The sequence below is a fragment of the Lysinibacillus sp. RC46 genome (assembly GCF_041262385.1).
Taxonomy (GTDB): Bacteria; Bacillota; Bacilli; order Bacillales_A; family Planococcaceae; genus Lysinibacillus.
The window spans coordinates 1-115,343 of sequence record NZ_JBGCCF010000003.1; the positions used below are offsets into that span (position 1 = coordinate 1).

Below are 115,343 nucleotides of genomic sequence, written 5' to 3' on the forward strand. Positions count from 1 at the left end.
TATGGAGACAACATAAAAAATAGAGAAATCCGAATTTGAATTCATTCAAATTCGGATTTCTCACTAATTGAAGCTAGTTATGTCCCAGCCTCTTTGTATTTTCTCTTCCCCTTCCTCTTACTTTATTATCTCTGTTTTCTTTAATTTTAATTTATGTTTTTGTGTGCTCGTCTTAATTTCAATGATCCAAACAATAAGAGACTCCCAATTATAGCAATGATTAAAATAGCAGTTGTTATTAAATCGTCAAACATTTGATTTTTATAGTAAAATGTCTTTCCACTGAGCGCTAAGAACACTTCGTTCAGTGGTATATGATTGATAATACTATTTAATAAGATGAAGAAAAAGAAACACATTTGATTGATTATACTTCCTAGTTTAGACCAACTACTACGTAATAGAAGACTGGAATCTTTAAATGAATCAGTTGCATCATAAGCAAGGCGATTTAATCTTACAGCCTGTAGTGATGAAAAGAAACCTATAAGGAAACCACCAATTGAGATTGTCCACGGTATCACAGTTAGTAAAATTCCTAAAACAAAAGCGATATTGATTACGGAAAGTGGATCATATTGTTTAAAATAACTTATGATTTTATTTCCTATAAATAATGAAAATATAATACCTAATCCATATGGCATATAAATATTGTAAATCGCGAAAGTATTACTTTTTTGCGATAATGCAAAAAAAGTACCATACAGTAGATAAAAATTAACTACCATACCTTGGATAAAGGAAAAAAAGTAAATAAACTTCGGTAATCGAAGGTGAATTTTTGATTTTGTAATCATTAAAGTAAGAACCGTCATTGTAATCAGGATACTTACAATTAATAATACGGTAAGAATTTGAAAATTCGTTTCACGGGTAGCTTTTATAACAAAAAGTAATAAAGTGAATAAAATAAATAATATAAATGATGATGCTGAAAAACGAGAAGAATGCAGTATGGCAATCGGGTATTTCGGCATATGTCTTAATGAAATATAGCATATTGAAAGAACAACCCCATAAATTACAAAAGCTAAACTTGGATGATTAGAGTTAGCGGTAAATAAAATTAACGGAACAATTATTATAATAGTTAGTAACGCGAATAAATAATGCTTTGATTTCATTGTAGTTCTAAAAAAGTGCTTTTCATGATATTGAGTTGTTGTGTAGAGTGGCAACAAAATACTCACTGCAATTCCCATAAAAACAGCAGATAGCTCAATCCAAATTGTTGAAAATGGTGCTAAAGATCCACATATTGTTCCGATAATTGCGAGGATAAGAAAACCTAACAATAATTCGCGGGTGTTTACCTTTTTCCTGAATGAGTTAATAAGAAAAGTACCTGTGTTTTGGAAAGCGTAAAAGATAATAAGCGGAAACCAACCATTCAAAATTGTATTGTAAGTATTACCAATAATAGTAAAAAGAAAATAAGGCAAAAATATTATGGTATTCATAATGGCATATGTAAAGTAATTGTATTTAGTCATAAAACCAACCTCTTTTACAGTTTATATTTTCCTACTTTATAGTGTTTATATTAGCATGAACTTTTGAGATAGGTTATACGAGACACCATCAAGCCTGATTTCATTCGTATCAAGTGGTTCACCCTGATCTCGACCCTTCTAGAGGATTGTCTCATTTGTACATTCATAAAAAGCACGCAACTCCTTCTCATTTATATAAGTAAAGAGTAACATCTTTGTATAAGATTTGAGCAGTATTGCATCCGTTCCAAGATGCCAGGCACATACGAAAAAACCCCTTTTAGCAAAACTGCTAAAAGGGGTTCCAACTATTTCTGCCAATTATTAAGTTCCTTTAACAACTCAGGTAGCTGCAATTTCTTAACATCAATCGGTGGTAACGCCTTGATAAATTCCTTACCATACGACTTTGTTGAAATGCGGCGGTCTAAAACGATAAAGGCTCCTTTATCCTTGGATGAACGGATTAAACGACCAAAGCCTTGTTTAAAACGCATGATGGCTTCTGGTAGTGATAGCTCATTGAAGGAGTTGCGACCTTGTGCTGTAATATGCTTTGCGCGCGCCTTAAATACAGGCTCTTCTGGTGAGGAGAACGGCAGACGTACAACGATAACCGACGCAAGTGAGTCACCCGGAACATCTACACCTTCCCAGAAGCTGTTTGTACCAAAAAGAACGGCATGGCTAAATTTTTGGAATGATTTCAGGATTCGCATACGACTACCACCCGTTACACCTTGTGCAAAGAGCATATAGTCATCAAGGAGTTCACTATCTTGAATAAGCTCCACTGTTTTTCGTAGCATGTCCTGAGCGGTAAATAGGACAAAACAACGTCCTTCTGTCATCCGCACTGTACGTGTAATGGCTTGGGCGACCGCTTCAATATATTCATCCTGTGACACATGTTGAATATCGGGCATATCTGTGACAATAAATGCCTTCGCTCCTGCATAATAGGATGGTGGCGCTTGTAGCTTTATTACTTTCACACTATCGGAAATACCGAGTTGACGCGTCACAAAGCGCTCATTGCCTGGTACAGTCAAAGTACCAGAAGTCCATACTATGCTTGCCTGCTTACGAAGTGGTGCAAGTACTTTTTCAATGATCGGCGTGACATTAACAGGCTTTTTAAAGACTTGCAAGCTCCCTGGAACACTCCGTAAATCAAATTCTAACCACACTGAATTATCATCCTGTGACGATAGGAAAATTTCCTCCCATTCAGCGATTTTTACTTTTAATTCACGGATCCAATAATGCCATTCTGATAATATATAGAGCTCATTTTTATCTAATTGCTCAATATTATTTTCAAAAGCCTGTCCTACTTCTGTCGCAAGATCAAGCCACTGCTGTGTGAGCTTACTTACTTGCAAAAGCGGTTCTTTTGCGAGCGATACATCCTCAAAAAATAAAGTGCATTTACTACTAGCTTGTTTCCCTTTTATTTGTTGCTGCATTTTTTGCACGGCTCGCTGAATAGTTTCATCGAATGTCCGTTGCAGGCGTATAAATTGTGCGTCTAGTCGTTGCAAGCTTTGCATAGAAACGCGTTGTTTTTTCTTAGCTGCCTGACTAAATTGCTGGAACAAAGCAGTTTCCTCCATCGTTCCTACTTGACCGAAAATATACTTCCACTGCGTATAGGAGAAGACTACTTCGTCCTGCTGCATGGCAGATTGTATAAATTGATGTGCTTCGTCAATGATCCAACCGTCAATTTGTGTAAAGATCGGTGTTTGACGGACTAAATCACTGAGTACCATGGAATGATTAGTTACAATACAATCCGCAAATTCACTATTTTTTAACGCTTGTTCATAGAAATCAAAGCCCTTCGAAGGTTTTTCATCAGGCATTTTGCGGATTTTCTCTAAAAATAGTTGGCCACCACCCGATACATTGAGCTCACTTAGCACACCTGTTTCAGTTTTAGTCAGCCATACGAGAATCTGCAAAATCGTGAAGGTATCATCATAAGTTTCGTCAGCATAAGCCATACATTGCTCAAAGCGTGCAACGTCAATATAGTGCTGCATGCCCTTAAGAACAGCAATATTTACTTTAGTGCCAAGGATTTTTTCAATCTTCGGTAGCTCTTCTTCAACAAGCTGCTCCTGCAAGTGTGACGTATATGTGCTAATCGCAATTTTTTTATCGACTGCTCGAGCATATAAAATCGCGGGAAGTAGATAGCCCGCTGTTTTACCAATGCCTGTTGAAGCCTCTATAACGCATTCCCTTTTGTCATTGAGCGCCTGCCAAATAGTATCCATCATTTCGAATTGTGCCGGTCGTTGCTCAAAATTTGGCATCACCTTTGTCATTAATGATGTTTTGTCAGCTGCTGTTTGTGGATATGATACAATTCCCGCATTATTTGGATGCTTTTTTCGTCCATCACAAATAGCCAAATTGCGATAGTAGGAGACATTCTCATTAGCCGTTACATGCTGTCTTTTAATTTGAAGAGCTTCAAAGAAAAGTTGGGATAAATTTGATTTCAATCTGAATGAACGTTTATGCATTTGTTCAAGAGTTAGCTGAGGGAGACAGAGTAGCTCCTTCCAGCAATGTTTAAAGAGTTCAGCAGTTGCTCGGGCATCGTCATCTGCCCGGTGTGCATTTGTTAGCTCTATATTTAAATCTGCCGCTAAATCACCTAGCTTAAAGCTCAGTGACATTGGGAACAATATTTTGGCAAGCTCAACTGTATCCATCTTTTTACCCTGCCATTTTGGTAAACCTGCACGCTTAAACTCTGCTTGTAAAAAGGATAAGTCAAAATCCGCATTATGCGCGACAAATACACAATCAGTAAGCAGTTCATATATGTAGTCGGCATGTGCCTCAAACGGCAAGGCATCCTTTACATCCTCATCCGTAATATGCGTTAAATCCTGAATGAACGTTGGGATAGCTTTACCTGGATAAATAAACTTCGTAAAGGTCTGCTCAATTTTCCAATCTTTCATAATAACAATTGCTATTTGAATCATTCGGTCCCCATTTGCTGGTGAATGACCAGTCGTCTCTAAATCAACAATTGCATACTTTTGACTTTCCATCATACATCTCAACTCACAGTTCACATTAGATAGATGAATTTTATCACATATTTGGCTCTACGGCATCCCTTCGCCTTTTAGTTTGGACACAAAAAAGAAGCATGTACAACTTGTACACGCTTCCTCTCTATTACATCACCGTTGCTTCTGGCTCATAGGTAATCATTTCTTTAATTGTATTGCCTTCGCCCATAATAGCTACTGTTGGCTTATGATCTTTTGCCTCTTCGTTATCTACGTACACATAAGAAATTATAATCACAATATCTCCACGTTGTACTAGGCGTGCTGCTGCACCGTTCACACAAATAACGCCTGATCCACGTTCCCCTGCAATAATATATGTTTCAAAGCGTGCGCCATTGTTGTTATTAACGATATGCACTTTTTCGTTTGGAAGCATCCCTACTGCATCTAAAATATCCTCATCAATCGTAATAGATCCAACATAGTTTAAATCTGCTTGTGTCACTGTAGCACGGTGGATTTTACTGTTCATCATCATTCGTAACATATTACAATCCTTCTTTCACATTAAAGATACAATTATCAATTAAACGAGTTTTACCAATATAAACGGCTACAGCTAAAAGCACTTGCTCCGTCTCAGCAGTTGCAGGTATTAAATCTGGATACGCTAATAGTTCAATATAGTCGATGTGGCCGTGTGTACGTGCTGCAATGTGTTCCTTTGCTTTAGCAAGCGCATTCGCAACATCACCATTCGCTAAAAAACTATCACGAGCAAGCTGGAGCGATTCATTAATTGCCGGTGCCTCAAGACGATCCACTTCACTTAAATAAACATTACGAGAGGATTTCGCTAAACCGTCCTCCTCCCGCACAATAGGTACTACTCGCATTTCCAAAGGGAAATTAAAATCGCGTACCATCGTAGCAATAATAGCAACCTGCTGCGCATCTTTTTGTCCAAAATAAGCTCGTGTCGGCTGTGCTAGGTGAAATAATTTTGATACGACCTGTAAAACGCCATCAAAATGTCCTGGACGGCTCGCCCCACAAAGAATGGTTGCCTGTTCACCCGCATGAATACGAATACCACCATCATGCGGATACATTTCTTCAACGCTCGGTGCGAAAATAATATCTACACCGACAGACTCTGCTAAAGCAGTATCCCGTGGCAAATCACGTGGATAGCTTTCAAAGTCTTCGGCTGGCCCAAATTGTGTTGGGTTAACAAAGATACTCATAACGACTAAATCATTTTCGGCATGAGCTGTTTTCGCTAGTGTTAAATGACCCTCATGTAAATAACCCATTGTTGGAACGAGTCCAATTGTTTTTTGAGCTTGCTTAGCTGCTTGAATTTCTACGGCTAATGCTTGGATTGTAGTGACGACTTTCATTACTTTACGCCCCCATATAGCTGATCCAATGCTTCCTCTTTCATTGTGAAGGAATGCTTCGGCGCAGGGAATGTACCTGTCTTTACCGCTTCTACGTAACTAGCAATTCCACTGCTTGCTTCTTGACCCATATTAGCAAACTGTTCCACAAATTTTGGTACATGATGTGAACCGTAGCTTAACATGTCATGATAAACCAACACTTGCCCATCAGCCTCAACACCAGCTCCAATACCGATCGTTGGAATAATAAGATTAGCAGATACCATCTCTGTTAGCTGATGCGGAATACATTCTAAGACGACTGCACATGCTCCAGCCTCTTGACATTTTTTTGCATCTTCAATGAGTTTCGTTGCCTGTTCAGCTGTTTTCCCCTGAACTTTGTAACCACCAAGCACTCCTGCTGATTGAGGTAGTAAACCTAAATGAGCTACCACCGGAATGCCAGCTGACGTTAATTTACGAATTGCTGGTAGAACATCGTCTGCACCCTCTAACTTTAGTGCATCTGCTCCTGTTTCTTGCATCATGGATACTGCCGTTTTTAACGTCTCATGTACATCACCATGGTATGAACCAAATGGCATATCCACAACAACAAACGTATCCTTTGCCCCTCGGCGCACTGCTTTTGCGTGGTGAACCATATCGGCTACTGTTACTGGCATTGTAGAATCATAGCCTAGTACGACCATACCTAGTGAATCTCCCACTAGAATCATGTCGACGCCTGCTTCCTCGGCAAATTTTGCAGCAGGATAATCATATGCAGTAAGCATAACGATTTTCTCACCTGCTGCCTTCATCTTTAAAAAATCTGAAGTTGTTTTCATCATGTAGTCCTCCTTTTTTAAGGAAAGAAAACAGAAAAACCCCTCTGTTCCTAAAATGGACAGAAGGGTAGTGTTTCGTTCGTCATCAAAAATCACCTCTCGTTGTTGTGTAGAGGCCATAACTTAATAAAGGGATACGGAAACAAATCTCTTTGAGAGAATTGCCCATTCCAATGAATCAAGTTATATTTTTGAACGCTTGTTTTCTTCCGTCCCTGTCATTAAAAGATCAAGGCAGATATTTATTGTAAATAGTTCTTACGTTTTTGAAGGTGCCGTTCACAAAAGGATACTGCCCTTCGCAAATACTATAACAGATTCCCCTAGTAATCTTCAAATATTATTTTCTAATAATTACGATCAATAAATATTACTAAATTCAAACCATTCGTTTCAGAAAGTTTGATTTTCGATAAACTTCATACACTGTAAATAGAAACAGGGCAAATAAAAATGTGAATAAACCAGATGTTACATTTGTAACTGGTACAAAGACGACATCCCAAAATGAATTAATTAAAGCGTGGAAAATAATACAGAGAAAAATACTTTTAGTGGAGAGGTAAATGATTGTCAATAAAAAGGATAGTGCTAAAGCTGTTAGAGAAAACCATAGGAAGTTCATGTTCATTTGGTTTGATCCAATGACGAACCATAATGGCAAATGCCAAACTGCCCAAATAACGCCCACAATAATTGTACTTGTGAAAGGAGACCATCTTTTTTGTAATGTAGGCTGTAAAAAACCACGCCAGCCAATTTCTTCTAGTCCTCCACCAATAATCATGATTGGCAATTCAAGTAACGCCAGATACATTGGATTCTCCATAGTCGCTCCACCCCATAGAGTTGGTAAAAAACACGCCGCAAATGCGAATCCGATTGCAAATAGGTACCATGAAACAGGAAGCTTAGGATTTTTCACATTATGGATAAATGATTTGAACTCTTCTTTAGTCGAATATTTCTTTTTCAACCAAATCTCACAAATTGCAGGAGTAATGCCGCCGAGAATAAATAATATCATTGATATTGCATTGCCAAACTCCAGTAAATTTAGCTGTGTTAACAAAGCTAAACTGCCCCATATTATCCAAGACGTAGCAAAGGTATAAAATAGAAATCTTCTTATCTCTACTCCCAACTTTAATCCTCTCCTTCTTTCGTACCCAATAGTAATAATACGGATTTGCAAAGTGTATTCATCAATCGAATCTCATCAAACTGCACTTGATCATTTGAGAACATTCCGTAACATTTTTGCAAGACAACGTCTCTCACAATGCCACCAATGGATGTCATCATAAAAGTAGATAAATCCTCTATCGATATCTCAAGCTGAAAACATCCTGAAGAAATACCCTTATGGATTGAATGAAAAATTTGTTGCATCAAATATTGCCCACTTTCATTTTCCACAATGTTCGATAAAATTTTCTTTTCTCTTTCTGGATTGTTAGCAAATAAAATCGTAAGCTCAAATTGAATTTTGCCAACTGTTGATACGTTTTCCTTCATGTACTCTCCAAGAAAACTAAATAATTTAATGATTGTTTTTGAGGGAGAGTTACTCGCACCCGTAATTCCATCGATAATATGTTTATAGTCTGCGTTAGCATTTACTTGATTAATAACATCAACAAGTATTTCATCCAAGTCTGAATAATAACGATAAATCCCACCTTGACTTACTCCTGACGCTTTAATAATATCCCTCATCGTAATGTCATAGAGCGGCTTCACTTTACATACTGCTATGGCTGCTTCTAAAATGCTGTTTTTCTTTTCCTGTACATATTCATGGCTTACCTTTGGCATTATCTTTACCTCCAAACATTTAAAATGACACCATTGTCATTTTATCGTAATTCATATACCTTTTATTGTAAATTTAAAAATGACACTACTATCATTTTTAATTTCCGTTTGAACTTTTTTAATAAAGTTTGACAATTCAATGTGATATGTAATATACTTCCACCATACTATACGACGTATAATATAAAATCTTGTATAGGTAATACATTGTGAGGTGAGAGAAGATGACATTTCAACTTGGCTCAGCTTTACTTGACGCTTGTGTACTCGCCATCGTCGATAAAGAGGATGCTTATGGTTACTCATTAACACAGCAAATACAATCCGTGATGGATATATCAGAATCTACGCTGTACCCAGTATTACGTCGTTTACAAAAAGCAAATTGCTTAACAACCTACGATCAGCCCTACCAAGGCAGAAATAGACGCTATTACCAAATTACTGATCAAGGTCGAATCCGATTACTGGAACTATTAAAAGAATGGCAACAGTATAAAGAAATGGTTGATTGTGTACTTATAGGAGGGAAATATGATGAATAGAGCAAGCTATTTGAAAAAGCTACGGGGGAAATTACAACGTCTTCCAGCGCATGAGATTGATGCTGCGCTTGCCTATTATGAGGAATATTTTGATGAAGCAGGAGAGGAAAACGAACAGCGGGTCATTCAACAACTAGGCTCCCCTTCTCATGTTGCATCACAAATAATGGCGGACTATGCATTAAAGGATTTAGAAGCAACTTCAAATTCAAATTCAAATTCGACTAAGAAGAATATGTCTGCGATTTGGCTTATCATTCTAGCAATAATATCTGCCCCACTTTCTTTACCGCTACTTGTAGTTGCTATAGCACTTATTTTTTCATTTGGAGCAGTTATATTCAGCATTATCATCGCAATTATCGCAACTGTACTTGGTATCTTTTTCGGTGGAATCGCTGCACTTATTTCAGGCTTCTTCATTTTAACTCAGGACTGGCCAACAGCCTTACTCTTTATGGGTGTTGGCTTTATCGTAACAGGTTTGGGCATCCTACTTTTCCCAATCGTTACACGTTTGATCAAAACAATCGTTGTTGTTTGTGTTGAAGCATTAGGTAAACTATTCCATAAAATAACGAAGAAGCGGAAGGAGGGATACTAATGACGTCCCGATATACCCATATTGCCATTACTATGATCGCTTTAGGCGTACTGTTAGCTCTAGTTGGTTTTTTCTCCGGTGGGAAATGGAGTTTTGTCATAAATGATGAAGGTATCCAACTGCCTGAGAACAATAAACTAGTAAACAATTCCTATAAACTAGATGATTTCACTAATCTCAATATTATCAATCACTATGGAGATGTTGAAATTATTACTAGTGATCGTTATGCACTAGAAACAAATGTTATTAAAGATGATGATGTGACGTACAGTATTAAAGATAAGACATTAACTGTTGAAACAAAGAGTAAGAAGAAGAATGGTTTCGAATTCGGATTTTTCAGCTTCAGTACTCCTTCCATCAAAATCTATGTTCCTTCAGATGTAAAATTGAAAACCGTTGTCCTTGATAGTAATTTTGGAGATATAACCATTCGTGGTCTAAATTATCAAGAGTTAAATCTTATTGAAGATTTTGGAGACATACTATTGAAAGACACTACTGGTGATAAAACAGAAATTACACAATCGTTTGGTGATATGAAGCTACAACAATTTTCAAGTAATGGCTTCGTTGCTGAAAGTGAACATGGTGATATTAACATAGATGGAACATTAAATGGTCAATCCACTATTACATCTGACTTCGGAGATACTACACTTCATTTACAAAATAAAAAAAGTGAACTTGGCTATGAATTAGAAACTGACTTCGGGGATCTTACAGTTGATAAGACAGATCAAAACAGCAAGGTAACGCAATCTTATAACGGTGATAACCAGTTAAAAGTAACACTTTCTTACGGTGACTTACAATTAATGTTAAAGTAAAGGGCTTTGGCAAAACGAGGAGTTGATTTCCGTTCCGGCTAGGCGCTTTGTCGCTGACGCTTCGCTTTCGCACAGAAAACATTTGTCGCTGACGCTTCGCTTTCGCACAGAGCAAAGCTTCCTGGGGCGTACGATGAGCCGCTTCTCTTTCGCTCCAAGAGCAGATAAATGATAATGATTAGAAATTTTCATCAGAGCAATCGATTCTTGTAAGTGAAGGCAATAACCGAGGTGAATCAGGTCAGTTACGCCGTCATCTTGGAGATAAAATTCGATTTATGAGGTGATCATTATGAAAATTAGAAAAGCAAACATTAAAGATGCTCAAGGTATCGGAAAAGTACATGTTGACAGTTGGCGAACGACTTATAAAGGCATTCTTCCAGATGATTTTTTGAATAACTTATCTTACGAGCAGCGAACAGAATTATGGAAGAGGAATATTTCAGATGCTACGAATTATGTACTGGTAGCGGAAAATGAACAAGGTGAAATAATTGGCTTTGCAACTGGTGGCACACGAAAAACTAATTCAGTACCCAATGCAACTGATTTAACATCTATCTATCTTTTAGAAGAATATCAAGGAATGGGAATCGGGAAGCAACTACTCAAAGAAGTATTCGCCTATTTTAAACAAAAAGGATACGAAAAAGTATTTGTTGAAGTATTAGCAGAAAATAAAACACGTGATTTCTATGAATATTATGGTGCACAATATGTCAATAACGTAGAAATTAAAATTGGTGGAAAAATAGTAGAAGAGCTTATTTATGTATGGAATGATATTGATGAGGTTACAAATGGGGCTTTGAAATAAAGTCGTACCGTTTATGAAAATTGTACCATTTTAAGTAAATTAATACTGTTTATAAAAAAGTTGCACCGTTTAACTCCTTTGGATGTACTTTGTCTAAAGGAGATTTTCATGAAATAACGACCTCTCATAAAATTGACATTTTGCGAAAAATATAAACTCATATACAGAAATGGGAGAGGAATCATTAATGAAAAAGTTAATAAGTACAATTTTAAAAACAGTTATCTTTTTTATTGGATGGGCAATTTTAATTTCTTTTACGCCTGATATACAAACAAATAATCAGGCAGTATTACGATTATGGTGGGAATTCGTACCACTTGCTTTAGTAGTTTTATTATCTATTATTTTTGTTTCAGTAATAGAAAAGGGTAAAATTAAGATCCCCATAGCTTCAAGATTCTTTAAAAATTCTCTAATAGGTGTTGTAATGGGTATCTTATGGTTGGGTAGCTTGGTAGCTGTCCTTTTACTTACAAAGACATTAAATATACATGGCAAAACAATATTGATTACATATGGATTTGGATTTTGGCATCATTATTGAATGTTGTAATGCAAGAATTGTTGATGAGAGGTTATCCATATCAATTATGGAAGCATAAATATAATGTAATTGTGGCAACCTTTTTAACTACTCTTTTATTTTCTGCGATGCACGGTGGAGCATTTGAAGCAGGTATTATCCCAGTGCTCAATGTTATTTCAATGAGTATACTTGTAACATTACTATTAGAATACACAGGCACAATTGTAGCACCTATAATTGCTCATTTCACTTGGAATACAATTGGAGCGATTATATTTGGCGGTGTTTCTTTGGCAAGTGATTATCCAAATCTCTTAAACAGTACGTTTCAAGGAAATCCATTACTATCAGGTGGCATCTATAAAATTGAAGGCAGTATTATTGTCTTAATTGTTAATTTAATTCTAATTACATACTTGTTCATATTAAATAAAAGAATGTCTAGCTAAAAATTAAATCATCAAATATATAAAAGAACGTATATTCTCTGATTGAAAATATACGTTCTTGTTTAATTAAAAACAGATAAGCAAGTACTCACGAGTATGCTAGTACTCTATGCTCTACAAAATTTTTATATCTCCAGAATAAATTGTTCGGACAGTGCCATCATCCTCTGTTAGCTGTAGTACACCTTCGTCCGTTATTCCACTGGCAATGCCTTCAAAGCGCCCGCGTAAAGTCGTTACTTCAATACGTTGTCCAATAGTACATGACATTTGTTCCCATAGCTTTTTAATGCTAGCAAAGCCCTCCTTCACGTATAAATCCGTGAATTGTTCTAAATATTGAAGAATAGATGCAACGAGGGCTGCACGATTAATTTCCTCACCCGCTTCTAAACGTAAAGATGTAGCTATATCAGCAATTTCTGGGGAGAAATCTGATTCGACTTGGTTTGCATTAATACCTATGCCTACTAGCAGTGCTTGTACACGGTCTGCCTCAGCCTGCATTTCTGTTAATATACCTGTACACTTTTTACCGTTAATGAGCAAATCATTTGGCCATTTAATGGCTGGTTCAATTTGTTTATATAATGTTTTAATAGCCATCGTAACCGCAACTGCTACGACAAGCGTATACGATGAAGCTTGCTGAGGCGTAACATCCGGTCTCACAATAACGGTCATCCAAATACCTGTACCTTTTGCAGATTCCCATGGACGCGCCATACGACCACGACCAGCAGTTTGCTCCTCCCCGATTATAATCGTGCCATGAGGAGCGCCTTCCTGTGCAAGCTTATGTGCGATGGTTTGTGTTGAATCTACAACATCAAAATAATGAATTTCACGTCCAAAACGCTCCGTATTTAAAAATAGTTCAATTTGTGTTGGACTTAAGCTATTTGGCACACCAGTCAGTACATAGCCCTTTTTCTTAACCGTTTCAAATGTATAGCCTTCCTCCTGTAACGATTGCATATGTTTCCATATAGCTGTACGTGATACTCCAAGGGAATCTGCTAGCTCCTGACCCGAAACCGCTTCACCATTAGCAGCTAATATTCTTTTTAAAATTTCATCCTTCATAGAAATACTCATGCTATCAATCCTTTATTAAACTCTGCTATATTTTTATGCTTACATAATTTTGATTCAATTGTATTAATCATACTGTAAATTATGACAATTGACCACAATCTATCATCAAATATCTTTTAGCTACTAGTTATTCATTATTTTTAACTCTCTTGGAATCACCGTCATAACAAATGGTTGATTTCCGTTCCGACTAAGCGCTTTCCTGGGACGTCTAAGCCGCTAATCCCTAAGGAGCTGCCCAGCCTCCACTACAATCGACTTATACTCATGGTAAGCATTTTAACAAATGCAACTTTTGGTGATAAGCTAAAAATATGATAGCACCAAAAATGGAGCCAAATTAATAAGGAGCCGTCTCATTCATTTTTTGAGACGGCTCCTCTTTTAAAAATCGATGTTGATTATTCTTTTTTGAAATAATCGTGTTCTATCCAATTCTTTATCTGTTGTCGGTCATTTTGAAGTTCGCCATTCACAACTGCTTCAAGCATTGCCTGCAACGCTTCTTTTACCCATGGTCCACCTTTTTTTCCGGACCATTTTAACAAATCTGTACCTTTTACAATAAGCTCCTGTTTATGTCTAATAGGAAGCTTTGTCTGTATTTCAAGTATACTTTGTTGTGGCATTTGAACATCAAGCTGTCTCAACTCCGCAAAATAACAAGCTGCCTCCAGTTCCTGTTGAGCATATACAAAGTAATCCATTTTCGTCCAGCCATTTTTTAAAGCTTTTAAAGCTTCTAAAACAGCTTTTACAAATGCCATCTCCTTATTCGATAAACGATAGTCACCCAGCACTTCTCGCCAATGATCACCCTGTAAAGCCGCAAAATATGCCCAGCCTAATAGCTTGTCCTGCGTGTTAAATTCAGACCAGTCATCAGTTTGAAAAGTACCATTCAAATAATTCACTAGGCTACTTTCCTCAAGCTTTTTTATACCGTTAAAAACATCTTTCCCTACCCATAGTTTATCGAGCTCCGCCTTTATACGCTCTTTCGCAATCCAAGAAATATTATCGGCCTTGTCCTGCATTGCTTTCATGGTTTCTGATTCAATTAAAAAACCGAGCTGAGCTGAAAAACGTACGGCCCGTAGCATTCGTAATGCATCTTCCGAAAAACGTTTCTGTGCATCACCAACAGCTCGAATTACACCAGCCTCAATATCTTGGCGTCCTCCGTAAAAATCAACAAAAGAACCATCACGACGCATCGCAATGGCATTCATCGTAAAGTCTCTGCGCTGTAAATCTTCTTTTAACGAACGTACAAATTGCACTTCCTCGGGTCTACGGTGATCCGTATATTCACCATCTGTACGATATGTCGTTACCTCCACCGATCCAGCTGGGTCGATAACAAGTACCGTCCCATGCTGAATCCCTATATCAACCGTGCGATTAAAGACAAACTTTACTTCGTCTGGCATCGCATTTGTCGCAACATCTACATCGTGGGCAGTACGACCGAGTATAGCATCTCGTACCGCACCACCAACGATCACTGCTTCAAAGCCTGCGTTTTCTAGTTGTTCAATAACTGAATAGGCTGCTTGCCATTCTTTATTGTTTTGCATGATTTCTTTCAGCAACCTTTTCATACAAATTTTCATATTGTTCTACAATTTTAGATGAATGGAATTTTTCATCAACAGCACGGATAGCTGCTTCTCGGAAATGTTGTAATTTCTCTTCATCCTTCAATAGGTTCACTGCATACTCTGCCACTGCGTCCGTATCACCTAATTCTACTATATAGCCATCTACACCATGCTCAATGACTTCTGGAATACCGCCTACAGCTGATCCAATACAAGGTACACCACAAGCCATTGCTTCAAGTAAGACTAACCCGAATGATTCCTGCTGTGATAGTAATAATTTAAGGTCACTGATCGCATATAATTCAGCCAAATTTTCTTGTTTGCCTAAAAATAGAACGTCCTCCATATAAGAACTTTCCTTTACTTGATCCATTACACGATGCTTTTCTGGGCCATCTCCTACTAGCAACAGCTTTGCCTTCATGTTGGCACGAATCTTCATAAAAGCGTCTATAATATGGGGAAGATTCTTAATTTTACGGAAGTTAGATACGTGAATAATCACTTTTTCATCCTCTTGAATTCCAAATTGTTCCTTCAGGGTTCCTGAATTGCGCGGGAAGTATTCACGTTCATCAACAAAGTTGTAAATCGTATTAATTGGCTTTACTGTATCAATAAGCTCATAGGTTTGTTGCTTTAAGGCCTCTGACACTGTCGTAACAATATCAGATTTGTTAATGCCATACTTAATTGCCTGTGAAAGGGTGGAATCCTGCCCAAGCACTGAAATATCTGTACCATGTAGCGTTGTGACAATCCCTATGTCACGACCACTCATTTCACGTGCTAAGACAGCACAGACCGCATGTGGTATTGCATAATGCACATGAAGCACATCTAGTTCTTCATCCTTAATCACGTCCGCCATTTTACTCGCTAATGCTATATCATATGGCGAATATTGAAATACTGAATAATTATTAACTTCTACTTCATGGAAAAAGACGGTTGGATAAATTTTATTCAATCGAAATGGTACGCTTGAGGTGATGAAATGAATCTCGTGTCCTCTCTCTGCAAGCATTTTTCCTAATTCTGTTGCAATAACACCAGAGCCTCCAACAGTTGGATAACAGGTAATGCCAATTTTTAGCTTTTTCATTCGATTATCATCCTTTCTAAATCACGTCTTTTTTTAATTTCGTCTTTCTTGAATCAGTCTCCAATCCACAAAGCCTTCTTGTAGGCCTTTTAGTAATATTTCTGCAGTTCCCATATTTGTGGCCAGTGGCACTTGGTAAACATCACAAAGACGAATAAGTGCAGAAACATCTGGCTCATGTGGTTGTGCTGTTAAAGGATCACGGAAAAAAATGACCATGTCCATATCATTATTGGCAATCATTGCGCCAATTTGTTGATCGCCACCGAGTGGTCCAGAACGGAAACGTGTTACTTCTAAGCCTGTAGCTTCCATAACACGCTGTCCTGTTGTACCTGTAGCAAACAACGTATGCTCATTTAAAATATTTCGGTAAGCTATAGCAAACTGTACTAAATTATCTTTTTTACGATCATGTGCAATTAATGCGATTTTCATAATGCTTCCATCCCAATCTTTAGATGATGTTTTCTAAACCATATACAAGTTGATCCATTTTCATGACCTCTTCTACGCAGAATGCTACACCAGACATAAAAGAATTACGGTTTAACGAATCATGACGAATTGTTAATAGCTGCCCATCTCCGCCAAATAACACTTGCTGGTGTGCCACTAAACCTGGTAAACGAACAGAGTGAATACGCATACCATCAAATTCTCCACCTCTTGCACCCTCAATAGTTTCTTTTTCCTCTGGATGTCCTTGCATCTTTTGTGCTCGCACTCCTTGAATCAACTGTGCCGTTTTAACAGCTGTTCCTGATGGAGCATCCAGCTTTTGATCGTGGTGCATTTCAATAATTTCAACATCAGGTAAATATTTTGCCGCTTCCTTAGCAAATTTCATCATAAGGATTGCCCCTATAGCAAAGTTTGGAGCAATAATACAGCCTAGCTCTTTTTCTTTAGCCATTGCTGATAATTCCACTAGTTGTTCATCTGTAAAGCCTGTTGTACCAATTACAGGTCGTACATTTAAATTCAAGGCCTCTTTAGTATGTTTGTATACTGCATGCGGGCTTGTTAAATCTACTAATACGTCAGGTGCAGTCGCCTCTACAAGTTCAGACATATCTGTAAAGATTGGAGCCGTATAACTTGCCGGAAACATCTCCAAATCACCTAATGTTTTTCCAACTTCCTTATAATCTAGTACAGCTACTAATTCCATTTTGTCATGCTTCATGACCGTATGTACAGCCTCAGCTCCCATTTTTCCTCTAGGTCCTGCTATTGCTACACGAATTGACATCATTCTCCATCCTTTCTAGTCCAGCGATCTTTATCCCTTGTTTCAAATTTATGTATAACGCGTAAAAGTGCTTCATCTAATTTAATGCCCTGTGCATTTGCAAAGCACACTAAAACAAAGAAAAAGTCACCTAATTCTTCTTCAATACTGTTTGCTTCCTCTGTATTCTTTTTCTTCTTTTGCCCGTAAACGTCTTGCACTTCACGAGACAATTCACCAAGTTCCTCGGTTAGACGTGCCAGTAACTCGAATGGCGGGAAATAGCCTTCTTTAAATTGTCCTATATAATCATCTACACGCTGCTGTAAAGCTTGCATTGTCACTTGTTCAGTCATCTAAATCACACTCCTACTTACCATCGTATAAAATTTACACCATTGTTGTCAAAAACAATAAAATGTCAGATAATAGATAGCACTACTTCATTTGTTTGGAACTTCAGGAGGTCATATGCTAAAACAGATCAAAATCAGCAATATCATCGCAATAATGCTCGGAGCTGCGATTTTTAGCTTCGGCTTCGTCCACTTCAACATGCAAAATCAACTCGGTGAAGGTGGCCTAAGTGGGATTACACTCATACTTTATTTTACACTTGGCTGGGACCCTGCTTTAATGAATTTACTATTAAACATTCCTATGTTTATTATTGGGTATCGTTTACTTGGGAAAAAATCATTTATTTATACGCTTGTTGGAACTTTATCTGTTTCAGTTTTCCTTAAAGTTTTCCAAAAGTATCAATTTACTATTCATTTAGAGGACGATCTGTTACTTGTTGCTCTTTTTGCAGGGGTTTTTGTTGGACTAGGGCTCGGTATCGTCTTTCGCTTCGGTGGTACAACTGGCGGTGTAGATATTTTGGCTCGCCTTGGGCATAAATATTTTGGTTGGAGTATGGGTAAAACGATGTTCATCTTTGACGCAATTGTCATTATCCTATCATGGCTAACATTTTTAGATGCACGCTCTATGATGTATACCCTTGTTGCGGTATTTGTTGGTGCGCGCGTCATTGATTTTGTTCAAGAAGGAGCATATGCAGCACGTGGAGCACTTATTATATCTGAAAAATCTAGCGCCATTGCTGAGATGATCGCAATACGAATGGAACGCGGTATTACTATACTTGAAGGTCATGGCCATTTTACTAAGCAACAAAAAGAAGTTATTTATTGTGTCATCGGCCGCAATGAGGTTGTACGTTTAAAATCCATTGTTCATGAGGTGGATCCACACGCTTTCGTTTCTATAATAGAAGTACGTGATGTTGCAGGAGAAGGCTTCACGCTAGACGACCAAAAACAACCGCTCCATTAAAACGAACAATTTGCCTGCTCTTTCGAATAAAACATTCGTTGAGGTAGGCTTTTTTACATAGTAAAGTAACGGATTAAAAAACTTGCTATAGTGAATTACCACTACAACAAGTTTTTTATTAGTCGTCACTTCGCATATTTGTAAAGATTAATACTAAACGTAATAATTCTAATACAGCTACTGCTGCCGCGGCAACATATGTTAATGCTGCAGCACTTAACACTTTGCGTGCTGGGCGCTCTTCTTCATTTGTAATAATACCTAGAGAATTCATTTGCACTAACGCACGCTTGGATGCATCAAACTCTACTGGTAACGTTACTAATTGGAAAACCACGCCTGCTGCTAACAATACGATACCTAAAAGTAAAAATTTTGGATTCGTTGCAAAAATACCAATCATGACAAATATCCAAGACATATTTGATGAAATATTTGCAACTGGCACTAGCTTACTACGTAATGTCAGCATTGAATAAGCTTCTTTATGCTGGATGGCATGGCCAACCTCATGGGCAGCAACTGCAGCTCCAGCAATACTCGCCTCATAAAAGTTACTTTCCGATAAAGCAACTGTTTTTGTCGCCGGATTATAGTGATCAGACAACACACCTTGTGTTGGAACAACTCGTACATCATATAAGCCGTTTGCATCTAAAATCGCACGCGCTACCTCTGCACCTGTTTGTCCCTTCATTGTACGTTCTTTTGCAAACTTATTATACGTGCCCTTTACTTTCATCTGTGCGTAAAGCGGCAGTAGCATTATGATTGCAAAATAAACAATATACATACTTGTTGACAATTTTTTAACCCCTTTCTATCTCAATACTATAATTCTATAATCAATTACCTAATTCGGCAAATATTTGCGCCACCTAATTGAGAAGATGGCTAGAAAAATGCATGTAATGGATAACCAAAAAGTAAAATAACCAATATAACTTGTATAATCTGCTAAATCTCGGTACATCGGCATTTGGCCAAATACATAATCAATTACATCATTATGCAATGTCCATACGGCTGCCACGGCAATATGCCAATATGAAAAAACATATTTACCGAGATACAAAATTGCTTGAACAGCCATAGCAAAATGTGAGCCAACAAGCATCCAGCCTTGCCAGCCAATAGATCCCGTTTCAACCAACGTCCAAATATTCATCACATCGGCCCAGATTCCATATTTGACCAGCGTTATAAGTGCTAGCACTTCCATTAGCGGCCATTTTTTTTCCATAATCCATGCTAACAATACAAAGCAAAAGAATAGGCTGGCTGTCGGGCTGTCCGGCACAAAAATATAAAAGATGGGCTTCGTGATGGCAAGCTGCCCTCCATACCAATAATAACCGTAAATAGTTCCTAATAGATTGATAATAAGTAATAGTATTAAAAATGATTTATGTGTAAGGAGAAACCAGACGTTTGCACGTGTAATTTGCATAATTAAAACTCCTTTATCTTCTGTCTTTACTAAGATGCCTTTTTTATTTGTTATTATGTATAAATTAATCTTTAATTAGCCACATACTATCGATAATGAATATTGGCAGTATTTTTGTTGTCCAAAACCTTAACGTGGGGTTGATTTCCTTTCCGACTAGGCGCTTTCCCGGGGGCGTTCAGTCGGAAAGGAAATCAACTTATGTACATAGCTTACATTTTAACCAATGTCATGCCTATCTTTTGTTGATGAGCTTTTTCTAACACTTCAAAATAGACCACATCAAATGTTTGGATAGCACAGGGTTAGTTCTACATAAATTCCGGGGACTGGCCTGCCACTTTCGAATATCTAAAATGTATCCTCATAAATATTATAGAACTAAAATACATTCTGGGGAACTTTTTTGAAGTTGTAACAGTCACATTATTATACTAGAAGAAAAAAAGAGCCAGTTTCCTGACTCTTTTAAACTATACTTATTTATCTTCTTTTAAGCTCGCAACAAATTCAGCTATTTGCTTCGCTTCTTCATCTGTACCCTTGAATACACCAGGTGGCATTTTGCCTCGACCGTTATGGATAATATCTTCAATTTCGTCAGCTGTTAGTGTGTTACCAAGTAATGTTGGAGCAGCTGGGCCACCTTTTAAGTCAGCCGCATGACAGCCGATACAAGATTGAGCTGCGTCACTTGTTTCACCAGTCCAAATTTTATAACCTGGTAGTGATTCATCAATAGTAACTTGAACTTCTGTTTCAATTGCGCCCATTGCTTTTTGAGCTTCCCAGTCATGGTTAGCAACTGCTTCCCATGTTAAGTAAAACATAGATGCCAGAGTCAATAACATAAACGCTGTTGGTAACGGACGTTTAGATGGACGACGTTCTGGACTTTTATCTAAAAATGGCATTAATAATAGCGCTCCAAATGCAAGACCTGGAATTACAACTGTTCCAATAACATTATATGGACCTGAAGCATATGTGTATTTTAATAATTGATATAAGAATAAGAAGTACCAGTCCGGTAATGGAATGTACGCTCTTGTCGGATCAGCTGGTCCTTCAAGTGGTGATGGATGTGCAACTGTTAATATTAAATAAGCAATTAAAAATACAGCACCAACCATCCATTCTTTTAGTAAGAAGTTCGGCCAGAAAGCTTCCGTCTTACCTGGATATTCGGAATAATCCTTTGGAACGTTCGGCATTCTGTGATTCGCTTTAATACGAGAATCACCAACAAATTTCATTCCTTTTCCGCGATGCATTATGTCCCCTCCTTTAAAAAATCATCGAACCGTCAAGAACTATTACAACGGCCCTGAAATTCCTTGACGACGAATCATGATAAAGTGTGCTGCAAGTAATGCAAACAATACTGCAGGTAAGAAGAATACATGAATCGCAAAGAATCGTGTTAACGTTTGAGCACCAAGAATAGTTGAGTCACCCGCTAATAAGATTTTAATCCATTCACCGATAAACGGTACAGATGCAGCAATTTGGATACCTACTTTTGTAGCGAATAATGCTTTCATATCCCAAGGCAATAAGTATCCTGTAAAACCAAGACCCATCATAACACCAAAAATACCTACACCAACCATCCAGTTTAATTCACGAGGTTTCTTATAAGAACCTGTAAAGAATACACGAAGTGTATGTAAGAACATCATAACGATTACTAATGAAGCTCCCCAGTGGTGCATACCGCGTACGATTTCACCAAATGCTACTTCGTTTTGTAAATAATAAACTGATTTCCAAGCATTCACTACGTCTGGTACATAGTACATTGTTAAGAACATACCTGATAGAATTTGAATTACTGTGATGAAGAAAGTTAATCCACCGAAACAGTAAACGAATGCTGAAAAATGATGTGCAGGGTTCACGTGCTCTGGCACTTCGTGGTCGGCAATATCACGCCAAATAGGTGTAATATCTAAGCGTTCATCGACCCAATCATAAATTTTATTTAGCACTGTTTTGTACCCCCTTACTTAACTAGAGTATTTGGATGAATTGGCCCAAGCGATAAATAACCATCATCTTCTTTAACTTCATATTCATCCAATGGACCTAATGGTGGTGTTCCTGCTACGTTATTACCATTCTTCTCATAGCGTCCACCATGACAAGCACAGAAGAATTGATCTGGGTGTGTTGAATCTGTTCCCCAGTCAACCATACATCCTAAATGCTTACAAACAGGAGATAATGCAACGATTTGATCGCCTTGTTTGAAAACCCATGCTACGTTTGTTACGTCTGATTTGTACCATGCATCAACTTGTTCAAATGTTAAGTCAACTTTAACAGGTTTGTCAGTAATATCAGCGATTTTATGCTCTGTTTTTACAAAGTTCCCACCAGCATGACTTTGTAGCACTGGGTCTATTGCAAAACGAAGCATTGGCATCAGCATACCTGCCGCCATAAAGCCACCTACACCAGTTAGTGTATAGCTTAGGAATTGACGACGTGAAACTCGATTATTACTCATTTTTTTCCCCCCTCTAACTTAAAGGTCAGTCCAACGGACATTCATTTACAAATAGTAATACTAGGACATATCTATGATATATCAACTCCATAGCTTGGTCAATATAGCATTCTGTGGAAAGCTGGAGAATGTGAACAATTATTGAAACTAATTGTTAAATCTGTGTCCATTTGGTCGAAAAGATCGGAATCACTTGTCGCAATTGATCTTCGAGAATGGAGCTTTTCACGCCTTTATCCATACTTTCTAACGGAATCGCTGGTAGCCAAATAACATTTACTTCATCTCCAATATTTGTCCAAAAATGGTCACAAGTAATGAAGAACACATGCTTAAAACCAGCATTATGTAATTGTGCCTCTAATTGCTTCGGCATATCTTCGTTTTTTAATGTTGCACTATACGTAAACGGTGGCATCAATAATAAACGACCTTTAAACTGTTGTTCGACAAAAGATGTAAGCGATAACAAAAAATCCACTTCTGTACCACTCTGTTTCATTTTTTCAGGAGTTAAATCGACGGTTACGAGTGGAACAATTGCTGTATCGATAAATTCCTTCTGTGCCATAAACAATGTCACATCACTTGCATTAAAATACATCTCACAAACCTCCTCTTGTTGCATAAATCAATTTCGCCTTGGCGTAATTGCGTCCGGATTTTGGGCACAATCCCGCCGGGGCTTTATCTTCATGCAGCAGGGTTTGGTACCCCCACTGCATGAAGATAAAAAAATGCCCTTCTCCACTCTTCAATAGGATAGCCAATAAAAAGTGAAAACAATCATTCACTTGTTATGTTATCATATTGAGGTAGATAAAGGACATTCCATTTTTACTTATAACTAACGTAAATTAGCCGTTTCCTTTAAAGCTTGTAACAAATTAGACAATTCATAAAAGCGATCTTCATCTCCCTGATCGAGGGCTTCATCAATTTGCGCGAGTAATTTTTCTTCTTGGAATACGAGTAAGCTGTTGGAAAGCAGCTCTTCAGCCAGTAAGCGATCTTTTTCACTAACAATCAGTGCTTCTGGCATATAAGGGTTTTCTTCAAGAACTGCTAAGTATTGTGCACTTGGTGGTACATTTGGAAAATTCAATTGTATATACATATCTTCATGCTCATGTAAACGTAAATCATGGAAGGATTTCTCAGCATCTGCTGTCATTACATTGCCTTTGTAAAAACGAAACGGCACTCCTGTTGAATCGACCGTTGACATTACCATTGCTCTAGGGCAATAGTGAGCTTCTTCAACAAATCGAATTCGTTTTAATAACTCATCGTTACTTAATAAGTAATTCAAAATCCATACACACTCACGACGTTTCAATTGATAATTTTTTAAAAACCATCTAACAAATGCTTTTTTATCGACAACTGATACAGAAGCAGTCATACCCACTCCCTCCTTTACTCAAATTCTAAGGTTTCTAACTTCTCTTGCCACTCCAGTTCACCCGGCTGAATAGTTATTAATTGACCGAGCACTTCTTTAGCTTCTGAGCGTTTTCCTTCCTCTAACAAGAAATAAACATACTTTTCTAAAAATACTGCGTCTTCCTTAAAATCATTATATGCCAAACGGTAAAATTCGTATGCACGGTCGTACAATTCTAAATTTTCATATGCAACCGCAGCAAATGGGTATAAGGTGCTCCATTCAAAATCATTTTTTTGCAACGTTTCAAATAATTCTATTACATCCTCATGACGCTCTTGCTGTGCCAACACGGAGATTAATGTTAATACTGCCTCCATGTATTCAGGATCTAAGGCAATGGCTTCACGTAGATGCTGCTCACCCTCAGCTGGCAAACCAGTTTTTAAAGCCATTTTACCGGCGAATAAAAATAAGGACTTATCGTATTCGTCACGCTTTAATCCTTCCAGAATGGCAGCGTATGCTTTTTTATTGTCCTCCGTCATGGCATAGCTTTCAGCAAGCAATAAATAGGCAGAAAAATAATCAGGGTCTAATTCTTTTAATTCCTCTAATTGTTTAATGGCCATTTCATATTTTTGTGATTGAAAGGCTGAATACGCTGCACCAAATAAAACATCTGGCTTTACTTCAGCTTCCAGAGCTTTTAAATAGTAATCTAAGGCCGTTTCATAGGCAGCTCCTGCACGATACACCTCAGCAAGTCGTTCTGTAAGACTTACCCCAGCAAATTCAACTTGTTGTTCATACAATTCTTCATATAGTCTCGCAGCCTCTAAGAAGCGACCCGTTTCAAATAAAAGCTCCGCTTTAGCAAATTGTAGTAATGGCTCATCAGGTAATATAGATAGTGCCTCATTGATGCGCATTTCTGCTACTTCAAACAATCCTTGCATTTGATAATAATCCGCTAATACTAATAATGCTTGAGGATATTCTGGAGCTGTCTCCTCTACTTCTAATAAAAAATCTAACGCTTCATCTTCATCGCCAAGTTCCATTAAGACGTTTGCACGATCAATTTTCAACTGTGCTTCTTCTGGGAATAAAAATTGTAAATGCTCCAGTACACGGTCAGCTTCCTTCATATATCCATACTGCATAAAAACTTCAGCTAGCGCATAAATGTCCTCAGGTAGCTCTTTCGTTAAAAATGTTTCAAGTAGCTGTTCAATTAATGCTAAGTCCCCTTGTTCAAGTGCTTGCATCATTTCAGTCATCGCATTGTTCACAGTCATTCACCTATTCTTTCATTAATACCTTTATGCTACAAAACATTTTCTCTCGAAACAAGAAAAAACTCCCCAAAAGACTTGGAGAGTCAAGCATAGATTTATATTACTTCCTCTATATGCTCGAAAAACGATGGATAAGAAACCGCAATACATTCTGCGTCATCTAAAGTTACAGCCCCATCTGTTATTAGTGCTGCAACAGCACCCATCATCCCTATACGATGATCACCATAGGTTTTAAGGCTAGCACCACGTAATGGAGTTGGTCCTTCAATAATCATGCCATCCTCAGTAGCTTCAATATTAGCACCTAGTTTTTTCAATTCATCCACAACAGCCGTTATCCGGTCTGTTTCCTTCACTTTTAACTCCTCGGCATCCTTAATAATAGTTTTACCGTTTGCCTGCGTTGCTAATAAAGCAAGGATCGGGATTTCATCGATAAGACGAGGAATAATATCTCCCTCAATGGTAGTGCCTTTTAATGTTGACGTTTCAATTGTAACTGTTGCTGTCGGCTCTGACTGGCTATCTTCATCCGGTATAAGTGTTATAGATGCTCCCATATTATGAAGCACTTTGATAATACCATCTCGTGTTGGATTAATTCCGACATTTTCTAGCGTTATTTTACTATCCTCACAGATGGCCCCTGCTACTAAGAAAAAGGCCGCAGATGAAATATCACCTGGCACAGACACATGTGTCCCTGTTAAAGTTTGTCCTCCTTTTAACGAAATAACACCATCCACCTCATCAACCTGTGCACCAAATTGACGTAGCATTCTCTCAGTATGATCTCGAGATACTTCAATTTCTCGCACAATTGTAGTACCTTCAGCGCGTAAACCAGCAAGTAAAACAGCAGACTTCACCTGCGCACTTGCAACAGGCATGTGGTAATCAATAGCTTGTAATGCTGTACCTTGAATGGCTAATGGCGTATATTGTCCATCTGCCCTTCCAGTAATGTGTGCGCCCATTTGACGTAACGGATCAATAACACGGCGCATCGGTCGCTTTCCAATGGACGCATCCCCTGTCATTACTGAATGTACAGTAGATCCAGCTAAAATACCTAGCATTAAGCGTGTCGTTGTACCAGAATTTCCTGTGTATAGTACCTCTGTAGGCTCTTGCCACCCCTCTATACCTGGGCTGTCGATGGATACATTTGTTCCTTCTACGTCAATTTTCACACCGAGCTTACGGAAGCAATCAATTGTACTTAAACAATCCTCACCTAATAAAAAGCCGTCAACTGTTGTTTTTCCCGTTGCAATAGCTCCAAACATAACGGAACGGTGAGAGATAGATTTATCGCCAGGAATCGTTAAAGTTCCTTGTAAGGAAGGTTTATCATATTGTAATACTTTTTCACTCATCGTTTTCTTCCCTCCAATATGAAGATAGAAAGCGCCGTAATTTCGACGCTTTCTTTTAAATAGGCATTTCCTAGGATCCTATGAAATATATGTTTCATAATTAGCGCGCTTTTGTATACACGCTGCTGCACGTTCACGGTCACTTTCACTTTGTAAGCTAATAACAAGAATCCCGAAAACGTCTTCTCTTGACTCTACGATACGTAAATTTGTAATACTAATCGCTTCGTCTGCAAGTAAGCCTGTCACCTCAGAAATAACCCCCGGATAGTCAGGAACATCAACATATAAGTCAAATGATGTGAACATTGCTCCTGCACTAATCGGTAATTCATCTCTTAGCTCTTTAGCAACTGCAAAGTATGTTTCTATGTCATCCGAGCTACCATTGAAAAGCAGCTCCTTTACACGACTCATTTCCTTTTCCCAGCCTTCTAGCTGCGCAATAAGCTCTTCTCGATTTTGTAATGTAATATCTCGCCATAAAATCGGATTGGACGAGGCAATACGCGTTACATCACGGAAGCCACCTGCAGCAAGTGAACGTGTCATTGGATATTCCCCGTTTTCTCCGCCCAATTGATGCACAAGAGAAGCAGCTACGACATGCGGAAAATGACTAACTACAGCTGTCATATGATCATGCTCACGAGCAGATACACTAACAACTTTTGCATGTGTAAATTTTAATAAACTTTCAAGCTGTGCCATATTGACAATTTCTTCACCGGCGAGCGGTGTTAGCATATAATACGCATTTTCAAAAAGGTGAGCCTTAGCAGCTAAAACACCGCTTTTATGTGAGCCTGCCATTGGATGTCCTCCAATAAAGGTAATGCCTAACTCACGTAGTTCCCCAGCCTTTTGCATAATTTTCTTTTTTGTACTTCCTGTATCTGTTACGATTACTTTATTTTTTAACGGCCATGTTTTTAATTGTTCCATCCATTCAAGCGTTGCGTTGACGGGAGTTCCAAAAATGATTACATCCACGTCGGCCACCACTTCTTTTGGATCTGTCACAATATCATGAACAATATTTAATGTTTTCGCATGGTCACGAGTTTTCGCATCCATATCATAGCCAATAATTTTTGTTTCTGGTGCCTTTTGCAATGCCAAGGCAATCGAGCCTCCAATTAGGCCTAGCCCAATAACGAGCACATTGCGTATCATGCAAAAACTCCTAGCTCTTTTAGGACGTTTTCAAGGTGACCTAACAACGCTGTATTTTGAGCTTCTGTTCCGATTGTCACGCGGACAAACCCAGGTAATCCTAACGCATTTCCACTACGGATTATAAAGCCTCGTTTCATTAGCTCATTGAAGACAACATCACTATCAGCATTCGTATTAAAGAAAATAAAGTTCGTATCAGAAGGGAAGTATTTCAAATTATGTTTCTCACAAAATTCAATATATTGTTTTTTACCTTTTTCATTTGCTTCACGGCAAGCATTTATATATTCTTGATCACTTAAAGCGATTGTCGCAACTGCTTGACTTAAAATTGTATTATTAAATGGCGCTCTTACTGGATCAAGCTTTGCAATTACTTCTGGTTGCCCAATTGCATAACCAACTCGGAAAGAAGCAAGACCATATGCTTTGGAGAATGTACGCATTAATAGTACATTGGGAAACTCGTCTATTAAAGGTAGAGTATCTTTGTGACCAGGATGCGTTACGTATTCGATATATGCTTCATCTAATACTACTAGTACATCACTTGGAACTTTAGCTAAAAATGCACGCAATTCAACATCAGGTATCACCACACCTGTTGGGTTATTTGGGCTACAAACCCAAATGATCGATGTATTACCATCAATTGCTGCTGCCATTGCATCAAGATCATGTGCACCTTCGATACAAGGAACTTTGCGTACCTCTGCGCCTTCTATTTCAGCATTGTGCCAGTATTGGGAGAAGGATGGGTCTGCCATCACTGTGTTTACACCTGGATACAACAATGCACGCGTAATAATTGCAATGATATCGTCGGAGCCGTTACCAAAAAGAAGCTGTGTTTCTTTGACACCTAGATGATTTGCAACAGCTGTACGTAAATTTTGCGCATAGCCGTCTGGATAGATCGCATGATTTACTGAATTATTTTGTAAATAAGCAGTTACCTTAGGTGAGCACCCAAATGGGTTTTCATTAGATGCTAATTTTACGACTTCTTGTAAGCCATATTCACGTTGTACTTCTTCAATTGGTTTACCAGGCTTATATGCTTGCATACCGTCCAATTGTTGTTTCCATTTCATCTCAAACATCTCCTCTTTTTATTTAGCTTGGGCTAAATCTGGTCTTAATTTCACTGCATCATTGAGATACAAGTGTTTTACATCCTTTTGTGCTACTTCCACATTTGCATGGATTAACACACGAATACAAAGTGGCAATGCGTTTGGCACGTCCATTTCATGCGTACACATGACAGGTACATATTGCCACCCGTCCATTAACCGTACAGCACGTGCTGGAAATGCTGACGTAATATCAGGTGTTGTGGATATTAGTATAGAAGCAATATCATCTATTTCCACATTATTGGCTGCTACTACTTCACGCACTAATCTTGCTGTCTCTTCCCATACAAGCTCTGGCTTGTCAGATTCAATTGTAATTGCTCCTCTAAGTCCACGAATCATACAAGCACCTCCGCTAATAGCTGTCGGAATTCGGCATCTACTTCTCTGCACTCCGCTAAATCAATTGGTTGCATGAATGGTTTACCAATTTTATCCAGTAGCACGAATTGTAAAATACCATACTCCGCTTTTTTATCTTTCATTAAATACTCTGTTAACTGTTCAAAGGAATATTCTTTTACAGCTTCAAATGGATAACCATTCTTCACTGCAAACTGCAAAAATGCTGTAGTGAAGGTACGATCTAATTCACCGTATCGTTCACTTAATAATAAACAATATACGAGTCCAATCATGACAGCCTCGCCATGCGCTACTTTTCCATAACCAGCGGCCGCTTCAATGGCATGCCCATAAGTATGACCTAAGTTTAAAAATTTCCGAACGGATTGCTCGGTTTCGTCTTCTGCTACGATTTGGGCCTTCACTTCAATACCTTTTCTTAGCTGCTTCGCTAATTCTTCAGTGGTGAAATGAATAACTGTCTCTGCAGCCATTAATTCCTCTAACCACGATGCATTAGAAATCATCGCGTGCTTGATCACTTCTGCTGTTCCTGAACGTACCTCGCGCTCAGGTAAGCTTTCGATAAAAACAGTATCGTAAATAACTCCCTCAGGTTGATAAAACGCACCAATCATATTCTTACCTAGAGGATGGTTAATAGCTGTTTTACCGCCTACAGCTGAGTCATGTGCCAAAATCGTAGTTGGGATTTGAATAAACGGCACCCCACGCATATAAGTGGCTGCAACAAAACCTGTTAAATCACCTACAGCTCCCCCACCAAATGCAAAAATAAATGATTTACGCGAGCATTTTTGTTCAAGTAAAAATGTTTGCGCTGCATTGTATTGTTCAAATGTTTTACATGCCTCACCACCTGGTAAGATAAAAACCTCAAAATGATAAGGGAAATGAGCCTTGAAATAATCTCCTTGCGCTGCCCACACATTAGCATCCGTAAAAACAATGAGCTTATCCGCTTTTTGAAGCTTATCATCAAATGCTTTTACTGCTTCTGCTAAAAATTTATGACCAAGGACAACTTCATATTGATGGGATTTCGTCGCTACTGGTACTCGCATATTAGAACCCCTTTGTATAACGACGGTGTTCGTCGATTTGAGCTTTTAGTTGAGGTAATTGATCGCTATGGAATTGTTCCAATATTGCATTCGCTATTTCCCAGGCAATAACGTGCTCAGCAACAACTGACGCAGCTGGTACTGCACAGCTATCCGAGCGCTCTACACTTGCTTTAAATGGTTCTTTCGTTTCAATATCAACACTTTGCAACGGTTTATATAATGTAGGAATTGGTTTCATTACACCACGTACGACAATTGGCATTCCAGTAGACATTCCACCTTCTAAACCACCAAGTCGATTTGTTGCACGTGTGTAGCCTTCTTCCTCTGACCAAATGATTTCATCATGTACTTCAGAGCCTTTACGGCGTGCCATTTCAAAGCCAATTCCAAATTCAACACCTTTAAATGCATTGATAGATAACATGGCAGCTGCTAATTTTGCATCTAGCTTACGGTCATAATGAACATATGACCCAACACCAGCTGGCATTCCTTCAACAATGACTTCTACTACACCACCAATTGAGTCACCAGCTTTTTTCGCTTCATCAATTGCCTCCACCATTTTTGCCGAAGCACCTGGGTCAACGCAATAGCAAGGATCTGCTTCAACAATGGCACGAATTTCATCTGCAGATTTTCCTTCGATTACGGAAGTGTCTGCCTTAATACCAACGATTTCTGTTACATGTGCCACTATAGAAATGCCTAATTCATTTAATAGCGCTTTGGCAACCGAACCTACTGCTACACGAACAGTTGTCTCACGCGCAGAGGAACGCTCTAACACATTACGTAAATCACGGTGTCCGTATTTCATGCCTCCTACTAAATCTGCATGCCCTGGACGAGGGCGTGAAATTTGACGTTTGATATCGTCAGGATTCACATCTTCTGCTAACGGTTCTGCTCCCATAATTTTTGTCCAGTGCTTCCAGTCATCATTTGTGACTACGAGCGCTACGGGAGAACCAAGTGTTTGTCCGTGACGAACACCAGCGACTATTTCCACTGTATCCGTTTCGATTTGCATACGGCGGCCGCGTCCATGCCCTCCTTGACGACGTTTTAAATCATGGTTAATTTTTTCTGCTGTAATTGGTAAGAGCGACGGTAGGCCCTCAATAATTGTTGTTAATTGGGGTCCATGTGACTCTCCCGCTGTTAAGTAACGCATAAACACTTTCTCCCTTCAACTCGCTAAAGTATGTATTTTTCACTATAACATATATTCTCTAAAAAAACAGTCCTTTTGCAAATGTCTTTTAAGACTCGTTTTAATTATTCGTAAATTCCGAATTGTCCAAGTAACTCCTGTCGCTTTCGAAGTTACTTTAGGCATATCGTTAAATTAGAATATTCTGAACGATTCGCCCGAAAAAAATTTCTGCATATCCACTAATTGTTAGTCTTCAACAATCAGTTATCCCCTACCTAAGCTTTCATTAAAGTCTGAGGTTGGAGCCTTACTGCCCGAGATTCGAGATACGAGATAGCTAATAAAAAATACGCTTTTTGCTTACATCAAGCGAAAAGCGTACGATTCATCTATGTCTAAAGCTTTGAAAATATGTACATGACATTCATATTATCTATTGTACAAATGCTTTTCTCATATTATTAACTATTTTCGTTTATAGAAGAACGTATCCTCGACTTCAAACTCATAACGAGATGGATTAAAGATTTGCTCTGTTGATCCAACAAATAAAACCCCATCTTTACGCAATGCTTTACTAAAATTAGTATAAATCTGATCTTTCGCTTCTTCCGTAAAATAAATCATCACATTGCGGCAAACAATTAAATCATGATTAGAATCGTAATGATCATTAAGTAAATTATGCTTCTTAAACGTCACACAACGTTTAATCTCATCCTTGACCCTATAAAAGGAACCTTCTTGCTCAAAATACTTGGCTTTAATATCACTCGGCACTTCTGCTAATGATCGCTCTGGATAAACACCTAATTTCGCCTTTTGAATGACATTCTCATCTAGATCAGTAGCAATGATTTGAATTTGAGATAATGGCAGTAATTGAGATAATACCATGACTAAAGAATAGGGTTCTTCACCCGTTGAACAAGCAGCACTCCAAATTTTTAAACGCTTATTAGATTGCAGTAATTTCGGAAATATTTTCTTCTGCAACACTTCCCAGCGCTTCCCATTGCGATAAAATTCGGAAACATTAATCGTCATACGATCTAAAAACTCATTCATTAAATTACGATCTTGTTCAAGTGCCTTTAGAAAGTCCACAAAATTACGATATCCCTTTTTCTCATACAGAGATGTTAATCGTCTTTTCATTTGCGCTTCTTTATATAGCGCTAAATCTATTCCTGTTTTGCGCTTTATACCTTCTATAAATTGTTCATAATCAGACATGCGGTCTTCTTCCCCTCTAGCGTCGTATTTCCATTATAGCGGAAAAGTGCCATTCCTGAAATAGTCTTTCACATGTAATCCAAGTTACTTGGTTGAGTTTTGTTTTTCCTCTAATAATAACACTTTGGATTGCTCTAATTCTAGACGTAATTTCTCTGTTTCCATCGTATACGTTTCTAATCTCAGCTTCTCTAGCTCCAATTCCTTTTCGATAGACTTTAATTTAATCTTTTGCTTTCTTGTGTTTGCATCAGTAAGTATCCCTACTAGTGCGATTAATACGCCTCCGAGAATTGCAACCATTGGAATTGACAATACGTCCACTTCCTTTCATTAATAATGATTATACGGCAAAATGGAAAAAATAGTTTCATTTTTCTTTTCATTCTTTCATTAATTTAGCAAAAATATTCATTTTGATATTTGTTACGACGTAGCCATTTAGTAAATTGCATCACGTCGTCCTATGATAACTCCTTCGAGACAAAACTTCCTTTTGGCCAATACTACTACGTCCAGTCGGAACGGAAATCAATCTCACGTTATTGTATTGATCCAGTATTGTATTGATCCAGCCTTTCACAAAAAAATGAAGGTAGTTTGACACCACCTTCAAAATGTTTAGTCCTTTAAACTTCTACTCGATAACCCTTTAAATCTTCGCGCAATTTTACCTTCATGAATTTTCCTACAGAAGTTTTCGGTATCTCATTTAAAAATACAATGTCATCAGGAATCCATGTTTTATGGAATTGCGATCGTAAATCTTCTAGTAGCTCTGATTTCGTAATAGAATCCTTACATTCAGGCTTTGCTACAACACACGCTAGAGGTCGTTCAAGCCATTTTTCGTGGGGAATGGCTATAACAGCAGCCTCAAACACTTTAGGATGCGACATTAAAGCATTTTCAAGGTCTACCGAGGAAATCCATTCTCCACCACTTTTTATTAAATCTTTTGTTCGATCTGAAATTTTAATATAACCATCTACTGTCACTACAGCAATATCACCAGTGTAGAGCCAGCCATCTTTAAAGGCTTCCGTTGTTCGTTCATCATTATAATACTCGGCAGCAATCCACGGGCCCCTAATTGTCAATTCGCCCATTGTTTTGCCATCCCAAGGGACTTCACCGTTTTCATTGACTACGCGTGTTTCAATGAGCGGCACTGTTATTCCCTGTGTAATACGAACGTCCATTTTTTCATCCATCGTATAATCTTGCATATGTGTTAAATACGACGATATGCTAACAAGCGGCGATGTTTCGGTCATACCGTAGCCCGTCATGTAAGGAATTTTAAGCTCCTCCTCAAAGCCACGAGTTAGACCGAGCGGAGATGCTGAACCACCACATATAATTAATCGTATCGAAGACAAATCACGAGGATTTTTGCGTTGCTCCTGTAATACCCCAAGCCAAATTGTCGGTACTCCTGCAGTCAACGTGACCTTATATGTTTCAATTAAATCAAGTAATAGTTGTGGTGTAAACATTGGCCCTGGTAGCACCTGGGTAGCACCAAATAATACACCAGCAAACGGAAATCCCCACGCATTCGCATGAAACATTGGTACGACAGGTAGTAAAACATCAGCCTCGCCTATCGCAATACTATCGGAGAGTCCTGCTGCCATCGTATGGAGGACAATACTTCGATGAGTATACACCACACCCTTTGGCATTCCTGTAGTGGCACTTGTGTAGCACATGCCAGCAGGTGTATTTTCATCTAAATCATCTGGGAATCTAAAATTCTCATTCGCTTCTTCGAGTAATGCCTCATAAGATAGAGCATTCGGTAATGGGATGTTTTCTAGCTCGACAGCATCTCCCATTACGATAAAATGCTTTACCGTTTTAAGCTGTGAGACAATCGGTGCAATAAGCGGAACTAAGTTATCATCAATTAGTAATATTTCATCTTCTGCATGATTAATAACGTAAGCAATATGCTCAGGTGCTAATCGAATATTAATCATATGCAAGACAGCTCCCGCGCATGGTACTGCAAAATATGCTTCTAAATGACGGTGGTGATTCCAAGCAAAGGTACCTACCTTCATACCTCGCTCCATTCCCAACTTTGTAAGAGCATCAGCTAGTTTACGAGTTCTTTTTACATATTCTTTATAGGTAAATTCGTGAATTGTTGTAGGGCTTGTCCGCGAATATATTTTTTTCGCATGAAAAAATCGTTCTGCTCGATCCAAAAAACTAGTTAATAATAAAGGTGTATCCATCATATGCATAATAACGCTCCCCTTTGTTCATAAAATTTTTGAATCGTCCAAGGCTTACTGCTACTACCAATAAGTACATACGAAACAAGCTAACTTATTCAGCTTTTTATCCGCAGACAAGCCCCTTTTCACTTCAGAGCTTCACGAAGGCGCAATCACAAAAAAGGTGATATTAGCCTTCACTCAATCTTTCTAGCTTATTTTGCAGGAGTCGAGCACCTTCAAGTTTCCCCTATTTTGGCTGCATACGAATCGCGCCGTCCAAGCGAATTACTTCACCATTTAATAAACCATTTTTGATAATACTTTCGACTAGTAGCGCGTATTCCGATGGCTTCCCAAGTCGTTTAGGGAACGGTGTCATTTGGGCAAGTGCTGTTCTTGCTGGTTCTGGTAACGATGCAAACATTGGTGTCTCTACTAATCCTGGAGCAATCGTCATAACACGTACCCCAATTTCTGCAAGCTCCCTGGCAATCGGCAAGGTCATCGCTGCCACACCACCTTTTGACGCGCTATATGCCGCTTGTCCTATTTGTCCATCAAATGCTGCCACAGATGCAGTATTAATAATAACGCCACGTTGACCATCCTCGTTTGGTTCATTATGTTGCATCTGCTCAGCTGCTAGGCGAATAACGTTGAAAGTACCAATTAAATTTACAGAAATCACTTTTTCGAATAAATCAAGGGCATGTACACCACGCTTTGAAAGTACTTTACTTGCATCAGCAATTCCAGCACAATTCACTGTGACATTAATGGACCCAAATCTCGCTACTGCTTGCTCAAGACCTGCCGCTACATCAGCTTCTTTTGTGACATTTACACGTGCATATTGGACATTCTCCCCTAACTCCTCTACTAGTGCATGTCCTCGCTCGTCATTAAGATCAAAAATTACTGCTTTGCCACCCTCTGCAACAATTTTACGAACAGTCGCCTCTCCTAAACCAGATGCTCCCCCTGTTACAACTGCTATTACTTCATTCATCAAACACAACCCCTTTTACATTTTCTCAATAATAGTGGCATTCGCCATTCCCATACCTTCACAAATTGCAAGTAAGCCATAACGTAAATTTTCTCGTTCCATTCTGTATAGCATCGTTGTTAACAGCTTTGTACCTGACGCTCCTAATGGATGCCCTAAGGCAATTGCTCCCCCGTCTGGATTTAGTTTATTTGGATCCGCTCCAATTTCATGTAACCAAACAAGTGGTACTGGCGCAAAAGCCTCATTCACTTCATACGTATCAATTTCCTCTATCGTAAGACCTGAACGTTCTAGTGCTTGTCTAGTTGCTTCAATTGGACCAGTTAGCATTAACGTCGGATCTGAGCCAACAACAACTCTTGTAACAATTTTAGCAAGCGGTTGGATGCCAAGCTCCTGTGCTTTTTCTAAAGACATTATAACTACCGCTGAGGCACCATCACTCATTTGACTTGCATTACCGGCTGTAATCACACCATCTTCCTGGAATACAGTTTTAAGCCCATTTAATTTATCAACTGTCGTTTCTGCCCGAGGTCCCTCATCAACAGAAAACGTTGTAACTGCGCCGTCTTCTTGCGTAACTTGGACAGGCAGTATTTCCTTTTTAAAATGGCCTGCCTCAATTGCAGCTAAAGCTCGTCTATGACTATTGTAAGCATAGTTATTTAGCTGTTCTTTTGATAAGTTCCATTTTTCCGCTATTTTCTCGGCTGATAACCCTTGATGTATAATCGTATAGTTTTCTTGTAATCGTTTACCTGCATAGGCACCCTTCATGTTAGAACCCATTGACACCCTCGTCATGCTTTCAACCCCACCAGCAATAACAATGTCCATATCCCCCGCTAAAATAGCCTGTGCTGCGAAATGTACAGCTTGCTGACTTGAGCCGCATTGACGATCGATTGTCACACCTGGGACACTTTCCGGAAAGCCTGCCATTAATAATGCTGTACGAGCTATATTTGCTCCCTGTTCAGCAGTTTGCGTTACACAGCCAAAAATTACATCCTCCACCTGACCCTTATTGATACCTGCTCGTTGCACTACTTCTTGCAGAACATCTGCCGCTAAGTCATCTGCTCGAACATTGCTTAATGCCCCTTTACTCCTGCCAACCGCTGTACGAACAGCTGATACAATCACTACTTCTCTCATAAAAAAATCCCCTTTGTACTGTCATCTCTCTCATTTCCTATCACCCAATGTATTTAGATGTTATGAAATATATTCTTGATAATAAGCTATATCAATTATGCCTCGGCATAATTGCGTCCGGAATCGGCTTAGTGCTTAGGCCTGCACGATGTCGGTCATTTCGGTAATGCCACAGGACGTGGCGTTTTTACCGATGCAGGTCAGTTAGCCGTTATCGCATGGATGCGATGATCTTAGGCTAACATCCTATGTGAACTCCTTTCCGATTCCGTGACATCCGCCGGAGGCTTTAACTTCTTTCAGCGGATGTTTTTTGTACCGAAAGCGTAGCGACAGCTACAGATGTTTGGACACCCGCTGAAAAGTGACTTAAAACCGCATTCATCTGACCGCCTATATAGGTGGTAGACTTCTGCTGAAAGAAGTTAAAAACCTTAATTATCAGAATATTATATCTATTATTTTACATGACTAAGAAGTATTTAACAATTCTATATGTATCTAGAAAATTCTATTCAACTGTTTTAGTAGATATACTTTTAATTCTTGGGTTCTACCTGTTACTTTAACAAAACTATCCTTCACTCCATTTAGAGCACAAAAAAAGCAATCTCAAATTAAATTGAGATTGCTTAATCTATTTGCAAATTAAACTTTGCTAATTAAACTAAATCTTCACCGAAGAATAAGCCGATTTCACGCTCAGCAGAAGCTAGTGAATCAGAACCGTGAATGATGTTGTGAGAAACAGTTGTTGCATAGTCACCACGGATTGTACCTGGGTTAGATTCTTCAGGTTTAGTTGCTCCCATCATTGTACGAGCAAGCTTAATTACGTTTTCGCCTTCCCATACCATAGCGAATACTGGACCAGAAGTGATGAAATCAACTAATTCACCAAAGAATGGACGCTCAGCATGCTCTGCATAGTGCTTTTCTGCTAATTCTGTAGGAATTACCATTAATTTAGCACCTTTCAATACAAAACCGCGACGTTCAAAACGATCTACGATATCTCCTACTACTTGTCGTTCTACGCCATCAGGCTTAACCATTAAAAAAGTTTGTTCGATTGCCATGTTTAAAACACTCCTTAAATTCGTATAACAGGTTTTACACCTACCGATAAATATTAACAAAAAATGAGCCTTTGTACAACAAAAAGCTAGAATTTACGCTTACCCATAAATAAAGCGACATCACGAAGTTTTTTCTTGACGGGATGTTTTGGTAATGCATCTATTTCCTGTAATGCCTTTTTCAAATATTTATCACTCATTTTATTAGCTTGCTCAATCGCGTCGGATTTACGCACATACCGTAGCATATTTTGACGTTCTGTTTCCGTCAATGTGCCTGCAAACACTTTTTCCAGATAAGGTTGCATTACGGGATCATCTTTTAACATTAGAATCGGTAGCGTAATATTACCTTGCAGTAAATCACTACCTGCTGGCTTCCCTAATTCTTTATCTGTTGCCATAATATCTAAAACATCATCGATAATTTGGAAGCTCATGCCCACAAAATAGCCAAATCGTTTCAAATGTCTCACCGTTTTAGGATCGACACCTGCTGCCACTGCACCAAGTTCACAACTAGAAGAAATCAGTAAGGCCGTTTTTCGTTTGATTCGTCTAAAATAATCTTTTAATCCTTGATCTAATCTAAATTTATCTTCGATTTGAATGACTTCACCGTTACAAATTTCAACCATTGTACGCGCTAAAATTTGATGAACTAATGGGTCTTCAAGCTTTGTAATATATTCAAGTGCACGCGCAAAAATAAAATCGCCCGTGTACATTGCAACTCTATTATTCCATTGTGATTTGACCGTCGGGCGTCCTCTTCGCATATTGGAATCATCAATTACATCATCGTGCACAAGTGATGCCATATGAATAAGCTCTACTGGTACGGCTACATCTTTCATCTTTTCGATATCATATTCGCCAAATTTTGCGCCAAGCAACACAAAAATTGGTCGTATCCGTTTGCCACCAGCTTGCAATAAATGGAGAGAAGCATCATTGATCAAACATGAAGAAGAGTTCACTGCTTTTTCTAATTCTTGTTCAATGATATCGATATCTGATTTCAAATCGGAATAGAGTAGTTTTAACTTCATCTTTTCCACGTGTGAAAACCTTCCCCCATTAACGTACTTTTTTTAAGCCCATATGCATTGCCGCAGCACCGCCACTGTATGCTTTGTACGTTACTTTTTCTAAACCTGCCTGCTCAAACAATGCCGCTAATTTCTTCATACCTGGGAAATCATTTGCTGATTCCTGTAGCCAAGAATATTCTTTATAGCTTTTCGCAAATATTTTACCAAATATCGGCATTATATATTTAAAATAAAAACGGAATAGTTGTCGATAGCCTGGAATTTCAGATTGAGATGTTTCTAAACAAACAACCATTCCCCCTGGTTTTACAACACGATTCATTTCCTTTAAAACTTGTAAATAATCTGGTACATTGCGAAGCCCAAAACCAATTGTTGCATAATCAAAAGTATCGTCTGGGAAAGGTAACTCCATAGCATTTCCATGTATTAGCTCGATTTGTGGGTATGGCTTTACCTTTTCCTCGCCAACCTTCAGCATGTTTTTACTGAAGTCTACCCCTTTTACTTCTCCGCCTTCACCAACTGCATTGGCTAATGCAATTGTCCAATCTGCCGTACCACAGCAAACATCTAGAGCCTTCGCTCCAGGTTTTACTGCCATGTGCTTCATCGTATCATTGCGCCAGCCAACATGCATCTGGAAACTAATAACGCCATTCATTTTGTCATAGTTATCCGAAATACTTTCAAATACTTCGTGCACGTGCTCTTCTTTCGTTTTAGCCATTTTGAAAAACCTCTCTTATCCATTAGTAGAAGCAATGGATGCCTCTACACGTGCTTGTAGAGCTTGTTTCACATCACCTTGTAAAAACGATGCATTTTCTATCACCTGTAACAGCTCTGTTTTTAATTGCACAATTTTGTCCTTTATGGCGTTGCCATAGGTCGCTCCAGTATATCTCGCGCTTTCTTCAAGAACTTTACTCATTAAAGATACTTGCCCACGTTGATATGTCGCCAATTCTCTTTCTAAACGCAAGATTAATAAGCTCTTCTCCACAATTGGAATATAATCACCAAATGAATAGAGCTCAAAAAATTTTGAGATTAATCCTGATTCAATGTTAGTTATTGAGACAAACCATTGTTCGATTGATCGTTTTTCTGCCTCATATACTTTAATTTGGTGTTCACAACGTGCCACAATTCCTTGTGACAAATTTCGAATCAATGCGACATTTCCCGACATCGCTAAAATCTCATAATACCGGCCACTATAAAAGTCTCCTGCTAAAACGGTTAGCTGCTGTTCTTTTGATGTGGCATCTAGTTCTTTAATATGATCGTGCGCTGCTAAGGCTGCGTACACAATTCCAACAGTGATTGCAGCTTCTCGTTCATTTTGTTGCCACTCTTCCCCATTAAAAAAGGGAACTAACAAGTAAAATAATTGATTTTCATCGAGCACAGGCATTCCTGTGTATTTTTGCAAAGTTCTATGACGAACATCCATGAAAATCTCTGTTTTTAATTGTGCAATTGAATTTTGAATGTATGTTGCATTCATAGACCTTACTCCATTTCACTTTCAAATACGTTAGTCTTTTCATGACCTAACGCTTGCTTACTGAGTCATTATAGCATACGCGACGATTCGTAATAAAAATTTTTTGCTTTATTCAACATGATAGGCAGAAGAGCTTCCCCGTTAAAAAACAGAAGAAATCCAACTGCCTATCAATTATGCCTCGGCATAATTGCGTCCGGAACCGGCTTTATGTTTAGGCCTGCACGACGCAGGTCAGTTAGCCGTTATCGCATGGATGCGATGATTTTAGGCTAACATCCTATATTGAACTCCTTTCCGATTCAGAACATCCGCCGGAGGCTTTGGGCCAACACGTTGACCACTCAGTCGTGTGTTGCTGCAGTCGCTGCGCTTTCGCACAGCTAAATTGCCACAGAACGTGGTGTTCTTAGACTGAGTTCCTCTATTTCAGCGATGTTCGACACGCTCTATAAGAATCGAATCGAAAACATCATTACTTAGTTTTACACATCTGGTCGATTTATATGTGCCATTACTAATTTGAATAAACATGAAACCATTCATAAGCACTTCTGAATGTAATTTCGTTCTATTACTTTTTAGCTTCGCTATTTATAACACCGTGTGCTGTATGAATCTGTGCTTTCCCACGAATTTTCATGGCAGATGTATGTTCGGTAAATTGAGCAATCATAACTTCGCCTGCATCTAATTTTTCAGAATGATGGAACTTTGTATCTGTACCTCGTGTTAAACCGATTACATGTACGCCATCTTCCTCTGCTTGAATAACAATATAATCTTGTGCCATTGTTTGTACACTCCTTAAATCCGACAAATTCTTAGTCCATCATAACATAATTAGACACTCAATTTAAGACATTTGAATAAATGATAAAACTTCTCTACGTTTTACTTCATCTTCTTCGTAAATACCACGAGCAACCGATGTCACAGTTTTAGATCCTGGCTTCTTAAGTCCTCGCATAGTCATGCACATATGCTCCGCCTCTATCACTACATAAACACCTTTTGGAGAGAGCATTTCCATAATTGTCTCTGCCACGGTGGAAGTAATTCGTTCCTGTAATTGCGGACGACGAGCAATAGTTTCTACTGCACGTCCTAATTTACTTAGTCCAGCAACAATGCCATCGTTTGGTATGTATGCGACATGAGCCTTTCCATAAAAAGGAACTAAATGATGCTCGCACATCGAATAAAACGGAATGTCCTTTACAAGTACTAATTCCTCATGGTCTTCATGGAACACTGTTCTAAAATAATCTTTTGCATCTTCATGTAAGCCACTAAACATTTCCGCATACATTTTTGCTACACGTTTCGGTGTATCGAGTAAACCTTCACGATTTACATCTTCGCCTACCGCCTCTAAAATCATTTTTACTGCTTCTTCTATTTTCAATAAATCAATATTCGACATCCGTGAAACCCTCCTGCGTATCAATACATTACACATTTCCTTATGCATCGTAGCATATCCAAAAGGTAAGCGCAAAACGACTTACTTGATTCAAAAGAAATTCATCGCTATATGAGCAAAATAGCCAATTAATGCTTTCTAATTTGGAGCATATTTTATAACTCACCGTCATAACGTGTGGTTGATTTCCGTTCCGACTAGGCTTTTTCCTGGGGATCAACTTTTAGTGTTGGACCTCAAATAATATTCTATCTACGTTACTTACACTCATGTTTATTGCATCTTTCTATGTATCATTAACTTATTTAGCTATGTACGCAACTCTTCGTAGTGAAGATCAATTATACCTCGGTATAATTGTTGCTGTCGCTTCGCTTTCGCACAGATAAACAATGCGTCGGGAATCGCTGAAAGAAGTTAAAAAGAGCAGCCTCCATGTCATTTACATGAAGACCGCTCTATGTAACTACTAGACGTGTATTATTTTACAGCATCTTTAAGCGCTTTACCTGGTTTGAAAGCAGGTACCTTGCTAGCAGCGATTTCGATTTCTTTACCAGTTTGTGGGTTACGACCTTTACGAGCCGCACGTTCACGTACTTCAAAGTTACCAAAACCAATTAATTGTACTTTGTCACCCTTTGCAAGAGCATCTTGAATTGTATCAAATACAGCTTCAACTGCTTTAGAAGCGTCTTTTTTAGAAAGACCTGCAGCTTCAGCAACAGAGTTTACTAATTCTGTTTTATTCACACCATTCACCTCCTCTCAAAGGGTCATGAACCAATTCTGTAAAAAGATTAACACATTGAAAACCGCTACGCAACTGTATTCATACATGATTATAACCAAAAAATGCGTTTTTCACCCAAAAAACAAAAATAACAGGACTTTTCGCATAAAAACGAAGAGCCCTGTAGTAATTTTTTGTGCTTTATTTTTCATTTTTTCACTACAAAATAAATGTAACTAATCCTCTATCCCCTTCATTCACCATACGTTCAATTGTTTGTCGCATCCGTTTTTTGGCTGTCGCTGGAACGGCATCCATTTTATAGCGTATTCCTTCTTTTAACACTTCATGTAGCGGAGTTCCAAAAAGTTGTGTACTCCATAAAGCTTCACGATCATGTAAATAGGCATGATTTAAATCCTTAAGTAATTGTTGACTATGGAATTCAGAGCCAATTAGTGGCGCGAATTCTGATTCCATATCTACACGAATGATATGGTATGATGGCGCTTTTGCCTTCATACGCACACCATAGAAATTATTTTGTTTAATGAGCTCTGGTGCTGTTGGCTCAAACTCCTGCATCATCGGCAATGTTACGCCATAACCTTTCGAATCTGCTTCACTAATAGCAGTTTTAAAGCGTTTTTGCGCCTCTTTTGCTTCTGCTGCCTCTTTAATAAATAGTAGCCAATCTCGCTTCGTCTCAATCGGCTCATCTAGCCATTCATTGCAAACCGACTTATATAGCTCACCTTGCAATGACACCCGAATAACTGCGGTCCCAACACCAGCATCCACATGCACCACTTCACTCTGGTCAATAAAATCAATGGCTTTAAAGGCATCTGATGCCTGCTGTACATCTCTAATTTTCATAATAGATGACAACACTTCTTCCATCGAATCAATTAATGCAACATTCAATGGGTGTGTTGCATCTAAAACATCTAACCAATCTGGTTTTTCCACTTCAATTGTTCGAATTGGAAATTCAAATAATGCTTCTTGCAAAATATACTGAATATCAGATGCACGCATTTGATCAATTGAAGTAGCAATTACTGGAACATTATAGCGCTCAAATAACTCATTTCGAAGCTGTACCGTTTCCTCTCGTGCTGGCATTTGGCAATTTAATACAATAACGAAAGGTTTTCCAATATCCATTAATTGTTCTACAATTTCCTCTTCAGCCTTTTCTGCCGCACGACGACTTATACCATTTACCGTGCCATCTGTTGTTACAACAATTCCAATATTGGCATGGTCACGAATAACTTTATCTGTGCCTATTTTCGCGGCTTCTTGGAAGGGGATAGGCTCTGTATGCCAAGGTGTATGCACATATTTCGGCCCATTTTCATCCTCATAGCCCTTTGTACCTTCAATGATATACCCAACGCAATCTGCTAAACGAATTTGAAATGACATTTCATCATCACCGACCGCGATACGTGTTGCTTGGGCAGGCACAAACTTCGGCTCAGCAGTCATAATGACTGGCCCCGGCGAACTTTGTGGCAACTCGTCTTGTGCACGCATTCTTTCTGTATCATCCACAATATTTGGTAACACGACCGCTTCCATAACCTTTTTTACAAATGTTGATTTACCTACACGTACTGGACCGACAACACCAATATAAACATCGCCATTTGTGCGCTCTGCAATTTCTCTAAATACTGCTTCACTCAAGGTTTCTGCCTCCTTTATCTACGCTTTTTCACTATATGCGAGCTGATAGATAAATATGAAAAGCTCCTCACAAATGTAAGGAGCTTAGTAACTAATCTTTTTTATTTTTGGATTCAGACTCTTGAATTGCTTTTTCTCTAGCTTTTTCTCTAGCTTTTTTTGCGTCACTATTATAGGCGTCCATAAAATAAATTGGCTCACCTTTTTCATCTACTGTATATGGTAAAGAATAAGCTGGTACTACTGGATATTTATCTACAAGTAGCTGACGAATATCATCTCCAGGCTTCACATTAGGCTTGTCTTCCTTTAGTAGTTGACCCAAATCGATTGAATAGTCCACATGCATTTCACCATCGCCTGTCATAAATATTGGTAATTCGGCACCAGAATAGGGGCTTTTCACAGTTACATCTGTTTTATAGCCCAATTCTTCAAAGTTAATTTGATATACATTATCAGAAGTCGCACCCTTTATCGGTAAATATTGGGTAGCAAGTTTTTGAATATTAATTTCACGAATTCGCTCTGCCGCATTTAAATCTACCAATTTTACTTTAGCTTCATTCTCAGGATCCCAAATAATATACTGGAAAATCCCACCCTTTTCATAGGCGTTCCCTGGAATTTGTGCAAGATATTTAGGCATTAGTCTTTCAAAATCAATTAAATATTTTATATATATATCTGTATCTAGCTCGCTATTTTTAATTGGAACTAGGCCTCCAGTTGCTTCACGGTATTCATCAACCGCACGCTGAACAGCAGCTAACTGGTCAGCATCAGGTACTAATTTCGCCCTTTTTTCATCCTCTGGATATGCACAACCTACTAGAAGCACTGCGGTTACGATTACCAAAAGAAAAGCACTTAGTTTTTTCATGTCACTTCCACCTCATCATTTTTTATCATGGCCATGTTGCTACAATTAGTACCATTAAAAATGTGCCAAGTCCAAACAGTATGTATGCAATTAAATTTACGATTGTACGTAAAAAAACGTTCGAAACCTTATTACGAGCTAAATAAATTAACCCGACAGATATAATCATAAAGCCGATACAATAAAATGATACCCACATTACATCAAGCGCAGGCAAATGTTTTAACGGACCCATTTAAGACAACCACCTTTCTTTAACGTCTCGAAACAATCAAAGTATATTATACTATGTGCTTTCGCTAAAAAGAAATAGTTGTCCTATAACTATCAATCAATTATGCCTCGGCATAATTGCGTCCGGAATCGCCTTTGTGCTTGCACAAAGAACTCCTTTTCGATTCCGTGACATCCGCCGGAGGCTTTAACTTCTTTCAGCGGGTGTTTGGACACTCTCTGAAAAGTAGCTTAAATCCGCATCATACCACCACCTACTGAGGTAGGAGACATCTGCTGAAAGAAGTTAAATGGACAACCTTTATAATTTTATAGATTATTCCATTAGAAGCACACAATAAGGTGTCTCAGTTATTTACTGAGACACCTTATTTATGTCCATTTTATGACAAACCTTATAGATCAGGTATAATGATTACCTATTTTACTCTACAAATATATATTATCAATATATCATGTCATCGATTTCTCGCTTTTTCATACGCATCATTAATGCATCAACCGCTACTTTCGGTTCTATATCACTAAATAGAACACTATATAGCTCAGTAGTTATTGGCATAGCAACATCATATTTCTCTGCTAGTTGATAGGCAGCTTTTGTTGTGCGAACCCCTTCAACAACCATGCCCATTTGGTCTAGTACCTCTGGCAGTTTCATTCCTTGCCCCAGTAAATTACCCGCGCGCCAATTACGAGAGTGCACACTTGTACATGTTACAATTAAGTCTCCCATGCCTGTAAGTCCTGAGAATGTAAATGGATTCCCCCCCATTTTAACACCAAGACGTGAAATCTCAGCTAATCCTCGAGTAATTAGTGCTGCTTTGGCATTATCACCATAATTTAAGCCGTCTGAAATACCCGCAGCTAATGCGATTACGTTTTTTAAGGCGCCACCTATTTCTACGCCAATCACATCTTTGTTTGTGTAGACGCGGAAAAATTGATTCATAAATAAATCCTGTACTTTTTCTGCGGCTTCAATGCTTGCACAAGCGGCTGTAACAGTTGTCGGGTGGTGTAAGACAACTTCCTCTGCATGACTTGGACCTGAAAGTACAACAATCTCTTCTACACATTCAGCTGGTAGACTTTCTGCCAGAATTTCTGAAATTCGTTTTAATGTATCAGGCTCGATCCCCTTCGAAACATGAACAAACAGTACTTTTTTATCGAGTTCTGCTATCATTTTTTCACATACTTCTCGAATAGCCTTAGTAGGCACGGCTACGACAATTGTCTCCGAATGAGCAACTGCCTTAGCAATATCGCTTGTCGCATACAAATTTGTCGGTAGTACCGTTTCAGGTAAATACTTCCTATTTGTATGCAGGTTGTTAATTTCTTCAGCTTGATCTGTTCGATGAGTCCATAGAAGTGTATCATGCCCATTTTCTGCAAGCACCATCGCAAGCGCTGAACCCCATGAGCCTGCCCCTAACACACAAACTTTTTCCATTCAAAAACCTCCCTTGTTTTGAAAAGACAATTCACTCCTATTAGTTACAAAAAATGCTAGAGAAAGGCTTATAACAGTAAAGCTTTCAAAGCAATCTTATTAGTAGACATTAGAAAAATTATTCTTTCCTCTCTTGTAAAAAGACGCCACCCAACAATAATTGTCGGGTTGGCGTATTGTATGTGTATATTTTTCCTAAGCACGAGCACGGGTAATTAAACGAATTGGCGTTCCTTCAAAATCAAATGTTTCTCGAATACGATTTTCTAAAAATCGTTCATAAGAGAAATGCATTAGCTCTGGCTCATTAACAAACACCACAAAAGTAGGTGGCTGTATCGCAACTTGGGTAGCATAGTAGATGCGAAGACGGCGGCCTTTATCAGTTGGTGCTGGGTTGCGTGCCACTGCATCCTCAATCACTTCATTAAGGATAGATGATTGAATACGCATTGCATGGTTCTCACTTACACGTTGTATAATCGGTAAAATTTGATGTACACGTTGCTTTGTATTGGCCGAAACAAAAATAATTGGTGCGTAGTCTAAGAATAAGAAATGCTCGCGAATTTGTTGTGTAAAGACGTTCATTGTTTTTTCGTCTTTTTCAACAGCATCCCATTTATTAACAACAATAACAATAGCTTTTCCTGCTTCGTGCGCATAGCCTGCAATTTTTTTATCTTGCTCTTGGATGCCTTCTTCTGCATTAAGAACAACTAAAACAACATCAGAGCGTTCAATTGCACGTAACGCACGCAATACAGAGTATTTCTCTGTCGTTTCGTATACTTTTCCTTTTTTACGCATACCGGCAGTATCAATAATGACATATTCCTGTCCATCATACTCATAAGGCGTGTCAATAGCATCTCGAGTAGTACCCGCTATATTACTAACAATTACGCGGTCTTGGCCTAAAAATGCATTTACTAACGAAGATTTCCCCACATTTGGACGACCAATTAACGAGAATTTAATAACTTCGTCCCCATATTGATCTTCATCTTCCTTAGGGAAATGTTTTGCACATTCATCCAATAAATCCCCTAAGCCTAAGCCGTGAGAACCAGAAATTGGCCAAGGTTCACCAAAGCCAAGCGCATAGAAATCATAAATCATCTCACGCATGTCCGGGTTATCAATTTTATTCACTGCTAAAACGACCGGTTTTTTTGTTTTGTATAAAATTTTTGCTACTTGCTCATCAGCAGCTGTTACACCTTCACGGCCATTTGTCATAAAGACAATAACGTCCGCCTCATCAATGGCAATCTCTGCTTGTTGACGAATTTGTTCTAAAAACGGTTCGTCCCCAATCTCAATACCACCTGTATCAATAATATTAAAATCATGTGCTAACCACTCTGCCGAACTATAAATACGGTCGCGTGTAACTCCTGGAATGTCTTCCACAATCGATACACGTTCTCCAACGATACGATTAAAAATCGTCGACTTACCTACGTTCGGACGACCTACGATGGCTACTACTGGTTTCGTCATCTGTACTTCATCCTTCCAACTTCTTGTCTTTCGCTATTATACACGAAAAATGCCATTATATCATATCATATCCATAAACGAGCGCGCTATGTACCGTTCTATTCATCTCTCTGGTATTTTTTTCATCATTTCCTCTTAAATTTGGTGGTTCGATGTGGCTCTTTGGCTCTTTGACTCTTCTATCTATTTTCCTCCATAAAAAAGCGAGGACACAAACTGCATCCTCGCATGTCTAGTTTATTTAAAATTTTTCAGTTTATCGCCAATGACATCACCGAAAGAGAAGCCTGTGTTTTCTTCTGGTAATTCATAGTCGACTACTTCCTCTGCCTCAGGGTTTTCAAGTAAATCCTTAATACTTAATGCTAAGCGACCTTCTTCAGCATTAACGTCAAGCACTTTTACTTGTACATCTTGTCCCTCTTTTAGCGCTTCGTGTGGCGTGTTAATATGCTTATGCGCGATTTGTGAAATATGCACTAAACCTTCTACACCTGGGAAAACTTCAACAAATGCTCCAAATGAAGTAAGACGTTTTACTTTTCCATCTAGCACTGTTCCTTTAGCTGCACGCTCTTCGATGTTCGACCAAGGACCAGGAATCGTTTCTTTAATGGATAGCGAAATACGCTCATTTTCTGGGTCTACAGAAAGAACTTTTACCTTCACCTCTTGTCCTTCCGATAAAACCTCGCTCACATCACTCACATGCTCATGAGACACTTGTGAAATATGCACAAGGCCATCAATACCACCAAGGTCAATAAATGCACCAAATGATGCGATACGCTGTACTTTACCATCTAAAACATCGCCAGTTTTAATTTGATTAATAACATCTTTCTTTTGAGAAGCTTTTTCAGCTTCCACTACAGCACGATGTGATAAAATCAAGCGATTTTTTTCTTTATCTAGCTCAACAATTTTAAAGCTAAGAGATTTACCTTTATAGTCTTCAAAATCATCAACAAAGTGGTCTTCTACTAGGGATGCTGGAACGAAGCCACGTACTCCTAAATCAACGACAAGACCGCCTTTAACAATATCTTTTACTTCCGCTTCGAAAATTTCCTCAGCGTTGAATTGTTGTTCAAGTGTATCCCATGCTTTTACAGCATCTACTTTGCGTTTTGATAATACATAGTTTTCTTCTTCAACTTTTGTAATCATCAACTCTAACTCATCTCCAACAGAAATTACGTCAGACGCTTTTTCAATGTGTAAGCTTGATAATTCACTTATTGGTACAATACCGTCAAATGGTGCACCTGGAATTGAAACAGTTACCGCTTTTTCATCAACTTGCTCTGCAATACCTTTGACGATATCACCTTCGTTAAACGTTTGTTCTGCATAGTTCATTTCTTCAGACATATGTAACCCTCCTTCGCATCTTCCCTTACTATTTTATTCGAAATTGAAGATAAAGACAAAAATAAATCCTTTAAATTCAAAAAATGTCTGAAATTTTAGGATTTACACCCTTTTTTCTTGCGCTAATTTTAAAATGGCCTGTGCTGCTTCATCAATTGACAATGCTGTCGTATCTAAAAATACGGCATTTTCCGCTTGAATTAGTGGCGATGCTTCACGCTCGCTATCCATTTTATCGCGCAGGGCAATTTCTTCTTGAAGCTTTTCAATAGAAGATTCGATTCCTCGTTTTTGATTGTCCATAAAACGACGTCTTGCTCTCTCTTCTACAGTTGCGGACATAAAAATTTTTAGTTCTGCAGTCTTTAATACATGCGTAGCAATATCGCGCCCATCCATAACAACACCACCATTAGCCGCAAGCTTTTGTTGCTGTGCTACTAATAGTTCACGTACTTTAGCATGTGCCGCTACTTGTGAAACAGATGAAGTTACCTCATTAGATCGAATTTCTGCCGACACGTTCTTCCCGTCTAAAAAGACAAGTTGTCCTTCAGCAGAAGGCTTTAATTCAATTGTGCTGGATGCTAGCATTTCTGCTAATTTTGTTTCATCATCTAAATGTATGTTTTGTTGCATTGCTTTATACGTCACAGCACGATACATAGCACCTGTGTCGATATAAGTAAATCCAAGTGCCTCTGCAACAATTTTCGCGATTGTGCTTTTCCCAGCACCAGCCGGTCCATCAATCGCAATTTGAATGTTTTTCTTCATATTTTCCCCTACTTTCTAACACACCATATTGTATCATAAAAAAGCCCTCTTTAAGCAGAGGGCTTTCTGAAATCAAAATACTACTTGATTTGAAGGTAATGTAAACTCCCTACAGAAATTTCATGGAATTTCCTACTCACCAATAGAGGTTGGGAAGACCAATCAATTATGCCACGGCATAATTGCGTCCAGAATCGGCTTTGTAAAAATCAAGCATCAAAAGGATTTATTTCTTTACGACGATTCACTAATTGACGTTCAAAACAGAAACGAACAATATGCTGTTGGTCTACATCATCGGTATCTGTTAGTTGAATAGTTGCAATTTTTTTATCATCTTTTTCGTATATACGAACAACCATCGCGTCTGTGACCACGTATTTTACATCCCCATTGGCATATGGTAAAACGATTGTTAGCTGAACCTCATCACCATCTTGGAAAGCAATTGCCCCTTTCAAGATCACTGCCAAACCACCTGCGCTAATGTCCGATGTTACTAGCTGATATTTGTAATCCTTAAACTTTATCGCTACATCCACAGGCGTTTCCACACGTACATATTCACGACGTTGAATTTTGATAAAGTCATCTGCCTGTGGACAATGCAACATAATCATAGGTATATTACCAGCTTTACGTCCAATCACTTCAGTATTGAAAGCAAATGATTGTTTATCCTCCGTGCGAAAAGTTGCTCTAAATTCAGAACCATCTATTAAAAAAGCTGTTTTCTTTGTGGCAACATTTATTGGATAATCGATATAAACAATATTTTCTTTTTGTTCTACAACTTTACAGCGGAATTTTTCAACACTCTCTGTATAAGTTGGTTCTAGTTCTAATTGTGTACCAATTTTTATTTCCATGAGCATCTCCTCGAACACAAATATACATTTATTATCGCACGAGATGCCCAATTTGGCTATATAGACTGGTAGTTTTTTCTTATATTAAGTTAAATATTCCACTTTTAAAACATTGTGATTTTCAGCGTCAATAACAATTCGGAATGTTTCTTGCGCGTTTTTATCACGGACCGCAATTACCTCATAACAAAGACGTTGTTCAAATGAGCCGTTATCTGTATAAATATTTTTCACTTCTTGTACTTTCACATCATCATCGAAGAAAGTTCTCCAATCAATTGGTTTTGGAGTTTGTGGTTTAATCGTCTCTGCCTGAATATATTCCATCGCATTTGCACCAAGTAACTCGCCTGTATCCTTAGCAAGTTTCAATTGCACCCCATCTGCATAAATCAATGCATTATCGCCAGGGTGAACACGTGCAAATGTCACATGCCACGCTTGATGGTTTTCACGAGATTCCACAAATGCAACATCATTCATCCCAAGTCGTTTTACATATTCTTCAGCTTTGTTCATGATTTCATCTTGTGATAGCCTTGCTTCATCTACTGGACGTTCCACTAAATAGGATATTAAATGTCCACCCTTTTCTGTTAGATCGACATATCCTAAACGAATATCTTGGTGGAATTGGATATGATAAAACGGATATGGTGCAGTATCGCTACTTTTCGTCACAGTAAATGTTGCATCTTTTATGATAGGGAATAATTGTTTTACTTTTTCCAATGCTTCTTTTTCAGTAATGACTGAATCTTGTAATGCTTTAAGATCTATTTTTTTCTGCCAATCTGATTCGCTTAATGTAAGCGGGAAGTCTTTTTCACTGTAACCCTTTAATGTCTTTTGTACATTATCAAAAGTCGTATTTGGGTTTTTCGTATCTACTTGTCTTAACCAAACATCCATTTTACCGTTATTTTTATAAAAATCTACTGTTGCAGCTGACCATTCATCTGAAAGTGATTGTAAATTCGTTGAGACTTGTGGCATTTTTTCTCGCCAAGCTTTATAATCACCAGTTTTAGATGTTTTCTTTGCCTCATCTCCTAGACGTCCTAAGTAACTTAGCCAGTCGTTCGACATTTCCTGCCCGATAGGAATATTCGACATGGAAGATCGAACGTCAGAGCTTAGTCGCCAAACGGAATCTAACTCATTGTGAATGGCATTGTCATCCCGAAACAATAGAGATTGTGAAACTGCTTGTTGTAGATGAGATAATTTCTCGGATGCATCCGTTAAATTATCTGTGTACTGAGCTAGCACAGTACGTTGTAAACTTGCATTTTTTCCGTGCATATTAATGCTATATGCCCCTAATCCAATAACTGCCGCAGTGAGTATAACGAGCATAGTTCTCATTTTTTTCCTCCTTTCTTATGAACAGAAAATATGTTCTCCAATTCGTTTAATTTGAGGTCGTGACCAAATCCACTTACTTGTTGCTGTTTTCGGATTAAAATAATACAGTGCATTTTCCGAAGGATCCCATCCATTCATAGCATCAAGAACTGCTTCTTTTGCACGTTCATTTGGTTCAAGCCAAATTTGCCCATCTGCCACTGCAGTAAATGCTAGTGGTTGGAAAATAATACCTGAAATAGTATTTGGGAATTCAGGACTTTCCAAACGATTTAAAATAACAGCCGCTACAGCCACTTGACCTTCATAAGGCTCTCCCCTAGCTTCACCATAAACCGCATTCGCTATTAACTGTACATCTCTGTCAGTATACTTTGGAGGTACTTGAGTTTTAGTCCCATTATTATTAGTACTGCCACTACTTTTACCTCCTCCACCACCGCCACCAGTGTTTGTTTTCACTTGCTGTTCAAGTGGCGTTCCACCATAATAAGTAAATTGATTTCCTGCATTTAATTGCGCTTTTACCCATCCTTCATCGTAATCTGAATAACCCGATAAAGTTTTTTTAGTTTTAGCACCGGCTATTCCATCTACTGGTAAACCATATTTCTCTTGGAAAATTCGTAAAGCCCAATATGTGTTATAGCCAAATTTTCCATCAATTTTACTTTTATAAAATCCTAAGTATTGTAGCCTTGCCTGTAGCTCAATTACATCATCTCCATAAGCACCACGAGAAATCTGTTGCTCGGTAAATGCAATGGCGTCATTTTGCGGAATAGCAAATATACTAATCCCCAACATCAAAGCAAAAACTATGCTTACTAAACGCATTATCATCACTCCTTTTTTTCATAGCTTGAAACAAACGACTCATTTTATACATATCAATTTTGCCTCGGCAAAATTGCGTCTGGAATCGGCTTTGTGCTTAGGCCTGCAGATGTTTTTTGCGCGAAAGCGAAGCGGCAGCGGCACCGATGCAGGTCAGTTAGCCGTTATCGCATGGATGCGATGGTTTTAGGCTAACATCCCCTAAGAACTCCTTTCCGATTCCGTGACATCCGCCGGAGGCTTTAGGCCGACACGAAGTTGGTCACTCAGTCGTTGCCACAGGACGTGGCGTTCTTAGACTGAGTTCCTTTATTTCAGCAATTTTTTTGTAGCGAAAGCGAAGCGTCAGCTACAGGTGTTTGGACACCCGCTGAAAAATAACTTAAATCCGTATTCATCTCACCACCTATAGAGGAAGAAGATTCCTATACCTGTCGCTACGCTTTCGGTACAAAGGAACATTTGCTGAAAGAAGTTAAAAATAGAAAAGCGCAGAAATCTTTTTTAGATTTCTACGCTTTATATTTTTTTATGCATATGCAAATGTTGTACTAGGTGATAGTGAGCGAGCTTGACTTTCCGTAGCCCAAACCACCACAAAAATAGCATAAAAGGGATCATTAAATATACCCAATACCCTTTGAATGATAAAATTGTATTATATAAAATGTGTAATACTACCGGTGCACATAGCGCCATAGCAATCATTTCTTTCGTCTTTGCAAGCTTAGAAAACTTGGCACGTCCATAATAATAGCCCATTACAACACCGAACAAAGCATGACTCGATACAGGTAATAATGCACGCATAAATGCAGTATTCAAACCGAAAGAAAATAAATAAAGCACATTTTCTATCGTAGCAAAACCAAGAGATATACTTGCACCATACAGTATGCCATCATAAGGATCATCGAATTCTACATGATTGTAGATTGCAATCAAAAGAACAAACCATTTAAAAAACTCTTCAACTACACTAGAAAAAACTACATCTTGTAGATAAAGATAACGAAAGACCCCTTCCTCTGTTAGTACATATTGTAAGAACAAGATTGGGAACGTTAAAAATGCGCCATACAAAAACGTTTGAAGTAAGGTTTTTCTTGGCTCCGTTGCCATCTGATTGCGCAAATAAAAGTAACTAAAAAGCGCTAGACCGGGAGCAATGGCAGCTGATAATAAAATGATCATGATGCCGGCTCCTTTCAAAAAATCAATTTCGCCTTGACATATTTATGTTAAGATTTTAAAATTCGTGACATCCTTCTAAAGTATTAACAAATATTTTCTGCGCAAAAGCGAAGCGACAGCGCATAATGTTGGTTAACTTTGGCGTTTTCAAAGGATGTAAAATTCCATATCCTAAGTTTATCTTTATCTACCGAATATTGGACACCTGCATAAAAAATATATCCGTATAGCTCAGGTGGAAAACTTATTAGACTTAAGCTTCCGTTTTCGACAATAAATATCTATTACATGAAGATAAACTGCTATTATTATACCATGATATGACATAAAACTTTTTAAAAGGAGATAAATATTTTTTATGAAAAAAACAATTTTATTAATTCATACAGGTGGAACAATTTCTATGGCGATGAGTGATGAAGGTGCCGTTATGCCAAACAAGGAAAATCCTCTAATGAAGGAGAGCAGTAAACTTGATGCACTTGCCACAATTATTGAAATGGAGGCTTTTAACCTCCCATCACCACATATTACACAAAAAGAAATGCTTAAATTACGTAATCTTATAATCAAAAAAGTTGCAGAGGAGAAAATTGATGGCGTTGTTATCACTCATGGTACTGATACATTAGAAGAAACAGCTTATTTTTTAGAGTTAACGACTGATTTATCAATTCCTATTGTCTTAACAGGTGCAATGCGCTCCTCAAACGAACTCGGTGCAGACGGTATTTATAATTTAGTAGAAGCCGTTCGTGTGGCCGTTGATGAAGAAGCTCGAGAGAAAGGTGTGCTTGTTGTCATGAATGACGAGGTCCACCTTGCTGTTAACACTACAAAAACAAGCACTAGTTCGGTAAATACCTTTCAGTCACCTCAATATGGCCCGATTGGACTTATTACAAAATCAAGAATATTATTTCATCATGCCCCTCTCCGCCGTCAATATGTAGAAATTGATGGATTATCAAAACGAGTAGCCATGCTGAAAGTGTATGCTGGTATGGAGGATGACTTACTTAATGTAGTACTCGCATGTAAATACGATGGCGTTGTGTTAGAAGGCCTTGGACAAGGCAACGTCCCTCCAACAGTTGTTAAAGGTATTGAAAGTCTTTTAGAGCGCGGTATTCCTGTTATACTCGTATCCCGTTGTTTTAATGGTATCGCAGAAGGAGTTTATGGCTATGTTGGCGGTGGCAAAATGCTCGAAGACTTAGGAGCTATATTTGCAACTGGTATCAATGGTCAAAAGGCGCGACTAAAATTATTAATTGGGCTCAACAAAGTAGAAACTCCTCTTGATTTAAAGGAATTTTTCATGTAAGACTATTGTATTCAATTAGGCTTATGCCTCTACAATTTGCTTATAATAATTCAAGATTTTATGTAAATGATGGATTGCTATCTCAAAGTCCGGTTGAATAACAGAGAGCTGTATGAAATCTCTTTGACGTAAGTATTGACTATCTGCATGAACATAATAACCATTTAAATTTAAATCACTCTGTAGATTTGCCAAAGTCTTAGGAAGTTGTAAAGTGACCAACATCGGATACGGTCTAGTTGAAACTTGGTAGTGCATAAATGGTAGTTGCAGTAATGTTTTAAAACGTTGCTGTAACTGTCCATATCTTTCTGGATATGCTTGTAATGCTGCAGTAACATTTGCAACAAGTACTGCTGGTAATGTAAATGGAATCTCACCTTGCTGGTAAATAGCTAAATCGAGATAAGCAGGTAATGTTGAAGAAGATTTCACAATGTTTTGCGAAAAAACAAAAGCCAAACCACTGAGCGCACCAATTGCTTTTCCACTCACCGCAGTCGCTAAATAACAATCTTTTAAAGAAAATGGCATTGCTCCGAAAGAACTAATGCTATCAATGCAAAGCTTAATATTATATCGCTTTGTAAGCTGTAAAATTTCCTTAATATCATTACAAGTACCAGTCGACGTTTCTCCATGCACTGCAAGAAGCCATTGATAAGATCTTTTTTGCAAATAAGCGTCCAAAATATTTGTATCAAAGGAACTTCCCCAACCTTGCTCCATTACATCAAAATCCAATGACCATCTCTCTGCTTGCTTCCGAAGACGTTCTCCAAACTCTCCATTTGTTAAAATTAGTCCACGCCCTAATTGTTGAGCCTTCAATTGCCCGAGCATAACTTCATTTGCCAATGTCCCAGTCCCTACAATTGTAGCTACATGCTCCGCTCCTGATAATTGAAGCAACTTATTTCTCATTTGCTCAAATAATGATTGAAAGCCTAATGAACGATGAGAAAGCTCTGAATACATAAATGGTTCTCTTTGTTTCACTGGACCTGGATAAAAAGTATGGCACTCCTTCGCAAGTCTTTGCTGTAAAGATTTTTCAAACTGCTGTCTAGTTAATACCATTGGTAAAAATAAAGCACCCTCTGTCCCTGTAGCAGGTGCAAATTGGGTAAAGCCCATTTGCTTATACAGCTTCTCTTCACGAGTAGTACCTGAGATAACCGCTGCCGAATAACCTTTTTCATACGCAAAAGCAGTCAATGCCTGCGTCAATTTCAGCAGTACTCTTCCTGTTCGGTAAGCCTTCTTAACGGCAAGCAATCTAATTTCACATAGCTTAGTACTAATCTCTTTTGATAAATACTGCTCAACCTTTCCTATCTTTTCATCAATTGAGAACGGCCTCTGATCTCTAAATGCAAGCATGCCTATAAGTTCTATTCCTTTATAAACAACAATATACGTATTTTCATGATGAAAACGGTCAACTTTTTTCCTTTCAGAGTTTGGTTTATGCTGTGGAATTTCTTCGACAAAGGTTTCATAATTTAATCGTGCAATTTCCTCAAACTCCACTTCTGTATGCGCAATTTTACACCAATACATATAATCACTTCCTTCTCTCTAAAGACTCTTTAATATTCGTCATATGTTTAATAAGCATAAAACTTATTGCTACTAGTATCGGTATGTATAACAGTAATTTATCTGTATAAACAATCGCTCCAACATATAAAACAAAGCCACCTAACATACTAAGTGTTAAACTTCTAGTTACACCAAGCGTAATAGCTGTCCCTACAACCATCATGAAAAATAAGCTCGGAGATAATGTCAGACCTACACCTATAAAAGTTGCTACTCCTTTTCCCCCATTAAACTTAAGCCAAAACGGAAACATATGACCAAGCATGCCCAAACTAGCGCCTAACACAATTACCCATTCTTCGAAATGCAATAAACGCCCTACACCAACAATGAGCGCACCTTTTAAAGAGTCCCCTAAAAAAGTCCATAGAAAAGCACCTTTCCCAATCACACTACCAGCATTTCTAGCCCCTAAGTTTCTACTTCTTTCTTCCTGTAAATTAACACCATATGCTTTTCCAACGACATACGCCGTCATAAAGTTCCCTGTAATATAACTAAGAATCCAATATAATCCAAGCATTCTTTCACACCTTTTTTTCTCAACTTCCATTAGAGAAATTATGTATTAACACCTTAACGCGGGGGTGATTTCCTTACGACTGGGCGCTTTCCTGGAGGCATTCGATGAGCGATTCGTTCTCTTTCCGTCGCTCTGGCCCTTCTATCCGTCGCTGTGACCCTTCTATCCGTCGATTCAATCTCTTTCCGTCGCTCTTGCCCTTCTATCCGTCGCTTCGACTCTTTCATCCGTCGCTTTGGCCCTTCTATCCGCCGATTCGTTCTCTTTCCGTCGTTTTGGCCCTTCTATCCGTCGCTTCGGCTCTTTCATCCGTCGCTCTGGCTCTTCTATCCGTCGCTTCGTTCTCTTTCCGTCGCTCTTGCCCTTCTATCCGTCGCTTCGGCTCTTTCATCCGTCGCTCTGGCTCTTCTATCCGTCGCTTCGTTCTCTTTCCGTCGCTCTTGCCCTTCTATCCGTCGCTTCGGCTCTTTCATCCGTCGCTCTGACCCTTCTATCCGTCGCCTCAATCTCTTTCCGTCGCTCTTGCCCTTCTATCCGTCGCTTCGGCTCTTTCATCCGTCGCTCTGACCCTTCTATCCGTCGCTTCAATCTCTTTCCGTCGCTCTTGCCCTTCTATCCGACGTTTTAAAAAAAGCTGTATAAGCTTACATGCTTATACAGCTCCTCTTGCTATTTTGCTCTTTTGTCAATTGTCTTTGCAATACAATCGCCATGGAAACGGCCATTTTCAATAAAAATTTCATTAGCATTATTTCCAGCTGCAATAACTCCCGCAATAAATAATCCTTCTACATTTGTTTCCAAAGTTTCTGGATTAAAGAAAGGACGACCCGTTTCATAATCAATAGAGACACCCATTGCTCGAATAAATGAATGATCTGGATGATAGCCTGTCATAGCAAAAACAAAATCATTTTTTAAAGTTTTCTTGCTACCATCAATTTCTACTACGACCTCATGCTCTCGGATTTCCAGTATATTTGTATTGAAATGCATTTGGACTTCTTCATTTCGTACTACACCTTCAAATTCTGGTAAAACCCATGGCTTGATGCTAGGTGAATACTCACTACCACGATAGGCAACAGTGACGCGAGCTCCTGCCTTATTCAACTCAAGCGCTGCATCTATTGCCGAATTTTTCCCACCTATTACGAGAACATCAGTATCGAAAAATTCATGTCCCTCTTTAAAGTAATGGAAGACTTTTGGCATTTTTTCACCTGGGATGTTTAAATAATTCGGATGGTCATAGTAGCCTGTTGCGATCACAACATAAGGTGTTGTATAGACCTCTTTATCTGTCGTTACTGTAAACACCGCTCCATTTTTTACAACGCTATTTACTTTCTCGAAGCGGTTTACTTGAATAGCTTTCAAACGTACAACTTCTCGATAATAAACTAGTGCTTGATTTCGCTTTGGTTTACGACCTTCAATAATAAAGGGAACATCACCAATAGCTAGTCGTTCACTCGTACTAAAAAAAGTTTGATGCGTAGGGTAATTGTATACCGCATTTACGATATTGCCTTTTTCAATGACAATTGGCTTTAATCCAATATTTTGCAAGGCTATTGCTGCTGCTAAACCACATGGGCCTCCTCCAACAATAATTGCATCTACTTGCTGCATTTCTTGACACTCCTATCAACTTTGTATCAGCAATTTGCTAATACTTTACTTAATCGGGCTTACCGAATTAATCCTTATCGTTTCCATTATACGCCTTCTATCGAGTTTTGGTTGTTTATTTACCCGAAATTTCAATGTCAATAATATGACACTGTGGTCTCGCACCAAGCCGAAAAGGTAATAATGTCGTACCATAGCCGTTACTTACTAACGTCATCACACCCTCACGCTCCCGATAAGAGCCATTAGGATGCACACCGTATGGACCAATTCTAATTTGACCACCATGTAAATGCCCACCAATCATTAAATCTGCTCTAAATTTTGCACGGACTCTTGCAAAAACGCCAGGGTTATGTGAGATGAAAACAACTAAGTCTTTCTCTCCTACCTTTGCAAATGCTTCATCAAAGCTATATTTCATTGTAGATGTATCTTCAATTGCATTTAGCCAAAAGCGGTTTTTTTTAGGTAGTAATACAGCATCATTAGCGATGATCTGAACACCATGTTCCTGCAAAATACTTCGTAATCGTCCTTCACCTACTTCTCTGTCATTATTCCCCCATACAAAATAAGTTGGTCCTAAAGGAGTTAATAACTTTAGGTTGTCATGAATACGTTGAATAGGTGTGCGTCCATCTGCAAAATCTCCACCAATAATAACAGCATCAAATTGACCATCTAACTGTTCAATCATCTGGCGATTAATTTTGCGTAAATGTGTATCCGAAATAAAAAATAGTCGGATTTTTTCCTGTTCACCCTTTAATAACAATTGATGATGTAAAACATTATTTTCATGTGCCACCTTCAACATATAAAGCAGGAACGCGATGACTACTAAAACAAATAGTCCAAAATAAATCATTCCTTCACATCTCCTTACGAAAGCAAAAAGACGATTCGTTATAATGAAGAATCGCCTTTTCACTAAATCAGACGTACGCCTCAACCATATTTGGTGTTAACGTTTGTCCATTATTTTATACTAGAAAAACATCATTGCCAAAGAATGACACCCGCTTTTCTTATGGTAGCTTAATCACTTGCCCGATCATTACATTATTTGAAGACATACCGTTTGCTGCACGAATTTTCGCTAGTGTTGCTTCACTGCCATCACCGTAGTGATTCAATGCAATACGATATAGATTTTCATTTGCTTTTACTGTATGAGTACTTGCACTTGCGGCTTGTTTTGCTTCTTCTGCTTTGCGTGCTGCCTCAGCTTTACGCGCTTCCTCGGCCTTTCGTGCTTGTTCCGCTTTTCTAGCCTCTTCTGCTTGTGCTATTCTAGCTTGCTCAGCTTTTTTAGCTTCCTCGGCTTTTCTAGCTTCTTCTGCCTTCTTGGCTGCTTCGGCCTTTTTCGCTTCCTCAGCTGCCTTCTGCTCAGCTGCTAATTTCTCAGCGTCTTTCTTAGAAGGCTCTTTTGCTTTGTCTGTTTTATCTTTGTCTGTTTTATCTTTGTTTGCTTTATCGTCTTCTTTTGCTTTGTTTTTGTCAGTTGACACAGCTAACTTACCTTCATCCCCTGAATCGTCAAATTCTACAACTTCATCCGAAGATTTTTTTTCAGCCTCTTCAATTGTTGTTCCAGGTTCATAGAATTTTAAAAAATAGACTAATATCGATAATGGAATTAAGATAAAAATTACAAAAAGAATCGTCATTAATGGCGGTTTTCGTTTTGTATTACTTGGCTTTTTATTGTCATTTCCATTTTTCTTCATTCTTGAAACCCTAGATAAAGCTTGCTGTTCTTTTTGTTCTTCTTCAAAAGATTGACGATGTTCTTCGATTTTATCGCGATAATCTTCTTTACTCATTCGCCGTTCCTCCAACCTTACTACGCTTTCTATCATTCTATTATGACGAATATTGCGAAAAAAGTAAATGACCGTCAGTTATAGTCTAAAAAGGACATATCACCATAACGTGGGGTTGATTTCCGTTCCGACCGGGCACTTTCCTGGTGGCGTCCAGTCGGTACGGAAATCAACTTATTATATGGCATACGTTTTAACAAATGTCATCCACAACTTTTGGTGATGAACCTTTAACAACCCATTAAGAGTTGCTTTAGCCGACTTTCCCATGGAATCATTTCTATTTTCTTCTCTTCTTTTAAGCGTACCTTATTGATTTCATCATAATGGATTCCACAATTTTCACAACAGTTTTCTGGTTTTTTCAGCAATTTTTGCCCAAAATACCCGACTAGCTGTGTGCGAATACAGTCTTTTGTCTGAGTCATTTTATGCATTTTATCGACAGCACGATACTTTTCCAGTGCTAAATGATTTAAACGCACTTTAACTTGTTCCATCGTTTCTTGTTGTAGCCAGTAATCAAGCACTCGAAAAGCGGTCTCACTCAGCTCTCCATTTTTCAACATTTGTGAAGGCTGTACTTGTTGATTTAATAGTTCCTGATAACGATCAACATGACCAGCTGTTGGCAAATCGCCTGTTACAACAAATTTCGCAAGTTCCTCATCACCCTCACTATAAAGTAAAATTGCGAGCGCTGGTTGACCATCACGACCTCCACGACCAATCTCCTGCATGTAATTTTCTACATTAGCAGGCAGCGTTTCATGGATAACCTGACGAATATTTGACTTATTAATACCCATTCCAAAAGCATTCGTAGCCACAATCCAGTCGAGTTCCCCGTCAATAAACTGTTGCTGAATAAACTGACGGTCATCAGCACCATAGCCTGCATGATAAGCTGCCGCTCGTATACCAGCCTGTATAAGCGCTTCGCTATATTGTTCAGCACGCTTCCGCGAGGACATATATAATATACCCGGTCCTGCCGTTTCTTTAACATGTTGCATAATCCAGTGTGTTTTATCTGCCCTATCCTCAAATACGACACGCCCAAGATGAATATTTGGCCGATCCACATTGTACAAAAACTCAAATGGTGTATCCAGCGACAATGTATCTCGTATGTCATTGACTACTTTATTCGTCGCAGTCGCCGATAATGCTAAAATCGGTGGACGATTTACTTGTGAAAACCATTGTCCAATTCGTAAATAATCTGGCCGAAAATCAAAGCCCCACTGAGAAATACAATGTGCCTCGTCCACGACGATAAGACCTAACTGCATTTGTGAAAGCTTGTCTTGAACTTGCTGCTGTAAAAGCATCTCTGGTGACGTAAAGATAAAACGATACTGCTCTAAAAAATGTAATACATACCGTTTTTCACTTACGGTTAAAAATGAATTTAAGGCAACTACCCTCTTTTCACCAAAGCGTTTTAGCTCCTCTACCTGATCCTGCATTAGAGAAAGCAAAGGAGAAACAATTAATACTGGCTTCTGCAGGATATATCCTGATAGTTGGTAACAAAGTGACTTTCCCATTCCAGTTGGTAATAAAGCGATAACATCTTTTTCTTCTAAAATGGCTTCAATGACCTCTTTCTGGCCTGGACGAAATGCTGTATAGCCAAAATACTTTGTCAATGTTTGTTCAAGCTCCATCTATACTTCTCCTTTCGCGAGGACAAGCCTTAACTGGAAATAACTCATACCTTCAACTACTTCATGCAATGTTTTCAATTTTTTTGTTTGATAGTGTTTCGATGCCAGCCAAACTTTTTCCGCTTCTTCATATGAGACGAATGGACCAATCGAAAAGTTCGGTTCGTTCATGGCTAGTTCCACCAAATGATCCTCGATTGTACTTTGTTTTAGTTTCCTTATTTGCACAATCTGTTCAATTGAATAGCCCTGCTCATAAAAATGTGCTGTTTGCTGCGCTGAATCGGTTAGTAATGCTTTGACTCTTAATCCTTCTGCCACTTTACCAAGTAACGGATAATCATTTGTCTGATGAACTTCATTTAATAATGTATGTAGCAATTCTATAAACGCTAACTGACAATCTAAAACTGTTTCCTGACGTTCACTCGCAATCTGCTGCCACGTCCATCCTGGTAAACTATGACCACTCAACCGATAGAGGACAAGCTGTTTGTTGGCATCTGATAAGGGTAACACGGAAAGCGCGCGTTCACATTCCTCCAATAATTGCTGCTGTAAATGCCCATCTTGAAAGTTAGACTCGACTAAAAATGTACGAACCCAAGACTGAATATTCGTATCCCTACTTATGGGAGAAAAAGAACGAACTCCAGCGCTTTGATAGGATAAACTTTGTACAATTAACGAGAACCTCGCAAAAAATATATGCTCATTTCCCCTATAGTGCCACCCGTCAAATAAATAATCAGATGTCTGCTCTGCTCGCTGTAAACCTAGCTTTTTCATGGAATAGTGACCAGATTCTTGCATAGTTAACCAACTATACTGTAAAAACGAATTTACGGCTTCATCAAATGTCTTCCTAGGTAACTTAGGTAATAGCCCAAAATAATTATGTAACTGAAATAGGCCAATGTCTTGAATAGTCTGACCTGAGCGCTTTCCTCTTAATACATGATAAGCAGCAGAAATTGTTCGTTCGTTATTTAGTTTTTGAAAGATTTGCAATAAAATTTGATGAAACATAGACGCAAATTCCTCCAATTTAATAGTATTTATGTTGAAATGTAAGATAAACATCTTTAAAATGAGTATGAAGCTTTGTAGGAACATGTAAAAGGAGAGAAAAAAAAATGGCTAAATTCACAATTGTTGATAAAGATACATGCATCGCTTGTGGCGCTTGCGGAGCCGCAGCACCAGATATTTATGATTATGATGATGAAGGGATTGCCTTCGTTATTTTAGATGATAACATGGGAACTGCTGAAGTTCCAGAAGATCTACTAGAAGACATGCAAGATGCTTTCGAAGGATGCCCAACTGACTCAATCAAAGTAGCAGATGAAACTTTTGATGGCGACTCATTAAAATTCGAATAGTCCTTCATACGTATCTTTAAAGGCATCCTTAACTGGGTGCCTTTATTTTTATCTCCTCACGTTACAAACACCAAAATTAAATTACATGTTAATTCTTTGGCTCATCACTATAACGTGTGGTTGATTTCCATTCCGACTGGGCGCTTTGTAGCTGCCGCTTTGCTTTCGCTACAGAAACCAATTGTTGCTGTCGCTTCGCTTTCGCACAGATAAAACATTTGCCGCTGACGCTTCGCTTTCGCGCAGAGCAGAGCTTCCTGGGGGCGTCCGATGAGCCGCTTTTGTTGCTGTCGCTTCGCTTTCGCACAGAAAACATCCGCTACGCTGCAGGGTCTCGGGCCAACAGATGTTTTTTGCGCGAAAGCGAAGCGGCAGCGGCACCGAGGTTGGTCACGAAGGCGTTATCACAGGACGTGATGGTTTTAGCCTTCGTTCCTCTATCGCTAATCCCCAAGGAGTCGCCTAGTCTCCACTCCAATCAACTAATACTTGGCATATGTTTTAACAAATGTCATTCACAACTTTGGTGATGAGCCAATTTTCTCATACGAATAACTTAATAACAGATTCTTATACCATTTTTATTAATTTAAAAATCTTGTAGCAAAAATAACAACTACTAGATTCGTCTCTAACATAGCAGAGATGAATTTTTTTATTTTCTAATGTAAAGTTTATCAGTCTTTTCATCTTGTTATTGCAACCATTTTTTATGTATGATAAGATTTTAGTAGTTGGTACTAATAACAGATATTATTTCGTAAAGGGGTTCTTATAGATGATGGATAATTTATTACAATTAAAAGATAAAAATATTGTAGTTATGGGTGTGGCAAACGATCGAAGTATTGCTTGGGGTATCGCAAAACGTTTATTTGACGTAGGTGCAAATGTTATTTTCACATATCGCCAAGAACGTTCATTAAAAAAATTACAAATGCAATTAGAGAAAATCGAACAATCTGACTCACTGATCGTACAATGTGATGTCAACAGCGACGAGAGCACAAAAGCAGCTTTCGATGAAATCGGTACAAAAGTAGGCGTTATCCATGGCATCGTGCATTCAGTAGCCTTTGCCAATGCAGAAGATTTACACAATCGCTTCTTAGATACAACTCGTGATGGTTATGCATTTGCACAAGATACTAGCGCCTATTCCCTTATTTCAGCAGCAAAAGCCGCACATCCTTATATGACTGAGGGTGGCTCTATCGTAACAATGAGTTACTTAGGAGCAGAGCGCGTCCTTGATGGCTACAATGTCATGGGTGTAGCGAAAGCGGCATTAGAGGCATCTATGCGCTACCTTGCTGCAGATGTAGGTAAAGATAATATTCGCGTTAATGCGATTTCTGCTGGCGCGATTCGCACACTTGCTGCAAAAGGCGTTCCTTCATTCAATACAATTTTACACAAAATCGAAGAAACAGCCCCATTAAAACGTAATGTTCAACAAGACGAAGTGGCAGATATGACAATCGTGATGCTTTCTCACTTATCACGCGGTGTGACAGGCGAAACGATTTACATCGACGCTGGCTACAATATTATGGGTTAAACACAAAGAAGCATGGGAGATCAAAAATCGATCTCTCATGCTTCTTTGTTTCGTATTGTACTTCAGAATTTCACAACTATTATTTTAGTACCTTTGGGGCTGGATAATCAAAGCCCTTTGTATCTACTTCTACCTTTTTCATCTGCTGATCTTTTAAAGGTTTTTCACCCTCACGTTCAGAAGTAGCTATAGCATCTACTGTTTCCATCCCCTCAATTACTTTTCCAAAGGCAGCATATTCGCCATCAAGATGTGATGCTTCATTTACCATAATGAAAAATTGAGATCCCGCAGAATTCAGATCCTGCGAACGAGCCATTGAAATGACACCGCGTTCATGCTTTAAATCATTTTTAAAACCATTTAATGAAAACTCACCTTCTATCGAATAGTCTGGCCCACCCGTACCATTACCTGAAGGGTCTCCACCTTGAATCATAAAATCAGGGACAACTCGATGGAAAATAAGACCATCATAAAAACCTTTTTTAACTAAGGAAATAAAATTAGCTACCGTATTCGGCGCGGTAGAAGGTTCTAATTCGATGACGATTTTTTCATCATTGTTCATCGTAATCGTCACAATTGGATTTTCCTTCACTTTTGATGAATAATCCGCATTTCCTTCCAATTGCCCACTTTCTTTAGCAGCTCCACAACCCGTCAAAACAAATGCTACCGCCAGAAAAGCTAAGACGATAGAAAATCCTTTAAAACGCGCGAACATATTCTTTCAACTCCTCTTGATCACCAGTCTACTCATTATACTATCAGATAGTTTACGACAAATCATTTTTATAATAATTAATGAAGAAGGCTATATTTATGGATGTGGACGAGAAAGAAAATAAGCTAAGCAAAAAAATACTATTTCTAGTGCCTTGCTGCAATGCGTTGGTGTTTAGCAATAATCCCCTTTAACAAAAAGGATAATAAGCATGCAACGACCAAAAATACAGCAATCATAACAATAACGCCTCCCCAGCCGTAATGCATCCAGAATACCCCTCCTACTGTTCCTCCAACACTTGAACCAAAATAATAGAAAAATAAATAGAGAGAAGAGGCTTGTGCTTTATCATGAGTGGCCCGTTTACTTACCCAGCCACTGGCAATCGAGTGTGCTGCAAAAAAGCCAAATGTAAAGATTGTAATCCCTATAATTTTCAAACTAAGTAGCCCATTTAATGTTAAAATCGCTCCTATAAACATGATTGTAATGGACAATAACAGCATCTTTTGACGGCCATATTGATCGGCTAGACTACCGAACCAAGCAGAGCTAAATGTACCTACTAAGTAAATCACAAAAATCCAACCAACAATCGTGGCACTTAAATTATAAGGCGGCGCCATCAATTTAAAGCCAATGTAGTTATAAAGAGTCACAAAGCTTCCCATTAATACAAAGCTAATACCAAAAAGGCAAAGCATAGATGGGTCCTTTAAATGTTGTAAAAGAGATGTCACCAATGATTTTATCTGTAATGGACGTGCTGAAAAATGCTTGGAGTTTGGTAGCATCCAGATAAATAACACGCTAATCATAAGACTAATGATACCCAGTACAATCATCCCTACCTGCCAATTATAAAGATCCGTTATTGTACCAATAATCACTCGTCCACTAAGCCCACCTACCGAATTACCACTTATGTATAAACCCATCGCAATCCCTAAACTAGAAGGATCCATTTCCTCCCCTAAATAAGCCATCGCAATTGCCGGCAATCCTGCAAAAACAACTCCCTGTATTACACGTAACACTAGTATCGTTTCAAAATTAGGGGAAAAGGCTAGTGCAAGTGTAATAATTGATGCCCCCAAAATAGAAATCGTCATCAAAGATTTCCTGCCCCATGCCTCTGATAAGGAGCCAACAATAATCATACTTATGGATAATGCAAAGGTTGTCACAGAAAGCGTTAAACTCGCAACAGCTGGTGATACATGAAACTCCTTCGCAAACGTTGGTAATAATGGCTGTGATACATATAAATTGGCGAAGGTGATAAAGCCTGCTAAAAATAAAGCCCAGTTTGCTTTATGAAACGCCTTTGTCCCCTTTTGAATGTAACCCATTTCTCTCTCTCCTTACGTTCTTCCAATTCTACTATTATTCTAATACAATGATCTTCAAAACACACGATAACTTGTCAAAAAATAGACAAATTTTCCACCATTTGAATCATTGCCATAACGTGTTGTTGATTTCCGTTCCGACTGGGCGCTTTGTAGCTGCCGCTTTGCTTTCGCTACAGAAACCAATTGTTGCTGCCGCTTCGCTTTCGCGCAGAGCAGAGCTTCCTGGGGGCGTCCGATGAGCCGCTTCGCTTGCGCTCCAGGGTCTCGGGCCAACACGAGGTTGGTCACGAAGGCGTTATCACAGGACGTGATGGTTTTAGCCTTCGTTCCTCTATTGCTAATCCCCAAGGAGTCGCCCAGTCTTCACTCCAATCAACCTATCTATTTGGCATACGTTTTAACAAATGTCATCCACAACATTTGATGATGAGCCCACTATTTTTAGTGTTGAGTGCATTATTTCATTTGACAATATTACCGTGACTAAAATCACATTTTCTTCATATAAATGTAGTTTTTATCTATTTTGAGTTGGCAAATATTGTGTTACAGTAAAAGTAATCATCTAGCAATCATTGGCAAAAAGCTCCGATGACTAAACTATTTTCGTTGCACAGACTTGGAGGAATTTTCATGAACATTATTGAAGCTTTAGCCCTTTCAGTACCTTATATCCACCTTGCATTAAAGGAAGAGGCAATTGTGGCTGTCGTCGAGAAGGAAAGTGAAATAGTTGTAAAATATTTAGCTGGCAAACGTGTAGATTCAGGCTATCAAGATGGACAAAAGGTAAATGCTAATGACCAAAATGTTTTCATTGCCTTTAATGGAAAAAACGCTGATGTCGTTATACCAAAAGATGTATACGGAGTGGCCATCAATGCTTTTTCATTTCCAATCCGTGAAAATGGTAAAGTCGTAGGTGCTCTAGCATTTGGACTTCCAATCGACAATGAGCTTAAACTCGAGGATTATATGGGGACAATGGATAGCATTGTAAACAGCTTACAGGACAAAGTACATACAATTGCCTCACATTCAGAGGAATTAGCAGCAACAAGTGAGGAAATTAACAAACAAGCACAGCACGCCCTTGAAGATTCAGAGAAAACAAATGAAGTAACAGATTTAATAAAAAGCATTTCTCGCCAAACAAATTTACTCGGCTTAAATGCATCTATTGAGGCGGCTCGTGCAGGTCAGCATGGTGCTGGCTTTAATATCGTAGCGCAGGAAGTTAGAAAGCTCTCTTTCGAAACATCAAGCGCCACGGAAAACATTGAAGCCTCCTTACGAAATATAAATAGGAACCTTGAAAACCTTAAGCAGAATATGGGGCAAATCAATGACGCAACGAACGAACAGGCTCAGCTTGTTCAAGATTTCAGTGAAATTATCGAGGAGTTAACAGTTCTTAGTCACGAAATGAAGGGCTTTATGCATAACGCCTTAAAATAATAAAGAGGTGAAGAATATTGCAAATTACAATTAACCCGGATTTATCTTTACGTACTGTCGAATTAGAAGATGCAAATGCTGTTTTTGCCTTAACAGATGCATCACGTGCATATTTACGTGAATGGTTGCCGTGGCTGGATTTTACAAAAGAAGTAGCCGATACAACGGCATATATAGAAGGCTGTATAAAAGGACACGAAGCTAAAAGCAGCCTCTCTCTTGTTATCATTTTTCGAAATGAAATCGTTGGTATTGCTGGCTTTAATACGATCAATCATAGCAATAAAATCGCTGCTATTGGCTATTGGCTCAGCGAAGGGGCTCAAGGGCATGGTATTATGACAAAGACTGTACAGGCATTATTACAATATGCTTTTAAGGATTTACAGCTCAATAAGGTCGAAATTCGTGCTGCTACGGGCAACGAAAAAAGCCGTGCCATCCCTGAGCGACTAGGCTTTACAAAAGAAGGAACGATTCGTGCAGCAGAATGGCTTTATGATCATTATGTTGACCACGTTGCTTATGGCATACTCGCTAGTGAGTGGAAGGAAAAATAGAGGCAAAAATAGCCACCTGATATCATATCAGGCGGCTATTTCTGTTATTGTTCAACTGTTTCTTTTATTTCGTCTTGTGTTTCATTAGCTGTAGCTGGTGCTTGCTTTCCTAAGCCTACTGCTATTTGCTCTAGCTCAGGACGCAATGTATGCTTACCTGCATAGCTTTCAATTAATTCCTTCATGTCAATTCCTGAAGTTTCCTTCAATGATTCCTGTAATGTTGACATTAAATTCGTTGCGTAGGCAGTTACTTTATTGGCACCGCCTCCGCCTTCCCCACCACCAGTATCAACAACAGTAATCTTATCAATATTGCCAAGTGGACTCGCAAGCTCTTTCGCATATTCTGGCATCATACGTACAATCATATCAAGGACAGCTGCCTGGCCGTAGTATTCGAAGGCTTCTGCAATTTTACGTTTTGCCTCGGCTTCTGCTAGACCGCGAAGACGAATGATATCCGCATCTGTTTCCCCTTTTGCACGCTCAGCATCCGCTTTCGCAAGACCGTCCAAACGAATTTTCTCTGCTTCGGCTTTTGCTAATGATTCGATACGGTATTTCTCCGCATCTGCTTGCGCTAGTTCACGCATTTTGTCTGCCGCTGCATTTTGCTCGACAGCGTAACGATCAGCATCAGCCTTTTTCTTAACTTCTGAATCGTATTGCTTCTCACGACGTAAAATCTCTTTTTCTTCTAATTCAATTTGTTTTTGACGTTCAATAATGCGAATTTGCATTTCCTGTTCAGTTACTTCCTGCTTTGCACGTGCCGTTTCTAGCTCATACGCTTGGTCTGCACGAGCTTTTGCAATATCTTGCTCTCGACGGAATTCTGCTACCTTTAATTGATTTTCTTTTTCGGCTTCTGCAATTTCTGTCGCACGTTCAAGTTCTGCCTTTTGAGCTTCTTTCGATGCTTCAGCACGCTTAATACGTGTTTCCTTATCAGCATCTGCAGTAGCAATGTCCGCATCACGTTTAACCTGTGCAATACGTGGCTTACCAAGCGATTCTAAGTAGCCATTTTTATCGCGTACATCTTTAATCGTAAAGGATACGATTGTCAGACCCATCTTCGCCAAGTCCTGAGATGCAACACGTTGTACTTCCTGAGAGAATTTATCACGGTTTTTATAAATTTCCTCTACCGTCATTGAACCTAAGATTGAACGTAAATGACCTTCTAATACTTCACGCGCCTCATTTTCACGCTCTTCCTTTTGCTTTCCTAAAAATTGCTCCGCTGCCGTTGCAATTTCTGAAATGGAACCGCCAATTTTAATGATAGCTGTTCCATCGGCCATAACGGGTACACCTTGTTCTGTATACACTTCAGGTGTTGTCACATCAAGCTTACTTGACAATAAGCTTAATGGATGTGCCTGCTGGAAAATCGGGAATACAAATGTACCGCCACCACGGATAATTTTTATACGATTTCCTGACTCATCTTTATGTACATTTTTTGAGCCAAGATAGCTACCTGTCACAATCAGTGCTTCATCAGGACCCGCTGTACGATACTTAGTCACATAAAGTCCAACTAATGCGATTAAAACAAATGCTACAATCCCTATAACAATTAAAATTTCCGTTGACATATAAATATCACTCCTTTATAAAAATTTTTTATCATAAGATCTCACAAACAGTGTTCCTTCCTTCACTTCTACAACAAGTACTGTCGTATCGTAATCGATAGCCTCATTGTCATAACCTGTTGCTCGCTTCGATATCATACCGCTAGTCGTTTCAATAACTACCTCTCCAAAACCGTCAGTCGGGATTGGAACAATAACCTTTCCTAGCTGGCCACCAAGTGATTCTTCCGTATAAGCTAACGAAACATCGGCCGACCGTAGCGGAACAAGAACAAATAAATAAAATAGTGCACTTAAAATAGCTCCGATAATACAAGCAGCAACAATATTCCAAACGCTAGGGAAGAAGGCTAGTTTTTCTAAAATAAATCCTGTTGCTGACATCAACGTAATGAAAGATAGAATGACACTTGGATTAAAAATCGGTAGCCCCTCTCCAATGCCCTCGACAGCATCACTAAAAAACGTAAATAAAAGAGTTGCAAGGCCCCCGAATATTAATCCCACTAAAAAGATTTGCTCGAGTGAATAGCCAAATAGCGTCAAGTTGTTCACCCCTTTTCATTGTATTACCTACTATACGGATGCAGCCTATAAAAGGTTTCGTAATCTTTCACATTTTCTTAATTTTCGAATGATATGTTTTTAAATAGTGAAATTCTTAAAGTAATAATAGCCATGTCATAATAAAAGGTATTCTGGCAACTAAGGAAATATTGCAGGAGGCTTTAAATTGGGGTTTGGCTAGAAAAATACAGCGAGCGTTGTAAAGAGCCCCTTAAAAGCTCTTTAGGCATTAGATATTTGCCTTTTCCTATAAACAAACAGACCAATAATTGAAAGAAGTAAAAGTAAAATACTGGAGGTTAAAAAGAATAATGCTAAAGTAGTTCTTTCTCCCCAATGGTTATATGCTTGTAAAAAACCGATAAGAACCATAAAAAAAGATAGTACTAATTGGAGTTTTGAAACATTTTTAAACAATAAAATCCCTCCTTTATGCACATTTGATTTTACCATATAATCACATAAACAAATACGTTAAACAAGCCATAATGCGGAGGTAATTCCCCTTCCGATTGAGCCCTATGCTTACGATCCAGAATCTCATCCGCCAGAGTCGCCTAGCCTCCTCCCCAATCAATTTATATATTGCATACGCTTTAATCAAATGTCGTACCTAACTTTAGGTAAAAACAAAAAGCATGTCACCGATAGAATTTTATTTAGAAGCTCTTATCGATGGTTTTCTTATGATTCTAGTACATTCAATGTAGATTAAATTCATTTTAAATAAAGAACCCTTCGAAGAATCACCAGCAGACATTATAATTTGGGAATCAAACAATGACTGAAAACTAATATAAACAACCATTCAACACTGTTCAAAATTATTTGGTTCGAGTAAAACGCACAAGCAACATAATTCCATTGGCATATAGTATCAATGTATCCATATATGATAGAAAGGGTGTGCATTGTGGGAAAAGAAAATAAATTTATAAAGTTCAAGTTTAAATCAAATCCAAGTTGTCGTTGTAATTGTTGTGGTTTTTGTTGTCCTTGTCCTTGTAAGCCACCATTTACACCACCATTTATACCTGAACCACCAACTCCACCTTGTCATTTTTTAGTGTACGTTACAGACGCTGGTCAGGCGGCTACTCCAGATAATAGGGTATCAGTAATTGATACGGCAACAAATACTATAGTCGCTACCATTCCAGTAGGAACTGCTCCTCTAGAAGTAGCGATTACACCAAATGGAGAATTTGGTTATGTTCCAGCTCTCTTCTCGGATAATGTAACGGTTTTTAATACGGCAACAAATGCTGTGGTCGCTACCATCCCGGTAGGATTTCAGCCTCTTGGTGTAGCGATTTCACCAAATGGATTACTTGCTTATGTATCAAATCACGGACTTGGAGCTAACTCTGTATCTGTCATAAATACAGCTACAAATACGGTAACCGCTACTATTCCAGTAGGGCTCCAACCTCAGGGCATAGCTTTTACTCCGGATAGTGCATTTGCTTACGTTGCAAACGAAAACTCAAATTCAGTATCAGTTATAAATACAGCTACAAATATGGTAGTTGCTAATATTCCTGTGGGACTTCGTCCAAGATCCATCGTTTTCACACCGAGCGGACAATTTGCTTATGTTACAAATGAAAGTAGTAATACTGTATCTGTAATTGAAGTAGCTACAAATACGGTATTTACTACAATCCCTGTTGGGACAGGACCAGTTGGTACAGCAATTACACCTGATGGAATATTTGTTTACATTGTAAATAAAGGTAGTAATACCGTATCTGTAATAGATACATTTACCAATTTGGTGATTGCTACGATCCCTGTAGGATTATCTCCTGACCAAGTAACCATCTTGCCCGATGGAACACTTGCATATGTCACAAATCAACTTGACAATACTGTGTCTGTCATAGATATAGAAACAAATACAGTAATCGATACAATTCCAGGGTTTAACGGTCCTACTGGTATTAAAACGGGAACAATCTGCCTGACTTCATAATCTAGAGTCTTGGGGCTCAAGGGTAAAACAGGAACCTTTCCCTTGTTCATAAAAAAAGACATACTTCAATTTCCTAAATGGCAATTGAAGTATGTCTTTTTTATGAAGTGCGACTACCTTGAAATGCTTGACGTAGAACTTGAGACCAAGCGATTACTGGTTCCTTGTTGTTCACTGCCTTCAAATGTGTTGGTAGTTCTTTTGATTCAACCAACACATTTGACTGAGCTATTGAAAAATGGGCTAGCTCATAGCTAAACCCCACACAAAACACATTATATAGGCATTAACATAGCCTTTAAGATTCTAGTACATTTAAAATAGCATCAAGATCATTGACAGCAATATCTAGGCGTTCCTTTGCCTCGATATTTTGCTGTTTTAATTGACTAAATTCTAGTAAATTTTTCTCATGCTTTAACTTGATAGAAGACAAGCGTTCAATTCGCGATTCTACCTTTTCGATTGCTTGCTCACAAACTGCTGTCCATATCTTTTCTGACTGCTGCATTTCAGTCGTTGATGGGTTGTGGTGACGCATAATTCGTGCATATACTGCTTCAATTTGTTCAATTAGTTCTGAATAAAAATGTCGCTCAACACGAGTTGTTTGGAATGTTGGGTGCTCTACCTCTTTTGCATATGGGGTAATTTGACGAAGTAGCTTTCCAGCATTTTCTCCGAAACCATGTGATAAATTCAATACATTCATTAACTGTAAAAGTAAACGAATTTCTTCTAGATTAATAAGTTGTGAATCGATGCTTTCCTTTAGCTTTAAGGATTCCATATAGCGTCGATCAAAGTGCTCGATTTCACCATTGCGTTGTTCTACTAAATGATCACCTGCATTGTCTTTCAAGCTTTTAATATAGCGAATTGCATGGCTTTTTAGCTCTTCCATCGATAGCAAGTTGTCATTGTCTTGTTGTGGCTTTCCTCGTTGAACATACGCAAATGCATCCATTTTTTTGGGCCATTGTGCTGCTGGGGTTTCTTCTAAGACATTATAGCGTATATAAATTCCGTGCATTCCATATCCTCCAAGTCCATTAAACAAGTATCTCTAAAGAGAGTAAATCGAATTCGCCATTTTTTCAAGTAAAAAACTTTTAAAGATTAAAAATTCTTCTTTCGAAACATTAATTCAAAAATCCCGAACCTTAAAAGCACTACTCCTGTGGAAATTTCTGTCCCACAGGAGTAAGTCAATGTTTTTTATCTTTCATCCAATTAAGACTCTTGTCGTATTTGCTCAATGCTTTTTCCTTCAGTAAAGGCATGAATAGATTTTATTGTGCCTACTGATTTGAAATTTGCTCTGTCATAAACCTTGGCAACCTGTTCATTGATAGGTAAAATCCAAAGATATTCTAACCCTTGCTTTATCGACTCTTGCTGAATATGGTGCAGAATATATCCAATCAAACCTCGACCTCGATAGCTTTCAAGTGTTGCTACACTCTCAACTCTCCCTTGATTTCCTGAGACGAAAATATTGGCAGTACAGCAAGCTGTGCCATCCAATCTTAATAAATAATACGTAAAATGCGGAGAATGATATGTTTCTTCAAAAGCTTTTTTGATTAATGCAGGCTCTCCAAATGTAGAAATGCTCATTTCTACAGCTAATGCTTCCTCCATATTGGCATCTGTTACACGTTCAATTTGTATGGCTGGATTATGAGCTAATTGCGAGTATTCACCATTCCAACACTGTACATCATCAGTAAAACTTTCATATTGAAAGCCATGATTCTCTAGTGCTTCTATACATGACTGATTTCCCTCCACATCGTATAAATACAATCTTGGAATGAGAGATTTTGACTTATAGAATTCCTTGATTTTCTTTAAAAACATATCTGGATCGGCAATAATCTTCCAAATGTGTGCATGATTAGCATCATAATATGTTGGCATTTCCTTATTGTAAAATAATACTCCTTCATTACATGTTTCCATCTCACTAAAACTTTTAACATAATTAATATCTAACTGCATGATGTGCTCAATTTTATGCATCTTTTGTTCCTCCCTCAATCCACTTTTCATATAAATCTTCTAGCTGCTGTTCAAGTTTTTGACGTTGCTCCTTAGCAAGTGTCGGCTCCTTTAATCTCATTTCGAGCTTTTCAATTTGTTCTTCAATCGGTATCTCTTTTTTACCAGCATAGGATTTTTCAGGTACTTCTTTTATAACTGGTTCTTTTACTATTTCTAAGCATTTTTGTCTTGCCCATTCATAATCGCCTTCATATACTTGAATCGTTTCATGCTCAATCCATGCAATTTTTGTGAAAATTTTTTGTAAAAAATAACGGTCATGTGAGACGCCAATAATGGTTCCTTCAAAGGACTCCAGTGTATCCTCCAATACCTCTCTCGCTTCAATGTCTAAATGGTTGGTCGGCTCATCTAGCATCAATAAATTAATATCCTCATGCATTAACTGAGCAAGACGTAAGCGCATCTTTTCACCGCCACTTAAATCCTTCACTTTTTTAAAAACGTCATAGCCATAAAATAAAAACTGAGCAAGAATATGACGTGCTTCAGCTTCTGACACAGAGACGCTCTCACGGAAGGCATCTATTAAGCAAATGGCAGGATTTTTATGTTCAAATTGCTGTGAAAGGTAACCAATTTTAACGCTGCTGCCGACATGACAAGCACCTTTATTTGGTTCAACTTCACCTAACATCATTTTTAATAACGTTGATTTTCCACTGCCATTGCCCCCAACAATCGCCAGTCGTTCTCCGAAGTAAACCGCTAAATTACTTTCCTTAAATAACGGTTTCTCAAATGCATGGCTAATGTCCTTCATTTGTACGACCTCTTTACCACTACGCTCAGCCATCGTTAACGCTAAATTCATTTTCTTTTTCGTTGATGGCTTCTTCACACGCTCTATACGAGCTAGTGCTTTCTCCATACTTTTAGCACGACGATGCAAGCCATCATTTGGCGGATTCGCTTCATTTGCCCATTGCTTTAAGCGCTTTATTGTTTCCTGCATTTTTTTAATTTTCTTTTGCTGTTCTTCATATTGTGCAAATTGCTGTTCAAGCTTAGCTTCCTTTTGTTCAACAAATGCATCGTAATTGCCAATATACGTAAATGCCTCTCCATCTTCAATTTCAATTATTTTTTGAGCCATTTGATTCATAAAGTGGCGATCATGTGATACTGCAATAACAATTCCTGCAAAATTCCGGACATAATTTTCTAGCCATTCGATTGCCTGCATATCTAAATGATTGGTCGGTTCATCTAATAACAAAATAGAAGGATTACTTAAAAGGATTTGCCCTAGCATTACCTTTGTTTTCTCCCCTCCACTTAAGCTACTAAAAGGTTGCTCAAGCAATGGTGTTATACCTAGACCATTTGCAATCATCGCTAATTGCGCATCAATTTCATAGCCACCCTGCAGCATAAACTGTTCCTGCGCATGACCATATCGCTGGAGTACCTTATCTGTTACAGCTAGCTGCATTTCCTGCTCAAGCTTTGTCATTTTCGCCTTTAATGCATAAATTTCCGCAAATGCTTCCTCCAACACTTCCTTCACTGAGAGCATAGGATACTGTGGAATTTGATGTAAATAACCAATCGACGCTTCCTTACTTTTTATGATTCGTCCTTTATCTGGCGTATCCAAAGCTGCTAGTAACTGTAATAAAGTCGTCTTCCCACTGCCGTTCACACCAACAACGGCCACATGCTCCCCTGTATTTACTTCTAATTGAAGCCCTTCAAATAAAACATTTCCACCAATAATTTTTTGTATTTGTTCAGCCTTAATTTGCATCGTTTTTTCCTCCAATGAAACGTGCGAAAAACATCTATAGACACAAAAAAGACTGCTCGATTAACAAGCAGTCTTTTCCTCATTAGTTTGTGAAAAAGAATGGTTAATTCGCTACGTTTGATATTTGATTTTGCTTAAAAATGGACAGACCTATCCCGTTGTTCGCAAAATCGAAAGTAATCACACGTGCAAAATACATAGCTGTATCCACTTTTACACATGTTTTCGTAGCGTTTTTATTCATTCCTTTTCACCTCCGTTCAATATAATTAAATTTATATTACCATAATTCAGGTAATTTTGAAAAGAGTAAATTACATTCTTTCACATTTTTTCAGCCCCGTACTTAACGGGGGTTGATTTCTGTTCCGGCTTGGCGCTTTCCTTAGGGCGTCAGATGAACCGTTCCACTCTTGGGGACTGCGCCAGAGAATGCGAATAGTAAACTTTTATATGAGCTAAAAAGCGGACTCCGTACAAAAATTGTACAAGTCCGCATAAATAAGTTTTATTCATTCATATTCACTAAAGTCCCAGTCTATTTGCTTTTCAAAATCATAATCTACCCAATTTAGCCAATGTACATTACTCTCACCTAATTGGATAAAAGTTGGATTTTTTGTAATTAAGGCTTGTTCCAATGATTTAAAGAAAATATTTTGGCTTGGAGGAATATCTCCCACTTCTGTATGTTGCCAGCAGTCTGTTGAATAGAAATAATTCCATTTTCCATCTTGATCCAATACCTCTAGAATTTCTTCTTTATTAATAAAAAATAATGGGTCCATTGTTTCTTTAATCATTCTAAGCAAATACGTTGGATATGAAGCTTCATCTACTAACTGGATATTTTTTTGTGTGTACGTAGAAGCATTAAATGCATAATTATAAACTTGATTAAGAATAGTAATTTTCCCTGAAAACAAATTCTCTTTTGGCAAGCCCTCATATGACCAACTATCAATATCTATTGTGTCTAATGTGACTAATCCAAAATTCTTTGGATTAGTATTTGAATAATAGTATAAATTTGTTTGTGGCCCTTCCTGATCAATACCAATAACTTGGAAAACTAATAACCAATCTTCATTTTCAACAAAAACATCTAATTTTGCTGTTACATAATCAAAATTAGCGTTTTCTAAATAGAGAAATGTATAATCCTTATAGTGGTTATCTAATACTTCTAAAAAATTCATTTAATTACTCCTTAATTATTTCAACCATTTAAGGCTTTCTTTTATCATTCAAAATGAATATTTATCATTTTAAGCCCATCTAATATAAAATTACAGTTTTCAGTTGTATCAGAGGCTAGAAGTTCTGTCGTAGGATTTCCCCATTGCAGTTCTATTTTAATTCCTTCGATGTTTTAAAAAATGCGAACTCTTGTACAATTACCTATGTACTAGAGCTCGCACATTTATGTTACTAATCAACTATTGTGGTTGAAATTTAAACATGTATTTTTTTCTGTACCATAAACTTATCCCCATACTTATAAAAATTAATGCACCGACAGCTGTAATCCAAAAGAATATGTTTCCTCCAACAGTTGATGAATTAAAAAATATAGCGCTCATAACAATAAATACACAACTTATAATCCCTGACAAAATAATGGCTAACTGGCGATTTAGTTGAAAAATGAAAAATATAAGTACAGTACAAATATAAAGAACACTTACTGTCATAATAGTCGGGAAAAATGGTTGGAATTTAGCCGCATAGACAAAGTAATCAAGCTGGCTAATATCCTGTCCACTGCTTATCTCAATATTAAATATCTGAGAAAATGGGGTTGAATACTTCCATTCCAGCGGATTATCTATGATACCACTTCCCTCATACCAAGAAATAGCTGTTGACATCAATAAAGTTAAGAAACCAAGAATTAGTTGTATCACATATTTAAACAATGTTCTTCTCCCTTCACCCTTTAAAATTAAAGACGATACAATAAATTCTTGGTTTCATAAATACCGGATTATCTGGATTAAAGTGGGCAGAGTACTACCGTTCCAAATGGACATTTTTCTTGGTCTTTGGGTTTAATTCCTTTATCAAGTTAAGATCGTGTGCATTTTCCAACTTTCGGAAAGCTATTAGGCCTATCTTTATTGCATTAAAAAGATGCCCTTGATAAATATCACAATCAAGATTTTCATCTTCAAGTAATAAAAAATCCCTTTCAAAATCAACCTTTATTTTACGTGTTCCCTCATCCGGAAATGGATTAGCCATTATCAAATTATGCTCGTCTGATATTAACGATAGCACTTTTTCTTTATCCAAACAAAAGACCTCCTGCTAGATAAATATATTTGGACGTGCCAAAAGAAACTATCGTCCCATTGAGGCTAATGGGATACATCAGCCTCTATGTTTTCACTTTTTTCACAAACATTTTAACAAACGGTACAAGGAACACGGATACGACCAGCACCCTGAATAGCTGAAATGCGGTGACAATTGTGACCTTTGCATGTACGGAAGCGGCGATAATCCCCATTTGATCCAGCCCGCCTGGGACGATACTTAAAAAGCCTGTGCGAAAATCAAGGCTGTATAAACTCTTCATAATAAATGTTAAACCATAAGCTGCGCCAATAAAGATACCCGCCGATACAAAAGCATAAAATACATGCTTCTTCGATAAATGTAAATCGTCTTTTTTCAATAAAAGCCCAATGTAAATGCCAAGCATTAGTTGGGCAATATGAAGTAGTGACAATGGCAATTTCGGCACATCAATTCCTGCTATATTGATGCCCATCAATAAAAACACGGGACCAAGCATATAGCCTGTCGGAATTTTTGCCTTTTGCGTTAGCCAACCCGCTACTCCACACACAGCAAGTAAAGCTATTAGGCTCCATGTATACGCTCCGTTGACAACTACGCTAGTTCCCCCAGAGTCTGACACCATCAATGGCACAAAGCCGACGATTAAAAGAACCCGTAAAATTTGGAAGAACGTAATGACGACCATATCCATATCCCCTTGCTCCTCTGCAAAGGCAACAACCTGTGACATGCCACCAGGTACACAGCATGTCAACGCGGTTGCAAAATCCAAATCCGCACGTTTTGCTACTAAATAACTAACGCCGAAAAACAATACAATAAATAATACATTTAAAACAATCATACTCCCTAAAAATTGTTTAATATCTTGCACCGCTTCTGGTGTAAACGCAAAACCAATGGAATATCCTGCAACGATTAAACCAAAATTACGAAAATACCTATGCCATTTCAATTGGACTTTCGTCGATAACTGAACAATTAGCACCGCCGCAATAGCTCCAAGTAACCATGGCATCGGAATATGTAATACATTAAATAAAATCGCACCTGTTAAACCAATACATAAAGTAATAAACATGTGCTTATCAAAAATAAACATAGAAGCAACCCCTCGTGACTGTATCATTCTATTATGCCGTTAACCTGCCTATTTTTCTACTTCATCACTTTTTTACAAGGTCGTATATCGTTAAAATTGAACCTGTTATTTATAAAATTTAACCTCTTATCCAAGATTTTCTCCAAGCTAAAATTTTCTATGCTACATTATTATTACCTGATTCAGTGATTCTCCGTTGCGGAGATATGTAAAGGAGGCCTCCAATGAAAATTCACTTAACGATCAACAGTGCATTAGAAGAAACTGAGGTTCATATACATGCAAAGGAATACAATGAGCAAATTGAACGACTGATGAAGCAACTACAAACTTCACAAACAACAATGCTAGATGGCTATTTTCAACAGGAAATTCATATGCTAAAAATTTCAGATATTTACTCCATTTACGCAGAGGGTGCAAAAGTATTTTTGCAGACGGAAGAACAGGAATTCGAAACGAAGCGTAAATTATATGAGCTGGAAGCACAATTAGCGAAAGACTTTGCCCGAGTCAGTAAATCGACACTCGTCAACATTAACAAAATTGCCTCTATTCAAATGGGCAAAATTGGCACAACTGAACTGATTTTAGAAAACGATGTGTCCGTCCATGTTAGCCGGAAATATTTAAAAGAACTAAAACACCACTTAGGTATTGGGAGGGACTCATAATATGAAAATTATTCGCATGATGATTATTGGACTACTCATATCACTTAGTTCTTCCTACGTCTTAGTAACATTAAGTGTCATATCTAATAACGCTGTGGTGTCAGGATCTGAACTACTTGAGCAAATTATCATCGCCGCCATCCTTGGAGCGGTAATAGGTCTACTGTCCATCATCTTTGAAATAGAGCGTTTACCTTTTATTACTCAGCTTATTCTACATTTAATTGCAGTTACGCTGTGTGTTATGATTGCAGGCTATTTCGGGCGTTGGTTTGAACATTCCGGCATTAAGTATGTTCTTATAAGTGAAGCTATTATTTACTTAATCGTTTGGTGCATCCTTTATGTCCTTCAAAAAAATGATATTGAAAAAATTAATTATGAAATTCAAAAAAGAAAGGAATAAAACAATATGACCTTTTCTATACAAGTTGAAAATCTATGTAAACAATATGACGATCATCAGGCGGTAAAAGGTATTTCATTTACGGTTGAACAAGGCTCCCTCTTCGCCTTTTTAGGTGCAAATGGTGCCGGAAAATCAACGACCATTGAAATACTTTGTACATTATTGAAAAAATCAAGCGGTACTGTAAACATTAATGATTATACACTTGGTGCAAGCAATGACAATGCGGAAATCCGAAAATCCATTGGTGTTGTATTCCAGCAAAGTTTACTAGATGAACAATTAACGGTGCGGGAAAATATCCTTCATCGTGGTAAAACATATGGCTTATCGAAAAAACAATTGGCCGAAAATTATCAATTCGTTTCAACATATTTGCATTTAGCTGATATAGAAAATCGCAAATATGGAACTTTATCAGGTGGTCAAAAAAGACGTGCTGATATCGCTCGAGCACTTATCCATCGACCTAAAATATTGTTTTTAGATGAACCAACAACTGGACTTGATCCACAAACGCGGCAATTCGTTTGGCAAGCCATTAAACAGCTTCAGCTCGAAACAAACATGACTGTTTTTTTAACAACGCATTATATGGAGGAAGCGGCAGTTGCTCATCAAGTCATCGTCTTAAAAGAAGGAGAAATTGTTGCTGAAGGGACACCTGATGAACTTAAAACAAAATACGCCTATGATTCAATGGCAATTGTTTTTCATAATAGTTCAGAAGGGATACAGTGGCTCGAGGAAAATGCTATCTCCTATACAGAAAAGCTAGGTATTTTCTCCATCCGAGTCGAATCGACAATGCATGCTTTAACGCTATTAAAAAAAGCGGAGTCGCTTATTGCTTCGTTTGAAGTAATCAAAGGCACGATGGATGATGTCTTTCTTCATATTATGGCTGAGGAAGGTGTAGCTTAATGGACGCATTATTTAGCTTAGTAAAACGAAATAACAAAGTTTTTAGACGTGATAAAACACAAGTCTTCTACTCGCTGCTATCCGTCATTATAGTCATTATCCTTTACGCAGTATTTCTTCAAAAAATGCAGGTCAATGCCATTGAAGAAGTGACAAAGGCTACTCCAGAATTGGTAACGATGGTCAATGAATGGATTGTCGCTGGTTTACTCTCTATGATCGCTGTTTCTACTACACTTGCCGCGTATGGTATTGCTGTAAGGGATCTTGAAACAAAAGCGCAAGCTGATTTTCTCACAGCGCCTATCTCGCGAGCAACCATTCAATTTAGCTATGTTTTAAATGCGTTTATCATTGGCTGTATCTTTTCCTTTATCGCCCTTATTGGCTGTGAAATTTTTATCGCATCAACTGGCGGCCAGCTACTAAACTTTGGGGATTTCATGAAAGTTGTAGGATTACTATTTTTATCAGTGTTACTGGCCAGTGTTTTTAATCTCTTCCTTGTGTTACTTGCTAACAGCCAACATTCATTTTCAACTCTCAGTACAATCGTCGGTACAGCACTCGGTTTCTTTTGTGGTGTTTATGTACCTGTTGGTGCACTTCCAAGCTTTGCTCAAAATCTTATTATGTATTTCCCTATCAGTCATACAACGTTACTATTACGCAATGCCTTTATGGAGAGCTCAATTCCCAAGGTTTTCGAAGGTGCGCCTGCTTCACAGGTGGAAGATTATAAAATAATGTATGGTATTGTCTATGACGTTCATGGAAATATACTGAGTACCTCAACTAGCTTTATCATTATTTTCGTCACAATTATTGTGCTAGCGATCTTATCGATCATTATTTTTAAAAAGAAAAATAAATAAACATTTTCGCACATCGTTTATAAAATGATGTGTTTTTATTGATTTTATTTAAACAATTTGTTATTTTAATAATATATAAGCAAACAAATTTAATAATCGTTTGTTTTACAGGAGGACTTCCAATGGATGTAAATGAATTATTTTGGCAAGCTTCAATTCATGACATAAAAAAAGGCTACAGCGATGAAGCAACTCACTTCACTTGTTTGCTTTGCGGGGAAAAGATTGAAAAGGGTATCATTTATCCACATGAAGGCGTTCTCTACGAGGCAGAAAAATTTATGCAACATCATATTACTGCTGCACATCAATCCGTATTCCATTATTTAAATGGCCTTAATAAAAAAATGACAGGACTAACTGATCATCAAAGTCATATTTTGCGCTTATTTTATGAAGGAAAAACAGACCAAGAAATTAAAGAAGAGTTGGAAATTGGTAGTGCAACAACGATACGTCACCATCGCTTTACTCTTAAAGAAAAGGAACGTCAAGCGAAAACGTTTCTTGCGATGATGGAGCTTTTAAAAGAACAGAATCAAAAGGAAGACAGCTTTGTACCTATTCACAAAACGGCAACGATGGTCGACGATCGCTATAATATTACGATTTCTGAAGAACAGCAATTACTTGAAAAGTACTTTCCAAACGGTATTGGCAAAGCGCTTGTCCGCTTCCCAAAACGGGAAAAACATAAAATCGTGATACTCCGTGCAATCACAAAACTTTTCGATGAAACAAAACAGTATTCCGAAAAAGAATTAAACGAAATAATTCAACCGATATATGAGGACTATGTGCAAATACGTCGCTATTTAATTGAATACGGCTTCATGGATCGACAAGAGGATGGCAGTGCTTACTGGATAAAAAAATAAGAAAGCAGGGTTTCAAATGGACCATAAAAAAGAATTAAAGGAAATGTATAAAGAAATAAAAATCGAAGCTGGTGTTTTTACAATGACCAATCAACAAAATGGTAAAGTGTTTGTTGGCAGCTTCAATAATTTAAAACGCTTAAACGGCTTTCAATTTTCATTAAAAACAAATACACATACTAATAAAAAGCTACAAGCCGATTACAACACATTCGGCAAGGATGCTTTCGATATTGAAGTTGTAGAATATTTGAAGAAAAAAGAAGAAGGCTATTTCGATCCAAAAAAAGAGCTAGAAAAGCTGGAACAGAAATGGCTCGATAAGCTTCAGCCATTTGGTGAACGTGGATATAACTAGGTATGCATGAAAAAAGAATCTGTTTCTCCGAGATTAAGCTGGGGAAATTTGCAGATTCTTTTTTTGATTTCATATATTGTGTTGTTCGCGTGGGGATTCACTCATTTCGGGGTATTCCTTTTCGCTGATAGAGTAAATATCAGTTGGATCTGATCAGTTCTTTGGCTAACCCGAGCACTTTTCTCTTGCACCTGATCAGTTCTTTGATTAACCGGAGCAGTTTTCTCTTACACCTGATTATTTCTTCGCTAGACTGTCCCCACTTCTTCGCGTGAGATCATCCTACTTGTTCTCTCACTTCATTTCTGAATTTCCCGCTGAGCTTTTTTTGGTAGCTTTTCGAAAACTAGCTCATACGAATGTTTGATTAAATTTCCAACTAAATCAATAGGTACATCATCTGCATCCATATAGATTGAATTCCAATGTGTTTTATTCATATAATAACCTGGAATAATACCTTCATAGGCTTCTCTCAACTCTTCAGCTCGATTCGGTTCGCATTTTAATGTAAGTACTGGTCTTCCAGTACTATCTCCGCCCATCATCACATACATTTTTCCCCCAATATGATAACGATCTGCCTGCCATTCTTCTTTGTAATCATGCGTTGTTCCACGAAGCTTTAGGCAATAGGCATGAATTGTTTCTTTGTTCATTATTTAACCCCATTTCTTCCTAATATCAATTATGCCGAGGCATAATTGCGTCCGGAGGCTTTAACTTCTTTCAGCAGGTCCTGGTGAAAGAAGTTAAAAAAACACACGTTCGATTATTTTCATTATAATCAATAACGTGTGTAGAGGAAATAATTATTTTATTTTAAATTAATTTCAGTTTCCGGTAATTTTTGTTCGGGCAGATCGTCGGCCACACGATTTAATTTTTAACGTGTTATTACAGAACACTTTTACTTTATACCTCTATCAAACACACCGATGACCTCGGTAGTTTGCAATACATTGACAAAGGCTTTGGCATCCGCTTCCTTAATCATACCTTTAACCTCGGCAAGCTGATAGCGTGTAATGACGGTAATTAAAACTTTTCGCCCTTCGCCTGAATAAGCACCCTTCGCATCCATAATAGTTACACCTCTATGAAGCTTTTCCAGAAGTTGCTGTTTTACTTCCTCGCCCTTACTCGTAATAATCATAAGAGTCAATTTAATATGACTCGTATGAATAGTGTCGACAACCTTCCCTGTAGCATAAATTGATACGAGTGTCAGTAATGCTGCATCCCAGCTAAAGACGAATCCGGAGATTGCTACAACGATACCATTCATCGCAGAGATTAATGTACCGAGTGGAAAATCTCGTTTACGACTTAACAGCATCGCTATAATATCAAAACCACCAGAAGAACCTGCCGCACGAAAAATCATGCCCAACCCTAAGCCCACAATAACACCACCAAATAATGAAGCAAGAATTGGATCTTGAGTAGCTTTATAAACCGGAATAATATACAAGCTTACCGACAAGACAACTACAGAAAGAATGGTATAGCCAATAAACCGCTTCCCTAGCTTCAAGACCCCTAAAATAAGCAAAGGCAAATTCAATAGTAAATTTAAAACCCCTGTATTTAAGGGTGTAATAATACCAAGCATGATAGCAATCCCGCTTAATCCCCCGCTTAAAATCTCATGTGGAATTAACAAAAGATTGTAGGCACAGGCGACTAATATCGATGAAAGTGTAATAACGACAATATTTCGCATAATAAATCCCCTATCACTAACGAACGAGTTTTGTACTTCTTTCCCTTAGAATACCCAACTTATTCGTTCAAAAAACCTGGAGTATGGCACTATTGAAGTTAAAACAACGACCTTTATTTCTTCTGATGTTCTTTTTTCTGTTCCTCTTTTAACGGCACTTCTTTTAATGGCTCCTCTTTATTCTCTTCAGCCTTTTCAGCTACCTTATAAATACGTTCAAGCATTGGTGGATGTGTATAACGGAACCACTTTACGAGTAACTGCGGATTTACCTCACTCAAACCAGATATCGTTAGCTTCTGGAATGCAGTAATTGCGGACTCGCGATCACCCGTTAGTGAAATCGCATATTGATCAGCTCTATTTTCCTGATATCTTGAAATATAATTCGACAGTGGGCTTGAAGCAAATAATAAAACAGATGTTAACAGTAAAAACAATGGATAAGAGCCTATATCACCAATTTTTTTAATTTTTAATACCTGTCCGTAACGTCCAATGAACCACCTCAAACATTTTGCCGTCAGCCATAGGCCTATCAATGTCAACAGAAGATACCCAGCAATGCCAAAATAAATATGCTTCTCAACATAGTGTCCCATTTCATGTGCCATGATAAATAATATTTCATTATCTGTTAAACGATTTAAGGTTGTATCCCATAGCACAATTCTCGAATTACTGCCAATACCCGTTACATAAGCATTTAAGGCATTTGTTTTTTCTGCCATATTGACTTCATATACGTGCTCTGCTGGTATATTTGCCTGTGCAGCAATAGACAAAATTTTCTCTTCTAGCTCTTTATTTTTTAACGGATAAAAATCATTATATAAAGGATCAATGACTACAGGTTGAATGAACATCACAAATATTGTAAATGGAATCGTTAGAAACCATGCATATAGCCACCATCTTTTGGCACTTTTTTTGATGAGCCAGTAAAGGACAGATACGATAATTAAACTCATGCCAAAGTTAACCCAAAAATCAATAATGCCATCTCGCATCCATGACGAAAACCCTTGTGTACTAATTCCATAAGTTTTGCTTAAATTGTAACGATAATAATCGAGTGGGAATAGTACAACATATAGTAAAAGTGATAATAAGAATAAGTAGCTTGCATTTTGTAACAGCTTCCATTTTGTTTGTGACGTCGCTACCTTTTCAAAGTAACGTGATACGCCCATAATTAAAATCATGAAATAAATTAACCATTCCAAAGGTGTAGCAACAAAGAATAGGAAGTTCCGTATTTTAGAATATTCACCACTTAAGTATAATTCTTTTTCAGACATAAACATCACTGGATCTGCAGCTGTCCCCTGCATCGCTCGTGGTATTGTACCACCACCGCTGTGGAATATATACCAATACATACACAGCACATAAACACCGAATAAAAGTAGCGCGACAATTCCCATTTTTTTCGCTATGTCATTTCCTCCCTTGCTCAACACTAAGTTCGTCCTATAGTAAGTGTAAGCTAAAATGAAAAAGTTAGAACAAATTTTTCTTTGTTTTATTTACCTTCTATTCTACTTCACACCAAAAAGAAAAATACGCTCTACTTCTCCAAACGCGTAACAAGCCATGTAGATGCTAAAGCACCACGGCTTGTTCGCTATTCCTAGAAGTGACGCGAATTTCAAAGAATATTTTTTATTACTTATCCATTACAAATGCCGTTTTGCCACGTTGATCTTCACTTAAATAACCAGCTAATTCTAATCGATCATGCCATTCTTTTTCTATAATAGCAGCCTTTAATGCATCATCCTCTTTCGTTGATAGCTCTACCATAATCTCTCCTTGATATTGCCAAACTTCAACATCCGCCGCATAGCCCGCAAAGCTTCCTTTATATGTTGTTGCCTCTGCAGGACCATATACGACAGCTTCGGATAATGTGTTTTGATACCATGCTTCAGAATCCCAATTTAAAATTTTCTTCGGAACATTTTCTACTATTAATTTTTTTGCCGCATTTGTATCCACTGCATCATAGGAAACTTTAGATGTAGTCTTTAATGATTCTTTACGACTTATGGTGAACGTACGATTGTCACTCTTAACATCCGTTTCAAATTTATAGTTAGACTCTGCTCCAGTGAAGCCATGACTTTCTGTAATAGCAATTGCTTCATCCAGAGGTGTATTTGAAAATCTCTTTTTATAGGTGATATCCATTTTATTGCTTCCTTTGTAGACACGTAAACGGTTGATATAATCCTCATTTAGAAAAGCTTTATTCGGAGTATCAAAGAAATAAATCTTTACTTCATCTTTTTTTGTAGCTTGGAAAACATTAAAAATATCCGATTCGGTGAAAAGCCCAGATTTAATATTGAATTTAATTTCATTCCCTGGCTCGATTGCTGTTTTAGCTTGTGTAGAATCAAATCCAATGATGCTAACAAGTACAATACCGATTAAACAAAAATTTAGTACCCATTTCTTCATGTTATTCCTCCCTATTCTGTAGTAATTGCAAGATAGTCGTTTCTCTATTCGTTAATGAACTGTGAAAATAGATTGTCTTATGTGCATGTATTTTCTTAGAAAGTGCAATGATATCATCATAATCTGGATGCGTTTTATAAAAAAAATCCTTATGTTGATTTTTGGAAAATTGAATTCTATATTTGCCTTTATTCCAATATCCCGTAAAGATAACCATAGCTGTTGGCTTTTTGTGAAGTAGTTCCATTAATTTCGCTTCATTACGCTCAGGTACAAAATAAATGAAGTTTTCACTTTCTCTTATCTTTGTCAAACATTCTAGTTTAAACTCTTGCAAAATTGTTTTGGTAGACAATAAATTTTCAAATGACTCATAACAATTATCAAATAACGACAACAAATCATTATCTACACGTATCGCTCTTGTTGTATGCTGAAAAAGATAAGTAGCAATATCTGCTGTTTTTCCTGAGAAAGAAGATGGGAAAATGATCGGGTAGCCTGGATTCGCATTGATATATTCCGTCATTTGCTGCAATACTTCTATATTATTAATGCGCTTCTCAACATGGCCGCTATCCATAATGGCTAGATCATAAACAGTCCCGTCCTCTATCGGTAGTGTTGCTTTTAACAAATAGGAATCCACAACATAATCGCCAGAGTAAAATATCACCTCCTCAAAAAAACGAATCTTAAACCAAACGCTTCCTATTAGATGCCCACTGTAGCCCCATTGAAAGGCAAGACATTTACTAACAACTATCCACTTTCCGATTGATTCTGGTTGAAAGGTTTTTGTATGTTGAAAAGACTGTTTTAATTGCTGCGCAGTCATTTTACTCATAATGATCGGCCCTGTGTATTCCCATTGCTCAAGTAAAGGAATAGCACCTACATGATCTGTATGTGAATGGGAAATAAACACTGCATCAAGCTTTGCCACATGAGCTTGTGTTAAATTAGGAGGAGTCTTCTGTCGATTGTTCATCACTCCGCAATCGAGTAAAATAGCATGTCCATTATTTTCAATGAAAAAGCAGTTACGGCCATACTCACCAACCCCACCTAAAATTTCTACATTAAGCATCCGCATGTCCTCCCCGTTTTTGTAGCCAATCTAATAGAAACATAAAAATAACGGTCATGACGACTGTAATCACCGCTACAGCCATTCCTACACCAACATTTCCTTGTTCAAATTGACTGTAAATAAATGTTGCGCCAGTCTCTACTGAAGGAGGTAAAATGAGTAATCCAGCGACAAGCTCACGCATCGAGATAATAAACGTCATCATAATTCCAGCAAGAATCCCCTGCATTAATAATGGAATAATGATATGTCGATAAACCGCCCAGCTACTTCGCCCAAAAATAGCCGCTGATTGGAATATTGAAGAATCTAATTGTGATAAAGAGGACTTTATATATTGCACGGAATATGGTAAAAAAAGTACACAATACGTGACTACAACCATTGTCTTTGTGTTATAGATAGTCGCTGGTAGCCACGGTGCATTCCAAAACATGATTAACCCAACTACAAAGACAATTCCAGGAATAATATTAGGCATTAAACTAAAAAAATCTAATACTTGCTGCTTTTTCGTTTCTCCCTTTTTAATGTATAAGGCAATGAACAAGCCAATAATTGCTGTAACGACAGCTGTGATTACTGAGAAAACAACACTATTTAAAAATGCTGACAATCCAGCACTTCCACTTGTAAACACTTCCTGGTAGGAAGCAACGCTAAAATTCCCTGCCTGCAAACCATCTCCCCTTACTTTCTGCAAAGATGTCACAATAATTGAGAAGTAAGGAATACCGATTGATAGCAAAATGATGATTCCCACAAAGAGCCATGAACCGAATTTGACATACCATTTATCTTCAATCTCGCGATTAGCTGGTGTTTTTCCAGATAGCACACTATATGTATATTTTCGTCCAATAAGATTTTGAAAATACCAGATAACGAGACAAACTGATAGTAAAAATAATGACAGTGATGTCGCCATACTAATATCTACTGGCCATCTTGAAAGGTAAGAGTGAATCTCCGTTGTAAATACTTGAAAGCCAATTCGACTACCAAACGTAGCAGGTGTTCCAAATTCAGCTAGCGTTTTGATGAAAATTAGCAAGCTCCCTAGAACATAGCTAGAAACTACTAAAGGCAGAACTATTTTCATCCAATTTCTCCAAGAACTTCGTCCAAAAATTAATGCAGCATCTAGAAAGGAACCATTGATTCTTAATAGCGTATTTTTCAGCATTAAATATAAAAAAGGAAAAAGATGCAGGCACATAATCATGACCATTCCAAATAAGGTGAAGAACGATTCAGTCATCCAAGCAGCACTTGGAAATAGTTGTTGAAGAAAACCATTATTTTGCATGAACAATATCCATCCCATGGAGCCAATATACGGAGGTGTCATAAATGGAATGGTTAAAATAATATCTAGCCAATCGTATTTATATAAGCTTGTTTTCGTTCTTATTAACGCCATTGGGAATGCTACAATCGTAGTCCCTAAAACAACTAAAACCCCTAATAATACAGAGTTTCCAAGCGTTTGCCACATTCTTTCATTGGCAAACATTCTGTTAATCTGCGAAACATCTAATTGCCCATCTTTCATAAACGTATAAAATGCAATGGCAATTAACGGTGCGATAGCAAACGTGACGACAAGTGTCAGTAAAAATCCAAAAGTTCGTCTGCCTTCCATAATCATTGATGATTCAATCCTTTCCCTAGAAAAACTTCAAGGAGGCTAAAAAACCTCCCCTAACTACTTAACGAAAAATATCATTGAATTTAGTTAATACTTCAAGCTGCTTCGCTTCTGCACCTTTCCAATTCACGTTTAGCTGAGGAATTTCATTTAAGGCTGCACGATCCTTAACAGGTATATCTTTGTTGCCTGGGAGTAAATAGGCATTTGCTACAAGCTTTTGCCCTTCATCTGACAGTAAAAAATCAACGTACGCTTTTGCACTTTCTACGTTTTTTGCATCCTTCAAAATACCAACAGCTCGCGGACTGACAACTGTCCCGCTTTTTGGATAAATAATTTCTACTGGCTCACCATCAGCTTTTGCTTTATAGGCCATGTAATCTACCCCTGAAATTGTGGCATTTTTGTCACCAGTAATAACAGCATCTAACGCTTCCTTATTAGCACCATTCACCTGTAAACCATTTTCCTTCCACTTCTCCATCGTAGTCCAAGCTGTTTTTTCAGCTTCTGTATATCCGAATAGGAAGTCTACAGCAGAGCCTGACAAGCTAGGGTCTGGTATATTAATTTTATTTTGCCATTCAGCTTTTGCTAAATCTGTCCATTCTGCCGGAACCTGTTGCGTATTTTTCGTATTATAAGCAATTCCTAATGCTGAGGCACTGTAACCATAGTAATAACCTTCTTTATCTGACCAATCGCTATTGATTTTCTTGGCATTATCAGCGTCTTTATTGCTTTGAAGTTGATCTGTTTCCTTTAAGCCATCCATTGAAGCGACAGAGGCTAGTACGACAACGTCAGCTACAGGGTTATTTTTTTCCGCTTCTAAACGCGATAATATTTTGCCTGTTGTTCCTTGGAACATCTCTATTTTTATGCCTGTTTTCTCTTCAAATGCTTGTTGAATATTCGCTGCTAAACCATCTGGACCAGCAGAGTATACCGTTAAAGTTTGTTCTTCTTTTGAGGCTGAACTTGCTTTATCATTCTTCTCTACCTCTTTATTTCCACATCCCGCTAATGCTAATGTTAAAAGAATCCCAGCTGTAGCAAATAGTTTTAACCCTCGTTTTTTCAAAGGTAACCCTCCAATTGATATATTTGTTTTTCATCAATAAAAACTTCAAGCTTTTTGCCATGTTCTATCGGTTCTGCTTCGTAAAAGCTCCAGTACTTACCTTCTACCTGTGCTTGCACTAAATAACGATCACCAACAAAGGTACTTTTTACAATCATCGCTTGTTTTGCAATTGTACCTGGGCGTCGTAGTCTGGAAATTCCTTCAGGTCGCACAATATAATTACCTTTATCAAACCAGTTCACTTTACCGATAAAATCTGCTACATACGGTGTTGCTGGAGCGTGATAAATTTCTTCTGGTGTTCCCACTTGTGCAATTCTTCCTGCCTCCATCACGATAATTTGATCTGACATTGCCATTGCCTCTGTTTGATCATGTGTGACAAAAATTGCCTGACAATCTAACTCGTTAATAATATGCATGATTTCATCTTGCATTTTTTCTCTTAGTACTGCGTCGAGTGCTGATAGTGGTTCATCAAATAAAATAAGCTGTGGATTTGTCGCTAGTGCCCTCGCAAGTGCTACTCGTTGCTGCTGTCCTCCCGATAACTCCCCTGGCTTTCGTTTTTCAAAACCCTCCATTTTCACCAATCGCATAACATGCTCCACTCGAGCCGGAATGTCTGACTTTGAAACAATACCCTTCAGGCCAAAAGCAATGTTTTGGAAAATAGTCATATGAGGCCATAATGCAAAATCTTGAAAAACCATTGCCATATTTCGCTTATTTGGTTTTACATTTTTATGGAGTTTGGATGAATAAATAATTGTGTCATCAAAACGGATTTCTCCATTTGTCGGTTGTTCAAGACCTGCCAATACTTTCAATAACGTTGTTTTACCACAGCCTGATTGTCCTAAGATGGTAATGAACTTGCTATCCAGCTCCACATTGATGGGCCATAACGCATGAAACTGTCCATATTTTTTTTCGATATTCGTTAATGAGATTTTCATCATATCCTCCTCGTTAATTACAACTATAAATTCCAGATATTTAGAAAATATTAATCTACTATTAATATCTCGTTAAAAAAAATCTAATAAACTAAAGCAAAACTAAGATTTTTTCTAATTTACTTTAGGAGGATAAAATGAATAACATGAAGTTACAGGCATTTTGCCTACTCGTAGAATTTAAAAAATTAGCTCCTGTTGCCAAAGAGCTAGGTCTTACAGCGCCGACAGTATCCTTTCATATTCGCTCCATTGAAGAGGAATATGGCATCCGTTTATTTCGGACAAATGCAGGTGGATACCGTTTAACAGAAGCGGGAGAAGGGCTCTATCATTATGCTCGCCAAATTGTACAGCTACAAAAAGATATGAATCGCTTTGTCGAAAATCTTTTGGCGGGTAATATTGGCTCCATTCGTCTTGGCGCAAGCGGGCTACCTGCACATATTTTTATGCCGGATATTATTCATCTAGTTTCAACAGCTTACCCAGACATTCGAATATCGCTAGAAGTAAAAACAGCGCCTGAAATTGAACAAAAGGTAGCTCTTCAAGAATTAGATTTCGGGCTAATTATGGAAACAAAACAAGAAAATTCGTCTCTTATATACGAAACAATCGGCGAAGATTCCCTTGTATTAGCATTGAGTCCTACCCATGAGCTTGCAGCAAAAAAGGACATCACAAAAGCAGATGTCCTAAAAAACAAAGTATTATTGCATACATCCTCCAGTTCAACGAATCATTTTATAGAAAAATGGATGGACCCTCACCCATCCATTTATACAATCGAGCTTGATTCTGTCAGTACTATTAAGAAAATGCTTACTTTCGGAAAAACAATTGCATTTTTGTCAGTTGCCCTGATAGAAGATGAGTTAAAATCAGGACTTTTGATCAAAAGAGATTTACACGATGTGACACTTAATAGAAAGATTCAACTTATTTATCCTAAATCTCGTCTAGATAGCAAGATGGATGCGTTTGTAAAAACTGCAATTTATGATTTAGCCAAACAATTAAAAAAATAGCCTCTTATGACATATTTCCATAGTCGACAATAATAACATGAAATGGGGATTGTTTACCCCTATGAAGGGAGGGTTGTATTTTGCTAACCGAGTTACTAACAAAAGATACTATACAACTCGCAGATATTGTAAATACTTGGCAGGAAGCTATTCATTTAGCGGCAATTCCACTATTAAAGCACAATAAAATCGAAGAACGCTATATTAAGGCGATGATTCATTCCATTGAAAAGCACGGACCTTATGTAGTCATTACACCAAAAGTAGCGATTCCACATGCACAGCACACAGAAGGCGTCAATGAGCTAGCCATGAGCCTATTAAGCTTACAAAAACCTGTTATGTTTGGACCAGAAAAGCCTGTTTTCTTAATTATTGTCTTAGCGGCCACCGATCATGCGTCGCATCTGCAAGCATTAGTTGACTTAACAAAGATTTTGCAAGAACCCCATCAAATCGACAGCATCATCGCCTGTCAGAATAAAGACGATATTATCAAAGAAATCCAACAAATTGTGGCAAAGGAGTAATCTTGATGAAGATTTTAGTAGTGTGCGGGAATGGCTTAGGCAGTTGTTTTATTATGGAATTGAATGTAAAAAAAGCGTTAACTGAACTTGGAAAAGTTGCAGAATTAACGCATACCGATTTAGCATCTGCCAAGGCAGAGAAAGCGGATATTTATATTGGCGCAGAAGATATTGTCAATCAATTGCCCGAAGAAAGAGGTCACATCGTTAGTATTGTTAATATGATGAGTATTTCTGAAATTAAATTAAAGCTTAAACCTCTGTTATAAAGGATTGAATTTGAATTTAATTAAAAATTGGATAGGATGAGGTGTTAATATGTTAGATGTTATTATGAATGACATTTTAGGAACACCAGCTATTTTAGTCGGCCTATTCGCTTTTGTCGGTTTATTAATCCAAAAAAAATCAGCTTCAACAGTCCTTTCTGGTACGTTAAAAACGGTTATGGGCTTTGTTATACTTGGCGCAGGTGCAAGCGTTTTAATCGGTTCTTTAAATCATTTTAGTAAAATGTTTGATCATGCATTTAATGTCCAAGGAGTTATCCCAAATAATGAAGCGATTGTAGCAGCCGCTCAAACTAGTTTCGGAACAGCTACTGCCATGATTATGGTTTTCGGTATGATTATGAACATATTATTTGCGCGATTTACGCCTTTTAAATATATATTTTTAACTGGTCATCATACATTATTTATGGCGTGTTTAATCGCAGCATCACTGTCTGTCGGCGGTATGAGTGGCACACCTCTTATCATCGTTGGCTCTATTATACTTGGTCTTTGTATGGTCGTATTCCCAGCCATTTTACAACCAACTGTTCGTCAAATAACTGGCAGTGATGATTTTGCTGTTGGTCATTTTGGCAGTGTTGGTTATTATGTATCTGCTAAAATCGGGAAGCTCTTTGGAAACAAAGCTAAATCAACAGAAGACATAAAAGTTCCAAAATCTCTAGGCTTTTTACGGGATACATCTGTAGCTGTGTCCTTAACTATGAGTCTGTTTTTTATTATCGTTGCCCTATTCGCTGGCCAATCCTATATTGAGTCACAGTTATCTGGCGGTTCGAATTTTATCGTCTTTGCCATTATTCAAGCTATTACCTTTGCCGCTGGTGTCTATATCATTTTGGCTGGAGTGCGAATGCTAATTGCCGAGATCATTCCTGCCTTTAAAGGTATTGCAGATAAACTTGTGCCAAACACAAAGCCTGCATTAGACTGCCCTACAATTTTTCCGTTCGCACCGAATGCAGTTATTATTGGCTTCCTGTTTAGCTTTGTAGCAGGCTTAGTGTCCATGTTTATACTCCCCCTCATAGGGCTAAAAGTGATTGTACCTGGGATTGTGCCACATTTTTTCACGGGTGCGGCTGCAGGAGTATTCGGTAATGCAACTGGTGGTAGACGCGGTGCTATGGTAGGAGCATTTACCAACGGATTAATTACTAGCTTTATCCCCGCGATTCTACTTATCTTCATGGGTGATATCGGCTACGAAGGAACTACATTTGGCGATTCAGACTTCGGCATTGTAGGAATCATAATTATAAATATATTAAAATTATTTGGTGCGGTTTAATTCATTAGTGTGTCTCGCAAACTCTTTAGATGTTTGCGAGTTTTTTTATTTGCCAAAGAAAAGGGTTAATTTTGCAAAATATATAAATATTTCACAATATACCCCTACCTTTTTCACTATATACATAGAGAAAATCCATTGTGAAACAAACTAAATACTCAGTGATTAGAAAATATCGAAAATGATTTAAACCCATTTTCCTGTAGTAAATTGTAAATAATCTGATAGTATTTAATGGTAAAATAAAAAATCGTTGTCTGACCTCTGACTTAGAATAACTTTTTGCCGATATAAATAATACATACAATGGAGGTATTCATATTGAAAAAATTAATGATTGGCTTTTGCTTAATAGCTTTGTTATTAGCAGGCTGTTCCATTACTCAGCCGGAAAAAGCGCAAGATGACTATAAAATTGGTATCTTACTTTCAGATGCAGGGCTTGGTGATGAATCGTTTAATGACTCAGCTTTTAAAGGGCTTGAGAAAGCACGCGATGAGCTAGGTATTTTGTTTGATTATAAAGAGGCGCCTGATGGCAATTACGAACAGAAGCTAGAGGAACTTGTCGAAGAAAAATATAACGTCATTATTGGTCTAGGCTTCTCTGTACAGGAGGCATTGGAAAAGACTGCGAAGAAATATCCTGATCAACAATTTGTCCTTATTGACGGACAATCAGATGTTGCCAATATCACTTCCATAACCTTTAAAGAGCAAGAAGGTAGCTTTTTACTTGGAATGGTTGCAGCAATGACGAGTAAAACTGGAAAAATAGGATTTATTGGTGGTGTAGATATTCCGGTTATCCATCACTTTGAAAACGGCTTTATTGAGGGAGCTAAATATTTTAATCCAAATATCGAAATTATTAGTGAATATTCTGGCTCATTTGATGATGCCGACGCGGGTGCCGCAATCGCAGAACGTTACATAAAGAACAAATTGGATTTTATTTATCATGCAGCGGGATTCACAGGCTTTGGTGCCATAAAGAAAGCGGAAGAAATGGGCATATATGCGGCCGGAGTTGATATTGATCAATTTTACATTGCAGAAAAAACTGTTGTAACATCAATGTTAAAAAATGTCGACCAAGCTGTTTTTAAAATTGCTAAAACATTAGATGAGGAAGGGAAAATTTCCGAAAAATCGTTGTCATTCGGTTTAGCTGATAATGGAGTAGGCCTAGCGGATATACGTGTTATTAAACTTACACCTGAGCAACAGGCTGCTATTGAAAAAGCAAAAGAAGATATTGTTTCGGGTAAAATAAAAGTTACTGCAGAAAAGGGGAACAGCCAGTGACACTACGAAAAAAATTATTCATGAACATACTTATTCCCATTGTCCTCGCAATGGCTATGATTGGTTTTATTATCGTTCAAACATTTGATATACAAACAACTGCACAAGATGATACAGAACTATTACTGGCAGTGAAAGAACTTGAACAAAGTTTAGTTGTAGCGAGCCAATCTTTAAATAACTACACTTTTTTAGATAGTGAGGCCAATAAAAATGAAGCTCTTTCAACTTTACAAGAAACGAAAGTAAATTTAGAAAAACTCTCAACTATTGCTAAAATAGCTGAGCATCAGGCAATCATCAAAAAAATCGAGGGTAAATACGACGAATTAGAAAAAGCTTCAGAAGCAGGATTTCTTGCTCACAATCATCCTGAGATAAAAAAACAATCAATCAGAATATCCGGTATTTTGAACGATATGTATCTACTGAAAAAAGAAACAAATGAATGGTATAAAGAAACGAATGATCTGGCAACGCAGAAAATTTCTTTTATTACTACATCAACAATAATAGGTAGTATCCTTCTACTTATTGCTACAAGCATTTTTTCGTATGTCGCAACGAAAAGAATTACTAAACCGATTAACCGAATCGTGGATTATGCACAATTGGTGGCTGCAGGGAATTTGACAATTGACACCTCTTCCCTCTCCTATAAGAAAGGTAGTCGCAATGAAGTTGATCAACTGACTGAGAACTTTGCCAAAATGATTGTTAGCTTAAAAACCACCGTACAATCTATTGATCATGTAGGTAAAAATGTTGGTCTATTTACAAAAGATGTCACAAGCTATATCGAAACCGTTAACGAAGGCAGTAAACAAATTGCTACATCAACAGACGAATTGGCAAAGGGAAGCCTAACTATTTCAGAAGATATCCAGTCAACGGCTATCTTGATGAATACGATGGCGGATCAATTTACTACTGTTCAGGAGACAAGTGAACAATCAGCAGTAAACGGTAACAAAGCGCTTACTGCAGTTCAAAATGGTCGTAGCTCACTAGAGAAGCAATCCTCTATTGCGAAGGATATTTCATCCACTTCGATTAATATCAAAGAGGCTGTTACTCAATTCTCTCAATTCACAACAGAAATTGAAGGTGCAGCTAATGCAGTTCACGCGATTGCTGATCAAACAAATCTCTTAGCATTAAATGCTGCAATCGAAGCGGCACGTGCTGGCGAAGCCGGAAAAGGATTCGCCATTGTAGCGAAGGAAGTCAAAAAACTTTCTCATGAAACAGAAAAAGCAACTACTTTCATCTCTTCGATGGTGACACATATACAAGATGGCATTACACTCATTCTTTCTACTGCAGAACATGGACATCAGCTTTCAGAAGAACAATTACAATCGATGACCGATACAGAAAAGTCATTTGAGGCAATTGCAACTCATGTATTAGACATTAATGATCAGTTACAGCACCTTACAAAGGATATGGAGCAAACAAGCGAAATGAGTCAGCAAATGAACAGTGCCATTGAAAACATTTCAGCTATTACGGAAGAAACCGCAGCAGGAACAGAGGAAATATCCGCTTCTACTCAAGAACAGTTAGGATCATTCAAAAAAATTAGTGATAAGGTTTCAGAACTTCAAGAAATGACAAATACATTGTCTGTAGAACTAAAAAAATTCACATTATAAATTTAGTTTTATTTTCGTCAATTATTTCAGACTAATAGGTGCATTAATTAGCGGAATTTTCCCCAGTTTTATTAATGAGAAGACGCTAATATCCGCTAAGCTATTCACGCTTTCCTGCTGGAGAGCGTCGAGCCGCTTACAATAAGATGAAGCAATGGGTAGCAACAACTTTTACACATAAAATTTATATTAACCTTCACAATTTTTGGGTTGTAGTAGCGGGTGAGTTAAATCTGATGGAGCACTAAAGCCTCCCATCTTTATAGTGAACTGCACCCCAATTGTTAGATACAATCTAACAATTGGAGGTGCAGTTTTTGTATGCCTAAATTTAGAGAAGAAATGAAATTAGAAGCTGTTCAAATAACTTTAAAACACGGCATTCGACTTTCATTATGCTTCGTAAATATACTTTTCTATTGTGTATTTTTCGAGTTTGTCTTGTGCAATATTATAACCAATACCTGGTAGATTAGAAACTTGGATATGTCCTTGGTCATCCATGACAATCTCTGGCTCAATAATATCTTCATGCCAATAGCGGGAAGATGGTGCCGTATCACCAGGTATTGTAAAGTTTGACAGTGTTGTAATTGCAATATTATGAGCACGACCAATCCCTGATTCTAGCATACCCCCACACCATACAGGGATTTGATGCTGCTGACATAAATCATGAATCTTTTTAGCCTCGGATAAGCCTCCAACACGCCCTACCTTTATATTAATCACTTTGCAGCTACCTAGTTCAATTGCACGTCTAGCATCATCGTATGAATGGATACTTTCATCTAAGCAAATCGGTGTATTGAGTTCTCTTTGTAATTTTCGATGATCGACAATATCATCATGCTCAAGAGGTTGCTCAATCATCATTAAATTTAATTTATCCATCTCCTTAAATAAGGATAGATCTTCTAACGAGTAGGCAGAATTGGCATCTGCCATTAAAGGTATATCGCCAAAGCGATCACGGATTACACGCAGTACTTCGATATCTTTTCCGGGCTTAATTTTAATTTTTATTTTTTTGAACCCTTGTTTTAAATAACCTTCAATGCTTTCCAGCAATACATTCGTATCATCTTCAATGCCTAGGCTAATGCCAACAGTAATTTCTTTTTTTTCTCCTCCAAGTGCTTGTGCTAAAGGTATGCCCTGCTCTTTTGCATATAAATCCCAAATGGCTGCTTCCACTGCAGATTTCGCCATATTATTGCGACGCACGCGAGCAAACTTCTCATTTATCTCATCTGGATGGTTGAATTCCTGATTAATAACAAGTGGTATTAAAAATTCATCAATAATAGAGAATGCCGTTGAAGCCGTTTCTTCTCCATAATAAGGATAAGCGCTAACAACACATTCTCCATAACCAACATGCTTCTCACCATACGCTTCAATAATTAAGAAAATACGTTCCTGCTGCTTCATAAAACTTGTTTCAAAGGGTGATTTCATAGTCATCTTCATTTTACGAACTATAATTTTTTCAATTTTCATTTCTCAACACTCCCCTACTTGTAATATAAATGACATGCCGTTTTATGGGCAGGTGAATGCTCGACCAACTCTGGCTCTACCGTCCGGCATTTTTCCATTACAAAAGGGCATCTCGTCTGGAAAACACAGCCTGTTGGTGGATTCAATGGAGAAGGGATTTCACCTTTCAGCTTAATCTTTTCACGTTTTATTCGCGGATTGGGCACAGGAATTGCTGATAAAAGTGCTTTTGTATAAGGATGCATTGGGTTGCTAAAAATTTCATCTGTCGTTGTTTCTTCTACGATCTTTCCTAAATACATTACGCCAATTCGATTGGAAATATGGCGTACAACACTTAAGTCATGAGAGATAAACAATAATGTTAGGTTAAATTCTTTTTGTAAATCCTCCAATAAATTCAGCACTTGTGATTGAATAGATACATCTAATGCCGATACAGGCTCATCACAAATAATAATATCTGGATTCATAATAAGTACGCGTGCTAATCCTATACGCTGACGCTGCCCTCCGGAAAATTCATGTGGAAATCGAAAATAATGTTCATTTTGGAACCCTACCTTATTTAAAATATCCATCACTTTTTGTGTACGCTCTTGCTTTGTGCCAATATGATGTATTTTCAAGGTTTCTTCTAATATTGTTCCGATACGTTTACGTGGGTTTAAAGATGAATAAGGATCTTGAAACACCATTTGCAAACTACGACGAATGGGCATCATTTCTTTTTGTTTAAGCTTATTAATTGTCTGTCCTTGGTAAATTATTTCGCCATCTGTAGGTTCAATGAGCCGCAAAATAGAACGGCCTGTAGTACTTTTTCCGCAACCAGATTCTCCAACTAAGCTATATGTCTCGCCCTTAGTAAGCTCAAAGGACACATTATTGACTGCTTTGACATATCTTTTTTCCTGCCCGACACCACTACTAACAGGAAAGTAGGTTTTTAAGTTTTTTATTTGTAAAATCATTTCTTTGTTATCCATGAATTTTCACCTCCCGCTTCCTCTGAATTTCTTCAAAGTGCCAGCATCTGACTTTACGGTCGCCGTAGCTTTCAAGCTTTGGTAGAGATGTGCGACAATTGTTTGTCTGGAATTCACAGCGTGGAGCAAAGCGACAACCTGTAGGAATTTGACTTAATGTCGGCACCTTTCCTTCAATCACATACAGCTTTTCCTCACGACTTCCTTCTATATTAGGAATTGATTTTAATAAGCCTTGTGTATAGGGATGCAGAGGCTGATCAAAAATCGTTAATACATCACATTCTTCAATGACTTGACCTAAATACATGACTACTACTTTTTCACAAACTTCAGCTACAACGCCTAAATCATGCGTAATCATAATCGTCCCCATATTAAATTCGTCTTTTAACTCTTTGATCAAGTCTAAAATTTGTGATTGCGTTGTCACGTCTAAAGCTGTTGTTGGTTCATCGGCAATTAAGAGTGCTGGCTGACAGCAAAGTGCCATCGCAATCATGACCCGTTGACGCATCCCCCCTGATAGCTGATGAGGAAACTCATCAATCCGTTTCTCTGGTGCTGGAATACCAGTTAATTTCAGCATGTCAATCGCTTTCACGCGGGCCTGTTCTTTTGAAACATTTTGATGAAGGAGGAGGGCTTCCATAATTTGATCACCCACAGTGTAAACTGGGTTTAATGAACTCATCGGATCCTGGAAAATCATAGCAATATCATTACCACGGATTTCTCGCATTTCTTTTGCGGATTTCGCTAATAAATTTTGGCCTTCGAGACGAATTTCACCTTCATACTTTGTATGCTTTTCATCGAGAAGTCGTAAAATTGATTCTGCCGTAACGCTTTTACCACAGCCGGATTCTCCCACTACACCAACGATTTCTCCTTTTTTAACAGTGAAAGAAACATCATCGACAGCTGTTACTTTCTTTTCCTCTGTATCAAAATGAACTTTTAAATGCTCAACTTCAAGTAAAGTATCTGTCATTGTAATAGCACCCCCTTACTACTTCTTCGATTTATTATGCGGATCTAGTAAATCTCGCAATCCATCACCAAATAGATTTAAGCCTAAAACCGTTAACATAATTGCAATTCCTGGGAATACTGTCATCCACCACGCATTGAAAATAACCGTTTTGCCATCATATAATAAATTGCCCCAACTTGGTTCAGGTGCAGGAATCCCGGCTCCTAAAAAGCTAAGTGCAGCCTCTACAATAATGGCATCTGCAAAAATAAAAGTAGCTTGAACAATTAAAGGTGAAATGACATTCGGGAAAATATTCGACCAGATAATACGCGTGCTATTTGCACCTTGTGCCCGTAACGCCTCAATATATGTTTGCTCCTTCACAATTAAAGCAGAGGAACGAATAGTTCTTGCAACAAGTGGTGTAAATACAATCGTTAAAGCGATAATGACATTGACTAAATTTGCACCGAGAGATGCCATAATCGCAATCGCAAGTAAGATGGCTGGAAATGCCATTAGACCGTCAGCAGTACGCATCAATAAGCTATCAAGCTTTTTAAAATAAGCTGCATATAATCCAACAATCGTCCCGAAAATAGAAGTTAACAGTGCGACAGAGAAGCCAATGACTAATGAAACACGTGCCCCATACATAACACGACTAAATAAATCTCGACCATAGTTATCCGTGCCAAAAAAGTGTTCAGTACTTGGCGGTAATAATCGATTCGCGGTATCCAATGTATATGGCGAAGTCGAGATGATAAACGGGGTCAAAATCGTAAACAAAATTATTACTGACATAATAACGGTGCCTGTCAAAGCCAATTTGTTGCTAAAAAACTTCTTTCTAAATAACGTTCGCTGCTTTTGCTTCATCTGCTTCTTAATGGTTGACAGATCATTCATTGAAAGCTCTTGACTCAAATTACTCCCCCCTATCTCTTCCCAACTCGTAAACGTGGATCAACAATACCATATAGTAAATCAATCACTAAATTGATTGTTACGTAGCTAACTGCGATTAACAAAACAACTCCTTGAATCACTTCAAAGTCACGTCGTTCTACTGAGTTAATGATTAATTGACCAATGCCTGGGATATTAAATACCGTTTCAATGACAGCTGCACCAGCTACTAAAGTCCCGAAGGTTTGACCGATAATCGTTAAGATAGGAATAAATGCATTACGTAATGCATGTTTCATTGTAATAACAAATTCCTTTACCCCTTTTGCACGTGCTGTCTTAATGAAATTGGCAGATAAAACTTCCAGCATCGAAGATCGAGTCATACGGGCAATAAGAGCAGCTTGCATTGAACCTAATGCAATGGCAGGTAAAATTAAATAGCGGATATGTACAGCGAAACCTGCAGCTAACGGTTTATAACCTGCAACAGGTAACCAACGTAGCTCCACTCCAAATAATAAAATTAAAAATAAACCGAGCAAAAAGCTTGGAACTGATATGCCAACAAGTGAAACTCCCATAAATGTTTGATCTAAAAATGATCCTCTGAACTTAGCTGACAGTACACCAAGTGGGATAGCTAGTACAATAGCAAACAATTGAGCCATAATGGCCAATGAAAGTGTTGGACCTAAATGCTCAAAAAAAGCCGTTAATACTGGTTTTTTCATAAATAGTGATGTTCCTAAATCGCCATTAACAATAGCCCCTACCCAAGTCACATATTGCTCCAAAATAGGGCGGTTGAGGCCAAGCTCTTCCTGTAGCTTAGCCACATCCTGAGGAGAGGCTTCAGGACCGAGCATAACTGAAGCTGGATCACCAGGCGTTATATGAACTAATAAAAAGACGACAACTGATACAACAAATAACACAGGTATAAGTGACAGTATTCGTTTCAATATAAAGTTCAACATAAGCTCATCCCCCCTTACAAATTATTTCATATTCCATAAAATGATACCTTGCAAGAAATCATAGCCTTCAATGGATGCATCGTATGCTGTTACTGTCGTTTTGTTTCCAAATTTAATAATTGGAACATAGTCATATACTTCAACCATTAAGTCACTGTAATAGCCTTTCGCTTCTTCCTGTGTTGCAGCACCTGCAATTTTGTTTAATAAATCATCAATTTTAGGGCTATTTGTCCAACCTGGCCATTCTCCCTTGGAATCCAAGAACACATATTTATTAGGTACAGGCTCAGTTGGGAAACCAGTAATGAAAATATCGTATGCCTTTTCATCTGTACGACGCTGTTGCACAGTTGGCCAATCATAAATATCAAGCTTTACTTTCATGCCAAGACTTTCTAATTGTTGTTGAACCACAACGGCTGCATTGTAATGGTCTTCATAATCACGTGTCGATAATATGACGATTTCCTCTCCATTATAGCCAGCTTGTTGTAATAGGGATTTTGCCTTTTCTATATTCTTTTGATTGTATTGATTGCTACCAGCATCTGTATACCAGTCTGTTTGATCTTTAATCATTAAATTGTGTTCTAATTCGTAAAATTCAGGACTCGAAAACGCTGCCCTTAAAATTGCTTCTTGATCAAGAGCCGCATTTACAGCTTGACGTGCTTCCTGTTTAGCAAAAAGTCCTGCTCGCTTGTTAAATACAACAGCATTAAAGCCATTATGGTCAATGGAAGTTTTAACAGTTTCAGACTTTTCTAATTGCGCCACATTATCGAACGGTATCGCATTTGCTACTTGGTATTCTCCTGTTTGAATACCAGCAAAACGCGTTGAAGCATCGGTTACAATATTAAAATGAATATTTTTATATTGTGCCTCTTTTTTACCAGCCAATCCGCTTGCTGGGCTATCTACAGCAACATAATCATTAAATTTCTCTAAATGAATATATTGATCATTTTTCCACTCTAAGAATTTATATGGACCTGTCCCAATAAATTCTGTTAAGCCCTCAGCTGTCGTTGAGGCATTTGCTTCTTCCGTTGTAATAATTGCAATTTGACTTGGATCTGCCAATAAATGGAGCGCAATGAATAGTCGCTTCGGCATTACCAATCGCACAACTGAATCATCCACTTTTTCAAATGTTGCATCCGCAAAATAAGATTTTCCTAAACCTGTCGTTGTCATCCAGCGTTGCATAGATGCCACAACATCTTCGGCTGTTAAATCATCACCATTGTGGAATTTAACACCTTGTCTCAATTTAAATGTTATAACTTTACCATCTTCACTTTCCTCCACTGATTCCGCCAACATTGGCACAACCTTCGAATCTTTATCTAGTGTCACTAAAGATTCATAGATATTTCGAGCTACATCACGCGTAGCTACCGCCGTTGTCATCAACGGATCTAACGTTGGTGGCTGAGCATTATAAGCTACCTGTAATTCTGAATAATCTTTATTACTATCTGCTCTTTCACCACCAGCATTATCATCTGAAGAACATGCTGCTAACACAAAAAGCACACTTGCAAACATTACAAATAACCAATTTGCTTTTTTCATGTCAATCCCCCCAAGATTTTATGATGTTAGATCATTAGAAGTATTCACTTTATTTCCTAAAAATTTAAAGTGAACACTTCAATATATATATTAAGCTAACAAAACTATTCAAAAAATTCAATTATTTTTCTGAAAATATTGAAAATAAAGTTTATTTTGAATATGCTATAATAAAGTAAACGCTTATTTTTTTAGAAAAAAAAAGAATTTCCTTCACTACTAAAGGAGGTATCGGCTTGTACGCATACGAAGCTAAAATACAAGAAAAATTTGATGATTTGTCCCCTACATTAAAACGTGTTGCACTCTTTTTGAAAGAAGATCCGAAGCTATTTGCTTCAAACTCTGCGACGAAAATCGCCAACATGATTGGAGTTAGTGAAACAAGTGTGATTCGATTTGTTTATGCCATCAATTATGGGAGTTTTACTGATTTACAAAATGAAGTACAGGATTCTATTTTTGATTTAAAAAATTCATTGATGAGCTTTTCACACACATTTGCAGAGCAAACTGATCATACAGGTATTGAAGAAGTTATGATTCGTGATCAAATCAATATAAAAAAAACGGCTGAAAATATAGACCCTGAAATGTTTAAAACGGTCGTTAAAAAAATTGCTCTTGCAAGGGAGATTGTTGTATTAGGGAGTGGAGCCTCTTATGGTTTTGCACATTGGTTTAGCTTCACATTGAATACAATAAGAGGGAATAGTCGAATTTTAAATTTATATATGGATGATTTTTCTTACATTAATAACTTAGATGAAAATAGTGTCGTTGTTACCTTTTCTTTTAATCGTTATATGAAACATACGCTTGAAATTACGCAGGAATTAAAGGAACGTGGAGTTTATGTGGTGGGCATCACAGATTCAGATATAGCTCCCATAACTCAAATTGCTGATTCGACTTTTATTACTAAGATGTCACATATGTCTACAATTGACTCTGGTCCTGTCATTTCCTCGTTATTGAATACAATATTGCATCAAATGATTCAAGACTATCCTGAGCAATATGAAAAACAAAAGCAACAATATGAGACTACTTATAAAGACCTATTTTGGAATGAGGGATTACATCATGAAAATTAAGCAAGAACTATTACAACATTTTCATTACTTACATGAAAATGCAGAAGTAAGCTGGAAAGAGGTAAATACAACCCAATATTTGAAAGAAGTACTCAGTGACCTAGGCTATAAGGTGACTACTTTTAATGATTGTACAGGGCTTTATGCAGACCTTGGCCAAGGCCAGCCTATAGTAGCGGTCCGTGCAGATATTGATGCACTATGGCAGGAAGTTGATGGCTGTTTTAAAGCGAATCACTCATGTGGTCACGATGCTCATATGAGTATGGTCCTTGGTGTTGCAAAATGTATGCAGCATGAAAATTTCAAAGGTACGCTACGCCTCGTTTTTCAACCGGCAGAAGAAAAAGGTACTGGCGCTTTGGAAATGATTGAGAAAGGTATTGTGGAGGATGTGGAATACCTATATGGCATCCACCTACGGCCAATCCAAGAAATCCCATTTGGTGTAGCATCACCAGTTATTATACATGGCGCAGGTCAAATGATTGATGGGCAGGTACAAGGAGTCGATAGTCACGGTGCACGCCCTCATTTGACGGTCAATGCTATAGATGTTATGACGACGATCAATGAACAGTTAAATCAAATTCGCATTGATCCGCAAATACCACATTCTATCAAAATGACCTATATTCGTGCTGGAGGTGACAGTCGAAATATTATTCCCGGGAATGGACAATTCGGACTAGATTTACGTGCACAAACGAATGAAGCGATGCAGGAGTTGGTACAAAAATTCAAACAAATCATTGACGGTGTACGTACAACCTTGGGGGCAAGTATTCATTATAGCACCATAACAGCCATGCCTGCTGCTGTTCAAAACGAGCAAGCTATTCAATTTGCACGCACAGGCATTACCGAAGTTATTGGCGAAGAAAATATCATACCCACACTCATCACCTCTGGTGGGGACGATTTTCATTTTTACACAATCAAGAAACCACATTTAAAAGCAACGATGATTGGCCTAGGCTGTAACCTCGCTCCTGGACTCCATCATCCTTATATGAGCTTTGATACAGATGCTCTTGAAATCGGCACAAACATCTTAACTAAAACTGTGCTAGCCACTTTTCGTGCTCAACAATAGATCACGATTTTTATACCTTGATGGAAGCCGTTGCAAAGCATTTGATGAAAGTTAAACAGAAATAGACTGTGGAGAAAAACACAATATTTTTCTCCACCCATTTTGGCTATTTGCACTAAAAGGAGTTGTTGGTTAGCAAGTGCCCTGTAGCAAATCTCTCATAAATGGTCAGTAAGACATACTTGCTTTGCTGAATCCCACTGCTTTTTTCATTGAAACACTTAATTCCACTGGTTCTGTCAATTCCTCTTCCAGCTACTCAAGCGTGATACCTTATTTCAAGATAAATATTTCATTGTTAAATGGAGAACTGCTACTTCATTCCCCGTGTTTTCATAGCTATGCTGTCGATTTGCTTCAAATTGAATAGAATCAAATTCGTTTAATTCGTACATTTCTTGTCCAACTTGAATCGAAATTTTCCCTTTCATTACTGTTACAAATTCAATAGCTCCTTCATGATGAGGTTCTGCCTCATATATGCTATTCGGTTGCAAACAAGCACGATGCATTTCCATCCCAGTTTCTTTTTTGTAACGAAATATAGTTTCTAATCGCCACATTTGATTTTCTTCTATCGTAAATCCCTCTCCGCAACGTGCAACATTTACTATATCTTCTATCACCATAAGCCGTGACAGCGGAATAGATAATCCTTTCGTAATCTTCCAAATGACACCTAATGTAGGATTCGTTTCTCCTCTCTCAATTTTCCCTAACGTTAATTTACTAACACCTGTTTTTTTCGCTAACTCTTCTAAACTTAATTTCTGTTCATTTCGTATTTGTCGTAACAGTTGACCAACTTGCAAAATAACTTCTTTTGTTTGCATATCCTCTTGTTCTTTCATATGAACCCCACCTTTAGTATATTATAGTTTACTTTTTATATAAATAATTATATTATAATATATATTTAGAAAGGAGCGAACGAAATGCGTGCTATCTTATTAGGTATTTTATCATCTGCGTTTTTTTCAGCTACATTTATTATAAATCGAGTTATGAACGTATCAGGAACAAGCTGGGCTTGGACTGCTTCCTTCCGATTTTTATTCGCTTTACCCATTTTATTCTTTATCGTCCTATTTCGCAAAAACCTTCGTCCACTATGGGTAGAAATGGGTAAACACCCTTTGGCATGGCTTGGTTATGGCACAATAGCCGGGGTAGGATTTTATTCCTTATTAAGCTATGCTGCTGTATTTAGTCCTGCATGGCTCGTCGCAGGTACATGGCAAATAACCATTTTAGCTGGTTTGCTATTATCTCCGTTATTTTTTATTACATTGGAGACAAAGTCAGGAGTTAAACGAGTTCGCGGTAAAATTCCTATGCGAAGCTTACTCGTTTCCTTATTTATTTTAACGGGTGTCATTTGTATGCAATTAACAGAAGCTGGAGACATTACTGTTTCTCAATTTTTATCTGGCTTCCTCCCTGTAGTTATCGCTGCATTCTTATATCCTTTCGGTAATAGAAAAATGATGGAAGTCGTTGCTGGTCGCTTAGATACATTTCAACGCGTGTTAGGCATGGCAATTGGTAGCCTTCCTGTCAGTATTATATTAGCGATTTATGGTTGGACTACAACTGGCATACCAACATCTGGGCAAATGATGCAAGGTTTCTTATTAGCATTATGTTCGGGTGTTATCGCCACAATGACATTTTTCTTCGCTACTGACTTAGCGAAAAATAACCTGTCTTTGTTAGGGGCAGTGGAGGCAACACAAGCAGGAACAATGATTTTTACTGTTCTTGGTGAAATCCTTTTTTTAAACGGTTCTTGGCCAGTTGGAGTATCTTTAATCGGAATGATCATTATTATGATCGGAATGATAGCCAACAGTATTTTAAATCGCACTATTCCTGTATCCAAACAAAAGAAAATAGCATAGTTTAAGAGCGTGTTTTAAACCGAAAACTGATTAAAACACGCTACTATGTTTAATAGAAAGCTTTAGGATAAATTAAAAACATAAGATAAGAAAAAAAATCCCGAATAACGTTCAATATTCGGGATTTTTCTTATTATAAAGTTAAACCATCATCAACAAGAACTATTGCTCCTGCCCGTTCAGATGCTAAGAAAGCAACCATTTCTGCTAACATGCATAACGTCCCATTCACATGTTCGGAAGTTCATCTGGAATATAGCCAGTTGTTTCAAACATTTCCGTAACACTATTTGTTAACGCTGTTTGAACACCGCCTGGACAAATAGCATTAATGCGAATACCTTTTTTAACGTATTCTAGCGAAGCGGATTTAGCAAACCAACGACAGCATAATTATTTGCAGAATATGCAGTTAAACTGTGCTTTGATTTTCGTTCCGACTGGTCGCTTTCCTGGGGGCGTCGATCCCTATATACACGGCATACTTTTAACAAATATCATCCACAACTTTTGGCGTGGGCCTCAGATGTGAACATTCTATTAAGAGAGAGCATGTCTTTTCATGAATAAAAACCATGCTCTCTTTAATGTATTATTATAGTTTTATCAAATATATTTTTTTAATATAACAAACTGCGAATTTATGATAAAAGGTAAAATAATAAAGAGACAAGTATGATTACCATTACTTTCATCTATAGAATAAAGTCCAACTTCCCCATAAATTGGTATAATGAATGATTTTCATACGAGGGACCATCGATGTGCCCGATAGCGGGCATTTCCACCCATTTATCCTTATTCTAAGCCTTTTTTTCTATATATTCATGGTATACTTTTACGGAACTTTCGCGGAAAGGAGATTTCTACGCCCTATGTTAAAAGAACGAATCGATTTTTTGTGCAAAAAGAAAAACATCACCCGCAAAGAGCTGGTTGAAGGTTTACTGACGCAAACCCATTTTGCCAATATCCTCGCAGAGCGTTACACTCTTGCCGCTGATTTGGCTGAACATATAGCCTCCCGTCTCAGCGTCTCTCCTGCTTATTTGCTGCAGGCTTCATCTCAATCGCCGGATACATTGGCAAAGGCAGAGAGCATTTTCGAAATGTTATCCCAATCCACTGCATCCATCGATGAACAGCAGGTTAACGATCTGCCGGACCGCGACGATGCTTTAACCGTTGAGTTGACCACAGCCTTAATGAAAGCCGTATATTACCAGCAGCTTAATGACGCGGTAGCTCATGATTATTTGCACCGGAACTATTTGAATTATTACTTGGATAAATACGGGCGTCCTGACGACAATGATCTGCCCCTACCAGCCAAAAAAGCGATGTTTTATTATAAAATCCAACTTTTCAGATCCAAACACCATTACCACGAGGCACTGCTTCAAGCACGAAAACTTGCGGAACTGCTCGCTCCAGGCAGCGAGCCATGGCTGACGGCGCATAATTTCATGCTTGAGGCCTTTATCTATTTGAAACAGTATGATCAGGCGAAACAGACGTTTGAGCAAATGATGAAGCATGTCTATGAACAAAGGCTCTTTCACCGTTTGAGCGGGTTGTATCTCACCTACAGCGGTTATCAGTTTACGGTCGGACTTGTTCAGGAAGCGCTGCTAGCCTTATCCATGGCGGAAGCACATTTGGTTTACACCTCCAATCAGGGCGAAATGATGACATCCATAATGAACAACCGAATTATCATGCAAACGCTGCTAGGCGAATATGACAAAGCCGCATTGGAGATTGACCGCTTTAAAGAAATGATTCGGCACGAACCAGAAGAAATTAGACAGAAGTTCCAACCGCTGCTCGATATTTACCGCTGCGAGTTGGAACTAAACCAAAAGCAATGGGCATTGCTCCCGCAGATGATCAAGGAGCTTGAAAGCAGCGCCGAAACAACCGATCAACAAATGTCGTTGCAATTCTACCAAAGCCAACTCTCGTTTGCGCAGGGGCAGTTCGAACGTTCAATGGAGCATGCCATGGCCTGTTTACCTTATTTTGAGTCCATTCAGCAAACCAACCGCTTGGAGACTCTATATGAGTCGCTTGCCGTCGTCTCTGAGGATGCCAGAAAATACAAGGAATCAGCTGCCTATTACAAGAAGCTAGTTTACCTTCTACGGAGCAAATAATAAACCGGATTTCAGTCGGAAAACCGCAATACGAATGGGCTGTCCCAAACGTTTAAAGGCGGATTTTCCGCTTTTTATTGCAGTAAAGGGTGGATCTTCGCAAAATTTACTCCTTGAACCGGAAGTAAAACCGTTGATTACCGCCACCATATTGTATCCCTTCAAACCCGTTGTCGCCTTTCCATCCACTGTTTACAATTGTGATAGAGACATCGATGAACTCAAAAATACGATTGTAGCGAGGTTATGGGCTGGTTCAGTAAAAAGAAACATGCACAGGACAATTTGGAAAAAGCGGATCAATTATTAAATAAAGGCTTAAGCGGCATGATGATGAAGGGACTCATCCCCAAGCAGCATCGCGAAGCCATAAATCAAAGCATTGAACAGACTAGGCAAGCGCAGATGGCCGCGGGAGGTTCCGTTCCTATCACTGCTACCGCTATCGTCCTTTCGGTACGCGATACCGGAAAACTGATTAATTTTGAACCGGTTGTTATTTTGGAGCTGGAGGTGACGGAAACCCGTGGTAGCCGTTATACGAAAACGCTCGAAACG

The 115,343-nt window shown here is 38.1% G+C and carries 116 protein-coding genes and 1 pseudogene (1 of these 117 running past the window's edge); 31 read left to right on the top strand and 86 right to left on the bottom strand.

The window, feature by feature from the left end; genetic code table 11:
• Positions 1-146: 146 nt before the first annotated feature.
• From ABH966_RS03655 to ABH966_RS03685, 7 genes are all read right to left on the bottom strand, one after another.
• A complete protein-coding gene (locus ABH966_RS03655; protein WP_370075835.1) occupies positions 147-1,496 on the bottom strand; it encodes a hypothetical protein in 1,350 nt (449 codons plus the stop codon).
• A gap of 308 nt (positions 1,497-1,804) precedes the next feature.
• Positions 1,805-4,576, bottom strand: a complete 2,772-nt coding sequence (gene dinG, locus ABH966_RS03660; RefSeq protein WP_370075837.1) for an ATP-dependent DNA helicase DinG — start codon at positions 4,574-4,576, stop codon at positions 1,805-1,807.
• A 127-nt stretch (positions 4,577-4,703) separates the two neighbouring features.
• Positions 4,704-5,087 carry an aspartate 1-decarboxylase gene (gene panD / locus ABH966_RS03665; protein ID WP_370075839.1) on the bottom strand — a complete coding sequence of 128 codons (384 nt, stop codon included), beginning with the start codon at positions 5,085-5,087 and terminating at the stop codon, positions 4,704-4,706.
• A gap of 1 nt (position 5,088) precedes the next feature.
• The gene (gene panC / locus ABH966_RS03670) at positions 5,089-5,943 is read right to left on the bottom strand and encodes a pantoate--beta-alanine ligase (protein WP_370075841.1); all 855 of its coding nucleotides are present in this window, start codon (positions 5,941-5,943) and stop codon (positions 5,089-5,091) included.
• A complete protein-coding gene (gene panB / locus ABH966_RS03675; protein WP_370075843.1) occupies positions 5,943-6,779 on the bottom strand; it encodes a 3-methyl-2-oxobutanoate hydroxymethyltransferase in 837 nt (278 codons plus the stop codon). Before panB ends, panC begins: the two co-directional genes overlap by 1 nt.
• A 379-nt stretch (positions 6,780-7,158) precedes the next feature.
• Positions 7,159-7,923 carry a CPBP family intramembrane glutamic endopeptidase gene (locus tag ABH966_RS03680; protein ID WP_370075845.1) on the bottom strand — a complete coding sequence of 255 codons (765 nt, stop codon included), beginning with the start codon at positions 7,921-7,923 and terminating at the stop codon, positions 7,159-7,161.
• Positions 7,924-7,925: 2 nt separating this feature from the next.
• Positions 7,926-8,597, bottom strand: a complete 672-nt coding sequence (locus ABH966_RS03685; protein WP_370075847.1) for a TetR/AcrR family transcriptional regulator — start codon at positions 8,595-8,597, stop codon at positions 7,926-7,928.
• Between the two features lie 224 nt (positions 8,598-8,821).
• On the opposite strand from ABH966_RS03685, the gene ABH966_RS03690 reads away from it, so the two are divergent.
• The 6 genes from ABH966_RS03690 to ABH966_RS03715 all read left to right on the top strand — a co-directional run bounded on the left by ABH966_RS03690 (position 8,822) and on the right by ABH966_RS03715 (position 12,377).
• Entirely contained in the window at positions 8,822-9,142 is a 321-nt protein-coding gene (locus ABH966_RS03690; protein WP_370075849.1) for a PadR family transcriptional regulator, read from the top strand.
• Positions 9,132-9,746, top strand: a complete 615-nt coding sequence (locus ABH966_RS03695) for a DUF1700 domain-containing protein (RefSeq protein ID WP_370075851.1) — start codon at positions 9,132-9,134, stop codon at positions 9,744-9,746. Before ABH966_RS03690 ends, ABH966_RS03695 begins: the two co-directional genes overlap by 11 nt.
• On the top strand, positions 9,746-10,579 hold the full coding sequence (locus tag ABH966_RS03700) for a DUF4097 family beta strand repeat-containing protein (RefSeq protein ID WP_370075853.1): 834 nt from the start codon (positions 9,746-9,748) through the stop codon (positions 10,577-10,579). The genes ABH966_RS03695 and ABH966_RS03700 overlap by 1 nt, the downstream gene beginning before the upstream one ends.
• Before the next feature lie 292 nt (positions 10,580-10,871).
• Positions 10,872-11,399, top strand: a complete 528-nt coding sequence (locus tag ABH966_RS03705) for a GNAT family N-acetyltransferase (protein ID WP_370075855.1) — start codon at positions 10,872-10,874, stop codon at positions 11,397-11,399.
• A 187-nt stretch (positions 11,400-11,586) separates the two neighbouring features.
• Positions 11,587-11,946 carry a hypothetical protein gene (locus ABH966_RS03710; protein WP_370075857.1) on the top strand — a complete coding sequence of 120 codons (360 nt, stop codon included), beginning with the start codon at positions 11,587-11,589 and terminating at the stop codon, positions 11,944-11,946.
• Positions 11,931-12,377: a CPBP family intramembrane glutamic endopeptidase gene (locus ABH966_RS03715; protein WP_370075859.1), complete on the top strand. Its 447-nt coding sequence runs from the start codon at positions 11,931-11,933 to the stop codon at positions 12,375-12,377. The genes ABH966_RS03710 and ABH966_RS03715 overlap by 16 nt, the downstream gene beginning before the upstream one ends.
• Before the next feature lie 114 nt (positions 12,378-12,491).
• Here ABH966_RS03715 and ABH966_RS03720 read toward each other — a convergent pair whose 3' ends face one another.
• The 6 genes from ABH966_RS03720 to ABH966_RS03745 all read right to left on the bottom strand — a co-directional run bounded on the left by ABH966_RS03720 (position 12,492) and on the right by ABH966_RS03745 (position 17,777).
• A complete protein-coding gene (locus ABH966_RS03720; protein WP_370075861.1) occupies positions 12,492-13,475 on the bottom strand; it encodes a biotin--[acetyl-CoA-carboxylase] ligase in 984 nt (327 codons plus the stop codon).
• 401 nt (positions 13,476-13,876) lie between these two features.
• Positions 13,877-15,055 carry a CCA tRNA nucleotidyltransferase gene (locus ABH966_RS03725; RefSeq protein WP_370075863.1) on the bottom strand — a complete coding sequence of 393 codons (1,179 nt, stop codon included), beginning with the start codon at positions 15,053-15,055 and terminating at the stop codon, positions 13,877-13,879.
• Entirely contained in the window at positions 15,042-16,187 is a 1,146-nt protein-coding gene (gene bshA / locus ABH966_RS03730) for an N-acetyl-alpha-D-glucosaminyl L-malate synthase BshA (protein WP_370075865.1), read from the bottom strand. Before bshA ends, ABH966_RS03725 begins: the two co-directional genes overlap by 14 nt.
• 33 nt (positions 16,188-16,220) lie before the next feature.
• Complete coding sequence (mgsA, locus tag ABH966_RS03735; RefSeq protein WP_370075867.1) at positions 16,221-16,625, bottom strand: methylglyoxal synthase; 405 nt, start codon at positions 16,623-16,625, stop codon at positions 16,221-16,223.
• 19 nt (positions 16,626-16,644) lie between these two features.
• Complete coding sequence (gene dapB, locus ABH966_RS03740) at positions 16,645-17,442, bottom strand: 4-hydroxy-tetrahydrodipicolinate reductase (protein ID WP_370075869.1); 798 nt, start codon at positions 17,440-17,442, stop codon at positions 16,645-16,647.
• On the bottom strand, positions 17,442-17,777 hold the full coding sequence (locus ABH966_RS03745) for a nucleotide pyrophosphohydrolase (protein WP_370075871.1): 336 nt from the start codon (positions 17,775-17,777) through the stop codon (positions 17,442-17,444). The genes dapB and ABH966_RS03745 overlap by 1 nt, the downstream gene beginning before the upstream one ends.
• A gap of 115 nt (positions 17,778-17,892) precedes the next feature.
• On the opposite strand from ABH966_RS03745, the gene ABH966_RS03750 reads away from it, so the two are divergent.
• The gene (locus tag ABH966_RS03750; protein WP_370075873.1) at positions 17,893-18,762 is read left to right on the top strand and encodes a YitT family protein; all 870 of its coding nucleotides are present in this window, start codon (positions 17,893-17,895) and stop codon (positions 18,760-18,762) included.
• Positions 18,763-18,880: 118 nt separating this feature from the next.
• On the opposite strand, the gene ABH966_RS03755 is transcribed toward ABH966_RS03750, so the two are convergent.
• The 37 genes from ABH966_RS03755 to prsW all read right to left on the bottom strand — a co-directional run bounded on the left by ABH966_RS03755 (position 18,881) and on the right by prsW (position 55,355).
• Positions 18,881-19,555: a zinc metallopeptidase gene (locus tag ABH966_RS03755; RefSeq protein ID WP_053593597.1), complete on the bottom strand. Its 675-nt coding sequence runs from the start codon at positions 19,553-19,555 to the stop codon at positions 18,881-18,883.
• Between the two features lie 60 nt (positions 19,556-19,615).
• Positions 19,616-20,212, bottom strand: coding sequence for a lipoprotein heptaprenylglyceryl N-acetyltransferase LhaT (gene lhaT, locus ABH966_RS03760; RefSeq protein WP_370075877.1), 597 nt, complete (start codon positions 20,210-20,212; stop codon positions 19,616-19,618).
• Between the two features lie 479 nt (positions 20,213-20,691).
• Positions 20,692-21,486: a menaquinol-cytochrome c reductase cytochrome b/c subunit gene (locus ABH966_RS03765; RefSeq protein ID WP_370075879.1), complete on the bottom strand. Its 795-nt coding sequence runs from the start codon at positions 21,484-21,486 to the stop codon at positions 20,692-20,694.
• A gap of 42 nt (positions 21,487-21,528) precedes the next feature.
• Positions 21,529-22,203, bottom strand: a complete 675-nt coding sequence (gene qcrB, locus ABH966_RS03770) for a menaquinol-cytochrome c reductase cytochrome b subunit (RefSeq protein WP_053482547.1) — start codon at positions 22,201-22,203, stop codon at positions 21,529-21,531.
• A gap of 14 nt (positions 22,204-22,217) precedes the next feature.
• Positions 22,218-22,724, bottom strand: a complete 507-nt coding sequence (locus ABH966_RS03775; RefSeq protein WP_142508359.1) for a Rieske (2Fe-2S) protein — start codon at positions 22,722-22,724, stop codon at positions 22,218-22,220.
• A gap of 154 nt (positions 22,725-22,878) precedes the next feature.
• Positions 22,879-23,328: a DUF2487 family protein gene (locus ABH966_RS03780; RefSeq protein WP_370075881.1), complete on the bottom strand. Its 450-nt coding sequence runs from the start codon at positions 23,326-23,328 to the stop codon at positions 22,879-22,881.
• A 243-nt stretch (positions 23,329-23,571) separates the two neighbouring features.
• A complete protein-coding gene (locus ABH966_RS03785; protein WP_370075883.1) occupies positions 23,572-24,129 on the bottom strand; it encodes a ReoY family proteolytic degradation factor in 558 nt (185 codons plus the stop codon).
• A 14-nt stretch (positions 24,130-24,143) separates the two neighbouring features.
• The gene (locus tag ABH966_RS03790) at positions 24,144-25,412 is read right to left on the bottom strand and encodes a tetratricopeptide repeat protein (RefSeq protein ID WP_370075885.1); all 1,269 of its coding nucleotides are present in this window, start codon (positions 25,410-25,412) and stop codon (positions 24,144-24,146) included.
• A 95-nt stretch (positions 25,413-25,507) separates the two neighbouring features.
• Entirely contained in the window at positions 25,508-26,794 is a 1,287-nt protein-coding gene (gene aroA / locus ABH966_RS03795) for a 3-phosphoshikimate 1-carboxyvinyltransferase (protein ID WP_370075887.1), read from the bottom strand.
• Positions 26,795-26,872: 78 nt separating this feature from the next.
• Positions 26,873-27,970 carry a prephenate dehydrogenase gene (locus ABH966_RS03800; RefSeq protein WP_370075889.1) on the bottom strand — a complete coding sequence of 366 codons (1,098 nt, stop codon included), beginning with the start codon at positions 27,968-27,970 and terminating at the stop codon, positions 26,873-26,875.
• A complete protein-coding gene (gene hisC, locus ABH966_RS03805) occupies positions 27,967-29,067 on the bottom strand; it encodes a histidinol-phosphate transaminase (RefSeq protein WP_370075891.1) in 1,101 nt (366 codons plus the stop codon). Before hisC ends, ABH966_RS03800 begins: the two co-directional genes overlap by 4 nt.
• 18 nt (positions 29,068-29,085) lie before the next feature.
• The gene (gene aroH / locus ABH966_RS03810) at positions 29,086-29,454 is read right to left on the bottom strand and encodes a chorismate mutase (protein WP_370075893.1); all 369 of its coding nucleotides are present in this window, start codon (positions 29,452-29,454) and stop codon (positions 29,086-29,088) included.
• On the bottom strand, positions 29,451-30,542 hold the full coding sequence (gene aroB, locus ABH966_RS03815; RefSeq protein WP_370075895.1) for a 3-dehydroquinate synthase: 1,092 nt from the start codon (positions 30,540-30,542) through the stop codon (positions 29,451-29,453). Before aroB ends, aroH begins: the two co-directional genes overlap by 4 nt.
• Position 30,543: 1 nt before the next feature.
• Positions 30,544-31,725 carry a chorismate synthase gene (aroC, locus tag ABH966_RS03820; protein ID WP_370075897.1) on the bottom strand — a complete coding sequence of 394 codons (1,182 nt, stop codon included), beginning with the start codon at positions 31,723-31,725 and terminating at the stop codon, positions 30,544-30,546.
• Between the two features lie 447 nt (positions 31,726-32,172).
• On the bottom strand, positions 32,173-32,943 hold the full coding sequence (locus tag ABH966_RS03825; RefSeq protein WP_370075899.1) for a CheR family methyltransferase: 771 nt from the start codon (positions 32,941-32,943) through the stop codon (positions 32,173-32,175).
• An 84-nt stretch (positions 32,944-33,027) separates the two neighbouring features.
• Positions 33,028-33,267 (bottom strand): hypothetical protein, encoded by a 240-nt coding sequence (locus tag ABH966_RS03830; protein ID WP_427445869.1) that lies wholly within the window; start codon positions 33,265-33,267, stop codon positions 33,028-33,030.
• 305 nt (positions 33,268-33,572) lie between these two features.
• Positions 33,573-35,198: a long-chain fatty acid--CoA ligase gene (locus ABH966_RS03835; RefSeq protein ID WP_370075903.1), complete on the bottom strand. Its 1,626-nt coding sequence runs from the start codon at positions 35,196-35,198 to the stop codon at positions 33,573-33,575.
• A 223-nt stretch (positions 35,199-35,421) separates the two neighbouring features.
• Positions 35,422-36,183, bottom strand: a complete 762-nt coding sequence (locus ABH966_RS03840; protein WP_370075905.1) for a 3-hydroxyacyl-CoA dehydrogenase — start codon at positions 36,181-36,183, stop codon at positions 35,422-35,424.
• A gap of 15 nt (positions 36,184-36,198) precedes the next feature.
• The gene (locus ABH966_RS03845) at positions 36,199-37,347 is read right to left on the bottom strand and encodes a thiolase family protein (RefSeq protein WP_370075907.1); all 1,149 of its coding nucleotides are present in this window, start codon (positions 37,345-37,347) and stop codon (positions 36,199-36,201) included.
• A 662-nt stretch (positions 37,348-38,009) separates the two neighbouring features.
• Complete coding sequence (gene ndk / locus ABH966_RS03850; RefSeq protein ID WP_053482577.1) at positions 38,010-38,426, bottom strand: nucleoside-diphosphate kinase; 417 nt, start codon at positions 38,424-38,426, stop codon at positions 38,010-38,012.
• Between the two features lie 86 nt (positions 38,427-38,512).
• On the bottom strand, positions 38,513-39,487 hold the full coding sequence (gene hepT / locus ABH966_RS03855; protein ID WP_370075909.1) for a heptaprenyl diphosphate synthase component II: 975 nt from the start codon (positions 39,485-39,487) through the stop codon (positions 38,513-38,515).
• Between the two features lie 19 nt (positions 39,488-39,506).
• A complete protein-coding gene (locus ABH966_RS03860; protein WP_370075911.1) occupies positions 39,507-40,211 on the bottom strand; it encodes a demethylmenaquinone methyltransferase in 705 nt (234 codons plus the stop codon).
• A 15-nt stretch (positions 40,212-40,226) separates the two neighbouring features.
• A complete protein-coding gene (locus tag ABH966_RS03865; RefSeq protein WP_370075913.1) occupies positions 40,227-40,994 on the bottom strand; it encodes a heptaprenyl diphosphate synthase component 1 in 768 nt (255 codons plus the stop codon).
• 574 nt (positions 40,995-41,568) lie between these two features.
• Positions 41,569-41,787 carry a trp RNA-binding attenuation protein MtrB gene (gene mtrB, locus ABH966_RS03870; RefSeq protein ID WP_049666799.1) on the bottom strand — a complete coding sequence of 73 codons (219 nt, stop codon included), beginning with the start codon at positions 41,785-41,787 and terminating at the stop codon, positions 41,569-41,571.
• 63 nt (positions 41,788-41,850) lie between these two features.
• Positions 41,851-42,420: a GTP cyclohydrolase I FolE gene (folE, locus tag ABH966_RS03875; RefSeq protein ID WP_370075915.1), complete on the bottom strand. Its 570-nt coding sequence runs from the start codon at positions 42,418-42,420 to the stop codon at positions 41,851-41,853.
• Positions 42,421-42,900: 480 nt separating this feature from the next.
• A complete protein-coding gene (locus ABH966_RS03880) occupies positions 42,901-43,173 on the bottom strand; it encodes an HU family DNA-binding protein (protein WP_004232618.1) in 273 nt (90 codons plus the stop codon).
• Between the two features lie 199 nt (positions 43,174-43,372).
• Complete coding sequence (spoIVA, locus tag ABH966_RS03885; protein WP_370075917.1) at positions 43,373-44,851, bottom strand: stage IV sporulation protein A; 1,479 nt, start codon at positions 44,849-44,851, stop codon at positions 43,373-43,375.
• Positions 44,852-44,942: 91 nt separating this feature from the next.
• Positions 44,943-45,734 (bottom strand): hypothetical protein, encoded by a 792-nt coding sequence (locus tag ABH966_RS03890; RefSeq protein ID WP_370075919.1) that lies wholly within the window; start codon positions 45,732-45,734, stop codon positions 44,943-44,945.
• Between the two features lie 25 nt (positions 45,735-45,759).
• Positions 45,760-45,969 (bottom strand): DUF2768 domain-containing protein, encoded by a 210-nt coding sequence (locus ABH966_RS03895; RefSeq protein ID WP_370075921.1) that lies wholly within the window; start codon positions 45,967-45,969, stop codon positions 45,760-45,762.
• Positions 45,970-46,413: 444 nt separating this feature from the next.
• A complete protein-coding gene (locus tag ABH966_RS03900) occupies positions 46,414-47,430 on the bottom strand; it encodes an NAD(P)H-dependent glycerol-3-phosphate dehydrogenase (protein ID WP_370075923.1) in 1,017 nt (338 codons plus the stop codon).
• 195 nt (positions 47,431-47,625) lie between these two features.
• Positions 47,626-48,936, bottom strand: a complete 1,311-nt coding sequence (gene der, locus ABH966_RS03905) for a ribosome biogenesis GTPase Der (RefSeq protein WP_370075925.1) — start codon at positions 48,934-48,936, stop codon at positions 47,626-47,628.
• Positions 48,937-49,173: 237 nt separating this feature from the next.
• Positions 49,174-50,310, bottom strand: a complete 1,137-nt coding sequence (gene rpsA, locus ABH966_RS03910; protein ID WP_370075927.1) for a 30S ribosomal protein S1 — start codon at positions 50,308-50,310, stop codon at positions 49,174-49,176.
• A 102-nt stretch (positions 50,311-50,412) separates the two neighbouring features.
• Positions 50,413-51,087 (bottom strand): (d)CMP kinase, encoded by a 675-nt coding sequence (gene cmk, locus ABH966_RS03915; RefSeq protein ID WP_370075929.1) that lies wholly within the window; start codon positions 51,085-51,087, stop codon positions 50,413-50,415.
• A 209-nt stretch (positions 51,088-51,296) separates the two neighbouring features.
• On the bottom strand, positions 51,297-51,956 hold the full coding sequence (locus ABH966_RS03920; RefSeq protein ID WP_370075931.1) for a flagellar brake protein: 660 nt from the start codon (positions 51,954-51,956) through the stop codon (positions 51,297-51,299).
• Between the two features lie 84 nt (positions 51,957-52,040).
• Positions 52,041-53,324, bottom strand: coding sequence for a PepSY1/2 domain-containing protein (locus ABH966_RS03925; protein ID WP_370075933.1), 1,284 nt, complete (start codon positions 53,322-53,324; stop codon positions 52,041-52,043).
• A 15-nt stretch (positions 53,325-53,339) separates the two neighbouring features.
• Positions 53,340-54,161, bottom strand: a complete 822-nt coding sequence (sleB, locus tag ABH966_RS03930; protein ID WP_370075935.1) for a spore cortex-lytic enzyme — start codon at positions 54,159-54,161, stop codon at positions 53,340-53,342.
• 519 nt (positions 54,162-54,680) lie between these two features.
• Positions 54,681-55,355 carry a glutamic-type intramembrane protease PrsW gene (prsW, locus tag ABH966_RS03935; RefSeq protein WP_370075937.1) on the bottom strand — a complete coding sequence of 225 codons (675 nt, stop codon included), beginning with the start codon at positions 55,353-55,355 and terminating at the stop codon, positions 54,681-54,683.
• A gap of 358 nt (positions 55,356-55,713) precedes the next feature.
• Between prsW and ABH966_RS03940 the strand changes: the two genes are divergently transcribed.
• A complete protein-coding gene (locus ABH966_RS03940) occupies positions 55,714-56,682 on the top strand; it encodes an asparaginase (protein WP_370075939.1) in 969 nt (322 codons plus the stop codon).
• Between the two features lie 21 nt (positions 56,683-56,703).
• Here the strand turns inward: ABH966_RS03940 and ABH966_RS03945 are convergent, their stop codons facing one another.
• The gene (locus ABH966_RS03945; protein WP_370075941.1) at positions 56,704-58,245 is read right to left on the bottom strand and encodes an aminotransferase class V-fold PLP-dependent enzyme; all 1,542 of its coding nucleotides are present in this window, start codon (positions 58,243-58,245) and stop codon (positions 56,704-56,706) included.
• Positions 58,246-58,249: 4 nt separating this feature from the next.
• Positions 58,250-58,810: a glycerol-3-phosphate acyltransferase gene (locus ABH966_RS03950; RefSeq protein WP_370075942.1), complete on the bottom strand. Its 561-nt coding sequence runs from the start codon at positions 58,808-58,810 to the stop codon at positions 58,250-58,252.
• 235 nt (positions 58,811-59,045) lie between these two features.
• Here ABH966_RS03950 and ABH966_RS03955 point away from each other — a divergent pair, with 235 nt between their 5' ends.
• Positions 59,046-59,438, top strand: a complete 393-nt coding sequence (locus ABH966_RS03955; protein WP_370075944.1) for a hypothetical protein — start codon at positions 59,046-59,048, stop codon at positions 59,436-59,438.
• Positions 59,439-59,479: 41 nt separating this feature from the next.
• Here ABH966_RS03955 and ABH966_RS03960 read toward each other — a convergent pair whose 3' ends face one another.
• The 5 genes from ABH966_RS03960 to ABH966_RS03980 form a co-directional block, all read right to left on the bottom strand.
• Positions 59,480-60,445, bottom strand: a complete 966-nt coding sequence (locus tag ABH966_RS03960; RefSeq protein WP_370075946.1) for a YpdA family putative bacillithiol disulfide reductase — start codon at positions 60,443-60,445, stop codon at positions 59,480-59,482.
• Positions 60,446-60,560: 115 nt separating this feature from the next.
• Complete coding sequence (locus ABH966_RS03965; RefSeq protein ID WP_370075948.1) at positions 60,561-61,316, bottom strand: metallophosphoesterase; 756 nt, start codon at positions 61,314-61,316, stop codon at positions 60,561-60,563.
• A 160-nt stretch (positions 61,317-61,476) separates the two neighbouring features.
• Positions 61,477-62,274, bottom strand: coding sequence for a LysM peptidoglycan-binding domain-containing protein (locus ABH966_RS03970; RefSeq protein WP_370075950.1), 798 nt, complete (start codon positions 62,272-62,274; stop codon positions 61,477-61,479).
• A gap of 230 nt (positions 62,275-62,504) precedes the next feature.
• Positions 62,505-63,947, bottom strand: coding sequence for a RecQ family ATP-dependent DNA helicase (locus tag ABH966_RS03975; RefSeq protein ID WP_370075952.1), 1,443 nt, complete (start codon positions 63,945-63,947; stop codon positions 62,505-62,507).
• Positions 63,948-64,976 carry a YpbB family protein gene (locus tag ABH966_RS03980; RefSeq protein ID WP_370075954.1) on the bottom strand — a complete coding sequence of 343 codons (1,029 nt, stop codon included), beginning with the start codon at positions 64,974-64,976 and terminating at the stop codon, positions 63,948-63,950. It abuts the gene before it with no gap.
• 107 nt (positions 64,977-65,083) lie between these two features.
• Here ABH966_RS03980 and ABH966_RS03985 point away from each other — a divergent pair, with 107 nt between their 5' ends.
• Together ABH966_RS03985 and ABH966_RS03990 are read left to right on the top strand one after the other, a co-directional pair.
• On the top strand, positions 65,084-65,332 hold the full coding sequence (locus tag ABH966_RS03985) for a ferredoxin (protein ID WP_053482601.1): 249 nt from the start codon (positions 65,084-65,086) through the stop codon (positions 65,330-65,332).
• A gap of 778 nt (positions 65,333-66,110) precedes the next feature.
• Positions 66,111-66,893, top strand: coding sequence for an enoyl-ACP reductase FabI (locus ABH966_RS03990; protein ID WP_370075956.1), 783 nt, complete (start codon positions 66,111-66,113; stop codon positions 66,891-66,893).
• A 79-nt stretch (positions 66,894-66,972) separates the two neighbouring features.
• Here ABH966_RS03990 and ABH966_RS03995 read toward each other — a convergent pair whose 3' ends face one another.
• Entirely contained in the window at positions 66,973-67,620 is a 648-nt protein-coding gene (locus ABH966_RS03995) for a peptidylprolyl isomerase (protein ID WP_370075958.1), read from the bottom strand.
• Between the two features lie 146 nt (positions 67,621-67,766).
• The gene (locus ABH966_RS04000) at positions 67,767-68,975 is read right to left on the bottom strand and encodes an MFS transporter (protein ID WP_370075960.1); all 1,209 of its coding nucleotides are present in this window, start codon (positions 68,973-68,975) and stop codon (positions 67,767-67,769) included.
• A 636-nt stretch (positions 68,976-69,611) separates the two neighbouring features.
• Here ABH966_RS04000 and ABH966_RS04005 point away from each other — a divergent pair.
• Both ABH966_RS04005 and ABH966_RS04010 read left to right on the top strand, forming a co-directional pair.
• Positions 69,612-70,436, top strand: a complete 825-nt coding sequence (locus tag ABH966_RS04005) for a methyl-accepting chemotaxis protein (protein ID WP_370075962.1) — start codon at positions 69,612-69,614, stop codon at positions 70,434-70,436.
• Positions 70,437-70,453: 17 nt separating this feature from the next.
• Positions 70,454-70,996, top strand: coding sequence for a GNAT family N-acetyltransferase (locus ABH966_RS04010; protein WP_370075964.1), 543 nt, complete (start codon positions 70,454-70,456; stop codon positions 70,994-70,996).
• Positions 70,997-71,040: 44 nt separating this feature from the next.
• On the opposite strand, the gene ABH966_RS04015 is transcribed toward ABH966_RS04010, so the two are convergent.
• The 3 genes from ABH966_RS04015 to ABH966_RS04025 all read right to left on the bottom strand — a co-directional run bounded on the left by ABH966_RS04015 (position 71,041) and on the right by ABH966_RS04025 (position 73,587).
• Entirely contained in the window at positions 71,041-72,603 is a 1,563-nt protein-coding gene (locus tag ABH966_RS04015; protein WP_370075966.1) for a flotillin lipid rafts scaffold protein FloT, read from the bottom strand.
• Positions 72,604-72,618: 15 nt separating this feature from the next.
• Complete coding sequence (locus ABH966_RS04020) at positions 72,619-73,149, bottom strand: NfeD family membrane protein (protein ID WP_370075968.1); 531 nt, start codon at positions 73,147-73,149, stop codon at positions 72,619-72,621.
• Positions 73,150-73,392: 243 nt separating this feature from the next.
• On the bottom strand, positions 73,393-73,587 hold the full coding sequence (locus tag ABH966_RS04025) for a hypothetical protein (RefSeq protein ID WP_370075970.1): 195 nt from the start codon (positions 73,585-73,587) through the stop codon (positions 73,393-73,395).
• A 580-nt stretch (positions 73,588-74,167) separates the two neighbouring features.
• Here ABH966_RS04025 and ABH966_RS04030 point away from each other — a divergent pair.
• A pseudogene (locus ABH966_RS04030) lies at positions 74,168-75,145 on the top strand (beta-propeller fold lactonase family protein); the annotation flags it as partial.
• Between the two features lie 298 nt (positions 75,146-75,443).
• Here the strand turns inward: ABH966_RS04030 and ABH966_RS04035 are convergent.
• The 8 genes from ABH966_RS04035 to ABH966_RS04070 all read right to left on the bottom strand — a co-directional run bounded on the left by ABH966_RS04035 (position 75,444) and on the right by ABH966_RS04070 (position 82,371).
• On the bottom strand, positions 75,444-76,178 hold the full coding sequence (locus ABH966_RS04035; RefSeq protein WP_370075972.1) for a hypothetical protein: 735 nt from the start codon (positions 76,176-76,178) through the stop codon (positions 75,444-75,446).
• Between the two features lie 200 nt (positions 76,179-76,378).
• Positions 76,379-77,170, bottom strand: coding sequence for a GNAT family N-acetyltransferase (locus ABH966_RS04040; RefSeq protein WP_370075974.1), 792 nt, complete (start codon positions 77,168-77,170; stop codon positions 76,379-76,381).
• On the bottom strand, positions 77,163-78,962 hold the full coding sequence (gene abc-f, locus ABH966_RS04045; protein WP_370075976.1) for a ribosomal protection-like ABC-F family protein: 1,800 nt from the start codon (positions 78,960-78,962) through the stop codon (positions 77,163-77,165). The genes ABH966_RS04040 and abc-f overlap by 8 nt, the downstream gene beginning before the upstream one ends.
• Positions 78,963-79,065: 103 nt before the next feature.
• Positions 79,066-79,206: an RAxF-45 family protein gene (locus ABH966_RS04050; protein WP_166672191.1), complete on the bottom strand. Its 141-nt coding sequence runs from the start codon at positions 79,204-79,206 to the stop codon at positions 79,066-79,068.
• A 268-nt stretch (positions 79,207-79,474) separates the two neighbouring features.
• Positions 79,475-80,161 (bottom strand): DUF7003 family protein, encoded by a 687-nt coding sequence (locus ABH966_RS04055; RefSeq protein WP_370075979.1) that lies wholly within the window; start codon positions 80,159-80,161, stop codon positions 79,475-79,477.
• Between the two features lie 240 nt (positions 80,162-80,401).
• Positions 80,402-80,881 (bottom strand): YjdJ family protein, encoded by a 480-nt coding sequence (locus ABH966_RS04060; protein WP_370075981.1) that lies wholly within the window; start codon positions 80,879-80,881, stop codon positions 80,402-80,404.
• A 94-nt stretch (positions 80,882-80,975) separates the two neighbouring features.
• A complete protein-coding gene (locus tag ABH966_RS04065) occupies positions 80,976-81,257 on the bottom strand; it encodes a hypothetical protein (protein ID WP_370075983.1) in 282 nt (93 codons plus the stop codon).
• Between the two features lie 85 nt (positions 81,258-81,342).
• Positions 81,343-82,371 carry an AbrB family transcriptional regulator gene (locus ABH966_RS04070; RefSeq protein ID WP_370075985.1) on the bottom strand — a complete coding sequence of 343 codons (1,029 nt, stop codon included), beginning with the start codon at positions 82,369-82,371 and terminating at the stop codon, positions 81,343-81,345.
• A 224-nt stretch (positions 82,372-82,595) separates the two neighbouring features.
• Between ABH966_RS04070 and ABH966_RS04075 the strand changes: the two genes are divergently transcribed.
• The 6 genes from ABH966_RS04075 to ABH966_RS04100 all read left to right on the top strand — a co-directional run bounded on the left by ABH966_RS04075 (position 82,596) and on the right by ABH966_RS04100 (position 86,489).
• Positions 82,596-83,045 (top strand): LytTR family DNA-binding domain-containing protein, encoded by a 450-nt coding sequence (locus ABH966_RS04075; protein ID WP_053482631.1) that lies wholly within the window; start codon positions 82,596-82,598, stop codon positions 83,043-83,045.
• Between the two features lies 1 nt (position 83,046).
• Complete coding sequence (locus ABH966_RS04080) at positions 83,047-83,451, top strand: DUF3021 domain-containing protein (RefSeq protein WP_370075987.1); 405 nt, start codon at positions 83,047-83,049, stop codon at positions 83,449-83,451.
• Between the two features lie 6 nt (positions 83,452-83,457).
• Positions 83,458-84,378 carry an ABC transporter ATP-binding protein gene (locus tag ABH966_RS04085; protein WP_370075989.1) on the top strand — a complete coding sequence of 307 codons (921 nt, stop codon included), beginning with the start codon at positions 83,458-83,460 and terminating at the stop codon, positions 84,376-84,378.
• Positions 84,378-85,253: an ABC transporter permease gene (locus tag ABH966_RS04090; RefSeq protein WP_370075991.1), complete on the top strand. Its 876-nt coding sequence runs from the start codon at positions 84,378-84,380 to the stop codon at positions 85,251-85,253. The genes ABH966_RS04085 and ABH966_RS04090 overlap by 1 nt, the downstream gene beginning before the upstream one ends.
• 122 nt (positions 85,254-85,375) lie before the next feature.
• Positions 85,376-86,131: a DUF2087 domain-containing protein gene (locus tag ABH966_RS04095; RefSeq protein ID WP_370075993.1), complete on the top strand. Its 756-nt coding sequence runs from the start codon at positions 85,376-85,378 to the stop codon at positions 86,129-86,131.
• Positions 86,132-86,147: 16 nt separating this feature from the next.
• Positions 86,148-86,489: a GIY-YIG nuclease family protein gene (locus tag ABH966_RS04100; protein WP_370075995.1), complete on the top strand. Its 342-nt coding sequence runs from the start codon at positions 86,148-86,150 to the stop codon at positions 86,487-86,489.
• Between the two features lie 299 nt (positions 86,490-86,788).
• Here the strand turns inward: ABH966_RS04100 and ABH966_RS04105 are convergent, their stop codons facing one another.
• The 8 genes from ABH966_RS04105 to ABH966_RS27065 form a co-directional block, all read right to left on the bottom strand.
• A complete protein-coding gene (locus ABH966_RS04105) occupies positions 86,789-87,148 on the bottom strand; it encodes an MmcQ/YjbR family DNA-binding protein (RefSeq protein WP_370075997.1) in 360 nt (119 codons plus the stop codon).
• A 251-nt stretch (positions 87,149-87,399) separates the two neighbouring features.
• Positions 87,400-88,215: a YitT family protein gene (locus ABH966_RS04110; RefSeq protein ID WP_370075999.1), complete on the bottom strand. Its 816-nt coding sequence runs from the start codon at positions 88,213-88,215 to the stop codon at positions 87,400-87,402.
• Between the two features lie 113 nt (positions 88,216-88,328).
• Complete coding sequence (locus ABH966_RS04115; RefSeq protein ID WP_370076255.1) at positions 88,329-89,654, bottom strand: M48 family metallopeptidase; 1,326 nt, start codon at positions 89,652-89,654, stop codon at positions 88,329-88,331.
• 229 nt (positions 89,655-89,883) lie between these two features.
• Positions 89,884-90,681 carry a hypothetical protein gene (locus ABH966_RS04120; RefSeq protein ID WP_370076001.1) on the bottom strand — a complete coding sequence of 266 codons (798 nt, stop codon included), beginning with the start codon at positions 90,679-90,681 and terminating at the stop codon, positions 89,884-89,886.
• 1 nt (position 90,682) lies between these two features.
• Complete coding sequence (locus ABH966_RS04125; RefSeq protein ID WP_370076003.1) at positions 90,683-91,771, bottom strand: MBL fold metallo-hydrolase; 1,089 nt, start codon at positions 91,769-91,771, stop codon at positions 90,683-90,685.
• Positions 91,764-93,425, bottom strand: a complete 1,662-nt coding sequence (locus tag ABH966_RS04130; RefSeq protein WP_370076005.1) for an ABC transporter permease — start codon at positions 93,423-93,425, stop codon at positions 91,764-91,766. The genes ABH966_RS04125 and ABH966_RS04130 overlap by 8 nt, the downstream gene beginning before the upstream one ends.
• Before the next feature lie 61 nt (positions 93,426-93,486).
• On the bottom strand, positions 93,487-94,512 hold the full coding sequence (locus ABH966_RS04135) for an ABC transporter substrate-binding protein (protein WP_370076007.1): 1,026 nt from the start codon (positions 94,510-94,512) through the stop codon (positions 93,487-93,489).
• On the bottom strand, positions 94,509-95,474 hold the full coding sequence (locus ABH966_RS27065) for an ABC transporter ATP-binding protein (protein ID WP_483308135.1): 966 nt from the start codon (positions 95,472-95,474) through the stop codon (positions 94,509-94,511). Before ABH966_RS27065 ends, ABH966_RS04135 begins: the two co-directional genes overlap by 4 nt.
• 137 nt (positions 95,475-95,611) lie before the next feature.
• On the opposite strand from ABH966_RS27065, the gene ABH966_RS04150 reads away from it, so the two are divergent.
• The 6 genes from ABH966_RS04150 (at position 95,612) to ABH966_RS04175 (ending at position 101,588) form a co-directional block, all read left to right on the top strand.
• Entirely contained in the window at positions 95,612-96,505 is an 894-nt protein-coding gene (locus ABH966_RS04150) for a LysR family transcriptional regulator (RefSeq protein WP_370076009.1), read from the top strand.
• A gap of 80 nt (positions 96,506-96,585) precedes the next feature.
• Positions 96,586-97,035 (top strand): PTS sugar transporter subunit IIA, encoded by a 450-nt coding sequence (locus ABH966_RS04155; RefSeq protein WP_370076011.1) that lies wholly within the window; start codon positions 96,586-96,588, stop codon positions 97,033-97,035.
• A 5-nt stretch (positions 97,036-97,040) separates the two neighbouring features.
• Entirely contained in the window at positions 97,041-97,304 is a 264-nt protein-coding gene (locus ABH966_RS04160; protein ID WP_370076013.1) for a PTS sugar transporter subunit IIB, read from the top strand.
• A 49-nt stretch (positions 97,305-97,353) separates the two neighbouring features.
• The gene (locus ABH966_RS04165; protein WP_370076015.1) at positions 97,354-98,622 is read left to right on the top strand and encodes a PTS ascorbate transporter subunit IIC; all 1,269 of its coding nucleotides are present in this window, start codon (positions 97,354-97,356) and stop codon (positions 98,620-98,622) included.
• Positions 98,623-98,943: 321 nt separating this feature from the next.
• Complete coding sequence (locus tag ABH966_RS04170; RefSeq protein ID WP_370076017.1) at positions 98,944-99,930, top strand: BMP family lipoprotein; 987 nt, start codon at positions 98,944-98,946, stop codon at positions 99,928-99,930.
• Entirely contained in the window at positions 99,927-101,588 is a 1,662-nt protein-coding gene (locus tag ABH966_RS04175; RefSeq protein ID WP_370076019.1) for a methyl-accepting chemotaxis protein, read from the top strand. Before ABH966_RS04170 ends, ABH966_RS04175 begins: the two co-directional genes overlap by 4 nt.
• A 393-nt stretch (positions 101,589-101,981) precedes the next feature.
• On the opposite strand, the gene menC is transcribed toward ABH966_RS04175, so the two are convergent.
• The 6 genes from menC to ABH966_RS04205 are packed head-to-tail and all read right to left on the bottom strand — an operon-like array spanning position 101,982 to position 108,535.
• A complete protein-coding gene (gene menC / locus ABH966_RS04180; protein ID WP_370076021.1) occupies positions 101,982-103,091 on the bottom strand; it encodes an o-succinylbenzoate synthase in 1,110 nt (369 codons plus the stop codon).
• A gap of 14 nt (positions 103,092-103,105) precedes the next feature.
• Positions 103,106-104,080, bottom strand: a complete 975-nt coding sequence (locus ABH966_RS04185) for an ABC transporter ATP-binding protein (protein ID WP_370076023.1) — start codon at positions 104,078-104,080, stop codon at positions 103,106-103,108.
• Positions 104,073-105,074 (bottom strand): ABC transporter ATP-binding protein, encoded by a 1,002-nt coding sequence (locus ABH966_RS04190; RefSeq protein ID WP_370076025.1) that lies wholly within the window; start codon positions 105,072-105,074, stop codon positions 104,073-104,075. Before ABH966_RS04190 ends, ABH966_RS04185 begins: the two co-directional genes overlap by 8 nt.
• 18 nt (positions 105,075-105,092) lie before the next feature.
• A complete protein-coding gene (locus tag ABH966_RS04195) occupies positions 105,093-105,989 on the bottom strand; it encodes an ABC transporter permease (RefSeq protein WP_370076027.1) in 897 nt (298 codons plus the stop codon).
• A gap of 11 nt (positions 105,990-106,000) precedes the next feature.
• Positions 106,001-106,951, bottom strand: a complete 951-nt coding sequence (locus tag ABH966_RS04200; RefSeq protein WP_370076029.1) for an ABC transporter permease — start codon at positions 106,949-106,951, stop codon at positions 106,001-106,003.
• Positions 106,952-106,972: 21 nt separating this feature from the next.
• Complete coding sequence (locus ABH966_RS04205) at positions 106,973-108,535, bottom strand: ABC transporter substrate-binding protein (protein ID WP_370076031.1); 1,563 nt, start codon at positions 108,533-108,535, stop codon at positions 106,973-106,975.
• A gap of 236 nt (positions 108,536-108,771) precedes the next feature.
• Here ABH966_RS04205 and ABH966_RS04210 point away from each other — a divergent pair, with 236 nt between their 5' ends.
• Together ABH966_RS04210 and ABH966_RS04215 are read left to right on the top strand one after the other, a co-directional pair.
• A complete protein-coding gene (locus ABH966_RS04210; protein ID WP_370076033.1) occupies positions 108,772-109,632 on the top strand; it encodes a MurR/RpiR family transcriptional regulator in 861 nt (286 codons plus the stop codon).
• Positions 109,622-110,728: a M20 peptidase aminoacylase family protein gene (locus ABH966_RS04215; protein WP_370076035.1), complete on the top strand. Its 1,107-nt coding sequence runs from the start codon at positions 109,622-109,624 to the stop codon at positions 110,726-110,728. The genes ABH966_RS04210 and ABH966_RS04215 overlap by 11 nt, the downstream gene beginning before the upstream one ends.
• Positions 110,729-111,006: 278 nt before the next feature.
• Here the strand turns inward: ABH966_RS04215 and ABH966_RS04220 are convergent, their stop codons facing one another.
• Entirely contained in the window at positions 111,007-111,579 is a 573-nt protein-coding gene (locus tag ABH966_RS04220) for a helix-turn-helix domain-containing protein (protein WP_370076037.1), read from the bottom strand.
• Positions 111,580-111,663: 84 nt separating this feature from the next.
• Here ABH966_RS04220 and ABH966_RS04225 point away from each other — a divergent pair, with 84 nt between their 5' ends.
• A complete protein-coding gene (locus tag ABH966_RS04225; protein WP_370076039.1) occupies positions 111,664-112,629 on the top strand; it encodes a DMT family transporter in 966 nt (321 codons plus the stop codon).
• Positions 112,630-112,857: 228 nt separating this feature from the next.
• Here the strand turns inward: ABH966_RS04225 and ABH966_RS04230 are convergent, their stop codons facing one another.
• Entirely contained in the window at positions 112,858-112,968 is a 111-nt protein-coding gene (locus ABH966_RS04230; RefSeq protein WP_370076257.1) for a hypothetical protein, read from the bottom strand.
• Between the two features lie 536 nt (positions 112,969-113,504).
• On the opposite strand from ABH966_RS04230, the gene ABH966_RS04235 reads away from it, so the two are divergent.
• Together ABH966_RS04235 and ABH966_RS04240 are read left to right on the top strand one after the other, a co-directional pair.
• Positions 113,505-114,785 (top strand): XRE family transcriptional regulator, encoded by a 1,281-nt coding sequence (locus ABH966_RS04235; protein ID WP_370076041.1) that lies wholly within the window; start codon positions 113,505-113,507, stop codon positions 114,783-114,785.
• 246 nt (positions 114,786-115,031) lie between these two features.
• Positions 115,032-115,343, top strand: the 5' portion of a protein-coding gene (locus ABH966_RS04240; RefSeq protein ID WP_370076043.1) for a hypothetical protein. It continues 102 nt past the right edge of the window; the window shows 312 of its 414 coding nt (coding positions 1-312); its start codon is at positions 115,032-115,034; the stop codon falls past the right edge of the window.

Excerpts from the sequence above, each read along its gene's own strand:
- panB (WP_370075843.1), bottom strand. The coding sequence starts at position 6,779 with ATGAAAACAACTTCAGATTTTTTAAAGATGAAGGCAGCAGGTGAGAAA.
- ABH966_RS03750 (WP_370075873.1), top strand. The coding sequence starts at position 17,893 with ATGCTAAAACAGATCAAAATCAGCAATATCATCGCAATAATGCTCGGA.
- ABH966_RS03995 (WP_370075958.1), bottom strand. The coding sequence starts at position 67,620 with ATGTTCGCGCGTTTTAAAGGATTTTCTATCGTCTTAGCTTTTCTGGCG.
- aroB (WP_370075895.1), bottom strand. The coding sequence starts at position 30,542 with ATGCGAGTACCAGTAGCGACGAAATCCCATCAATATGAAGTTGTCCTT.
- ABH966_RS04015 (WP_370075966.1), bottom strand. The coding sequence starts at position 72,603 with ATGTCAACGGAAATTTTAATTGTTATAGGGATTGTAGCATTTGTTTTA.
- ABH966_RS03975 (WP_370075952.1), bottom strand. The coding sequence starts at position 63,947 with ATGGAGCTTGAACAAACATTGACAAAGTATTTTGGCTATACAGCATTT.
- ABH966_RS04235 (WP_370076041.1), top strand. The coding sequence starts at position 113,505 with ATGTTAAAAGAACGAATCGATTTTTTGTGCAAAAAGAAAAACATCACC.
- ABH966_RS03840 (WP_370075905.1), bottom strand. The coding sequence starts at position 36,183 with ATGAATGAAGTAATAGCAGTTGTAACAGGGGGAGCATCTGGTTTAGGA.
- menC (WP_370076021.1), bottom strand. The coding sequence starts at position 103,091 with ATGAAAATTGAAAAAATTATAGTTCGTAAAATGAAGATGACTATGAAA.
- ABH966_RS03890 (WP_370075919.1), bottom strand. The coding sequence starts at position 45,734 with ATGAAAAAACTAAGTGCTTTTCTTTTGGTAATCGTAACCGCAGTGCTT.
- ABH966_RS03980 (WP_370075954.1), bottom strand. The coding sequence starts at position 64,976 with ATGTTTCATCAAATTTTATTGCAAATCTTTCAAAAACTAAATAACGAA.
- ABH966_RS04165 (WP_370076015.1), top strand. The coding sequence starts at position 97,354 with ATGTTAGATGTTATTATGAATGACATTTTAGGAACACCAGCTATTTTA.
- folE (WP_370075915.1), bottom strand. The coding sequence starts at position 42,420 with ATGTCGAATATTGATTTATTGAAAATAGAAGAAGCAGTAAAAATGATT.
- ABH966_RS03920 (WP_370075931.1), bottom strand. The coding sequence starts at position 51,956 with ATGGAAATAAAAATTGGTACACAATTAGAACTAGAACCAACTTATACA.
- ABH966_RS03940 (WP_370075939.1), top strand. The coding sequence starts at position 55,714 with ATGAAAAAAACAATTTTATTAATTCATACAGGTGGAACAATTTCTATG.
- prsW (WP_370075937.1), bottom strand. The coding sequence starts at position 55,355 with ATGATCATTTTATTATCAGCTGCCATTGCTCCCGGTCTAGCGCTTTTT.
- ABH966_RS03765 (WP_370075879.1), bottom strand. The coding sequence starts at position 21,486 with ATGCATCGCGGAAAAGGAATGAAATTTGTTGGTGATTCTCGTATTAAA.
- ABH966_RS04220 (WP_370076037.1), bottom strand. The coding sequence starts at position 111,579 with ATGAAAGAACAAGAGGATATGCAAACAAAAGAAGTTATTTTGCAAGTT.
- ABH966_RS04150 (WP_370076009.1), top strand. The coding sequence starts at position 95,612 with ATGAATAACATGAAGTTACAGGCATTTTGCCTACTCGTAGAATTTAAA.
- ABH966_RS04200 (WP_370076029.1), bottom strand. The coding sequence starts at position 106,951 with ATGTTGAACTTTATATTGAAACGAATACTGTCACTTATACCTGTGTTA.
- ABH966_RS03950 (WP_370075942.1), bottom strand. The coding sequence starts at position 58,810 with ATGCTTGGATTATATTGGATTCTTAGTTATATTACAGGGAACTTTATG.
- ABH966_RS03725 (WP_370075863.1), bottom strand. The coding sequence starts at position 15,055 with ATGCAAAACAATAAAGAATGGCAAGCAGCCTATTCAGTTATTGAACAA.
- ABH966_RS03865 (WP_370075913.1), bottom strand. The coding sequence starts at position 40,994 with ATGAATGCAACATACATTCAAAATTCAATTGCACAATTAAAAACAGAG.
- ABH966_RS04095 (WP_370075993.1), top strand. The coding sequence starts at position 85,376 with ATGGATGTAAATGAATTATTTTGGCAAGCTTCAATTCATGACATAAAA.
- ABH966_RS03720 (WP_370075861.1), bottom strand. The coding sequence starts at position 13,475 with ATGAGTATTTCTATGAAGGATGAAATTTTAAAAAGAATATTAGCTGCT.
- ABH966_RS04005 (WP_370075962.1), top strand. The coding sequence starts at position 69,612 with ATGAACATTATTGAAGCTTTAGCCCTTTCAGTACCTTATATCCACCTT.
- ABH966_RS04205 (WP_370076031.1), bottom strand. The coding sequence starts at position 108,535 with ATGAAAAAAGCAAATTGGTTATTTGTAATGTTTGCAAGTGTGCTTTTT.
- ABH966_RS03780 (WP_370075881.1), bottom strand. The coding sequence starts at position 23,328 with ATGTATTTTAATGCAAGTGATGTGACATTGTTTATGGCACAGAAGGAA.
- sleB (WP_370075935.1), bottom strand. The coding sequence starts at position 54,161 with ATGCGTTTAGTAAGCATAGTTTTTGCTTTGATGTTGGGGATTAGTATA.
- ndk (WP_053482577.1), bottom strand. The coding sequence starts at position 38,426 with ATGGCAATCGAACAAACTTTTTTAATGGTTAAGCCTGATGGCGTAGAA.
- dinG (WP_370075837.1), bottom strand. The coding sequence starts at position 4,576 with ATGATGGAAAGTCAAAAGTATGCAATTGTTGATTTAGAGACGACTGGT.
- aroA (WP_370075887.1), bottom strand. The coding sequence starts at position 26,794 with ATGAGTGAAAAAGTATTACAATATGATAAACCTTCCTTACAAGGAACT.
- ABH966_RS03775 (WP_142508359.1), bottom strand. The coding sequence starts at position 22,724 with ATGAGTAATAATCGAGTTTCACGTCGTCAATTCCTAAGCTATACACTA.
- dapB (WP_370075869.1), bottom strand. The coding sequence starts at position 17,442 with ATGTCAATTCGTGTAGCAATAGCAGGACCTAGAGGAAAAATGGGAGCT.
- ABH966_RS03655 (WP_370075835.1), bottom strand. The coding sequence starts at position 1,496 with ATGACTAAATACAATTACTTTACATATGCCATTATGAATACCATAATA.
- ABH966_RS04105 (WP_370075997.1), bottom strand. The coding sequence starts at position 87,148 with ATGAACAAAGAAACAATTCATGCCTATTGCCTAAAGCTTCGTGGAACA.
- ABH966_RS27065 (WP_483308135.1), bottom strand. The coding sequence starts at position 95,474 with ATGAAAATCTCATTAACGAATATCGAAAAAAAATATGGACAGTTTCAT.
- panC (WP_370075841.1), bottom strand. The coding sequence starts at position 5,943 with ATGAAAGTCGTCACTACAATCCAAGCATTAGCCGTAGAAATTCAAGCA.
- hisC (WP_370075891.1), bottom strand. The coding sequence starts at position 29,067 with ATGAAATGGAAACAACAATTGGACGGTATGCAAGCATATAAGCCTGGT.
- cmk (WP_370075929.1), bottom strand. The coding sequence starts at position 51,087 with ATGAAGAAAAACATTCAAATTGCGATTGATGGACCGGCTGGTGCTGGG.
- ABH966_RS04000 (WP_370075960.1), bottom strand. The coding sequence starts at position 68,975 with ATGGGTTACATTCAAAAGGGGACAAAGGCGTTTCATAAAGCAAACTGG.
- ABH966_RS04090 (WP_370075991.1), top strand. The coding sequence starts at position 84,378 with ATGGACGCATTATTTAGCTTAGTAAAACGAAATAACAAAGTTTTTAGA.
- ABH966_RS04130 (WP_370076005.1), bottom strand. The coding sequence starts at position 93,425 with ATGATTATGGAAGGCAGACGAACTTTTGGATTTTTACTGACACTTGTC.
- ABH966_RS03860 (WP_370075911.1), bottom strand. The coding sequence starts at position 40,211 with ATGGCTAAAACGAAAGAAGAGCACGTGCACGAAGTATTTGAAAGTATT.
- ABH966_RS03685 (WP_370075847.1), bottom strand. The coding sequence starts at position 8,597 with ATGCCAAAGGTAAGCCATGAATATGTACAGGAAAAGAAAAACAGCATT.
- ABH966_RS04070 (WP_370075985.1), bottom strand. The coding sequence starts at position 82,371 with ATGTTTATTTTTGATAAGCACATGTTTATTACTTTATGTATTGGTTTA.
- mtrB (WP_049666799.1), bottom strand. The coding sequence starts at position 41,787 with ATGGCACAAGATTATATTGTTATTCAAGCAGAGGAAGATGGCGTACAT.
- ABH966_RS03825 (WP_370075899.1), bottom strand. The coding sequence starts at position 32,943 with ATGTCTGATTATGAACAATTTATAGAAGGTATAAAGCGCAAAACAGGA.
- ABH966_RS03835 (WP_370075903.1), bottom strand. The coding sequence starts at position 35,198 with ATGCATATGATGGATACACCTTTATTATTAACTAGTTTTTTGGATCGA.
- ABH966_RS04185 (WP_370076023.1), bottom strand. The coding sequence starts at position 104,080 with ATGGATAACAAAGAAATGATTTTACAAATAAAAAACTTAAAAACCTAC.
- ABH966_RS04050 (WP_166672191.1), bottom strand. The coding sequence starts at position 79,206 with ATGAATAAAAACGCTACGAAAACATGTGTAAAAGTGGATACAGCTATG.
- aroC (WP_370075897.1), bottom strand. The coding sequence starts at position 31,725 with ATGCGTTACTTAACAGCGGGAGAGTCACATGGACCCCAATTAACAACA.
- ABH966_RS03990 (WP_370075956.1), top strand. The coding sequence starts at position 66,111 with ATGATGGATAATTTATTACAATTAAAAGATAAAAATATTGTAGTTATG.
- ABH966_RS04160 (WP_370076013.1), top strand. The coding sequence starts at position 97,041 with ATGAAGATTTTAGTAGTGTGCGGGAATGGCTTAGGCAGTTGTTTTATT.
- ABH966_RS03900 (WP_370075923.1), bottom strand. The coding sequence starts at position 47,430 with ATGGAAAAAGTTTGTGTGTTAGGGGCAGGCTCATGGGGTTCAGCGCTT.
- ABH966_RS04125 (WP_370076003.1), bottom strand. The coding sequence starts at position 91,771 with ATGCTTAATGTAGAAATTTTAGGTGGGGTTGGTGAGTATGGCCGTAAC.
- abc-f (WP_370075976.1), bottom strand. The coding sequence starts at position 78,962 with ATGCAAATTAAGGCTGAACAAATACAAAAAATTATTGGTGGAAATGTT.
- ABH966_RS03970 (WP_370075950.1), bottom strand. The coding sequence starts at position 62,274 with ATGAGTAAAGAAGATTATCGCGATAAAATCGAAGAACATCGTCAATCT.
- ABH966_RS03945 (WP_370075941.1), bottom strand. The coding sequence starts at position 58,245 with ATGTATTGGTGTAAAATTGCGCATACAGAAGTGGAGTTTGAGGAAATT.
- panD (WP_370075839.1), bottom strand. The coding sequence starts at position 5,087 with ATGTTACGAATGATGATGAACAGTAAAATCCACCGTGCTACAGTGACA.
- ABH966_RS03800 (WP_370075889.1), bottom strand. The coding sequence starts at position 27,970 with ATGATACGCAATGTGCTCGTTATTGGGCTAGGCCTAATTGGAGGCTCG.
- ABH966_RS03745 (WP_370075871.1), bottom strand. The coding sequence starts at position 17,777 with ATGACTGAACAAGTGACAATGCAAGCTTTACAGCAGCGTGTAGATGAT.
- ABH966_RS03710 (WP_370075857.1), top strand. The coding sequence starts at position 11,587 with ATGAAAAAGTTAATAAGTACAATTTTAAAAACAGTTATCTTTTTTATT.
- ABH966_RS04190 (WP_370076025.1), bottom strand. The coding sequence starts at position 105,074 with ATGACAGATACTTTACTTGAAGTTGAGCATTTAAAAGTTCATTTTGAT.
- ABH966_RS04215 (WP_370076035.1), top strand. The coding sequence starts at position 109,622 with ATGAAAATTAAGCAAGAACTATTACAACATTTTCATTACTTACATGAA.
- mgsA (WP_370075867.1), bottom strand. The coding sequence starts at position 16,625 with ATGAAAATCGCATTAATTGCACATGATCGTAAAAAAGATAATTTAGTA.
- ABH966_RS04100 (WP_370075995.1), top strand. The coding sequence starts at position 86,148 with ATGGACCATAAAAAAGAATTAAAGGAAATGTATAAAGAAATAAAAATC.
- ABH966_RS03790 (WP_370075885.1), bottom strand. The coding sequence starts at position 25,412 with ATGACTGTGAACAATGCGATGACTGAAATGATGCAAGCACTTGAACAA.
- bshA (WP_370075865.1), bottom strand. The coding sequence starts at position 16,187 with ATGAAAAAGCTAAAAATTGGCATTACCTGTTATCCAACTGTTGGAGGC.
- ABH966_RS03755 (WP_053593597.1), bottom strand. The coding sequence starts at position 19,555 with ATGTATATTGTTTATTTTGCAATCATAATGCTACTGCCGCTTTACGCA.
- ABH966_RS04055 (WP_370075979.1), bottom strand. The coding sequence starts at position 80,161 with ATGAATTTTTTAGAAGTATTAGATAACCACTATAAGGATTATACATTT.
- ABH966_RS04085 (WP_370075989.1), top strand. The coding sequence starts at position 83,458 with ATGACCTTTTCTATACAAGTTGAAAATCTATGTAAACAATATGACGAT.
- ABH966_RS03785 (WP_370075883.1), bottom strand. The coding sequence starts at position 24,129 with ATGACTGCTTCTGTATCAGTTGTCGATAAAAAAGCATTTGTTAGATGG.
- ABH966_RS03925 (WP_370075933.1), bottom strand. The coding sequence starts at position 53,324 with ATGAGAACTATGCTCGTTATACTCACTGCGGCAGTTATTGGATTAGGG.
- ABH966_RS03965 (WP_370075948.1), bottom strand. The coding sequence starts at position 61,316 with ATGATTTATTTTGGACTATTTGTTTTAGTAGTCATCGCGTTCCTGCTT.
- rpsA (WP_370075927.1), bottom strand. The coding sequence starts at position 50,310 with ATGTCTGAAGAAATGAACTATGCAGAACAAACGTTTAACGAAGGTGAT.
- ABH966_RS03985 (WP_053482601.1), top strand. The coding sequence starts at position 65,084 with ATGGCTAAATTCACAATTGTTGATAAAGATACATGCATCGCTTGTGGC.
- ABH966_RS03845 (WP_370075907.1), bottom strand. The coding sequence starts at position 37,347 with ATGAGAGAAGTAGTGATTGTATCAGCTGTTCGTACAGCGGTTGGCAGG.
- ABH966_RS04040 (WP_370075974.1), bottom strand. The coding sequence starts at position 77,170 with ATGCATAAAATTGAGCACATCATGCAGTTAGATATTAATTATGTTAAA.
- ABH966_RS03690 (WP_370075849.1), top strand. The coding sequence starts at position 8,822 with ATGACATTTCAACTTGGCTCAGCTTTACTTGACGCTTGTGTACTCGCC.
- ABH966_RS03705 (WP_370075855.1), top strand. The coding sequence starts at position 10,872 with ATGAAAATTAGAAAAGCAAACATTAAAGATGCTCAAGGTATCGGAAAA.
- ABH966_RS03700 (WP_370075853.1), top strand. The coding sequence starts at position 9,746 with ATGACGTCCCGATATACCCATATTGCCATTACTATGATCGCTTTAGGC.
- ABH966_RS04075 (WP_053482631.1), top strand. The coding sequence starts at position 82,596 with ATGAAAATTCACTTAACGATCAACAGTGCATTAGAAGAAACTGAGGTT.
- ABH966_RS04225 (WP_370076039.1), top strand. The coding sequence starts at position 111,664 with ATGCGTGCTATCTTATTAGGTATTTTATCATCTGCGTTTTTTTCAGCT.
- der (WP_370075925.1), bottom strand. The coding sequence starts at position 48,936 with ATGACGAAACCAGTAGTAGCCATCGTAGGTCGTCCGAACGTAGGTAAG.
- lhaT (WP_370075877.1), bottom strand. The coding sequence starts at position 20,212 with ATGCAAATTACACGTGCAAACGTCTGGTTTCTCCTTACACATAAATCA.
- ABH966_RS04080 (WP_370075987.1), top strand. The coding sequence starts at position 83,047 with ATGAAAATTATTCGCATGATGATTATTGGACTACTCATATCACTTAGT.
- ABH966_RS04035 (WP_370075972.1), bottom strand. The coding sequence starts at position 76,178 with ATGCACGGAATTTATATACGCTATAATGTCTTAGAAGAAACCCCAGCA.
- ABH966_RS04110 (WP_370075999.1), bottom strand. The coding sequence starts at position 88,215 with ATGCGAAATATTGTCGTTATTACACTTTCATCGATATTAGTCGCCTGT.
- ABH966_RS03960 (WP_370075946.1), bottom strand. The coding sequence starts at position 60,445 with ATGCAGCAAGTAGATGCAATTATTGTTGGAGGAGGCCCATGTGGTTTA.
- ABH966_RS03695 (WP_370075851.1), top strand. The coding sequence starts at position 9,132 with ATGATGAATAGAGCAAGCTATTTGAAAAAGCTACGGGGGAAATTACAA.
- ABH966_RS04120 (WP_370076001.1), bottom strand. The coding sequence starts at position 90,681 with ATGAAGAAATGGGTACTAAATTTTTGTTTAATCGGTATTGTACTTGTT.
- ABH966_RS03895 (WP_370075921.1), bottom strand. The coding sequence starts at position 45,969 with ATGGGTCCGTTAAAACATTTGCCTGCGCTTGATGTAATGTGGGTATCA.
- aroH (WP_370075893.1), bottom strand. The coding sequence starts at position 29,454 with ATGATTCGTGGACTTAGAGGAGCAATTACAATTGAATCTGACAAGCCA.